The organism is Thalassoglobus neptunius (genome assembly GCF_007859735.1).
Classification (GTDB): Bacteria; Planctomycetota; Planctomycetia; order Planctomycetales; family Planctomycetaceae; genus Thalassoglobus; species Thalassoglobus neptunius.
Window position 1 is genome coordinate 498,546 of sequence record NZ_SIHI01000001.1, and the last position, 85,364, is coordinate 583,909.

An 85,364-nucleotide genomic window follows, 5' to 3' on the forward strand; every position below is an offset into this window, starting at 1 on the left:
TTCCGTCCTTCTGTCCTCAAGAACGACACTGTACAGCGTCGGCTCCAGTATCTTTCGGCGGACAAGTAGTTCCGGCGACATCATCACTCAGCGTTCATTGCGAACCGGTGGTGTCGTGCTGTTTGACGATGGCATTGTCTGCTGAATTCAGTCGATGTAGATGAATTCGTTGAGATTCATCAGAGCATGACACAAGTCAACAAGTGCAATGTCTTCGTCGGGGTGTTCGTTCAGAAATCCGAGACAATCGTCAAGCTCTTGCGTCGTCGGTTTTCGACTCAAGCACAATTCGTAAGCCAGGTTGATTCGCTTTGATGGAACGTCGTCTTCCGAGTCGACGTCACGAGTCAACCTCGCTGCGAAGGCGGTTGCACGCTCGCGGGCGAAATCGGAATTCAGAAGATGCAAGGCTTGCGGGGCGATTGTCGTTTTGCTTCGGACGGGACAACTCAAATTGGCATCCGGCTTGTCAAAGACTTCAAGGAACGGTAGTCGCAGGTTGCGACGCATGAACAGATAGATTGTTCGCCGATTGTGTTCGGCACGATCTTCAGTGACTTTCCAATGGTTTTTGAGGAGTGTTGAGGTCACAGCTTTCGGGAGTTCGGTTCGGACTCCCGGACCTCCTGTTCGTCGATTCAAATCTCCGGACACCGAAAGCATGCTGTCACGAATCGCTTCCGATTCGAGCCGGCGACGGTTTCGTCGTCCCAGCAGCCGGTTGTTTGGATCCTGATCGATCAGTTCTTTCCAGAGGGACTTCTCTTCATCTGTCAGATTGTCATTCGGAAGGCTTGCTCGTTTGTACGTCGCGGAATTGACGATCAGCGAGTGAAGTGCTTTCAAATCCCAGTCCGATTCGATGAGTTCAACAGCGAGCCAATCGAGAAGTTTCGGGTGCGTGGCAGAATCGCCCATCCAACCGAAATCGCTTGTGGTCCCGATCAACCCTTCTCCGAAATGGTGGTGCCAGATGCGATTCACAATGACGCGAGCGGTTAATGGATGATCGGGATCGGTCAACCACTGTGCGAATGCGATGCGTCGTCCGTCGGCTGTTTCTTCGAGATGCAGCGTCTGGGGAGTTGTTTGAATGACACGAGGAAACTCAGGAGAGATTTCAGGACCCGGGCGGCGGAAGTCACCCTTCATGTACACCTTGCTTGTGGGAACTTTTTTCGTGAGGTTTCTGGCAACGCGGGCTTTCGTGGGTTTCTCGGTTGCGCCGGGAAGAGGATGATCAGTGAACAGGTCGAGTGGTTCAAAGAAAGAACGGATTCGATAGAAGTCCTGTTGAGAGATGGGATCTGTTCGGTGGTGATGGCATTGAGCACATCCGAAACGAAGCCCAAGAATTACTTCGCCGATATTGGCTGCGATGCCATTCAGAAAGTTGTGACGCCGCTCTTCCTGGAGATTGATGTCCGGCATGTCCGGACCCGCGAGAAGGAACCCTGTCGCGATGAGAGCATCAGGAGACTCCGGTGCGACTTCATCACCTGCGATTTGAAGTCGCAAAAACTCGTCGTAGGGCAGACCTTCGTTGAGTGCGTTGATGACCCAGTCTCGATATCGCCAAGCTTCGGGCCGAACGTGATCATGTTCGAATCCGTCAGTTTCCGCGAAGCGAACGAGATCGAGCCAGTGTTGTGCCCATCGCTCTCCGTAACCGGGTTGGCCGAGAAGTCTCGAAACGAGATTTTCATAGGCATCGGGCGAATCGTCTCGCAAGAACTCTTCGATTTCCGCCCTCGTTGGAGGTAAGCCGATCAGGTCGTAAGTGACACGCCGAATGAGCTGTCGTTTTGTTGCCAGCGGAACCGGCTTCAGGTCTTTGGCTTCGAGTCGCGCGACGACGAATCGATCGATTGTATTTTCACAAAGATCGACATTCTCCACTTCCGGGACGGGAGGACGCTCCACAGGTTCGTAAGCCCAGTAGTCACGATCTGCTTCGGTGATCTCAGGTTCATCGAGACTGACCTGTTCCAATGGCGAGTCGGCCTTCGCTGATGGTTCGGAAGCGGAAGTGAATTCCGAATTTGTCCAACTCAGGACGGATAGGCAGAGGAGACAGCTACAGATGTTCGTCAGGAGTTTCGAGTAAACATTCACGCGAGGATCTCATGGACAACTCGGCCAGCGACGTCAGTGAGCCTTTCGTCGCGACCATTGTGGAAGTAGGTCAGCAGTTCGTGATCGAATCCGAGAAGGTGAAGGATCGTGGCGTGCAAATCGTGGATATGAACGGTCCCTTCGACAGCACGAAGCCCGACATCGTCTGTCGCTCCGTAAGTCATTCCCGGCTTCACTCCTCCTCCAGCCATCCAGACTGTGTAGCCCCAGGGGTTGTGGTCGCGACCTTTTCCCTGCTCGCTCATTGGCATTCGACCGAATTCTCCACCCCAGATGACCAGTGTTTCATCAAGGAGGCCGCGCTGCCGTAAGTCTTGCAGAAGACCGGCAACCGGCAGATCTGTGGCCTGACAGTAGTGCGAGTGGTTCTGGAGAACATCCGTGTGGGCGTCCCAACCGTTTGTGTCTCCGGAGTACAGTTGAACGAACCGAACACCGCGTTCAATCAATCTCCGTGCGAGCAGGCAGCGAGTTCCGAATTCGTTCGTTTCTGGCTGATCGATTCCGTAAAGCTGTTGGATGTGAGGAGGCTCCTCGCGAAAGTTCATCGCTTCGGGAGCAGCGGCCTGCATCCGAAAAGCAAGTTCGTAGGATTCGATGCGAGCTTCGAGTTCTCCGTCGAATCCTCTTGCGTGCAGATGTTCCCGGTTTCGAGTGTTAATGAAGTCCAGCATTTTTCGCTGTTGGTGTTCGTTGATTCCTTCCGGACGGTCGAGATGAAGGATGGGTGTGGGCCCGGTTCGAACGGTCGTCCCCTGGTAAGTCGCTGGCAGAAATCCGCTTCCCCAGGCGGGTGGACCACCTTTGATTCCGGTCCCTCGATCCGGCATGACAACAAATCCGGGAAGGTTTTGGTTCTCTGTTCCCAATCCATAGGAGACCCAACTTCCCAGACTTGGCTTGCCCATCAAAATGCTTCCAGTGTTCATTTGATACACTGACTGCGGATGGTTCACGCTGTCTCCGTGAACTCCTCGAAGGACACACAGTTCGTCGACCTGACCAGCGAGATGAGGAAGGAATTCACTGACCTCAATTCCTGATTCGCCGTGCTTGCGGAATTTTTTCACGCTCGGCAGAAGAGGATTTTGACCGACCTTTCTCCGGGTCATCACGTTTCCGAAACTCTTCGGCAGCGGTTGTCCGGCATACTTCTCAAGTACTGGCTTCGGATCGAACAAGTCGACATGGCTTGGCCCACCGTGCATGAACAGATAAATCACTTGTTTCGCGCGGGGAGCGAAATGCGGCGAGTGTATTGTCTGACTTGCTTGTGCCTGCTGTTCGGTGGCAAGAAAGCTGGCAGCTGCGAGTGCACCCAGTCCACCACCGGATCTCGTCAGAAATTCGCGTCGACTCCAATTTGTTGGAGTGTTGAGGCTGCGAATGGTGGCGTGTGTCATCTCGCTTCACTCCGCTCCCGTTTGAAGCCAACTCAAGTTCATCGGCTTCGGTGAATCGAGCTGACATTCCACGGAATTGAAAGTCGCTCAAGTGATTGGGAAATGTCACACAAGGTGGGGGTGTGTGAACAGATGAGGCTCTGGGTCATGACACTGTTCATGACTCTGTGGCTGTTGGCGTTCAGAAGGTGAGGGATATTGGTTGTATTGGTCACTCTTGATGTTACTTCATGAACCGAGGGCGAACAACTCTCATTTTGTTTCGGCTTCCGCCATTCTGGTTGTTGCGGCTTCCATGGAATCCGACAGAATGAGAGCCGATTTCCCAGCCAGCCGGGGCGATGTTCCTTCAATCGATGAATGTGATGTCCCCCGCGATGAGAGTTTTCGCTCTCACTTCTGATCGAGACTTCTGACACAAAGAAAAGCATCGTCGATGGATTCAACAGCTCACATTCTCGGCCTCGGTCTGGTGGTGGTTGATCAGATCATGACTGTCGAGAAATATCCGCTCGTTGATTCGAAAAATGAAGCGACTGCGTCACTGACACAGCTTGGCGGTCCGGTTCCCATTGCGCTCTCGCAACTGGTGAAATTTGGTCATCGATGTCGGTTCGTTGGAAGTTGGGGAAGCGATCCTTGGGGCGAACAAGTTGAAAGATCGCTCACTCGTCGCGGGATCGTGTTTGAACATTCGAGCGACACCTCGGAATCAACCTCTGTCTCACAAGTCTGGATTGAACAGGCCACGGGAAGACGAACTTCCTGCACCGTTCGAAATTGCGGAACGGGAATCGAGACGTGATTGGGGAAAGAAGATTTCTCGCAGTGCAGGCTGCTTCATCTCGATGGCTGGCCCGAGGAGATGTCGCTTCGTGCAGCTAAAGAGGTGAAGGCTCACGGCGGTCTTGTTGCGATTGATACCGGTTCGCCGAAACCGGGAGTTGAGGAAATTCTCAAACTCGCCGACATCGTGAACGCTCCTCGGAAGTTTGCCGAACAATTCCTGGGAGAATCCGATATCAAGAAAGCGTCTCGAGCGATTGCAGAATACGGACCGAAAACGGTCTGCGTCACAGATGGGGAAAATGGGGCTGCGATGTTTGCGAAAGGGAAAACTCGATTCGAACCCGCGACGACTCCACCTCAAGTGGTCGATACGAACGGAGCAGGGGACTGCTTTTCCGGAGCACTGATTCACGGTGTCTTGCAGAAATGGTCCGCTGAGAGAATTCTGCGGTTCTGCACGGTCAGTGCGGGAATCAAATGTTCCCGACTCGGCAACGATGAGGCGCTTCCCTCTTCCGAGGAGATTGAGCAAGCGATCTCAAGCGGAAACTGAGATCATCTCTGCAGGATGGCAGGCGAAACAGAGCTGACTCGTGAATCGCGCTGAGCGGTGGCTTGCTCGCAAGCTTTGCGGCGTTCACGGATCTTTTCGAGCCCGGCGGTATAGCAATCTTTGTGCTCTGCTTTAATGGCATCCAAAGCATAGGTTTCGGCTGCGAAGTAATCCTGGCGTCGTGTGGCGGCAATCGAGAGGTTGAACAGAGCCGCATGGTTTTGAGGATTCTCTTCGATGGCCCGTTGCCAACTCTCTTCCGCTTTACTCCATTCACCAGCTAAGGCCCACTTCACACCTGCGCGAACATTTCGGGAACCCTTTTCCCAGAAGTCACACGTTGCCAGCGACATCTCACAAGGTCGTTCGTGAGGAGCCAGCATTTGCACGAACTCTTGCAAGCATGATTCCGTCAGTTCGTGAAGCAACTCACCGCGCGACGGAAGCGGAGTTGAGTCCGGATCAAATCGGCCGCTGAAGTTGCGATTCACAGATCTGGCGGCAAGGACTTCTCCGGTTTCCACTTCCACAAGTCGAAACGAGAGCGTGACCGAACCTTCTCTGAGAAGGCTTTCGTTGGTTTGTGCGTCAAACTGAGTGTTGTCGAAAAGATTGTCATCAATCGAATCTTGCGTGATCAGATTCAATTCCGAGCTTCGAAGTACCTGATCGTTGCAGTCGTACTCGATGACTTCTCCGAAGATAATTCCATCCACTCCAGCGGTGCGGGCAGAGGAAATCAGATCGTCCATTGACGGTCGATCCTGATACTCGACGGAAACAATTTTCGACTGCAACTCAGAAGGATCGACAATCGTGTAGAATTCATTGTCGTGAAGCAGAGCGGAAAGCGAGCCCGCGATTCCCTGGCCCTTGTCTCCAACGAAGTCGGTCACCACAATCCGGTGCATCCCACTGACTTCGATTTCGGCAGGTTCCCAGCAATGAACGACTGCGGTGTGACTACAGCCCGTAGAAATCGCCAGAATAAGGAAGAGGATTGCGGACTTCATCCGTGAATTGGTATCCCAAAGAACCTGACAAACACGTACCGGGTGCGTTCCTCGCTCGCGTGCTTCAAGGCTTATATCGGACGAACTTCGGTGGTGACAATCTCTTTTATCGCGAAATCAACTCAGGATGTCGGCAACTTTTTCCAGGAGCGAACCATTGACTGAGTCGAATCGTCCGCAAGTGAATCGCGTTCTGGTGGCAGTAATTGCCGTTGGGTGCCTGCTGACCGGGATTGCGATCGCTGTCGTCGACTCTCCGAATAACTTCTGGTGTGGAAGTTTTGTGCGAGTCGGTTTGCTTATGTCAGCATTCTGGATCGGGTTGCCCTCAAAGGGACGGGCTGCCGCGTGGGCGGATCTGAATCCGTGGTGGATTGTGGGAATCGCTGCCCTGTTGCTGGTGATCGTCCGCAGACCGAGGATTCTGCTTCCGTTTCTGGTCGTGGCTGTCGTGCTGGGAGTTCTCGTTCCGAAACTCACTCGTTCACTTAAGTGAAAACGAGGGAACTGGTTGGGGAATCTGCAGCAGCTGCGAACGAGTCCGGAGAGCAGCCTTCCATACTCAGAAGATGCCGTTTCATATCGAGCCCCTGTGGAGCCGAGAAACCGCCAAGTTTTCCGCCCGAGCCGATCACGCGATGGCAGGGAATGATCAGCGGAAGGCAATTCTTCGCCATCTGATTTCCGACCGCTCGAGCCGCTCCCGGGGATCCCGCACGTGCGGCCAGTTCACGATAAGTGACAACTTGCCCATACGGGACTTTTTGTAACTGATACACAACACGCTGTTGAAATGCCGTTTTCTCTCCCGCTTCGACGGGAATTTGCGTCAAATCGACCGGCTCTCCCGAAGCGTATTCGACCAGCAGATTGTGCGCGTCTTTCCACCAGGCGGGAGGAGGGAAAGCGCGTTCACGCTGGGAAACCTCAAGGCTCTCCCAGGCGGATTCTTCGGTCAGGTGGCCAAATGTCAGTGATTTGATGCCAGATTTTCCGAGGCGGGCACCCATCCAGCCGAGATCTGTGCGGAAGACAGCAAAGGAATGAGGAGAAGTCGCGTCAATCATGATCAGTTCTCTTTGACCAGCCTTGAGTCCACTTCTAGAATAGCCAGTGCAGAAGAATGTAGCCACCGAGTGACCCCGCTCGGCGCTCCCGGAGACTTCGATCGAGACGATGTGCCGGGATCAGACAGGAGAGAGAATGAATATTTACGATTCACTGGCAGACGACTATTTCGTCAACATGAATCTTTACACGGAAATGCCCCTGCCGTCCCAGCGAGAGACGGTCCTGGAGTTTTTCGGGCGATTCCAGAAAACGTATCCGTCGATGCGGAACTTCTACAATCGCGACAACGGAGCATTTGTTCTCGAAGAAGACAAAGACCAGACAAGCTACAGCTGGCTCAGCATTGAAGATCGTCGAATTTGCAGCAGTGTCGTGAACCCCACGACCATCGACGATGCCTTCCCCCAGCATGCGCTCGCTTTGGAATTGGCGCCGTATATGTTGTCAGTGAGTCCGCTCGATTGCGAAGCTTTGGATTTTCTCGTCGGGTTCGATTTCACCTATCGCGGCAATCACGATGAACTCGTCGCTGAGGCACTCGGGCTCTCTCCCGCGTTCGAAAGCGTTCTCTCAATGGAAGGGACTCGCCCGCTCAACTTCGAACCCTCAATCACAATGGCCCTCACCGAGGACTGCCGCAGACAGTGCCGACTGATGGTGGAAACGCGAACCAACGCCTATCAGGTTCGTCGAGACGATTTCCCCGAAGAGATGATCAGCGTCTACTTCACCATCCGACAATACGGCAGCTTGCCCCACGACGGACACTTCGTGCAAACCCTCACCGAGCTGCGCAACGACTGCGAACGACTCCTCGAAGAGCACGTCATCGAACAAATCCTCCGCCCACTGCAGCAAGCTATTTCACGAAAGTAGTTTTCCGCAACCCCTCTGAACCATTGTCGAGACGCCATTCTGAGTTGGAATTCTCTTTTAAAATTCGTCAATTAAGTTGCTATTTGGTATTAGACTTTGTTGATTTGTTGAATTAACAGCTTCATTGTTTACCTTATATTCCTCGTGGGTTAGATGCTGTGTAAAGGTGATGTCACTTATCATCTCGCAACCTTGCGGCATCGAATGCATGGTCATGGTGCAATGGCAATGCAGCGTAAATTGCAAACGACTTTGAAAGTTCTCTATCAAAAGATGCCGAGAACGTCCCGGAACGGCATCTCTCAAGTCGAACTGTTGATTGTGATTGCTGTCATTGGAATTCTTGTGGCTGTATTCCTGCCCGCAGTTCAAAGTACGCGGGAAACAGCACGGCGAGTTCAGTGTGGCAATCAGATGCGACAGATTGGTGTTGCGCTCGCAGCATTCGAAGCATCCCATGGCCATTTTCCTGCACGAGATACGAACGAGCGTTCCGCTTTAAACTGGATCAGCTCGTTGATGCCGTTTTTGGGGCAAACCGCTTTTTATGACCGCGTTATAGAGTTGTATGGTGGATCGGCTGAAGTCGATCCGGTCGAAGGAGTGCGGCTGGACTACAATCGTCTCAATCAGTTGACTCCACCTGGATTTCATTGTCCTTCAGATCCTGCACCGGCAGTGGGGACGACAAGCTATGCCGGAAACTCCGGGACATGGGGACTACATTTTCAACATGATGGGGTCTTTCGTTTCGCGAAACCAATTTGGCTCGGATATCGTCCCGGTGTTGTTTCGTCAGAAGCAATTGTCGATGGGTTGTCGAATACCGTGATCGTCTCCGAATGGGTCCATCGTCACACGGATCACCGCTGGCAGTCTGTCCCTGATACACCTCGGAGAGTGATTTGGAAACTCCCGATCTACCCGGCACAAGGGGGGGACCTTGATATGGTGGTAGAGGAATGTTTGCAAGTTCCCAAATCATGGCCGGCACGCTACGGATGGCGCGAAAATTCACGGCTGGGGGAACATTGGTATGGGGCCAGCAATGGGTATTCAACTTATTATCATGCGTTGCAACCAAATCGCATGAGTTGTGACCCAGTGATCGGGGCAGTTGACGGAAACTTAACAACAGCGGGAAGTTTTCATCCCGGTGGAGTGAATGGGTTGTTTGCTGATGGCCACCTGATGTTTGTGAGCGAGAACATTGTGAAATGCCCCCGAAGTTTGAACCAGGCTTATGAGAGTTGGGGTTAGGTAAGTAAGTCAGTGTGCTGGAGTGGAGGAGAAGGTGGAGCCGTAGGCGGAACCTTCTCTGGAACGGAAGCACACTGAGTCGAAAATTCGGCAGGCGTCAACCCTCCAAGAGAGCTGTGCGGACGGCGGTGGTTGTAAGTCATCCGCCAGTCCTGAATCAGCTTCTGCAACACCTCAGCCAGCGACTTTCCTGCCGCCAACATCGCTTGCCCCTCCTGCAACAGCTTCACAATCTGCTCAGGCTTACGTCGTCGTCGCTTCGTCATCAAAGTCTCCTCGAACCAAAATCGGTCGGTTGACTCTCATAACATCTGGATCAGAAAATGGGGAGCACGCCACCCCGAGAACATGGAAGTTGTCTCGCTGTCTCAATCGTTCGTTTGCAGCTTCTTCCAGGCGATCAGGGCGTCTTTCACGGAAGCGACGTCATGAACCCGAATGAGTTTGACCGACTGCTGAGCCAACGCGATTGAAACACCGACTGTCCCTGCGAGCCTTTCTTCCAGCTTGCGTCCAATCAGTTTTCCAAGAAAACGCTTTCGCGAATGTCCGATCAAAACAGGTCGTCCCGTGTCGTGAAGTCGACGGATGTTGGTCAGAAGTTCGAGGTTGTGCTCTGCTGTCTTTCCGAATCCAATTCCAGGATCAATGACGATTCTTTCCGGATCAATTCCAGACTGCGAAATCGCATCGACTCTTGCACTCAGGTACTCGGAAACTTCTCGTACCACATCATCATAAACGGGGTCGTCCTGCATTGTCTGAGGCGTGCCCAGCATGTGCATGATAATGACACCGCACTCGGATCGACTCGCAACGTGAATCATCTCGCTGTCGAAGTCGAACCCCGAGACGTCGTTGATAATCTTCGCCCCTGCGTCGAGTGCCACCTTGGCGACGGACGCTTTCATCGTATCGATCGAAATCGGAGCGTTCGTTTGTTTGACCAGCCCTTCGATGACCGGACGGACCCGCAGAATCTCTTCGTCTTCAGAAACAGGACTCGCCCCCGGCCGTGTTGATTCCCCGCCGATGTCGAGGATGTCCGCTCCTTGTTCCACGAGCATCAGTCCATGCTCAATGGCGCGTTCTGGAGCGATCCAGCAGCCTCCGTCGGAGAAGCTGTCGGGAGTCACGTTGACGATTCCCATGATTCCGGGAATCGGCCCGTTCTTCCAGGTGGTCTGATCAAATCGCCACGTGCGCTCGATGGTTGGGTCAGATTGTCTCACAGGAAGGCTTCATCAAAATGGAGGTTCTGAATCTTGAGGCTTAGACTGTGGCTGTTCCGATCGTTAGTCCAATCCGGCATGCATTGAGAAACTGGTCGACAAAAAGCTGTTCTTTAACCGTATGAATTTCACTCTGGCCGCAACCCAGTGTAATCGTGGGAAGTCCGTGGGCATTCATCCAGTTGGCGTCGAGTCCTCCATTGCTGATCCGGGTTTCTGGAGTCAGGCCAATCGACTCAACAGCTCGTTCGGCAATCTTGACGACTTCGGCGTTCGGATCGAGTTGAAACGATTCGTACTTGTGCCGCGTGGTGAATTTGACTCGACCGGATTTCCCGTCGGTATTCATTGTTTCTTTTGCAGACTGTTCGAACGCACGTTGGATCGTTTTGACAATCTTTGAGCGAAATTCGGGATTGTGGCTGCGGGCTTCTGCACTGATTCTCAAGTGATCCATCACGACATTCGTTGCGGCCCCACCTTGAATGATCCCGATATTACTGGTCCCGGATTGCTTTCCCTTTTCGATCAGCCCCAGCCATCCATCGGCAGCGAGGGATTGAATCGCCCGGGCAGCGATGATGGCAGCACTGACGCCGTGTTCGGGGTGGGCACCCGCGTGGCTGGCGATTCCGTGGACCTCGATTTCGATATGATCATCACCGGTCGCTCCGATCACTGCAATTTCCGGCCGTCCACCGTCCCAGTTGAATCCGAGTTCCGGATCCCTCAGCTTCGCCTGGTCGACATACCTGGCTCCGATCAGTCCGACTTCTTCCTGGATTGCGAAGAGAACCGTCAAAGGCGGATGCGGTAAATTGTGTTGCTGGATAAGTCGAATCGTGTTGAGTACGACAGCGGCACCAGCCCGGTTGTCTCCACCGAGTGCAGTCGTTGAGTCCGCTGACCGAATGATGTTGTCTTCGCGAACCGGTTGGGCTCCGACACACAATGGAACTGTATCGATGTGGGCCATCAAGAGTCGGCGAGGCTGATCAAGATTGCCCGGAAGATCGACAATCAGATTTCCGTTTTGCCCCGTGAGATGACTTTGAGTATGTGCTTCGTCGAAAGAAATCTGCGATTCATCGATTCCCGCTTCGTGGAGTTTATCGACGATCAACTGAGCGATCGCAGCTTCCTCTCCACTCTTGCCCGGCACAGCAATCATCTCCAAAACGAGATCAACTGCAGCATCGTCAATGAGTGAAGTCAGTTTGTTGGTGTCACCGGGAGACATTTTCGTTTTCGCTAACCGTCAGACTGGAAATGGATTCTATGTGCCACAATAAAAAGACCCGACGCGAAATGCACGTGTCGGGTCCATGGTCGATTTTTGATGGAATTGAATGGTGCTTATTTGTCGGCAGGACCTTCCACTCCACCAGTGAATTCTTCATCTTTGGCTGCATGCCCAGTAAGGACTTCTGCTTGGTATCCACCCTTCGACTTGAAGTATGCACCAAGGATCAGGTAGCAGACGAGCATGAATGCCGGAAAGACAGCCATCTTGGCGAGTGCATCGAACTGCCCAGCTTTGTCGGCAGCTGCCAGGGCAGCAATGTCTTCCTCGCCGGTGATTTCCTTCTTCTTGTCCGGATCAATCGCTTCGTAGTCGAAGCCCATATAGGACTTCTCAACGAGAACTTCTTCTGCTGTCGCAGGTGAAGTTACTGCGAGTTCAGCACTTGCAGTCTTCTCCTGAAGGGCTCCAATCAGAGGGAATCCGAGAACACCCACTGCGATCATCCCGATTCCCGAAATGGCGTTCAGAGTCAGTGCTCCTCCTTTGGGGCACTGTTCAGCCGTGACCCCGAGCATTGTTGGCCAGAAGAACGTCTTTCCAATTCCATAGAGCGTTGCCGCGACAAAGATGACAGCGATTCCTGAACTTCCCGTTCGTGACAGGGCAAGCAGTCCAGCGATCGCGAGGATCGAACTCAGGATAAGGAGTCCGATTGGTGACAGTTTATGGACGATTGGACCTGCGAAGAATCGAAGCACCATCATGATCGCTGATGTGTAGACGAGAACCCAACCGGGGTTGTAACCGGCAGCCTCCATCGGCTTTTCCATCAGGCCGCTGATCCAGCCATCTGTTCCAATTTCCGTGGTTGCCAAAGGCATCATAATGACAATCAGAAACGCCAGAATCCCTCTTCCGAAGCTTTGAGTATACGCACCAAACGCAACGGCAACGATCGCAGCGAGGACACCGGATACGCTTAGAGGCCATCCAAAGACTTCACCGAGTTGCATGAAGATTAAACCGAAGCCAACAAACGCCCCGAACGCCCCAAATTCAGCCAGCATTTCACGATAGCTGACCCCAGCTTGCTCACGCTCGCTGACAGGAAACTTCGCATTGAAAAGCATGATGAAATAGATGACAGCTGGGATTGCAATCGTTCCGAGGACGAGACGCCAATCACCCGTTTTCGCGGTGTCAGCCATTGCAATTGTAATGATACCTGCGACGACGAGACCTCCCGGCCACCCCGCATGCAGAATGTTCAACCACTTGGTTTTTTCCTTGCTGAACATTGTCGCAACGATCGGGTTAATGAACGCTTCAACAGTTCCGTTGCCGAGGGCGAGAATGATACTTCCAAGGTAAAGAAGATTGTGGCCCCGGTCCTGAGCTGCAGCGAGTTCTTCACCGGACACGCCTTGAATTGCTCCATAGGCCATGCACGCGAGAACGAGATAAATCGCATAGCAAACGAATGAGAAAATCATTGCAACGCGATAACCGATTCGGTCAATTACAAGACTGAACAAGATAATCGAAATCGCGAATGGCCAGACACCAGCTCCTTTGAGGGCACCGATCGCGACTTTCTCAAGCCCAAAATCACTCTCGAATCGAACATCGCAGAGATACATTCGACTGAAGAATGCGAATGCTGTGGTAATCAGCGCGATGAAACAGCCCCAGAACATGATCATATCGCCAGTGGAATGCGATGTCTGAGGCGCGCTTGGCGCTTCTTGCGCGTTGTTCATCAATATGCTCTCCGGTGGAACTTCTTATGAGAAAATGCCGAGACGGCTGGAAGCCGAATTCGGAGGTGATCCTAGCTATTCCTGAATCCGAAATCCAGAAACATTGATGTATCTGTCGCAAGTTCGGAACGAGAAATCTTGGTCAGCGCAACAAAAAAAGCCGCTTAAGAAGCGGCGTTTGAAAAATGAGAAGTGAGACTTCAGTATCTATTCGCGCAATGGGTTCACTGGCTGGGAGTCTTCGATCTTTCGTCAGACCTGATCTGGAACCGGGACATCGTCGCCGGAGTTGGATTCGTTCAGCTTCATGAGAGCTTCGTAGACTTCGCTCCGATGGATTGGAACTTCGCGCGGAGCCTGTATCCCAAGCCGAACCTTGTCACCACGGATTTCGACCACAGTGATCACGATGTTCTCGTCGATGACGATACTCTCGTTCTTCTTCCGAGAGAGAACCAACATAGTAAGACGCCTCACTGAGTCGTTTCGGTGAGAAGAGAACCTTGACGAATGATTGTCTTGAAACTGTTCCACGTTGAACAATCTCACTTTTCTCGCTTGACATGGTAGACGGGAATCTCTAGCTGGTCAACAACTTGATCGGCAAAATCTGCCGATTTCATTCCAACTGTTGGAGTTACGTCAAGTGACACGCGGACGAAGTTGAGACGTTCCTGGAATTTTATTTCGTTTCCTTGGGTGTATCCTCTTTGCTGGCAACAGTTTCCGGTCGAAGTAGTGGGAGGAAAATGATGTCGCGGATGCTGTGGCTGTTTGTCAGCAGCATCACAAGCCGATCGATCCCAATTCCCAGTCCGCCCGCCGGTGGCATCCCCACTTTGAGTGCAGAAATGAAATCGTGATCCATCTTCGCCATCGAGTCTTCCTCCGGGAGACCTTCGAGTTGAGTGAGGAACAGCTGTTCTTGAAGCTTCGGATCATTGAGTTCTGTGTACGCATTCGCGAGTTCCATTCCGTGAACGAAGAGTTCGAAACGCTCGGCAATTTGCGGATCGCTTTGCTTGCGTTTGGTCAGCGGACAGATTGAGGCAGGGTAGTCCATCACGAAAACTGGCCCCTCAAGGGCGTCTTCAACGCACGCTTCGAAGACTTCGCTGACAATCACGTCGGGATGAATGTGTCCGGATTCCATTTGAGCGAGGAATTCGGGTTTGATCGCTCCTTGAGCGCCGAGTTCCTGCGCTTTCTTTCGAACGGCATCTCCATCGGTCATTGAGCATCCGGCGTGCTGCTCGAAGAGTTCGGCGTACGTCTTACGCTGGAACGGAGGAGTGAAGTTGATTGTCTTGTCACCCCAGGGAAGAACCAGCCGTTCGTTTTCAACGTCCTTGCCTGAGGCTTTCAGGACGACTCGCGCAGCATCGGAGATGATGGCTTCGGTGAGGTCCATCATCGATTCGTAATTCCCGTACGCCTGATAGATCTCGATCATCGTGAATTCGGGATTGTGTGTCGCGTCGATTCCCTCATTTCGGAAGACACGACCAATCTCGTAAACACGTTCGATGCCGCCGACCATCAATCGCTTTAAGTGAAGCTCCAGTGCAATCCGGAGGTACAGATCAATGTCGAGGGCATTGTGATGAGTCGTGAATGGACGTGCGGCCGCTCCCCCGGCGATGGCGTGCAGAACTGGTGTTTCGACTTCGGTGAACTGCTGTTGTCCAAGGGTCGAACGCACTGAGTTGATAATCTGACTCCTCAGCACAAGTTTGTCTCGAACTCCTTCTGTGTAGATGAGGTCGAGTTCTCGATGGCGGAGCAGGGTTTCAACATCTGTCACTCCATGGTGTTTTTCGGGAGGCTGAGCGAGCGATTTGCAGAGCACTGTTAGCTCTTCAACCCAGATCGAAATCTCTCCGGAGTCGGTTCGGCGCATCGATCCGTCGATCCCAATGAGATCTCCCAGATCGAGTTGCCCCATCAGTTCCCATTGTTCGGGAGACAAGTCTCCGCGCGAGAAGAGGAGTTGAATCTTCCCCGTTGCATCTTTGATGTCGAAGAACCGCAGCTTTCCTGCTTTTCGTCTCAGAACAATCCTGCCAGCGACGCGCACCTTCTCTCCGTTGACGCCGCTTTCCTCGGGGCATTCCTCTCGAGCCGAACTGATCGAAATGTGTCCGTCAAAACGCTGGCCAAATGGGTCGTGACCGAGTTCGACGATCTTGTTGAGTTTTTCGAGTCGGGCTTTTTCGAAACGATCGATCTTTTTTGGGTTCGCCATGAGTTTGACTTTTGTTTCGTTGAGTGAAGTACGCAGGACCCGATCAAGTGAGATTCGGTTCGCCCTGAACAGGACTTCAAGTTTCCTATGAGTCTTGTAATGGAAGCTGTTTTGAACTGATCAAATATTCAATGTTGGCTCGGGCTCTGTTGTGCGTGAGGCAGATCATTGATGCCACTGGCAGGTTTTCGTTGAACTCTGCTTCGATGAATGCTGCGTTTGCTTTTGGAAGCCGATTCAAACAGTAAGAAAGATGTTCTAGCTGTTGAGTTGCAACGGTTTGGCTCCGATTGTGAGGAGAGTCGGATCTTCCATCGGATGCTTCTTCAGAAAGTCCTGGATCTGCTCAACGGTGATCGCTTCGACTTCTGAGTGAATTTCTTCCAGCGTTTTCACACGATGGAGATGAAACCAGTCTCTCGCGATCGAAGATGCCCGGGCACCGGTCGATTCCTGCTGCATAATGAGGGCGCTCTTGGCTCGTGCCTTACATCGGCGTAGCTCAGCGTCTTCGATGCCTTCACCGAGTTTGCGAATCTCTGTCATCATGACGTCCAGAGTTTCTTGTGCGCGTTCGGTTGTCGTTCCGGCGTATGCGAGAATTCGACCTTCTGTCAGAAGACTGTTGAGCGTGGCGTACACGGAATAGCAAAGTCCGCGTTTTTCTCGCACTTCGGTAAACAGTCGGGAGCTGCTTCCTCCACTGAGGATGCTGACCGCAGCCCAGGCTGTCAGATAATCGGGGCTTCCGTACTGAACACCGGGAAAGGCCAATCCGATATGAGTCTGTGTCGATTCGTGATCGATATGATGGATTCCGTTCGCGGCGGGAGTCACTTCAAACTGTGGCTCAGGAAGCGGTTGCCAGTCACCGAAGCAGGTTTCGATCGTTTCTCGAATTAGAGCAGGATCAACATTTCCGGCAACACCGATCAATGCTCCATTTGGGCGGACCTTTTGTCCGACATGGGAAACGAGATCGTCGTAGGTCAGTGACCGGATATCTTCCAGAGTTCCATCGCTGGGACGTCCCCAAGGGGCGTCGTAGCAGAGTTTGCGGAGTTCGACGAAGACCTTTCGCTGCGGGTCATCTTCAATGGCGAGCAAACTCTGAAGAGTCCCGTTGATCATCGCCGGGAATTGATCTTCTGGCAGCAGAGGCTCTCGAAGAATCTTCGCGTAGATCGGAATCGCCTCCGCGACATTCTCAGCCAGCGCGGCACCTGAGAACGAGAGGAAATTCCACCCGGCACTGTCGTTTCCCTGAACCCCTAGCGAATCGAGGGCTGCAGTGATCTCGCGACTGGAACGTCCGCCAGCCCCACGGGTCATCAGATCCAGAGCGGCAGCTGCGGTTCCGTTTTTGCCGTTCGGTTCGTAAGCCACTCCAGCAGGTGTCATCAACGTAAAGGCCGCTGATTGCACGTGTTTCATCTGCTCGATGAGAAGCGTGAGGCCGTTTTCCAGTTGGTGAACCTGAATTGATTGTTTGTGCATTGATTTCGAAAAGTGTTGAGGACTCACGTGCTCGCGTCTGTCAGAGTTCTCGTCTGTGGAAGCGACGGATGAACAATTCAGCGAGCGAATGGCGAAGTGTAGGCGACAGATCGCAGAAATTCGAATGGTCCAGCGAGTTGATGGCGAACGAATTCGAGTATTTTCTGTTTAGACGTGCACTCGCTCGCACGAGCAAACTCAGCCTTTGACCTGATGAAAAAGTTCAAGCGAGTGCGCAGGAAAGAGCAACTTGCTCTGGAATTCTGTTCGGTCAGTCTCGCGAGCTGAGATCGCAGTTGGCTGCGGTCATCAATTGTTCGTTGTCTCAACCTCGTTCCGGATCACACTGGACCGCACCTTCACTCCGTCCCTACACTTCGGGTTGATCCTCAAAATACTTGTGCCCTTTTTCTGTTCAGGAAGTTCGCGGATGATGTCGCAGTCAGATCGGTCTGAGTTGATGGACAAGGTTGTTTCGCTTTGTAAGCGACGCGGTTTCATCTTTCAGGATTCGGAAATCTACGGAGGCCAAAACGGATTTTGGGACTACGGACCACTCGGGACGGAACTCAAAAGAAACGTTCGAGAATCCTGGTGGCACGATATGGTCTCCGGGCACGATCCCATCGATGCACCGGAAGGAGCCCCGCAAGCATTTCAAATGGTCGGTGTGGAAACGACGATCATTATGAATCCGCAAGTCTGGAAATGTAGCGGCCATTACGATTTGTTTGTCGACAAAATGGTCGACTGCAAGGAAGCCAAGAAGCGCTATCGTCACGATCATGTGAACGGACGCTGGGTGACATCAAAGCGAAAAGCAGACGGAGACGCCGCTGAACCGAAGCGAGTTTTCGTGACCGCGGTCGGTGAAGAAGCGGAAATTCAAGACCGTGCGCTGAGCTACTTCGGTCTGAAAAAGAAGTACGTCGATCGTCTTGAGTGGGAAGGAGACATTCAAAGTCTGACAGAGATCCCTGTCGACGATTACTCGAGTGTCGTCGGCCCCGACGCTTCAGAAGCGGGAACGCTGACTGCTCCGCGTGATTTTAATCTGATGTTCCGCACGATTATCGGAGCACTCGGAACCGATGACGATGCGGCATTCCTCCGACCGGAAACCGCTCAGGGGATTTTTGTCAACTTTAAGAACGTCGTCGACTCCAGCCGAGTGAAGTTGCCGCTAGGAATTTGTCAGATCGGAAAGAGTTTCCGAAACGAGATCACTCCTCGGAACTTTACGTTTCGATCTCGAGAATTCGAGCAAATGGAGATCGAGTTCTTCTGCCATCCGGATCAGTCGCAGGAGTGGTACACGTATTGGCGAAATCGTCGTTTCGCGTGGTACACAAGCCTCGGAATTCAAAGCGAGAACCTGATCCTTCGAGAACATCACAAGGAGGAACTGGCGCACTATTCCGTCGGAACGGCGGATATCGAGTATGCGTTCCCATTTCTTCCGGAAGGAGATTATGGCGAACTCGAAGGAGTCGCCCATCGCGGAGACTTCGATCTTCGATCGCATATGGAAGGCAAGCTCAAAGCGACCGATGAGGGAACGCTTGAAGTGGAACTGAATGAACATGGTCAGCCGAAGTATCGTGGATCCGGAAAAGATCTGACGTACTTCGACGATCAGATTCGCGAGCGATTTATTCCTCACGTGATCGAACCGTCAGCCGGTGCCGACCGCGCTACCTTGGCGTTTCTCTGCGAAGCATACTTCGAGGACAAGCAGCCCGACGAAAAAGGAAAAATGCAAAGCCGCGTCGTGATGCGTTTTCATCCGCGTTTGGCTCCGATCAAGGCAGCTGTCTTTCCGCTCGTCAAAAAGGATGGTCAGCCGGAGAAGGCCAAAGAGATTTACCGAGCCCTCAAAGCCGCCGGAATTGCAGCCACATACGATGAACAGGCAGCGATTGGACGTCGATATCGTCGGCAGGATGAAATCGGCACTCCCTGGTGTTTGACTGTCGATGGAGAAACTCTCGAGAACGGCACGGTCACAATTCGAGATCGGGATTCGCTGGAGCAGACGCGAATTTCCGTCGACGACGTTGTTGACGAGATTTCAAAGCGTCTTCGAGCGTAGCGGTTTTCTTGCGGCGTTTCGTTCTGTCGCAAGAATCATCGAGTGAATTTCGAGATGGTTTTCGCGACGCGACGTCCGCTTGTTGTTACCCGAAGTGTTGTTGCTACCCGCAGCATTGTGGGTCAAGAAAAGACCATTCGCCCCGTGTTGAATCCATTCTTCACACTCGGGGCGAATGGGGTTGTGGCCGGAGGAAGGATAGACCCAGCCACAATTCTTAAACAGCCGATCCTGGCTGTATATCCGCGAGCCCAGTAGCAAGCGGAAATTCAATCGTCACTTCAGTCGTTGAAGTAACGGCGTATTCGTGAAGCGACCGATCGATGCTCGATTCGTGCGTCGGAGGTCAACCAGAAATCGGGTTGAAGGATCCGGAGTCGAGACGACAGTGTACGTTTGAGTAGTGATGGTTGCGCATGGCCTGACGACCACAATGATGAATCGGAAACTTGAGAAGGAGGAGGGCTCTGTCTCGGGAAACCGACACAGAGGCAATGCGGATGTGCTCCATGACCTTGGCTCATCGACTTCGGCAATGGGAAAGCGAGCTTCCGTGCCGTGTCAGTCACCAGTGTCTGAAGTGTCAAGGTATGTGGAAACATTCCGATCACCAAGGCTGAATTTGCATTCATCACCTTCAACGAGTCCCCACATCGACCAAGATTATTCAGGGAGAGAATTTCGTCAAGCACAGTCGGGCGCAAAATCGTTCTGAGGCTGTTGATGAACGACGCAGGTTCCACGGACTGTAGGGATTGAGTCTTTCTCCTTTTTTGAGAATCATATTGATGGCGCGAGCAGTCAACGCGGTTCGTTGAACATTTGATCAGAAAGCAGACGTCCATAAAGTTGCTCGTACAATGACGCTGTTCGCTTCCACGTAAAGTTTTTTCGCACAAGATTTTGCGCGTTCGATCCAAGCTGTCGACCCAGTTCGGGATCAGTCAGGATCTGAAGGCAGGCCCCGGCGATCTCCGGAGCTGCTCCGATCGGCACCAGAATACCAGTCAGGTTCGATTCGATTACGTCCGGGACCCCTTCAACCTCAGTCGCCACCACCGGCAGGCCGCACTCCATGGCCTGAAGGACGACGTTCGGCATTCCCTCCCACAACGAAGAGAGGACAAAGAGGTCGGCCTGCTGCATGAGGGTTGTCAGATCGGAACGAAACCCCGCAAGAGTGACGGAACCGTCGAGCTTCAGGTGTCGGATTTGCGCTTCGAGTTCCTGCCGTTGAGGGCCTTCCCCGGCAATGATGAGATGAACGTCGGAGTGCGTTTCTCGAACGGTTCGGAATGCCTCCAGGAGATCCGGAAAGCCTTTCTGCGGGTGCAGCCGACCAGCCGCAAGAACGATTGGCGCCTCCGGTGCAATTCCGAATTCTTCGCGGATCGAATGAGTCGGTGTCGATGGAGCGATTTCGGTGACGCCGTTGGGAATCACTGTGACCTCATGAGGATTCAGAGAGAGCTCCTGTGTCACGAAGTCCGCGACTCCCCGGCTGACACAAACGTGATGATGGACCCATCGTCGAGTCAGGCGGTCTACTCTCAAGTGCCAGTGACGTCCCCGCTCAGCTACGCGGTGGCCTGCTATTCGGGCCGGGATTCTGGCGCGTGCTCCAGCGAGCCGGCTGGCAATGTTTCCGTGAAAAAGAAAGCCTTGAATGATGTCCGGCCGGAACTCTTTCAAATCTTTTGTCAGCCACGGAATGATCGTGAGATCAAAGCGGCGTGAACGTGTTCGGCATTTCACGTCGATGCCGAGTCGTTCGAACTCCTCGACAAGTTCTCCCCGTTCGCTGAGGCAATAGACGCGCGGCGTCCATCGAGTTTTATCGAGTCTCGTCACCAATTCCAACAGAGCTCTCTCAGCGCCGCCGTTGTCCAGATCGGTAATGCAGAATGCAATTTTCCGAGGCGGAGTCATCTCAGTCGGAGCGGAAGAGGGTTCTTGCATCGAGTTCAAATTGCCTGTCGGGACAGCGGGCCGTTAGTCCATGCGATTAAAGTCGTCGGCTGTTTCGAAAACGTGACGGCTCGCAGAATCAACGATTCCTTCTAGAATTGATCGACTCGTTGTGTGAGTGTCGTCCCGAAGGATTCTTCGGGCAAAGTGATTCAGTAGTTGCTGCGGTTGTACAGCGTGCCTTTTAAGACTGGGGCTATTGAGACTGGGAAACAATGATTCTGTCAGGCAGAAATGCGATTGTCACGGGCGGCGCGGTTCGAATCGGTCGAGAAATCGGACGTTCACTCGCGAAGTCTGGTGTGAATGTCTGCGTTCACTACGGAACTTCCGAAGATGAAGCTCAGGCAGCGGTCGATGAATTCACGAGTCTCGGTGTTCAGTCAATGAAGGTCTCGGCTGACCTTGGGCATCCAGTCGATGCTTCCCGAGCAATTTTTTCGGCAGCGCGATCAGCCCTTGGAGAAATTACTCTGCTCGTGAATTGCGCAGCAATTTTCGAGCCGGGCAGTCTCGCGTCGACAACTCTTCATGCATGGGAACGGCACTCGAGCATCAACCTCATGGCTCCGTTCTTTCTCACTCAGGAGCTTGTGAACAATTTGAAAAACGAAACAGCTGCGGTTGTGAATCTTATCGATTGGCGTGGAACGACTCCGGTCGCTGGTCATTGTGCCTACACGATGTCCAAGGCCGGACTGGCGGCGCAGACGAAAATTCTGGCTCAGGAACTTGGGCCATCAGTCAGAGTCAACGGAGTGGCACCGGGGGCGATTCTGCCTGCTCCGGGGGAATCGCAAAGTGAGTTTGAAGCAAAGGCCAAGCTGAATCCCCTCAATCAAACAGGGGGGCCGGAGATGATTGCCGAAGCTGTTGTGTTCTTGCTGGGCTCCGACTTTATCACTGGAGAAATCCTGCATGTGACCGGAGGGCAACAACTCACGGTTTCAAATTGAGTCACCGAAATCGAGAATCTGGCATTCTGGGGATGCCGTCGCTTGAGATGCGGTCAAAATACGGAAGTTCCGAAGGAACAGTGAGGAAGTTTCCTCCCATTGCGTTCGAGATAGGTGGATGATGGCGGATTACATTGAGATTAAAGACTTGCTCGTGCGCACGATTATCGGTGTGAATGCCGAAGAACGGGAGAAGCGTCAGGACGTTCTCATCAATCTGAAATTTGAAGTCGATCTCCGGGCTGCGGGCGAGTCAGACAGCATGAACGATGCTGTGAACTACAAGACGATTTGCAAACAGGTTTTGCAGTTCACCGAGGCGTCCAGTTTTCTACTGGTTGAAAAACTCGCGGCTGAAATCGCTTGGATCTGTTTGTCGGATTCCCGAGTGGAGCGAGTCTGGGTGACTGTCGAAAAGCCGGGGGCACTCCGTTTCTCTCGATCCGTTGGAGTCACCATCGAGCGGACTCAAAAGGATCGAGCAAGCCGATGAGCGATCTCCCGGACGGCCCCTCCACTCATCGCGTTTTCGTAACCCTGGGGTCCAACATTAACCCACAGAAAAACTTGCCCGCTGCGGTTCAGCAGTTGAGCGAATTCGTGAATCTGTTGAGAGTCTCTTCTGTCTGGATTTCTTCACCGGTCGGATTTCTCGATCAGCCCGAGTTCGCAAATGCGGCGGTTCTGGTCGAAACAAACCTGTCTCCTCGGGACTTTAAGTTCCAGGTGCTTCGTGAGATTGAATCAAACCTTGGGAGAGTTCGAGATCCGTCGAACAAGAACGGACCACGGACTATCGATCTGGACATTGCCTTCTTCGGAAACTCTGTCATCTGCGAAGAAGGGTTGGTGATCCCGGATCAGGAGATCTCCGAGCTTCCGTTTCTGTCGCGTCCGCTTTGTGAGCTTGATCCGGAGTTCGTGCATCCTCAGCTGAACATCCGTCTTCGGGATCTTGATGAACAGGTCGCGGGGCAGGGCGATCTCAAACGCAGCGACAGCATTGATCTTCTGGACGGCGGGAATTCCTCTCTCGTCAAAAGAAATGAGAAGTGAATTGAAAACTGAATGTTGGATGCACAGAATTGGATTGAAGTGAGAAGACATTCCTCGTTTTGAATCTGCTGTTGAGAAAAACAATGAGAGCTCTCCATATTTGTCTCGGACTCCTGTGTGTGCCGATCTTCCAGTTGTCCAGTTCGTTGGTCTCTGCCGATGAACCTGCCGCTGGCGAAAAAACGGTTGAAGTGAAGGCACAGGATCTGAAGCTGACCGTTCCCGCCTCGTGGAAAAAACAGCAACCTTCCAACAATTTGCGTCTTCTGCAGTTCGAAATCCCTTCCGCTGAAGAAGGGAAAGACTCCATCGAATTCGTGGTGTTTCCTCCATTCGGAGGATCGGTCAGCGACAATGTTCGGCGATGGATCGACCAGTTCGAGTCCGGAGATCGGAAAGTCACGACCGTTCAGGGAGAATCGCCCCAAGGGAAATACGTTCTTGTGGACCTGTCCGGAACCTACAAGAAGCCGGACGGACCACCCATTTTGCGTCGAACGACACCGACCCCGGATTACCGAATGGTTGCCGTGATGCTGGCTTCGAAATCGGGCGGAAATTACTTCCTGAAGATGGTGGGACCGTCAGAATCGGTCTCGAATCAGATCGAAGCGTTTCGCAAGTCTTACGGGGCAGATAAGGCGTCCGAAGCACCGTACGCACTATAATTTCTCGCAACGAATATTGAAGATTCTTGTAAGTCTCTTCGGTGTATTGACTTATGTGTGATCTCGTCAGTCGCAGGCACGATTGCCGAGCGACACCGAATGAGGTATCATTCGCGATTCGTGACTCACTCTGGAAAACGGAATGGTGAGGCACGGAGATTCCGCTCGGCCGGTCGTTCATCTTTCTGCCGAAAGTGTTGAACCGGGACTGCGGATCAAACGCAAATTGAATCACGATCATTTTGAATCACCACCATTGGTGACAGCCTGCGGGTGAGAGAAGAGTTCTCTTTCTCGTTTTGCGGCCCTCTGCTTGAGGTGTTCGTTCGGGCAACACCGCTTGAGTGGCAGATGAGAGATTCAATCCGATCGTGAATGATCAGACATAACGAAGCGATCGAGCATAACGATTAGTGCAGCGATGCGTTCGGTGGACTGGAATTCGGCAATCGCCACGGTGATTTGTTGATCGACACTGAACCAAATCGTGCGTGACATTCAACTCAAGAAGTGATGACAAGGCAATGAAAGACGGCATTCACCCAGACTATCATCCCGTCGTGTTCCATGATGTCGGGGCGGACTTCAAATTCCTGACTCGGTCAACCATGTCGTCCAAAGAGACGATCAAGTGGGAAGACGGAAATGAGTATCCTCTGGTCACAGTGGATATCAGTGCTGCATCGCACCCTTTCTACACCGGAAAAATGAAGTACGTCGACTCTGCAGGTCGCGTCGAGAAGTTCCAGAAGAAATATGGCTGGGGCAAGAAGTCGGCCGAGTAACAATTGAGTTCGATGATCTCTCAGGACGCAACCGGATTCCGGAGGCGTCCTCTTTTGTTCTCCGTCGATTTATTTTCCCGTTGCTGGTTTCGAGACATTATGACCTGGACCGATCTCCCCTTTCTTTAGAGCATCTTCATCTCTGGTTTGCAGCAATTGGCTGGGCAAATACAGGGTTCATCGAGCGAAACGGGTTGGAAAATATCCGTCCGTTGGGACATCATCGGGAGATGCTCACCCGCTGGTAAGAACTTCCCGGAGACGCTCAACCTTCTTGGAAGTGATCATTTCGGTGCCGCAACGACGTTGGTAGACAACAGCAGGATTGAAGGAGAACGTCATGTTTCCAAGTCTGGAAACGAAGCTTGAAAGATTCCAGGAGCTTGAAAAGCAACTGATGGATCCGGAGGTTCTCGGAAAACCTTCGTTGATGGTCGAGATTCAGCGAGAATACGGCGGATTGAAAAAAGTGGCCGACGCGGTGCTTGAACATCGCCGATTGAAGGCCGAAATTCTCGCAGCTGAAGAAATGCTCGAGGTCGAGACGGATCGCGAGTCTCGCGAATACGCTCAAGCAGAACTCAACGAGCTGCAAGGAAGTTTGGACCAGCTGGAACAACGCCTCGAAGAAATCGTCGTCGCTGGTGACGCGATTACCCGTGGCGGGTTGATCATGGAGATCCGGGCTGGAACAGGTGGAGAAGAAGCAGCCCTGTTTGCGAACGACCTGTTTCAGATGTACTCGAGGTATGTTGAAGTTCAGGGATGGAAGCTTGAACTCATCGAAGCGAGTCATTCAGACATGGGCGGCTTTAAGGAAATCGTCTTTTCGATCTCAGGCGAAGGGGCCTTCCACCAACTCCAGTTCGAAAGTGGAGGACACCGCGTTCAGCGAGTTCCCGAAACTGAAACTCAAGGGCGAATTCACACAAGTGCAGCAACAGTGGCTGTGTTGCCGGAAGTTTCTGAAGTCGAGTTGGAGATCAACGACGATGAACTTCAGATCGACACGATGCGTGCTGGTGGTCCCGGCGGTCAAAAGGTCAATAAGACGGAAAGTGCCGTCCGAATTACGCACCTTCCCACCGGAATTGTTGTGAAGTGCCAGGACGAAAAGAGTCAGCACAAGAATAAGGCCAAGGCCATGCGCGTCCTGCGTGGTCGTATTCTCGAAGAGAAAGAGCGACAGGCCAACGCGGAGCGTGCTGAAGAACGACGAACTCTCATTGGAACTGGCGACCGAAGCTCCCGGATTCGAACGTACAACTTTCCTGATGGGCGATGTACGGATCACCGAATCGGACTCACGCTCTACAAGCTCGATCAGATTATGCAGGGGAACCTGACGGAGTTGATCGAAGCAATGCTGGAATTCGATCGGCAGGAAAAACTCAAGAAGAAGTGATCGTTCTTCCGTCTCAGGCGACGATCGCTTCCAGAGAGTCAGAGTGGCTGTTCGACGTGCGAGTTGGGATTCGCGAGGATGAGATCGGAAAGATCGTGATACGGGTCATGGAGGAGGAGGGTTGTGGCGGAAACTGAATCGACGGCTGGCACGGATGGAGATGTCTGGACGGTCAGACGAATCCTCGAATGGACTATTCCGTACCTCCGTGAACGGGGAAGCACTCATCCCCGGCTTGATGCAGAAATCCTTCTTGCTCATGCGAAGCAGTGTCCCCGCATTCAACTCTACACTCAGTATGACAAACCGCTGACTGAAGCTGAGCGAACACTCATGCGGTCACTGGTGAAACGTCGCGCCACTGCTGAACCGGTTGCCTATCTCGTCAATCATCGGGAGTTCTTCAGCCTCGATTTCGAGGTGAATCGTCACGTCTTCATTCCGCGTCCGGATACGGAAACACTGGTCGTCACAGCCCTGGAAGTTCTGAAACCGCTTGCCTCTGCAAAAGTGCTCGAATTGTGCACCGGCAGCGCCTGTGTTTCAGTTGCGATTGCAAAGAATCATCCCGGCACGAAAGTGACGACCGTTGAGCTGAACGCCGACACGGCGGAAGTGGCTGCCCGCAACATTGGGAAGCATCACGTTGAAGAGAGAGTCGAACTTCTTCAGGGAGATCTCTTCGAACCTCTTCGTGAAGGAGAACGATTCAATTTGATCGTGAGCAATCCGCCCTACATCCCGACGGCGGAAATCGAAACTCTTGAGCCTGACGTTCGAGATCACGAACCGCGTATGGCACTCGATGGGGGTGCGGATGGGCTCGATTTGATTCGAAAAATCATTCACCGTGCGCCCGATTTTCTGGTTCCGGACGGATGGCTGATGATGGAGCTTGATTCAAGTCAGGCAGAGAATGCGTGCGCGTTGCTTCGGCAGCGAGGATTTCAGCAGGTCGAAGCCATGGCTGATCTGTCCCACAATCTGCGAATCGTGGTAGGATGCCGTTCCGGTTCGACAGGAGCGTAAACGACATGGATGTTCTCAGAATTCGCGGCGGGGTTCCCTTGTCTGGAGTGGTCTCCGCAAGTGGCTCGAAGAATGCGGCTCTTCCGATCATGGCCAGTTGCCTGCTGGCCCACGGGCGCACACAACTCGAGCGGGTCCCCGATCTCGTCGATGTCCACACGCTCAGACAGCTATTGACCGATATAGGCTGTCATATCGAGTCGCATCAAGACGGTGTTCTGTCGATTGAAGTCGCGGAAGAGTCATCATCCGAAGCAGAGTATGAACTGGTTCGGAAAATGAGAGCGAGCGTTTGTGTTTTGGGTCCGTTGCTTGCGAAACGAGGATTCGCCCGGGTCTCGCTGCCTGGGGGGTGTCAGATTGGACATCGCCCGATTGATCTTCATCTTCAAGGACTCTCTGCACTCGGTGCAGATATTGAAATCCGCAATGGAAGTGTCGTTGCTTCCGCGACGCAACTGCGAGGGGCGCGCGTGACGATGAGCGGAGCCTTCGGGAGTTCCGTGACCGGGACCTGCAATGTGATGAGCGCAGCGACTCTCGCTCGAGGCACAACCGTCATCGATGCGGCTGCTCAGGAACCTGAAGTGGTGGCGTTGGCAGAATTCTTGAATGCGATGGGCGCAAAGATCGAAGGGGCTGGAACGGAAACGATCGAAATTCAAGGAGTGGAGGCTCTCGAAGGGACGACGTTCACCATCATCCCAGATCGCATCGAGGCAGCGACTTTGCTCATTGCCGGAGCGATCACTCGGGGCAGTCTCACCGTCAATGAATTGTGTCTTGCGCACCTTGAAGCAGTTCTCGAATTGCTCAGCGATATCGGTGTGTGTGTCGAAACGTCGGGGAATGATGCTGTTCGAGTGGAAGCGGGGAAGAATTCATTTCGACCGCTCCGTGTGTCAGCTGTCCCGTATCCTGGAGTGCCGACCGATGTTCAGGCTCAGTTGATGGCCTTCCTCTCGACGATCCGTGGTCAGAGTTCCATCCGGGATCAAGTTTTTCCGGACCGTTTTATCCACTGCGCCGAATTGAATCGAATGGGAGCCAGTATTCAGCAATTCGGGAACCGAGCTGTGATTCGCGGAGTCGACCGGTTGCAGGGAGCGCACGTGATGGCGAGCGACCTTCGGGCAAGCGCAGCTTTGGTTCTCGCTGGTTTAGTTGCTCAGGGCGAAACAGTCGTCCGGCGGATTTATCATCTGGATCGCGGATACGAAGCCCTTGAGCGAAAACTCCGTTGTGTCGGGGCTGACATCGAGCGAATGGATGCCGCAGACTGTTTGAACCCGCCACAAACGGAATTGCGATACACTGCCTGATGCTGGCAGCGCGTCAATTCAGTATCATCATCATGTCTTTTATGGTGTTCGTGAGTTGTCGGACAGCCCGTTTGCAGCATCGTCTCCGGTATGGAGTTCGCCATGACTTCTGTTAGTCGCAGAGATTTTCTCATTACAGCCGGGGCAGTCTCTCTGTTCGGCGGGCATGCTCCAGCGGTCCATGGCACTGACGACAAATCCGGATTGAAAACGCCAACGGTCGGCGAAGGGGAGTTTGTCTTCGAGTGCAAACATGACTGGGGTGAAGTTCCCAATCATATCACGTGGCGCAACACTCATGGGGTCGCGCTTGATCGTTCCGGCTTCGTCTACGTGATTCATCAAGGGGATGCGGATCGTCCCTGTAATACGGTTGTTGTGTTCGACTCCGAAGGGCGATACGTCCGTTCCTTTGGACGCGAGTTTGCGGGAGGGGGCCACGGGATATCGATTCGCGCGGAAGGGGGAGAAGAGTTTCTTTACCTGTGCGACATTCTTCATCGACAAGTTGTGAAATGTGATCTGTTTGGGGAGTGGGTCTGGAAGCTGCGATATCCTCGAGAGTCGAAGCTGTACCAGAATCTGGAGTCCTTCTGTCCGACAAATGTCGCGTTTGGTCACAATGAGGAATGGTATCTCGGAGACGGTTACGGCTCGGACTTCGTGCATCGACTCGATGGCGACGGTCGATGGTTGTCAGCGATTGGTGGACATGGATCGCAACCGGGGCAGTTTCACATTCCGCATGGTCAGATCTTTGTTCCGGATCGAGGAGAGCAGGGGCTCTTGATCGTGGCTGACCGAGGGAATTCACGACTCCAGTATTTCACGCCTGATGGAACTCAGAAGAAGATTCTCCAAGGCCGTTCCGATCAACTCACAGAATCGGGTGACACGACAGGAGAAACGAAGTCAGAGCAAGAGTTAGAAAGTACAACGGATGGGCTGAGCGTCTCTTCGTGTCCGGGATTGAGTTCTCCGTCGAACATGGATGTCTGGGAAGATTTGATGATCGTTGCCGACCTTCATTGTCGATTGATTGTTCTCGATTCCAATGATGATTTTCTGGTGCAGATCGGGGGAGAACCGGAATGGACACAGACGGTGTTGGGCCGTCCGGAAATTCGGGAAAACCGCGACGCATGGGAGCCGGGGAAGTTTGTCCATCCTCATGATGCCGCTTTCGACGTTGATGGAAACTGCTATGTTGTCGAATGGGTCGAGCCGGGGCGTGTCTCGAAATTGAGTTGGGCCTGAGTCTCACTTTTTGAAAACTTCGTCACGATGGTTTGATGAGGCTTTTTGCAGTCTTTGCTTGTGCGAGCCGGTCCCAAGCAACTCGAAAAATGTTGAAGTTGGGCGTATACTCACGTTTGCAATACGATTGATCCAGGGGAGATGCTTACGTGCTCATTCAAATGGAACTCGCAAGAATCATCATCAGTGAGCTGACTGATCAGCAGATGGTGTATCTGCGAGAAGTGGACTCCGAGAACAGTGAGCATCGATATTTTCCGATCGTCATTGGAATCTTCGAGGCGACCAGCATTGATCGCAGTGTCCAGGGGCACGTTCCGCAACGACCGTTAACTCACGATCTGTTGAAAAGCGTCATCGAAGAAATGGGCGGAGAGCTCGAAGATATTGTCATCACGAATCTTGTGGAGCACACATATTACGCTGTGCTCAGAATTCGTCATCAGGGGGAAATCGTCGAGATCGACAGCCGTCCCAGCGATGCAATCGCCTTGGCTGCACACTACGATCCGCCAAAGCCAATCTTCGTCGACGAAGCAGTTCTCGATGCTGCGATCGGATAACGCTTGAGGCTTTCAACTGGTTCGTTGATTTCGCAGCACTGAAGCACTGCGATGATTTTTCTGTCCTCGCTGCGAAATTGTTTCGAGCGAGGAATGCGGAGTTCGTTCGTCGGAACTCCCTTTCAGCCGTCATTTTGAAAGCACTTCAGAAAGCTGGTAGTCATTTCGAGAGTTGGTCAACTACGACTCGAAATCTTCCAGTGGGCGATCTCCGGTCACCTTCTTCTTGCCAGGTGTTTCCGTTTCCTGAGGGGAATTGACCTCTGTCGTGCGATGGCTTTGACCTGAGCGTGCACGTGATTCAGAGATGTACTTCCGCCGAAGTTCACGACGTTGCTGCAGGACCTGATTGAATTCGAAGGTCCAGTTCCGTCGCTTGCGATACGGTTCCAGAAGTGAAATGACTTCGGTCATCGTTGCTGGGCGGTCTTCGGGGTCGATCGCCATCATGCGCTCGACGAGATCGGAGAGATCTTTGGAGATCTTCGGGTTGTACTTCTCGATTCGCGGACGAGGTTGATTCCGGTGGGCTTTGACCGTGTCGACGCGGCTGAGTCCAGGAAATGGACGTTTGGCGGTCAGTGCGGTGTATAAAGTGCATCCCAGAGAATACATGTCCGCCCGTGGATCGACTTTCAGTGAATCCAACGACTGTTCGGGTGGGATAAAGTCCGCGGTGCCGAGGCAGTCATGGCCGAAGATCATCGCGAGTGAGAATTCTTCGTCGAAGGCGGCTTCGTCGGCGAGTGTCAAGCCGAAGTCCAACAGCTTGGCGTTTCCGTTGACTTCAATCAGAATGTTGTCGGGTTTGACGTCGCGGTGAACCATGCCTTGGTCGTGCAAGTACTGGAGACCTTCCGCCGCCTGACAGATGACATCGCACGCAGCGTCATGTTTGAGCGGTCCGGAACTAAAGCTGATTCCTTCGAGGAGGGTCACTCCCTGAACCAGTTCCATGACCATGTACTCTGTTTCGCCATACAGAGCTTCGAGTGTTCCCAGTTGAAACGTTTTGACCAGTTTCGGGTGGTCGAGCTTCATCCCGGCTCGTGCTTCGAGTTGGAATCGTGTTCGGATTCCGATGTCATGCTTGGTCAGTTCACCGAGCAGTTTGACAGCCACGAACTGGCCCGTCTGCTGATGCCGGGCAATGTAGACAGTTCCCATCCCCCCGTAGCCGAGAATGTCGACGAGGGAGTAATTGTCGACGGTCAGGTGGCGACCCCGACCATTGAGAATCTCTTCCGCCTGATATCTTGAGATCAGTTTTGATTTCACCGCAGCCATCGCAATATCGACGGAGTTGGTCTCCGAGTCGATGTCGAGAGAATCTGCGAACTGCTGGATTCGAGCGGGAGAGAGAATCCGGCTTTTGAGGAGTTGATTCAGAAATGGGTGTTGTGCGACCGTCATGCTTGATTTTCAATTCCTGAACAAGCAGTGCGAGTGTGCAAAGGAGTCTCTAAAAATGATCCTGAAACCTGAGAATCGAGTCGTTTCTCGAAACACTCATTCAATGAGATCAGGTTTCAGGTTGAGTTTCAGAGCAAATGGCGCTCCCAGAATTGGGTTGACCAATCAAAATTGTAGCATGTTTGACGCCACATGAAAAAGAATTCCGCAAACAAAACTTGAGTCAAATCGCAGAATCGAGAGGAGTTGGAAGATCCTGAAAGATCGTCTTTTGGATGGGAGCAGGAGAGAAAGTTGACTGACGATCTATTAGATTATCGCTTCATGCGTGCTCAAAGCTTTGAAAATCAGGTCCTGACATGTCGGAATATGTAGAAATTGACGGAATTCGGCTCCATTTGGGGCATCCTGACCAATCCTCTGGGGAGTGGATCGGGCAATCCGAAATCCTGAAGCAGATTTTGGCGTGTTGGCTGGTTGTCGACGAAGCCGATTTGCCGCTGACTCCTCGGCTTGTCGGGACACCGGGAATCGGGAAGACAACTCTGGCCATTGCGGGTGCTCACGCCCGAAAGCAGGAGTTGTACATTTACCAATGTACGGCAGATACGCGGCCCGAGGATTTGCTCGTCACTCCTGTCCTCGCGGAAAACGGCAAAATTCAGTATCAGGCGTCGCCGCTGGTGACCGCCATGATTCGTGGCGGAGTCTGTGTGCTCGATGAAGGGAATCGAATGAACGAGAAGTCCTGGGCTTCTCTCGCTCCACTTCTCGATCATCGACGGTACGTCGAATCGATTGTGGCTGGAATCACGATTCCCGCGCACAAAGACTTTCGATGTGCAGTCACAATGAATGACGACGATTCCACGTTTGAGATCCCCGATTACATTCTCAGCCGACTTCAGCCGACGCTGGCTCTCGGATACCCCTCACGGGAAGACGAACTGGCGATTCTCAAATACCATCTCCCGTTCTCCAATGAAGAGATGCTGAATCTGACAGCTGAGTTCCTTCAGCAGTCGCACGAACTCAAACTCGATTTCTCAACACGCGACGGAATCAATGTCCTGCGGTTCGCTTTGAAGCGACTCGCTGCCGAGGCTGATCATCCTCTTTCCAAAGATGCGGTTTGGCGAGATTCTCTCGAAAAGTGTCTGGGGGAAGACGCGACCGATCTTCAATCGTTGGCAGACAAGAAACGACAGTCGCTCGGAGGGAATGTGCTTCCAATGGGGTTGGGAGACTTTTTCTTCGATCCGGATCATCCTCTTCATCCCGACAATGACTTCGATGATGACGACGACGATGATGAGTAAACCGATTCGCGGATGCTTTGAGTTTGTTTGAAATCACATCTTCCGTGGAAAGCTGCATTTGCTTGAGCAGTTCGAAGCAGTGCTTTCCCTCATGGTTGTGGATTGAAACGTCTGTTGTAAAAAATTGGTTGGTCGATTTTTTGCAACAGGCAGCTGAGCTTCTTCGGTGATTCTGTTCCCGGTTGTTGCTTCTTTCGCGACATTTTCCTCGCCGTTCCTGCGTGCCGCTTTTCGGCAACATTGCAATGCAGGATTCAAGCAGATGTTGTGCGAAATCACCATTTTTAGATTTTTCCGACGAATTCGCTCCGTCGAAAAAATTCGTAACGCCTGCCGAGTGTTAAAGACTTACGTTTCAGCATTCGAAAACGTGAAGCATCGTGAAGAGACCACAGATTCAGTTTCTGGATCAGTTCCTTCAAATGAGACCGTGTTCAACCGTAAATGACAGCTAGAGTCAGGGACAGCTTTTTACGGTACGAGGCTTCAGGTTTTCGGACGTCACTCAATGACGAGCGAAAAGTAGCCTTTTGAATCTTGTAGGTCAGATCGATGTTGGAACGTCAAGCACAACTGATTCTAAAGCCAGGGATCCTGGAAAGCGGACGGAGATTTCGGCACACTCAAATTGTTGCTGATGTCCTTGCTCAGATCGATCTGGACAGCCACCGATTCTTGCTGATCGAAGACGATGAGGGTGAGTTACTCGGGATCGTTGAAGTCGAAGAACTGCATCAACGAGTGGCATCGCCGAACTTCATCGAACGTCGTCGCTGGTGCGACATGGCTCTCGGTTCTGCAATCGGAGCCAGGCTCGACTGCTATCAGAAAAATCAGTCCGAAGACTGGAAGAAGCTGGGAGCCGACAGCGAGTTAAAAATCGACGGTTACACCGTGTCGACTGCCAACGATGATATGGCAGCACTCATGATTGAAGACGAACTCTACTTGCGGTGGAGTTCGATCAAGAGAATTCTGGACGATGCGTTGGTCGATCCCGTCACGCGATTGCCGAATCGACTGGTTTTCGAACGTCGCATTGAAGAGGAATGGCAGCGACTGACTCGAAATTCGACCTCACTGTGTGTGGTTCTGATCGATCTCGACTTCTTCAAGCAGATCAATGACGAATTCGGGCATTCCGTCGGAGATCAGGTGCTTCTCGAAGTCGGCAATGTGATTCGCAGCCAACTGCGGTCGTATGATCTCCTTGTTCGTTATGGAGGAGACGAGTTCGCTGCGGTCCTTTCCGGATGCACAGCTTCTCAACTCAACATTCCGATTCGGAGAATTCAGGAAGGTGTTCGAAAGATCGCCCTTCAATCTCTCCCGGAACTCCCGACTCTGTCGTTATCCATTGGCGCAGCCATGATTCGGTCTCAACTCGATTCCCCGACGACCGAAGACCTCGTGAATCAGGCAGATAACTGTCTCTATGCCGCCAAACAGAATGGCCGAGACTGTGCATACGTGCTCGACATGACCCGCAATGGGGCTGTTCCGACAGAGGTGTTCGGCTCCAACGTCATGGGATTGGACGATTCGCAACCACTCCTTTAACGAACTCGGAGTGATTGCAGCGAGCGTCCTTGTCAATCAAGTGCTTGAGATGTTTTCCCGACACAGGCAGAACGTCGAGGGTGGTCTACTGCTGATCGAATTGAAACTCGAAAGAAGCAGTCGCGCCTTCCGGGATGACGACGTTGACGTCATCTTGTTTGGCTCCCGGCGAGACAGTCGTTGCGTCTTCAATGCTTGGTTGACGTGCGAAGGTACCCATGTCGACAACGGATACGCTGTAGCTACCCGGAACTGGACCATCGACTTCTGAGATCGCGAACTTGCCACCGCTTACAAGAGTTGCTGCCGACGGGGACGCTTCTCGATCGACCGATTGAAAGGCGATCATTCCCCATCGCAACGGTTCGCCACCCACTTCAACAGCTCCGCTGACAGAGACCCGTTTGTCAGCTGTCAGAAAGTTGTTGGCTCGCATCCAGTCGAGCAGTCGTTGTGGCCACGAAGAGAGAACAGGATCGTTGGGAGCCAGCCCGACTCCGTGTCGTCCTTTCTGGTAGATGTGTAACTCAGCCGCCACTCCATGTTCCATCAACGCAGAGTAGTAGAGCAGGGCGTTCTGAACCGGGACGACAGGATCTTCCGCCGTATGAAACACGAATGTCGGCGGTGTTTCTGCGGTGACTTGAAGATGGTTCGACAGATTTTCAATCAGTTCCGGATCAGGGTTTTCTCCGAGCAGATTCTTGCGAGATCCTCGATGAGCGGGAGCATCTTTCATGGAAATGACCGGATAACAGAGCACCGAAAAATCGGGACGTGAACTCTGTTTCGCAACGTCGTCGTCGCTGTTCGCATCTCCCGAGTCGAAGTGTGTCGACACTGTTGAAGCGAGATGTCCACCGGCCGAGAAACCCATCACCCCCACGCGATTCGGATCAATCTTCAGTTGCTCTGCGTGAGCACGTGCATAACGAATCGCTCGCTGCGCATCCTGCAGCGGCGCGGGATGCTGATAGCGGCTTCCATGTCGATAGGTCACCACCAGCCCGGTCACACCTTGTCGATTCCACCACTTTGCGATTTGATGCCCCTCATGATCCATTGCCAGCCCGCCGTACCCTCCACCGGGGAGAATCACAACCGCCGTCCCCGTGTTCGTCCCCTCAGGTTCATAGATTCGCACCAGTGGGATGTCGAGTTCCCCGTCGCCTTTGGCTCCCGGCGCACCATCGGGCCACAGCGGAATCGGCTCCGGCCCAGCCGCATTCAGGCAATCGCTGACAGCTGCGATAGTCATCAGAAACGAGAGAGAGAAGAACAGTCGTCGAGCAAGCATCGGGATTCCTCATCAGGGGTAGTCGAGGCATCGATGTTAGTGAAAATCGAGCCCGATCTGAAATGAACGCGAATCGCAGCTCAGCTAATAGACGGAAACGTTCAACCAAATTTTGGAGAACTTCGTGGTCCGTTTAAAACTCTCCCGGATCATCATCACCGGAGCGAGTCAGCATCGCCTTTAAGACAGCCGGTTCGGTCCTCTCGCTGAGACTTCGAACAGCTCCGTCTGCGAATAGGACGTTGGCGACTTCTCGGTGATAGCTGGAGATGACTCCCGACGATGAGTTTGGCTCCGGTCCGGGCAGATTGATTCCAAGCGTCTCGTTTGTCAGCTCAAGATCGCGCGGCTCACACCACGGGATCTCCGTTCCGCAAGCTTCGACGACGAGCAACGTGTTGGACGACCCATCAGAAAAATCTGAGAGTTGAGACGCTCCCGAATCCGGCCACGCAGTCTCCTCTCCTGTGACTGCGAAATAATCAGTCCGCGGATAAACGTCCCCCTGCGAGGCTGTCGGAACGGAAGGGCATTCGTAGAAAAACAGCTTCGTTTTTGCCACTGTGATGTTCGACCCTTGGTTCCATTCTTCACCGAAGTTGTCGTTGTCAAAGAGTTCGCTTTCATCAAAAAATGGAAGGGTTGCTACTCGCCAGCTGTACGCAGGGTTTCCGGCTCGATGAAGCGGAAACATCGAGTACACGTCATGATAATTGTGAAGTGCCAGACCGATCTGTTTCAAATGGCCTTTGCATTGTGTGCGCCTTGCTTCTTCCCGAGCCGTCGGGATGAAGTACGGTGGAAGTAAGCACATAAACACAAAAAGAGGTGCAATTACAACAATTCCGAGACTGAGCCAGACCTGGATATCACTATCTTTCTGAGTCAGCAAATACCAACTTCGAATCGTTGCGACTGCAGCTGCTACCCAAATCACCAAGAAAAAAATGGCAGGTGCCGGTCGGTGAGTCTCCCATGGCTCGCTTCCCAAAGGACCCAAAAACAGAGAAGTCGTCATTGCTGCAACGACTGCAATCTTGCCTGCGTCATACGGAAGAGGTATTCGCTTCTTGCTCGCATGCCGCGACATCAGCCACAATCCGGCAACTAGCAGTGCACAGTGCCAAAGCATTGGCCACCAGCCTTGCATGTACCACGTTTGAGGCGGGAATTCGTACATGATCGCTCAGTTTTTGTTCACGACAATCGATCGTAGTTGGTCATTCTCAGTGTTCTCTAAGTGCTGACATTCCGACCTGTTGACTTGTTCTTGCGAGTGCGTCCAAAGGGGCCACTTTGACTAAAACTCTCCTGAATCATCTTTGCTGGAACGGGTCAGCATCGCCTTCAAGACGGCCGGTTCGGTCTCCTCGCTGAGAAACCGAGTTGCTCCATCTGCGAACAGGACGTTCGCACCGATTCGGTGATAGCTGGAGATGATTCCCGGTGACGAGTGTGGCTCCAGTCCGGGCAGGTTGATTCCAAGCGTCTCGTCTGTCAGCTCAAGATCGCGCGGTTCACACCACGGAATCTCTTGCTTCCCGCAAGCTTCAACGACCAGCAACGTGTTGGACGACCCATCAGAAAAATCTGAGAGTCGGTTCACTCCCGAATCCGGCCATGCAGTTTCCTCTCCGGTGACTGCGAAATAATCCGTCCGCGGGTAAGAGATTCTCGGAGAGTCCCTCGGAACGGAAGGACACATTAAATATCCCAATTCTGTTTCAGCGATCCTGCGGTTCGTTCCCTTATTCCAGTGCTCCTCGAAATTGTACTGCGAATAAAGTGGACTCGAATCGAAATAAGGAAGGGTCGCGACCCGCCAACTGTACGGGGGCGATCCTGATTTATGGGGGGGAAACGTCCTGTAAGTATCATGGTAATTGTGAAGTGCCCGGCCGATCTGTTTCAGGTAATACTTGCACTGTGTACGCCTTGCAGCTTCTCTGGGGTATGAGACAGGGAAGAGGGTGATCAACATCAAACTGAAAATCAACGAAGCCAAACCAATACTCCACCTCATGGCCGCCTCGCCCTGATTCTTAACTGTCAACCTCCCATTGGAAATGATGCAACTCAAGGCCACGAGCCAGGTGATGATGAAGACCAGAGGATGAGCGCCACGAAACGGTTCCCAGGGAGCTGCAGTCGGGAGCGTTAAGAGAAAACTCGTACCGAGAGCAATGAGCAAGATCAGCGAAGGGTCAGTGATCTGCAGCTTGTGTTTCTTCCTGACGAACTGCAACATCAGCCCCAGCCCAACGACCAGCACTCCACAATGCCAAAGCGTTGGCCACCAGCCTTGCATGTACCACGTCTGCGGCGGGAATTCGTACACGAAAGCTTCTCCCTGTTCAGCACAATTCATCGCGGCCCGAGATCATCAGCGATTGCACCCCGTAGATTCTACGAACTTCTCGCTGTGATTGATTGAAACTTTCTGATTGGTTCACGACAGTATCTCTGAGAATCAGACCAGATTTGATTCGACCTCCAAGACATTCCCACCTGTTTTTTCAATCCGGGACGACATCATGCGTCACCTTGTTGCAGCTTGTGCGCTGCTTGTTTCCCTTTCAGCATCTTCGTTCGCTCAGCGACTCGAAATTCCTCGCCGGCACGAAAAACCACCCGGGCCAGCTCTCTCACCGGAGGAAGCTGTCGAAAAGATGGTCGTTCCGGAAGGCTTTTCCGTTCAGGTTGTGGCTCACGAACCGGATGTCGTGAACCCGGTCGGAATGTGCATCGACGAGAAAGGGCGATTCTGGATCACTGAAAGTTTTGAATACCCGCGTCGGGAACCGGGGCCGGGGCGTGACCGAATCAAAGTTCTCGAAGATACCGACGGAGACGGGCGCGTCGATAAGACCACCGTCTTTGCCGAAGGCTTGAATATTCCCTCGGGAATCGCTGTTGGCTATGGCGGAGTCTGGGTTGCGAACGCTCCCGATCTGCTCTTTATGCAGGATACCGACGGAGACCTGAAGGCAGACAAAATCGAAACCGTGGTCACCGGGTTCGGACGAACCGACACTCACGAACTGCCGAACTCGTTGACGTGGGGACCCGATGGCTGGCTTTACGGTCTCAACGGAGTCTTCAATTACTGCGATGTGAAGTACACCGAAGAGAACCCGAACTTCGACCCCAATCATCCGGGCTGGAAGTTCACGTGTGCGATGTTCCGTGTGCATCCACGAACACGCGAGTTTCAGATCTTCTCAGAAGGAACGAGCAACCCGTGGGGAATTGCCATCAACGGAGAAGGGGATTTCTTCATCTCCGCGTGTGTGATCGACCACCTCTGGCACATTGTTGAGGATGCTTACTACATCCGTCAGGGGGGACCTTACCCACCACACACCTGGCCGCATCGTTCAATTGTCGACCACAAACATCAAAAGGCTGCCTACTGCGGAATTACGTGGTTCGAATCGCCGGCGTATCCCGCTGAATATCAGAACGTTCTGTACATGGGGAACATTCACGGCGCCTGCATCAATGCGGACATCGCTGATCCCAACGGAGCGTCCTTCAAAGGTCGGCCACATCCCGGTTTTCCAGCTCCTGAAGGGGCTTTCGAGCACGACACTGTCCGCAAGATTGGAGAGGGCGAAGATGCCCGCCTCGCTGATTTCCTGAGTGCCAACGATGCCTGGTTCATGCCTGTCGTTCAGAAAGTCGGACCGGATGGGTGTCTCTATATTCTGGACTGGTACGACAGATATCACTGCTACCAGGACGCCAATGCCGATCCGGAAGGTGTCGATCGCGGCAAGGGGCGGCTGTATCGCGTTGTTTATCAGGGGCACACAAACACAAAAGCGGCGGATCTGGGAGCCAAGAGCGACGACGAACTCGTGACACTGCTCGACGACGCCAACGTCTACAACCGAGAGACCGCTCAACGACTTCTTTCAGAACGCATTGCGGGTGATTCCGAAGCGTATGCCAAACTCGAATCGCAGTCGCTCGATACTCAACGTGAAACGGATTCACGATTGCGATCGATGTGGACGCTGTCGGGAACATCGGCGGGGATCTCGGAAGAAACCCTCGAACAACTCGTGGCTGATTCCGATCCGCTCATTCGATCCTGGGGAATTCGTCTCGCACGAAACCTCGAACCGGAAGCTCCCGGACTTGGAGAGATTGTTGTCAGCGAATTCCTGAATCGTGAAGGAGAAGATCCCTACAAAGGTGATCGTTTCGAAAAGCTCGATCCGAAAGTCCTTCTGCAACTCGCGGTTTTGATCCCCAAGTACGAGGGAACCGATTTTCTCGTCCCTCTGAAGTTTCGACAGACTGTTGAGTTGATGCATGTTCAGAAGGCAGCTGCCAACGATCCATTGATCACTCACGTCGTCTGGCAGAATCTTCTCGAGATGTCCAACACAGAAGGCGGCATGACAGATGTCCTGAACGGATTTCTGACGGTGCAATCTCAAGAAGATCGTCAGCCACCTGTCTGGATGGGACGACTGGTCAACGTGGCGATGTCACGATACGCACTCAGTGGAGAACAGGCAGCTGCGATGATCACCGTCGCCAGCCGCAATCCAAGAGTGGCCCATGATGTGATCGGGGCTGTGACTCGCGGCATCCAGCAGTATCCTCCGAAGGAAGAGTTTCTGACGGAACTTCGAGAGGCTGCGGAACCGCTCATTCGCAAGGCGCTGATCTCCGGACGGGAGAATGAGCTTTTCGAAGACTATCTATTCCTCGGGGCTGCCTTGGGAATGAACGAAGCTCAAGTCGCGATGCGGCAAGAGTTTCATAACTCCCGCGATGAACAGTTTCGTCTGAGAGTCGTGCAGACACTCATCGCTGCCGAGGACCAACAGGTTCTGGCACTCGTCCGCGATTCACTCACCTCGAAAACGGCGAGCAATTCGTTCCGGTCCGGTTTGATCTCTTCACTCGGCGATATCAACGATCCGGAAATCGCAGAGATGCTGATCGAAATCTACGACGACCTGCAGCCAAACGTTCAACCCAGAGTCATCGAAGTGTTGACGCAGCGTTCTTCATGGTCGCTGGCACTTCTGGAACAGATTGAAGCGGAACAACTGGCGAAGGAACTCCTCAACCTCAATCAGCTGAAGCGTGTGGCTTCTTTCAAGGATCCGAAACTGAAAGAGACCATTGCTCGGGTTTACGGACAGATTCGGGAAGACCGACGTTCTGACCGGCAGCACGTGATCAACTTCCATCGCGACTTCCTCAACGGAACGCCGGGCGATCCGCATCACGGATTCGCGGTCTTCAAGAAAGTGTGTGCACAGTGCCATAAGATTTATGGTGAAGGTGCCGATGTTGGTCCCGATATCACTCGGAACGGACGCAACAACTGGAATCAGCTTCTGCAGAACGTCTTCGATCCAAGTGCTGTCATTGGTCCAGGTTATCAAGCCCGATTGCTGGCGACGGAAGACGGACGTGTGTTAACTGGGCTGCCGATCGAAGAAAGCGACACGCGCGTCGTCCTGAAAATTCAGGGAGGCAAAATCGAAAGCATTCCTCGGGAAGAGATTGAAGCTTACAAAGTCAGCGAAGTTTCGATGATGCCCGAAGACCTGGAGAAACAACTCACTCCGCAGGAACTCGCGGATCTGTTTGCCTTCCTCGCTCTCGACAAACCGCCGACCGACCCGGAAGCCAAGATCCTCAGCGGGGCACCGAAGCAGAAAATTCGAGACCAGAAATCCGAAGGTTCGGAGTAACAGCTGGGCTGTCGTTTCGACCTGAATTCTGACGGAAAAAGATCCTCGACACCATGTGAATGGTCTCGAGGATCTTTCATTTCAGGTGTGTCGCCACTCGCACGGGCAAATCAGCACTCATTAAAAGAAGCGAGTTCAACCGTGTGCAGGGAAGAATGAAAACGGTCTAGTCGATGACGACTTTGTCCAGCCCGCTTTCCGGTTCCGGAAACTGGGGGTCCATGTCCTCGAGTGTCTTGCAAATGATCTTCGAAATGGCCCAGTTGCGGTACCAGTTCTGATTGGATGGGATGACGAACCACGGAGCATGTTTTGTTGAGCACTTCGAGAGAACGTCTTCGTAGGCGTGCCGGTACTCATCCCAGTCACCACGTTTCACAATGTCTTGTTTGGAGAACTTCCAGTTCTTCTCGGGAATATCGATTCGTTCCTGAAACCGTTCTTTCTGCTCATCTTTGGTGATGTGCAGGTAGAACTTGAGAATCCTCGTTCCGGTGTCCGCGAGAAACTTTTCGAACTGATTGATCTGCTCAAAACGTGGTTCCCAGACTTTCTTGGGAAGCAATTCCTCTACACGGACGACAAGCACGTCTTCGTACTGTGAACGATTGAAGACGTGGATCATCCCTTTAGGCGGGACAGCCCAATGGATTCGCCACAGGAAGTCGTGCGCCAGCTCTCGATGAGAAGGCTGCTTGAAAGAGACAACTCGGACGCCCTGCGGATTGACGCCTTCAAAGACAGCCCGGGTTGTTCCGTCTTTGCCACCAGCATCCATCGCCTGAAAGACGACGAGCAGTTTCTGCTGATCTTCGGCGTAAAGCCGCACCTGCAGGTCTGCAATCTTCTTTCGATATTTTTTGAACTCCTCCTCCGCAGCATCGCGATCATCGTGCAGCTTCTTTCCGTCCGCCTCGATCTCCTTGAGGTGAACATGTGTTCCAGGGTCAACTCGATGCAGCGTCGACATAGGGCTGGTTTTCTGTTCTCAGGGAAAGGAGTTGTTCTGTCGATTGAACCAATTCATCGTCTCAGTCGCAATCCTCGCTGTATCGATCACGCAGGAATGACGGTGTTCGGCTCATGAAAACGACCTTAGAGTCGGTCAATTTCACCCAGACCGCGCGAGTTCGACAAAATACGATCCAGAATCCGATCCGGAAGAATTCATACAACTGCCCTACCGATAAGGATTTCTAGAACTTACGGAGTTGACATTGCTCCCCTGCGTCACAGAATGTCATGATAGCGGGTTCCGTTTTCCCATCGTTTTGGCCCGATCAATGATTGCGCAGTTGATACCGATTGACGGCTCACCACCGATTACCCTCAATCGGAGTCTGACCATTGTTGGGCGAAAAGCTGATCTTTGTGACCTCATCCTTGAGAACGCAAGCGTCTCAAAGTTGCATTGTGCTGTCGCAAAAACAGACGGCTTACTCTTTATCCGCGACCTGGGCAGCACAAACGGAACGAAAGTTAACGGTCAGAAAGTCACTCGCGGAGCACTCTTGCCCGGGGACGAACTCTCTTTTGCGAACGTTCGATTTCGCGTGCACTTAGGTCCAAGCCCGGAATCTGGTTCCCAAAACACCGGTGAGATTCTCGAATCGCTTGAGATCCCACCCAGCGATGATGACGGCAGTGGAGAGCTGGTCGGGGTCGATAGTGAAACCGGTCTCCCATTTCTTTCAGATGATCTCGAATAATTCGAGAAGCGGCTTTTCGCTTTCTCATCTACTCTGTGAATGACGTTTCGGGCTGTAAATACGCTTGCGAAACGCAGTTCCGGCGATCGGCTCGCTTTGAAAATACTTCTCTCCCAGCCTGCCTCCTTTACCACCTCTACAATCTGATTCCTCGTCTGATTCCGCAAAACCCGAATATTTTCACAAGTTTGCGCGATTGTCGGAACGATATAGGTGATGACGGGCATGACGTTGTTCGTCCCTGACAGTTGTAGTTGGACTGACTTCCTGTGAGATCAGACTCATCATTTCACTCACAGACGTCTTCGCAGCACCTGGAGACAATCAGATGAAGTTGTTGAAGAAACGAACCAAGCAGTTGTGGCTGTTGGCTGCACTCGCAATGGTCACGTTACCCACAAGCGGATGTAACCTTCTCGGTTGGACTTGGCAAACCGCATGGACTGGGGCATTGTTCTTCGGAACGACCCCATTGATCCCTGTCACGCCGTATTTCAGCCAGGAAATTGAAGACACTTATTGGGAAGAAGAGCGTTACAAAAAGGTACCGATTCTCGATCCCGTAGAAGGTGAAAACGCTCCGCTGTTCTGTCTCGACCCACCTCAGCCCGATGAAGTGATGCGAGCACTCCCAGACGACACCGCAGGCGGATTCCCGTTTCTTGCTGAGACCTCACGTAACAATGTACGAATTGTTGTCGAACCGATGGTCGACAGAATTGATGAATGTCGATTCTTCCCACAGGTTGGACCTGCACGACTCCACCACTGCCATTACAAGTGCACCGTTTACTTCGATGAATTCAAGCGATCCAGCTGGCCTGTCCCGTTCACTGCGAAAGATCAGGTTGAAGAAGTGGTCTATATCGACCATGACCACCTGATTCGGTGTGCAGGACCTGTCGTCGACTAATCGGGAACGGAGTCTCGGAATGCCGAGATCTCCAGGTGCTCGAAAGCCCGGCCGCCAACTCGGCCGGGCTTTCGCATGCGCATATTCAGAGTCGTTCTCAGCGACGCCGATTTCTTCACCTGTTGCCGTCCACTTCAGAAGGGCATCGCGATCAGGCCGGTCATCTCAGATTCAATAGGGCCAGCGGGGAATCAATGGCTTCTGCCGAGTGGAGTCGTCTGAACTATTCCGATTTCCGGCGTGCAAGATGTTCCAGAATTGGAGCAATCAAGGCTGTCCAGCCTGTCTGGTGATTCGCTCCCAGCCCACGGCCGGTGTCTCCGTGAAAGTATTCGTAGAAGAGAATCAGATCTTTCCAGTTCTCATCGTTGAGCAATCGCTCATTTCGGGAGTAACTTGGTCGGAAGCCTTCTTCGTCTTCGACAAACAAACGGACCAGTCGCCGCCGAAGTTCATCAGCGACTTCCTGCATCGTCATCATGACTCCTGATCCGGTCGGGCATTCCACTCGAAGAGTCTCTCCGTAGAACTGATGATACCGCTCCAGCGACTCAATCAGAAGAAAGTTCATTGGGAACCAGATGGGGCCGCGCCAGTTTGAGTTTCCGCCGAACATGTAGCTGTCGGACTCACCGGGGATGTAAGTGACGCATGTCTCCTGATTGCCGACGTTAAAGCAGAACGGGTTCTGTTCGTGGTATTTGGAGAGTGATCGGATTCCGAATTTCGACAGGAACTCGTTCTCGTCGAGAAGGTACTTGAGAATCCGTTCGAGCCGTTCTCGTGTTGGAATCGCAAGAAGCCAGAGACCGTTCGTTCCGTCTTTGTCTGCGGTTCCATGTTCAAGGAACGTCATGAACTCGTTCAAGTCGCGTCGATGTTTCAGCATCCAGTTCATTCGTTTCTGAAACTCGGGAAGCTGATTGATGATGCGCTCGAACAGAATGTCGACCGTGAAGAGCGGGATGATTCCGACGATCGACCGGATCTTCAATGGGATGCTTTGACCGCCGGTGTAGAGGTGGTCGTAATAGAATCCATCTTCCTCATCCCACAGACCGCTTCCATCGAGTTGATTCATCGACTCAGCGATCGAAATGTAGTGCGAGAAGAATTTGTACGCGATCTGCGAGTACGAAGGATTTCCGTCGGCCAGCTCGAACGCGATGGACATCATGCTCGCGCAGTAGAAAGCCATCCAGCCTGTCGCATCGGCCTGTTCGAGATGTCCTCCTGTGGGGAGTGGTTTGGATCGATCGAACACTCCAATGTTATCGAGCCCGAGAAAGCCACCGGTGAAGATGTGACGCCCTCGAATATCTTTTCGATTCACCCACCAGGTGAAATTCAGCAACAGCTTTTGAAAGACCTTCGAGAGGAATTCGCGATCGCGATGCCCCGGCGGACCGGATCGCTGATAGACCCGCCAGCAAGCCCACGCATGAACCGGGGGATTGACGTCACTGAAGTTCCATTCGTAAGCGGGGATTTGCCCGTTGGGATGCATGTACCATTCACGAAGGAACATCGACAGCTGGTCCTTCGCGTAGTCGATATCGAGATTCGCAAACGGAAGCATATGAAACGCCGAATCCCATGCCGCATACCAGGGGTATTCCCACTTGTCGGGCATCGAGATGACGTCGCGATTGAACAGGTGCTGCCAGTCTGCGTTCCGAACGAGGTTTGTCGAATGGTCGTGGATCGGTCGCTGCGGACCATCTTCCAACCAGTCCTTGACGGAATAGCAGTAGAACTGTTTCGTCCAGAGAAGACCCGCGTTGGCCTGTCGTAAGACGCGGCGTTCGTCTTCACTCAGTCCCGCGCCGACTTTCAGACGGTTGAATGCGTCGGCTTCTTCGATACGCCGATCGAAGACTCTGTCGAAGTACTCGCTGAAGGGCATTTGCGGTACTTCTTTGACAGGCACAAGCCTGAGGCGGATCTGCATTTGTCCCCCGGGCGGGACTTCCATTTTGTAATAGGCAGCTGCTTTTGTTCCGTACTGATGCGGATTGACCGCATTCGTTTCGCCATTGACGACATACAGATGAAACGCATCTTTACAGCCTCCGCGAATGACTTCGACAGCTTGTTCGCGTGAGGGATTGGTTTCATTCTCCGTGAAGAGCCACTGCGGTTTTGATCCATCAGGAGCAACGTCGGCGAAGATCTGAAACTCTCCGAGCGTTCGGTGCTCTGCGCGGATTGAGTCTTTGGAGACCGCTGAAAGTTTCGGTTTCGGAAGATCTGCTTCGTAGACGTTGGGGGTGATCCAGGTGTTCCGAAAGCAGAATTGCGGAAGAAGGTGAAGCTCAGCCGCTTCGTCCCCACGATTGACGGCGGTCACCCGAATGCAGGTATCTTCCGGAGAGGCTTTGGCGTATTCGACAAAGACATCGAAGTAACGACTCTCGTCGAAGATTCCCGTGTCCGTTAGTTCATATTCGAGTTGCTGGCGATCGCGATTCCGATTTTCTTCGACAAGCTGCGTGTAGGGAAACTCAGTCTGCGGATATTTGTACAGCCCCTTGCAATACGAGTGAGTCGGAGTGGCGTCGAGGTAATAGTAGCACTCCTTGACGTCTTCCCCGTGATTCCCTTCCGGTCCACTCAATCCGAAGAGCCGCTCTTTCAGAATGGGGTCTTTTCCGTTCCACATCGCGAGCGAAAAACTGAGACGGCCTTTTCGATCGCTCCAGCCGAGAATTCCATCGTCACCCCAACGATAGGCTTTCCAGATTGCGTCGTCGTGGGTGAAAAAATTCCAGGGTTCGCCGTGACTAGAATAGTCTTCCCGTACGGTCCCCCATTGACGTTCAGCGAGGTATGTTCCCCATCGCTTCCAGTTTCCGTCGACGTCTCCGCGAGACTCCTGAGCAAGTCTTTTGACTTCCGCACCGGTAATCGAAAAATCGGCCATCTTGTCCCTTCGTCTCAAATTTCCGCTCAATACGTTTGACCGGCTCCATTGAGAACTGTATTTGAACAACTTCCCAGTCAAGAAAGAACTGGTTTCTACACTTGTCTCGTCGATATGTGTCGACTTCAATGCGTTCGCATCAATGCTCGACTTACTTTTCCCGAGGTCGTTGAAACAATTATGTCCGAGTGGAAACGCAAGATCCCTTTCCAGGTTGATATCGCCGGTGTAATCGACATCATGGGATCATCTCTTTACAGCCGCTACGACACACCGATTCGAGAGCTGCTGCAAAATGCGCATGATGCCATCATGCGCCGACGACGTGGCGATTTGCAATTTCAGGGGAAGATTGTCGTCCGGCAAGATGCAAACGCTGGCACTCTCTCATTCACTGACGACGGAGTCGGTCTCACTCCCGAAGATGCGGAAAACTATCTCGGAACAGTCGGACTGGGAATTACAGGTCTCATCAAGCGGGGAACTCCTCCGCCTTCTCAACAATCCGGATCAGCGGACAATGGCGACTTGATCGGTCAGTTCGGGGTCGGGCTGTTCAGTGCCTTCATGCTCGCTGACCGGCTCGTCGTGGAAAGTCGAAACGAAGCTGCGGAATCTGGAGTTCGCTGGGAGGCAGGCCCCGGAACCGAGATTGATCTCTCGAACATCGAACGGAGTCAGGCTGGGACCACGGTCACGTTAATCCTGAAATCGGAGTACCGGTTTCTGGCCGAGAATTCCGAAGCGGTCGAAACTGCAATTCGCGACCATGCAGATTTTCTTCTGATCCCGATTTTTCTGAACGATTCCGACGTGCGCGTCAACGTCATCCATGCAGCCTGGTTTGACGCGCAACAGGATCCGGAATCGACGGAATTGGCCATCGAAGAATACTTCGACGAAACGCCGCTCGATGTCATTCCGATCCGTATTGAGAATCCCGTTTCGATTTCTGGAGCGCTGTACGTCAGCCCCCAGCGAGTCCCTGGTTTCAGCGATCTTCCGACAGTCATGGTCACCGTTCGAAGGATGGTGATCTCACGCAAACTTCAGGGAATCCTCCCCGTCTGGGCGACGTTTTTGCGCGGGTGCATCGAGCTTCATGACTGTTCGCCGACTGCCAGTCGCGAGGATCTCGTCCGCAACCGGGCCTTCGAAAACGTGTGTGAGGTTTTGGAACAGATCCTGTTCGAACACTTCGATAGGCTCGCCGAGACTGACCCGCAACGAATGGAATCGATTGTCAACTGGCATCGTTATTCGCTCGCTGGGGCAGCGATTGAAAACGAACGTCTGCGTCAGATCCTCAAACAGTCCTATCGATTCCCGACGTCGCACGGTCCGCTCACGATTCAAGAGATTCTCGAGAAGTCCGAGGCGGACCCACTCTTCGAAGACGATGTCGATCGGGTGGTGTGGTACAATCCGGATCGGCGACAGGAGCGCTGGATCAACTCGCTGTTCGCTTCGCATTCGGCGCCCTGTGTGAGCACCTTCCGGAGCTTCGAAGAGTCTCTCCTTGCTCAGTGTCTTGCCGACGATTTCGATGCTGGAATTGAAAGTGACCTTCGCCTTGCGACTCCGACTGCGCCGAATTTCTCGGCGATGATTCTCGGTGTTCAGGATCTCGAAGACGCAGCACCGGAGTGGATTCAGTTTCTTGAGAGTTCTCAGGCAAGGGTCTTGCTCGGTTCTTTTCGCGCGGATCAACCTGTCATGGCGTTTCTGAATGAACGTCACGAACTCGCGAAGTCATTCGAAGAACTGAAGCAACGAGGTGAGATTCCGACCGGCTTTCAGCGACTCATCGACACGCATTTCGCGGATGCTCCGACATCGCAAAACGAAATCATTCTGAATCGAAATCACCCGATGATTTCCCGCGCGCTCTCACAGAAACCGGGAACTCCACTTTCCTGCGTGGTTCGTCTCATCGTGGCGAATGCCCTGAACAGTGCTGGTGGCACAACAACCAAAGAAGCGCGTCAGCAACAACAGGATGACCTTGACTGGATCGCCGAATGTCTTTGGGGACGCGATTCATAGGGCAGCTTTTCATCTGTGTGGCTGCGAGTCGGATCAGCAATCGCAGTGTTCATCGATAGGAAACGTGTTCGGGCAAGTGCAGAAAAACCATGGAAATGGTCTAATACCGCTCCACTTGCGCAAACATCAGCAAGACGATTCCAACTTCAGCTTTGAAACGAAACCTGTCATGAGTGCAACGCTCGAATCATCAAACGGATACGTCGCAGCGAGTGCGTCGGCATTCGAACTTAATGATAGCGAATGGCTTCAGTCCATTTCGTTTCGCAGTGGTGCAACCGCCGGGCTGGGATCGGCCGCGAAAAGAGGGGACGTTGAAGAGTTCGCACGCATCATGAGAGACGATTTGCTTTCGATCTCGATGAAAAAACGCGAGCGAAAAGAACTCCGGAAGGACCTGAAGACTCTCTGGCCGAGTGTTTCTTCCAACGATGAAAACGAAGATGCCTGGGAACAGATTCTCTTCGGAGAACTGAAACGCAAATCAGAAGTCGCTGCAGCAATTCATTCCCGAATTGCTGAAAACCTCGACTCCGACACGAACTTCCAGTCGTTGTGTTCAGCGGTCTGGATTCTATCACTCAAGGTTGATGTGCTGTCGACCGACGCATTGATCGACCTGTGGCGATGGGTTGTTCAACAGGGACAGTCGTGGCTGGAGAACAAACCGGAAGTGGACCCTGATCAGGCGCTCAGCCAACTTCCGTTTCTTGAAACGGTCTTCATGCTGGCCGTTTCGCTTCGAGATCTCAAAGGTGCCCGGAAGCTTCAGAAAGAGGTCGTCGGTCTCGTTCGGATGTGTATCGATGAAACGAGCGACAACGACGGGACTCCGCAGCCGCAATGGATTCCGGGGATTGTTGATTCGCTCAGCTGTTTAGCGCGGATGTCTTTGTTCGCTCGTGTGCATGGAGAACGGCTCTGGAATGAATCGATTCGCACTCGTCTGCATTCTCTTCTGGAGCGTGTCGTCTCGCTGTGTACTCCGAATCGGATTGCGTTTTCGGGAGCAGAACGAGAAGGGGACGCTTGCGAAGATTTCACTCGCCTGAGAACCGTTCTGTCAGCACTGGATTATCAGGGTGGGGAAGGTCTCGATCGCTATTTGAAGGGGCTTGCAAGCGGGAAAAGTCTGTCGGCCATCCGAAGCGAGTGGGAACTCCCCGAAGAAACTTTTCAGTCAGACTGGGCGATGGTGGCCAATCTGCGGTCGTCATGGAAATCACCGATCGACCAATGCGTGGTGATTCATGACAGCTCGACGTTGTCACTCGACGTCGTCGCGGCCGATATCCCGATCTTCCGGGGAAAGTGGGAAGCTGAACTTCAAGTCGACGGACAATTGATTGAAAGCGACGCGCAATGGACCTGCTCGTGCTGGTTCGAAGATGCAGAAGTCGACTTTATGGAACTCGTTCAGGAAGGGCCGGACGGGACAAAGATCATGCGACAGGTGATTTTGCTCAGGCAGGATCATCAGTTAATCCTTAATCAGTCCGTTCAGGCAGCTGAAGCGAAGTCGCTTGCTTTCCGTTCATCTCTTCCCATCGCTTCGAGTTATGAAGTTGAGGCCGACTCCGCGACTCGGGAGGTGGCACTGCTGGCAGAAGGTCAGCGAATCCGCGTGCTGCCGATTTCGATTCATCAGGAACGAACACAGAAGGCTCCGGGATTTGTGGTAGAGGAGGAGGGCAAGCTGGTGATGGAACAGTCGAGCGAGTCCCCTCGTTTGTTTGTTTCCACCGTTTTTGATTGGGCACCGAAAAGGCATTTTCGGCCCGTCGAATGGAATCAACTCACTGTTGTGCAAGATGGGAAGATCGAGTCACAGCTGGAAGCGTTCGGGGCTCGTTTTCGAGTCGGACGCAATCAATGGCTGATGTATCACTCGCTGGTGCCGCCAACGATTCCGCGAACCGTTCTTGGAATGCATACGAGCTACGAAACATCGTTTTCGAGATTTACCTCGAAGGGAGAGATCGATCCGATCGTCGAAGTCGAGATTGATTGATCGGATTGACTGAGGAGCCGTGCGTTGAGGCGGGGCTTATGTGTTTCGGTGGCTGCCGTTTTGAATGTCTGAAGGTGCTTGCTTCAGGCGGATTGAGGGGGGCACGAGTTGCAATTCTTTCAATCGTGCTCAGGAAATCGGGGATTTCCTCAATTCCCGTTGTTTCGTTCGAGTTGGAATCGTATCGTTCCGCTCACACAGGCACCGCACATTTGAGCGGCCTGTCCCTTTCGAGATTCCTCAATCAAAGTCTTTGCCGACGACGAATGGATTTCGCAGCGTTCGGTAAAAGACAACTTCACATGGGTCGACCGACCCACACGATGACTCCTCTCTCACTCCCACGAAAAGGATTGGAACTATGAAGCGGTGCGCATTGATGCTGACCCTCGCATTGACGATTGCTGCAACGGGATGTTGTTGCCCATTCGCACAAAGAGGTTGTGCGCCTTGTGGATACGGTGCCGGATACTCACCATACAACACGTACAGCGCTCCTGCCTCCCCATGCCCGAACGGTGCATGCGGAACTTATCCCGGTGCCTATACCGGTGGAGCTCCAACTGCCATGGCTCCGTACGCATACCCAATGACTGCGACCGTCGATCCACTTCCAGCATATTGATCGTCAGCCGGTTTCAACGCCGGCTCTTGATTCAAGCATGTGATGAAGCGAAATCGCTTCGTGGATTCCGGCGGTGAGGTGCACGTTACCCTTGCCTGTGCAATCACTTGCACGATTTGACGAACTTTCGTCCTGATGACTCGTGCGAATTAACGTCAGTTGTTCCGCACGACGTGAGTGTGTCGAGGGATTTCGACGCTGCAAGCGTTCAGGGACTGCGGTTCAGAATCATCTCTGAGAGATTCTCTGTCGAGAAGGTCACCTCCCTCAGAGATGGTGTTCGAACGTGAAACGTCAAAAGAAATGATTGCGGAAAAGACTCAGTTTTCCGCGAGCCAGGCCAGCACGACGAGTCCGACCGTATACAACGATTTCGGAGAGCACGCGGCTGGTAGGTCATTGCGTGTGTGCCAGTACGGATAGTCGAAGTCGATAATCACGCTCGTGGGGATTTTGGCGATCTGGTTCAACGGCAGATGGTCGTCGCGTATTTCGTGCTTCGCGCGAGCATGAAATTGTGTCGCGCCGACACGTTTCGCAGTGGCCCAGATGCTTCGAGTCACTTTTGGAGCATAGCGAAGACTGTTGCGTTCGTAATAAACGTTGAGTTCACGTTGGGCGATCATGTCGACGAGCACTCCCTTCACGTATCGATGGTTGCGGGGCGGCTTGTCGTGATATTGCTGAGCGAAATGTTCTGATCCGAGAAAGTACTTGTCTCCCTCTTTGTAGACGAGTTCTTCCCCGTCGAAGAAGACGAAGTCGATCCCGAGTCTGTTCGGGAGAACCGCCATGTGATTTCCCAGTTCCATGAGCAGGGCGACTCCGCTCCCTCCGTCATTCGCCCCAATAAACGGTTTCGTGCGATTGATCTCGAGAGGTTCTCGGTCGGGAAATGGCCGAGTGTCGTAGTGGCAGCAAACGATGATTCGGTCTCTTCGCTCAGGATGCCAGGAGACGATCAAATTCCGCATGCGAACCGGTTCTCCGGATTGCGGATGCGTTGCATCGAAGTCCTGAAAACCGACGAGGCCGCCGAGTTTGGAAAAATGCTCCTGAAGAAGTTCTTGTTGCTTCTCCATCCCTTCCGATCCAGAGTATCGCGGGCCGAGATCGCAAATCTGTTTGAGGTACCCAAACGCACGTTGTCCGTTGATGATCAAGTCTTCAGCTTGTGTCGTCACGCTGGAAGCGAACCAAATCAGAGTCGCAAGCATGGGGACAAGGCACGCACGATTTTTCAGGGAGAACTGACGTTCCCGCTTTGAGATCGGGGTATTCGTGCGGCGTGAGAGGCAACTGGGCCGAAAAGGCTTGAGCATAGAAACTGTCTCAACGGTCGGGTGGTGGGGTGTCGTCTTCTGTCGAAACCATGTCACAAGAACGACTGACTCGCAAGCCTTCAAGCCTGCATAGGGCGATTTTACATATTTGGCTTGGTTGATGGGATTTTGAGAAATTCCCACTCGGGAGAATCGAGAACAGCCTCAAGACCGCTATAATCTCACTCTGTGGTGAAGGTTCCGATTGACTCAAAACAGGACGTTTTCCCGATCATTCGACCATTGAGACTGATGAGTCGCAGAGTGTTTCAAAGTTTCGACCTCTTGCGAACGCATCGAGTCAATCCTGATCACCGTGTGGTTTCACAGGCAATGTGATTCAACAAGCACAGGCTGTGTTTTGACATGACTGTTCAGGAGAGAAGAACGGGAGTTCATGGATGTGAGAGAGATTGAACTTCTTCGAGCTGTCATGAGTTATTGAGTAAGGAAGAGCGGCAATGCTGCGAGGAAAGATCAAGAAGCTGGTCGCTGACAAGGGGTTCGGGTTTATCACATCGGAAGATCGAGGAGGGGACCTGTTCTTTCATGTCTCCGCGATTCAGGATGCAGAATTTGAATCGCTTCAAGAAGGTCAAGACGTGGAGTATGAGTCAGAGGACGGTCCCAAAGGGCCTCGCGCCTCGGTCGTTCGTCCCGTAGACGATTAGTGGTGATAAACACTGCTTTCAGTGTTCATTGTTGCTAAATGAGCGATGCGGTCTTTCCGGAGATTGCATCGCCTCACATGAGTGAACTTGGGGAATTCTCGACAAGCGGGGAATGTGCCTCTCGTTAAGGGTTCGCACAGACCCCGTTCTCAATACTTTGGACGAGTGCCTGCATTTCACTCCGAGGGTTCCCGACTACGCTGCCGGTTCGGACTCTCGAAGCTGGAAAGTCTGCGTATTTGCGACCGCTTCATTGTTTCCGGGAGAACGCGACCATTCTCAGTTGGCTGTCGGCGAATTGAGTGTCGCACGTATTGTCGATGAAGTGGCCGGTGCGAGGTTCCTTCAATAGCGAGGGACCTGCTTTGTTGACGTGTTCGGTGTCTGCAGATGAGTCAAGTATTGACGATTGTGCCGAAAATTCTCAAGACGCGGACTTTTCGTGACGATCAAGTTGTTAGCGGACAGTTTCCTTCTGTCCGAGAAACAACCTTTGCTCGTTGATTCCCCTTTCGTATTGCCCGGGGTGGTGACCGGAAGTCTGGGAGTCATTATCGAGAGTCTTACTTCACCCTGAGAATGAGCTTCGGCATGATCCACAACACTCTTTTCTCGAAGACTGTCGTTCTGGCAATTGTCGGAATGTCTGTGTCGGCAAGTCTTTGCGGTTGCCAAACTCAGATGGGTGGCCAGACATTGCCTTCAGCATATTATCTGCGGGATGACGTTCAGTTCTTCCCCGCCGGACCGGAAATGCAATTGCCGAATCAGCGTCAGGCATTGGAAGAGTACCGGGCTTCCAGCGAGAATCTGGATGCTGATCTGGGCGATTTCCAATAAACTCCAACAGCCCGGATTTCCTGAGTTTCTCAGCATGGATCATGCTTGAGGATTCAAGGAACCATTGTGGCAGTAGGAAGTTAGGAAACAAAAATCGACCAGGCCGCATTGACGGTCTGGTCGATCTGTTTTTCGCTTTTCAGTGAGTCCCGGTGCGGGCAAGCTGAGTGATTCTCAAATGTCACTCAGTCGGATATCGACATCTCGAATCCCTCCGCCGAATTCTTCTTTCCATCGCTTTGGAAAATTCTCACCGGCCAGCTTCAGCATTCATTCGGAACAAGAGCGTTCCGGCGAGTGCAGAAATTCTATGCAAGCCTGTGAAGGCGGATCAGAGCATTTTCTGATTTGGTTCGCACTCACTCGCACGAGCAAGCTCAGCGTTCTAGCTGATGAAAAAGTTCAAGCGAGTGCACAGGAAAGAGCAACTTGCTTTAGAACGAGAACGGGAAGAGTGGCAGCGGGCTGGGACGCAGAGCGTAAAGTCCTGATCGCCAGTAGTATTTTCGGTAGTCTCCGATGTACGGGAACATGTCGGGACGGAAAATCTGTGGGCGTGGATTGACCACTCGCTGAGGTTGGTCCTGGCGGTGAATGACGGTGGGACGCATTTCGCCAAAGAGAATCTCAAGAGCTGTGTCGTGTCGGTAGTTGGGGTTGGCGAGGTAATCTGCACGTCGATAAGGGATTGCGTCGTAAATCTGCTTGTACGTCTCGACTTTCGCCAGCTTCTCAGCACTCGCATCGTCCGTTTGTGGGCGTGGAGCAGGTGTGATTCGAATTGACCAGTTCCCGTTTAGCAGGGTTGTCTGTCCATTCTTGCTCGGAATCACGACAGGTGCTTTTTCTTCGACTTTCTGTGGTTCCGGCGGAAGCGGTGGCAATTCGTCGGCAGCTGGAGCTGGATCGGCAGCTGGAGCGGGGTCGGCAGCTTGAGCGGGGTCGGCAGCTTGAGCAGGGTCGGCAGCTTGAGCAGGGTCAGCGGCAGGGGCAGGGTCAGCGGCAGGGGCAGGGTCAGCGGCAGGGGCAGGATCGGAAACTGGAGTCGGATCGGCAGTTGAGGCTGTGTCCGTCGCTGGGGCTTGAGGGACTTCTGGAGTTTCCGGTGCTTGTTGAGCGTTGACGCTTGCAGTCATCAGGACGGCTGCAGCTGCGCTAAAGGCGACCAGTCTGAGTGTCCTCCGAACGATGGTAGCGGTTGGGGAGGTGAGGTCCTTCATGTCGATATCCTTGAATTGAAGAGTCAGGTAAATCTTGCAGGATTCGACGCTATGAGGTTCTCGGCACCATTGTCAAAAAAAGAATTTGACAATTGGGGGTTGCAATATTGTTTGCTTCGGGCATCACCGAAAAATTGGATTTGTTGCGTTTTGGAAACACTGGTATACTTTTCACACCCTCCTGGAAATCGTTCTTCCAATTCCCCCCGCCTTAGTGCTTTCCCTTGTTCTCGTTATGGTCTCTCTGCGTCAAATCCCGGTTTTCGCCGTTGTCTGTTTCTTGCTTCACGTTTGCCTGAGCGGATGTGGAACGACGAAGCACTCGACAGCGACGGAGCAACTGGTGATGTCGGATGCGGTCGACGGGGCTGTGGCACGACTCGATTTCACTCCACTGGCCCACCAGAAAGTCTTCTTCGACACGCAATTCATCAAGGACTACAAGGGAATCGGGTTCGTCAATTCCGACTATATGATCGGTTCACTCCGCCAGCAGATGGTCGCTGCCGGCGTTCTGCTTCAGGAAAATGCTTCGACAGCTGACTTTGTTATTGAAGGTCGGGTCGGGGCGCTGGGGGCAGATTCGCACGAGGTGGTTTACGGAATTCCGTCGACTCGACCACTCAACGACGCCGCGGATGCTCTTGCAGCGGTCTCTCATATGCCATCCCTTCCGGGGATTCCCGAGCTTGCTCTCGCCAAAAGAAGCGATCAGGTTGCCGCCGCGAAGATCGCGATGTTTGCTTACGACAAAGAGAGCCGTGAACGGGTTTGGCAGTCTGGAATGCTCACCTCTCGGTCTTCGGCCAAAGATCTTTGGGTTCTGGGGGCGGGGCCGTTTCAGAGAGGGGCGATTCACGAAGGGAAAGTCCGCTTCGCCGGGACAAGGCTTGATGTTCCCGCGTGGGCGACAGACCGATCCGGAAGCAACGGACCGATTGCGTCCTACAAGGGGCAGAAGATATTCAATCTGCCAGAGCAGCCTGTTCCAGTGACACCGGGTCCGGAACCGGTCGAAATTCAACAGGTTTCGGCCGAAGAAGAGGCGAAAGAAGACGGGAAAAAGTCGAAGAAGGGCAAATAAGACGGTTCGGCGGACAAATCACGCTTGACTCAGAAATCGATGATAACCGATACTTAGTCGAAGCGGTGAATTGACATCACTGGATTCCAAGCTACGATACTGGTGAGATTTATCGCTGCTACGTCGTTCGCAATGCGATTTAAGAGTCATTCAACGACGTGACTGAGTGGCGTTGGCTTTCAGGGTGAGCTCTCTCGACGATGAGTCATCACCATACTGTCATTACTCAATCTCCTTCTCAGCAGTTGGGTCGTCCCGACAGAGGTCGCTGGTCGCCCCAATAACGGTCAATGAAATTTTTAAGATTCTTTGGCCCGTGATGTGCTCTTTTCGAATCCAAGCGGAATCAATGGCAAGAGAAATGTTCTCTTTAACGATTTGGAATTCGAGATAGATAGAAGGTTGATTGTCGATCAATGCAGCTAAGCGGCAATTGCAGTGAGACAGCACCGTCAAGCAACGCTGTCAAACAGCAGAGTCGGGGAGCGATGCATTGATGCAATACGCGGAATTGTTGCACTGCACTGGTTTGTGAACCGAGTGAGTTGCACATATTTTGAATCTTATAAAACCTGACGTGCGTTGACCTCGCAATGAATCTTCCGGAATTGTCTTCTGGGGTCAAAAGGGACCGCGGAATCGTTTTGGTGCGTTGCGGGCGACGTGAAAATGTTTTCAAATGCGATGTGGACTGCAGTAGGCACTGCGATCAATCGATTCGAGTGGGCTGGCCAGTTTCGCAATTTTGAAGGACAGGGAAGACGGTCTTAAATCGAAATCACTGGCAATCAATCGTGAGGGATGACAACACACGGTTTCAGCAGGAATTGGCGCTGAATGATTGTGGGGTTGATTGTGAAATTTCTGTGTGCGGTTGTTGCTGAAGGTGATGTGATCTGGGGGTGGTCCATTCGGGATCTGAACAGAAGATTCTTAATGGTGTCGCTCATCGAGTACACGCGTATCAAGAACACATGGAAGTCCTGAGATACTGCGAAGTCCTGACAGGCCGCCTCGCGGTCGATGACGGAGGGACAAGCTGTCCTTTCCGGTGTAAGCAATAAAAAACACTCAATACATAAAGTCGCATTGGAAAGTCGCTTTTAAGGCGGGTGAACAATGCAAGCGAGCTTGTTGGGAGACGTTGCGATTTCGGTTGGACCAATCGGAATTCGAGTCAGCAACAATTCCACAAGTGTAAGTTTCAGTAGACACTAAGTTTCATTAGACACTGGGAACGCAATCGCTGAGCAGACTCAAGTCATTCCAGGAGAGGTTGTTCATTGAACATGCTTTGGGGGCTTGATTCGAAAATCAGTGGCGATTCCGAGTCTGTAGTTTCATGAAGAGCTCTGAGGCGATTTGTTGTCAGGTGCTCGTCCCTGTGAAATGCTGGGGCCCGGTGGAGTGCTGGGAAATGAATACTGGACGTGTTGAAAGAGACGTGTCGAAAAATATGCAATCAAAAGACAAACAGTAATCAGAGAGAGTCAAGCTGAGCCGAGGCGGTGAAGCCATCAGTTTGATGTTTCTGATTCAAAGTGATGGGATGAATTGTTCTCATCAAGACTGACTGAACCAGGAAAACTGAAGAAGTCGACGACGGTAATTTGTCGGGCTTCGATTCGTTTTCTTGCCAACTGTTGTTGACAGTTTTTCAGCTTCTGCTGAACACATTCAGGGCGTCATCATCACACGTGTGATGTATGGAGTCGTCAGGGGTGTGCCTATTGGTGTTCATATGACGTTGAACCCCAGCCAATCCGTTGGTGGCAATTGTTTTGAGTTTAACTGTGGCAATGATGCTGCGGTTGGACAATCCGTTGAGTTCCGTCTGAGGGACCGGATCATAGTGTCACTGCTGCCTTAACAAAGTTTTTAGTTTCGACAGGGTGGGTATGGAACCCGCAGTTGAATTGATAGAACTTCCGCTCATTCAGAGTCGCAAATTTTCGACTCGCACAATGTTGGGCATTGCTGTCGCTGACAAAGCGATGAGTCCAGCACATGGTGTGAGATTGCTTGAGAATTTATTGCTGAGCGGGATCGTTGATCCTGTCGTCTCCAAGGTTTTTTCTTGTTTCGGACTCCCTGAGGGTGCGGAGCAACGAATGCAATTTTTTTAGCGAATCGGGTTTTTTTATGCCTTCGAAAAGTTCTTCCTCGACTGAGACTTCAAGCAAACCAAAGCGGAAGACGACTAGTAAGAAGTCCGCCAGTAAGGACAGTAAGACGACGACCAGTCGAACTCGTAAAAAAAACGCAAAGAAAAAGGAAGTCGACGTGGACGACGATCTCGATTTCGGTGCAGGAATTGTCGATGACGACCAGTCCACCGAAGCTCCTGCGAAGCCGAAGGCAACGCGCAAAAAGACAAAGCGAGCTTCCGCGAAAGCGGCTGACGATTCGGCAGAAGGGTCTGAGACAACAACTACAAAACGCCGAAGTACGAAGAGCAAGTCGTCGAAGGCTTCCGCAGAAAAGGAAGACTCGAACGACAGTGTGTCGGCAAGCGACGACCGAGGTGAAGAGAAGGTCGCAAAAGAGACGTCTGCCAAAGCTTCAAGTGATACAGAGGCAAGCTCCGGAGATCAGCAGTCTTCGGACCAGCAGTCTTCAGAACAATCGGATGAAAAGCCACGTCGTCGTCGACGTCGTCGCCGTCGCGGAGGAAGCGGCGGAGGTGAGGGAAGCAGCAGCAACAACAACGGCGGGTCGAACAACTCTCAGCAGAATTCGGGAGGACGTCGAAAAGGGAACTCTTCGCAAGGAGGGAAGGGGCGACGCAACTCCGGAAATCAGCGTTCACGTCCAGCGAAGACGACGCGATTTGAAAAGAATGCAGCCCCACCTGAGCCAGTCCAGACTTCGGGTGAGATCGAAGGAATTCTGGAACTGCACCCAAAAGGGTATGGGTTCCTCCGGGCTGGCGCGAATGACTACGGAGCACGTGAGTCAGATCCGTTTGTTTCCAGCTCATTCGTTGAAAAGCATCATCTCCGCGAGGGGATCAAGATCATCGGCGAGATCGGCCCAGGAACACGAGGGCAGGGTCCACGATTGCTCGAGATCAAGTCCATTGATGGTGGGACCACTGACGAATACGAAGCGCGTCAGCACTTCGACAATTTGACTCCCATCAATCCGTTTGAACAGCTTCAACTGGAGACGGGGCCAACTCCGATCACGATGCGTGTGATGGATTTGTTGACTCCGATCGGCAAGGGACAAAGAGCGCTTCTCGTTGCTCCGCCTCGCTCCGGAAAAACGATGCTGATGCACGAGATCGCGAATTCCGTCAGCAAGAATCATCCGGAAGTTCATTTGATTGTCTTGCTGATCGACGAGCGACCAGAAGAAGTCACAGAAATGCGACGGATGGTGAACGGCGAGGTGATCGCTTCTTCGATGGATGAAGATGTCGAAAGCCATGTTCGTATTAGCCAGCTGATCTTCGAACGCGGAAAACGTCTTGCAGAGTCCGGGAAAGACTGCCTCATTCTGATGGACAGTGTCACCCGAACAGCTCGTGCATTCAACAAATGGATGAGTGGAGGACGTGAGTCAAAAATCGGGACCGGTGGTCTCGATGTGCGTGCTCTCGATATTCCCAGAAAGATGTTCGGAACAGCTCGTCGTTTCGATGAAGGTGGGTCACTGACAGTTGTCGCGACCGCTTTGATTGAGACCGGCAGCCGAATGGATGAGGCAATCTTCCAAGAGTTCAAAGGGACCGGAAATATGGAACTGGTCCTCAGCCGGGATCTCGCTGATCGGCGGATCTGGCCGGCCATTGACATCTCTCGATCTGGAACACGTCGAGAAGAAAAGATTCTCGATCCAGAAGTTCTGGAAGGTGTCACGATGCTTCGCAGAAGCCTGGTTTCAATGAACCCAGTGGAAGCGATGGACCAACTGATTCGAACTCTCGGGAAGTTTGAAACGAACAAAGAATTCCTGCAAAGGATCAAGGCTGTGATTTAACGATGACAGCTGTGGCGACGTTGAGTCCTCGATCGATTGAGATCAGGTTTGAAGCGTCTCTGACTTGAATGACGAAAAAAACTCCGGATGGACCTTGTGACATCCGGAGGTTTTTTTATTGATGCAGGATGGTCTCGATGTCTGCCACGGCCACGACCCGATGGGGCGCTTTATCGGCCGGACTACTTTGTTCGGAGCGCTGAACCAGAATAGGGCTTGAGGGCTTGTTGCAGAAACGATTTCGCCTGTGAGAAGATTCCGGGAGAGGTGCTTTCCCGAGGGCCAGCTACGTTGAGTTTCGAGATCGAGTTGATCTCAATCCATTCAGACAACTGTTCTTGCCGATCGGTGATGAGAAGTTGCCGGAAGTCCAAAAAAAGAAGTGGTTTGTTGAGTCGCTGTGCCGTTCGAATGGTGAGCAGCGTGCCTGCGGACCGATCGCAATCTGTCAGGATCAGCGTGCCATCTGAATCGGCAACGTTCTCCCGCGTCCGCACATCGTAGCGGGGCGAAGTCATCTCTTTGAGCGGATAGATTTCAGGAATGGGGCCGTCTTCTGCTCGGCGTCCCGAGGGACACCAACCTCCGCACGGGATTCCAAGCTGAAGTGCCGCGTCGAGTGCTGCGCGGTCGGCTCCCGTCTGTCCCCCGGAAACGATTTTCAGTGGATTCCTGGGCGTGTTGGGAGCGTTTGAAGTCATTTGGTGGTGTCGAATGGTCGTCGGCTGACAGGAGGAGGTGTCTTGGAATTTCAATTGGTGTCACGTTTGAGGGCGGAACAACCGATGAAAGAGGAAGAATATAACGATTCTAGCGATCGTGCCGGTTATTCCGGCGGATTTTGCAGATGCACGACAGGCTTGTCGACACGACATGACCAGACCGAATCGAAAATCTGATCACCTTAAGCTTTGGGCTGTCCTTCGAATTGTCGGGCGGTCGAGGGCGGTCTTGCTGTGCGCGATTCTGATCATCGTTTCTGGATGTCAGCACTTCACGCGGAAGAGTGCGGACGTACCCTATCTTCAGGCAGCGACGGCAATCAAGTATCCGGAACTCGATCAAGTTGTTGATCCCGTTGCCCACTTCACGCCGAGACCTGTTTCTCTCACGACCGGTGTGCCGACAGAGTTTCGGGAGATTTCTCTCGAAGAAGCGGTCAAGCTGGCGTTGTCCAAGTCCACAGTCTTTCGAGATCTCGGCGGGGTCGTACTGACGACTCCCGGGGCTGTTCGAACACCGTTGGATCCAGCGATTCAGGAAACCGATCCACGATTTGGACCGGAAGCGGCGTTGTCAGCATTTGATGCAACGTTTGCGGCGAATCTGTTCTTCGAGAAAAACGATCGCGCGCTGAACAATGAATTCTTCGGCGGCGGAACTCGAATTCTCCGACAGGAGGCGATGGTCTATCAGGCCGAGATCGCCAAGCGGACCCCGTTCGGAAGTGAGTTCACGCTTCGAAACTTCATCGACTACGACGACAACAACGCACCGGGGAATGCTTTCGAGAGTGCCTGGAACTTCAACGTTGAGGCGGAATTTCGCCAGTCGCTGCTTCGTGGAGCAGGCATCGACTTCGGACGGATCGCCGGCACGAGCAACATTCCCGGAGTCTATAACGGCGTTCTTGTTGCTCGAACGAATACCGATGTTTCGATTGCTGACTTCGAACTGTCAGTGCGTGATCTCGTTGACGAAGTTGAAGACGCCTACTGGAACTTGTACTTCGCGTATCGCAATCTCGCTTCACGGATCGCAGCCCGCGATGCTGCCCTTGCAACCTGGCGTCGAGTCGAAGCTCTTCGGGACCGAGGGCGAATTGGAGGAGAGGCAGACAAAGAAGCTGAGGCTCGCGAACAGTACTACCGGTTCCAGGAAGAAGTTGAGAATGCTCTCAGCGGACAGCTTTTCGACGGAACGACTCGATCCGAAACTGGTGTGTACCTTGCTGAAAGACGACTCCGCTATCTGATCGGGTTGCCAGCCACTGGAGAGGCGGTTCTGCGTCCGAGTGACGAACCAACTCGAGCCGAGATTTTCTTCGACTGGGACATCTGTCTCGAAGAGTGTCTTGCCAATCGTGCTGAATTGAGACGGCAGAAGTGGATGATCAAACGTCGAGAAATGGAACTTCTCGCCAGTCGCAATTTCCTCCTTCCAGAATTGGATGTCGTTGCACTTTCACGCTGGCGAGGATTCGGTGAAAACTTTGCCCGCTATCATGACTCAGCACCTTTCGCGAGTGCCCTCGGAAACTTCGCCGACGGGAACTTTCAGGAGACTCAGGTAGGAGTCGAGTTAGCCTTCCCGTTCGGGAATCGGCAAGCTCATGCTGGTGTTCGAAATGCGGAATTCTTGCTGGCTCGTGAACGGGCGTTGCTGTTCGAACAGGAGCAGCGAATGGTTCATGACCTTAGCAATGCTCTGGCGGAAGTTGAGCGGTCTTATCGCGTTCTGCAAACGGTCTTCAATCGCCGTCAGGCGGCGAAGGAGCGGACTGAGGCACTGCAAGCGGCCTTTGATGCGGACAAAGTGCCGTTGAACATTCTGCTGGATGCTCAGCGACGACTGGCCAATGCCGAAACCGATTACGATCGAACATTGATCTCGTACAGCGACGCAATTCGTCGAATGCATCTCGTCAAAGGGACGCTGCTTGAGTATTCCGGTGTTCATCTCTCTGAGGGACCATGGCCGGAAAAGGCATTCGAACAGGGAGTCGATCGGCTGAGTCGGCAGAAGGTTATCGACAACAAACTCGTTCCGACACATCGAGTCATTTCAGCGGGAACCGCTGAGTTGTAGATGTTCTCTCGACGAAATTAGTCTTGCTATTTTGTCGATGAAAGTGCGTTCGCAATCGCAGCTTTAAGCTCTGCGACAGTGCAATTGCTGACGGCAAAAACCTTCTTCGAAGAGGTCTCTCCCGAGACGAGTGAGAGGTTGCTTCGGCTGATTCCCAAAGCTTTGGAAAGCAGTTTGCGGATGGCCTGATTGGCTTTTCCCTTCTCCGCAACCTGAGTCACCGCGACTTTGAGCGATCCGTCGTGAATGTCGACGATGCCGCTTCGACGAGCTCCCGGGATTGCTTTGACTCGTAGCATAGTCTGGTCCTGCCGCTGCTGGATCTCCAACGACTCGACCAGTTGCTCGAAGTGATTGGTTTCAGGCATCAGGCAGGCTCCACAGGAGTTGCTCACGTTGCGGGTGACGTTGTCTCTGAGCTGGTTCAGAGTTCGGCGGTCCCTTCGAAGAGGATGCTTCCGAGGCGAATGATTGTCGCGCCTTCTTCAATTGCGATTTCGTAGTCTCTGCTCATTCCCATCGACAATTCCGTCAGGGGAGGGTGTCTGCCGGTCGAATTGAGGTCAGTCTGGATCTTTTGAAGCTCGGAAAACGTGCTGCGGACTGTTTTCGTCTCTTCAGTCAGAGGGGCCATCGTCATCAGCCCGCACAGTTGAACGTTGTTAAACGAGCAGACTCGCTCCCATTGTTCCAACAGCAATTCGGGAGGGAAACCACTCTTGGATTCCTCTCCAGAAGTGTTCACCTGAAGCAAAACCGAAGCAGATGCTCCCGTTTCTTCCGCGATCCGGTCGATCTGCGACAGAAGTTGGACAGAGTCAATTGAGTGGATGAGAGCGACGTGTGGAAGAACGAGTCGCACTTTGTTTCGTTGGAGTTGGCCAATGAGATGCCATTCCGCCGGGGACCATTCGGAGTCTTCGGTCAGAGTCTGAGCCCGCTCGACGAGCTGTTGTGGCCGATTCTCGCCGTAGGTTCGAAGACCAATCCGGTTGAGTTCGCGGACAGCTTCCAGCGGGGCGTATTTGGTCACGGCGATCAGTTTGACTTCGCTCGGATCGCGGTGACATCGAAGACACGTCGACTCGATGGATTTGAGGACGTTCTTCAGGTTTTCGGTGAGAATCCGATTCAAGAGTGTTTGATGAGGCGAACTCATAATGTCAGGCACAAAAAAAAGGGAAGCGATTGCTTCCCATGTCTTGCGGATCGTCACGCCGCTTGGCGCTAGCTACAGCGGGGCCTGTGCGGCCGGCTTTAGCTGCGTCCTATTCGTCGGAAACGTATGGCAGCAATCCAATGTACCGTGCTCGCAGAACGGCTTTCCGAACTGCGCGTTGGTAGATTGCTGACGTTCCGGTGCGACGTCGCGGGAGGATGCGACCTTCACGGTCGATCAATTGTTTCAGTGTTTTTACGTCTTTATAGTCGACGTAGACCGGACGCGGAATCACACCATCCGGGCAGAAACGACAAGTCATCTTACGCTTCAGGCGTGCCCGTTTTTTGCGGATTTTGCGGATGTCGGCTTTTGTCAACGATGCCATCAGTCAAGTTCCAATCGACGATACTCGAATTTGAAGCGGAGTATTATGTCAGAGACTCTCCATTTTGGCAACTGACTCGAGCATCTTCTGTCCGAAAATTCCCGGAGCGAATTCCGGGCCCGGAATTGTTCAATCCGACTATTCATCACGGAGAAGGCAAAAACGACGAACTGTCTGCGTCATTCGCTTGTATCGACGGCTTTTGATGGGATAGATTTGTGGGAAGACTTCCTCGAATTGTGTTCATTCGCGGGGGTCTGCCTTCCTGGGTTGCCTCAACTACCTTCCGATGAGCCTCCGCATGACGAGTTCCGATTCTTCCGGGATCCTGCACTGTCCACTTCCGTTCCCAATTCTTGTAGCACTGCTGCTTCAGGTGGCTGTTGCAGCCTCCGCAGAGGAGTTTACGCCGCGACAGCTTGAGTTTTTCGAGAAGAAGATCCGCCCCGTTCTGGTTGAACGATGCTATGAGTGTCATTCCGCAGAGGCGGAGTTGACCGAAGGAGGACTGCGCGTCGATCTGCGGGAAGCACTGTTGCAGGGAGGAGATTCAGGCGCTGCCGTTGCTCCAAACAAGCCTGCGGAAAGTTTGATCCTCAAGGCTCTTGAGTATCGAGACGGTCTTGAAATGCCTCCAGACGGACGGCTCGATGAGAAAGTCGTGAATGACTTTCGTCGTTGGATTGAAATGGGGGCTCCCGATACACGCCAGGGGGATCTGGCAGGCGAGAAAGAAGCTTCGCCGTCGATCCAGGAGCTTGCCGATTCTTTGTGGTCGCTTCAACCGGTGCGAAGTCCTCCAGTTCCGGAAGTTGTCCACGACGAATGGCCGCGTTCATCGATCGACCATTTTCTTCTGAGCGAAATGGAAGAAAGAGATATTTCCCCGGTCGCGGACGCCACTCCCGAGAAGCTCTTGCGGCGTGTCTCGCTTGATTTGGTTGGTTTTCCTCCGAGTTCGGATCAGGTTCGGGAATTTCTTTCTGATCCCAGTTTTTCCGCTTACGCACGCTACGTCGATTCGCTTCTCGCTTCGCCTCAGTTCGGTGAACGGTGGGCTCGGCACTGGTTTGATGTCGCAAGATATGCAGAGTCTGCAGGAAACAGCCGCGACGTTCTGATGCCATATGCCTGGCGGTACCGGGACTACGTTATCGACGCGATCAATGACGACATCTCTTATGACCGCTTTATTCAGGAGCAAATTGCCGGAGACCTTCTCGACGCAAAAACTCACACTCAGCGGGAACGATTGCAAGTTGCCACCGGTTTTCTGGCGATTGGTTCCAAGAGCTTGAACGGTGGAAATTTGACGCTCGATCTTGCCGACGATCAAATCGATGTGATCGGAAAAGCTGTTTTGGGGCTCACCGTCAGTTGTGCTCGGTGCCATGATCACAAGTTCGATCCGATTCCCACGGCGGACTATTACGCTCTTGCGGGGATTTTTCAGAGCACGGAAACACTCTACGGCGGTTCGATCAGGCGTCCAAAGGATTTGAAAGCGAAGCTGGACGTCTACCTTCCCATTGGAGCGGAGTCGGAACTGGCTCAGGTGGATGGCTACCTTCAAGTTGTGGAGGAATTGGCGGAATTGAAAAAGAAACGAACCAAAGCCACAGCCAAGGTTCGCAAGTTAGAGAAAGCGCTGCCGGAGAATTGGAAAGAGCTGGAAAAGTCATTGGCGGATGCAGGTGATCAGCTTCCATTGGAGTTTGTCTCGGTTTCCGACGAAGAGGAAACGGCCGAAGGCGACGACGGTGATGAAGAAGATGTTGAGCAGGGAGTCGGCGAGCAAATCGCCGTTTATCGACAGGCTCAGCGTGAGAATCAATCGCTGATTCGGAAGATTGCCGAGCTTGAGGGACAGGAGGCACCGGAGATTTCGTTCGCCATCGGCGTTCGGGACAAAGCCAAAGTGAAAGACTTCCCGATTCAGATTCGCGGGGAGAAAAGTCAGGCGGGGGAAGTCGTGAAACGCGGTTTCCTTTCCGTAATTTCACTCGAGGGGCAGCCGGGAATTTCCTCGAAAGAGAGCGGTCGATGGGAACTTGCACAGTGGTTAACCGATGAAGATCAGCCTCTAACGCCTCGCGTGGCTGTCAATCGAATTTGGATGCACCTCTTTGGCAAAGGGTTGGTCGAATCGATCGACAATTTCGGAGTCAATAGTTCACCGCCCAGCCATCCTGAGTTACTCGATCACCTCGCGTATCGCTTTGTCCATGAGTTTTCGTGGTCGCGGAAGGCGATGGTTCGCGAAATCGTGTTGTCGCGTGCGTATCGACTGGCCACGACTTCGAACGATCACAATGAGGAGCTCGATGCTCAAAATGAAATGTACTGGCGTGGGACTCGGCGCAGAGTGGATGCGGAAGTGTTGCGGGATTCCATGCTGAGAATCAGTGGGGAACTGCAACTTGACCGGCCCGAAGCTTCGATTGTCACGCAAATTGGCGAAGGCGAAGTTGGGCGGGGAATCAAAGTTGAACTGTTGGATCAGCCTTATCCGTATCGAAGCGTCTATCTCCCGATTATCCGCGGCATTATTCCGGAGTTCTTAAAGGTCTTCGATTTTCCGGAACCCTCCAATCCTCAGGGTGTTCGGTTTGCGACCAATGTTCCGTCGCAGTCTTTGTTCTTGATGAACAGTCCCTTTGTGCTCGATTGCAGTGAACATGCTGCCCGGTCGTTACTGAATCACAAAGCTTCGGACACTGAAATGATCGAGGAGTTGTATCTGCGGGTGTTTTGCAGGAAGCCGCTTCCAGATGAGGAATCGCGTCTTCTGGGCTACATCGATTCGTGGAAATCGGGGGCTGACGCGGATGAGAAAAATCGCGGTGACTTGCCGGAATCTGACGTGATGCTGTGGTCGACGGTTTGTCAGGCTGTCTTTGCTTCGGCGGAGTTTCGATATGTCGATTAAACAATGTCTCGTCGAAGTTTGGATGGGAATGGAAGGGGAAATGGGATGGTGACACCGCTTCAAACGATTGGTTCGCGAAGGCAGCTTTTGCAGTCCGCGACATGTGGAATTGGCTACCTGGCGTTAATGGGATTGTGCAAGGATTCTCTGGCCGTCGGTCAGGGGAAGTCTCCGCTTCAACCAAAAGTTCCGCATCATCCTGCTCGTGCAAAGCAGTTGATTTTCCTTCACATGCGCGGCGGTCCGTCCGCCATGGAGACGTTCGAACGCAAGCCGGAACTCGACGCTCAGGCGGGAAAAGTTGCCAAATCGAAGTCGCGGAAACTGACTCCATCTCATTGGAAGTGGCGGCAGCGAGGAGGGTCCGGATTGTGGGTCTCGGACTTGTTCCCGCATCAAGCTGAGCATGCGGATGACCTCTGCGTTCTTTCTGGGATGCACACCGATATTTCCAATCACACGCCTGCCATGCTGCAGCTTCATACTGGCAGCTTCGCATTCACGCGTCCGTCGATGGGGGCATGGATTCTGTATGGGCTCGGGACCGAGAATCAGGACTTACCCGGCTTTGTCAGCCTCTGTCCTCCGCTGATTAATGGGGGAGCGAAAAACTACGGATCGGCGTTTTTGCCAGCGATTTATCAGGGAACGGCGATTGGAGACATCAAGACGCCGATTCAGGATGCGAAAATCGGGAACATCGAGAACGGCCGATTGACTCATCGGCAGCAACGTCGGCAGTTGGATTTGATTCAGGCAATGAATCGGTCAACAGCCACGGCCCATCCCGAGGATTCTCAAATTGATGGGGTGATCGAGTCGTTCGAGCTCGCATTCCGAATGCAGGCTGAGGTTCCAACGGTGTTCGATATTTCCGGAGAAACGCAATCGACGCTCGATCGCTACGGAATTGGGGAGAAGAAGCCAAGTGACAATTTCGGTCGACAGTGCCTTCTCGCACGACGAATGATCGAGTCAGGGGTGCGGGTGGTCGAGGTTTGCGACGAATTCTGGGATCAGCACAATAATCTGGTCAAAGGGCACGAAAGTCGTGCAGCTGCCACGGATCAGCCGATCGGTGCTTTGCTGGCGGATTTGAAAGAACGAGGAATGCTCGACGATACGCTGGTTGTTTGGGGCGGGGAATTCGGAAGAACTCCGGACACCGCGCAAAAAACTCTCGATGGCCGAGACCACAATGCCAAGGGGTACACGATGTGGTTGGCGGGTGGGGGAGTTCGGGGAGGGTTTCAGCATGGCAAGACCGACGAACTCGGATATGAGGCAGTTGAAGGACGTGTTCATTTACACGATCTTCATGCCACAATCCTGCACTTGCTTGGCCTCGATCACAAACAATTGACGTATCGATACGCGGGCCGCGATTTCCGCCTTACTGACGTTCATGGAGTGGTTGTTGACGAAGTGTTGGGTTAAAGATGAGAATTCACGCAAAATTCTCGCGGGAACAGTTGGGACTCATCGTTGACAAACGCATTGAGCACCAGTAACATCCCTCGTTTCCCACTGCGGGAACGGCACAGTCTACGTCTCTAAGTGCCACAGCTATAAAAATTTAAGACGTTTTTGAGTTAATCTTTTGAGGAAGTGAACGGTGGCTTCGAACGAGCGGATCCGAATTCGGATGGAAGCTTTTGATCATTCCGTCCTTGACCAGTCGGCGTCGGAAATCGTCGATACGGCGAAGCGGACCGGCGCGATCGTTCATGGACCAATTCCGTTGCCGACCCGCATTGAGCGGTACACGGTGTTGCGGAGTCCTCACGTGAATAAAAAGTCTCGCGAGCAGTTCGAAGTTCGGACTCACAAGCGAGTTATTGATATTGTTCAGCCGACGGGCAAGACGATTGATGCTTTGAATAAGCTCTCGTTGCCTGCGGGTGTTGATATCAAGATTAAGGCCTCTACCTAGTATTCGGGGTGAGGCGTCCAGTTGAGTGAGTCTCGGCTGGTGATCGTCTGTGGCGCTACGGACTGGCGTGGGTGGATCGAAGCCTCTTGTTGGGGCAATTGCCTGCTAAGGCGCGATTCGGCCGTTCCGTTTGTCGTGTGGATAAATCTGGGGCCGCTAGTGTTCCCTGTGAAGTAGATAAAAGAGGTTGAGCCATGCCAGTTGGGCTCCTCGGAAAAAAAGTTGGAATGACGCAGGTGTACGACGCTAATGGTGTCGTTGTGCCTGTGACTGTGATTGAATTGGGGCCGTGTACCGTCCTGCAGGTTAAGACTGTAGACAGTGATGGCTACGAAGCGGTTCAGGTTGGATTTGAAGATAAGCTGAGTCAGAAGGATTTGGCTCGTCCCGAAAGTCAGCGGAAGCGAACTCGAGCGAATCGTGCTGAGCGGGGACATGTTGTTGCTCTGAAGAGTAAGCGACAGCAAGCCATGGCTGAGCGAGGTGTGGAAGCACCTCCGAAAGCTGGGTGTGAAGCTAAGCGATTTATTCGTGAGTTTCGTGTCGACGGCGAGCAGCACGGTCTTGATGTTGGTCAAGAGTTGCGAGCTGATGTCTTTGCTGATGTGAAGGCAGTGGATGTCGTGGCGACCAGTAAGGGTCGCGGAACCACTGGTGTGATGAAGCGTCACAACTTTCAGGGTCAGCGGGCGACTCACGGTGTGAAGAAGGTTCACCGTATGCCAGGGAGTATCGGGCAGGCGACAGATCCTGCTCGTGTCTGGAAAGGCAAGCGGATGGCCGGTCGATACGGCGGAACTCAAGTGACGGTTCGGAACTTGGATGTTGTGAGTGTCGACGCTGAAAATAACATGTTATTGATTAACGGTGCTGTTCCCGGGCCGAACGGCGGGTATGTCGTGGTACGGGTCGCGAAGTAGGTGGAGCGCAATGTCAGAGCAAAATCAAGTATCCGCGCCAGTTCGCGACATGTCCGGTGGTGACCTCGGTGTTTACGAGTTCGATGGTGCTGATCTGGCCGATCGAATCAGTAAGCAGTTGCTGCACGATGTTGTCGTGATGTACGAGGCGAATCGTCGTCAGGGAACATTTCGCACAAAGACTCGGGGAGAAGTCTCCGGGAACAAGAAGAAGATGTTTCGGCAGAAGGGGACCGGTAACGCCCGTATGGGTACGAAGCGGTCGCCGATTCGAGTTGGCGGTGGTCACGCGTTTGCGAAACGACCTCGTGATTTCAGCTATCGGCTGCCTAAGAAGGCTGTTCGGTTGGCGACACGCATGGCTTTGCTGAGTAAGTTTCAGGATAGTGAAGCGACAGTCGTTTCCGGCTTCCAGGTGGAAAGTCCTCGGACCAAGCCAATTGCGGATATGTTGAGAAGTCTCGGTGTTGCCGACTCAACGGTTTTGCTGGTCATTCCTGAATACAATGTTGATGTTTGGAAGTCAGCGAGAAACATCCCGAATCTCTGGGTTGCTCCGCTGAAAGAGATGAACGCATATTCGTTGCTCCATCAGAAGAAGCTCGTCATTACTCAAGAAGCGATTGACCTCGCGAGAGAAGGGCGGTTGGCTCCTGTCGAGTCGGAAGCTGTTTCCGCAGAGTAGTCAATGAGTGTTGTTGCAACGGTCAAAAGAGGTGAGTTGTGGCTGGAATCGAATTGGAATCACATCAGGTGGTGCTTCGCCCGCTCGTGACTGAGAAGGGTGTTCACCAGTCAGAAAAATATAATGCGTACGCTTTCGAAGTGAATCGAATGGCGAACAAAGAAGATGTTCGCAAAGCTGTCGAGGAACTTTGGGGTGTTCGTGTCGTCGCTGTGCGGACTCAGAATCGTCGGGGAAAGCCTCGCCGAAGTCGTCTGAATCAGGGACAGACAAGCGATTGGAAAAAAGCAATCGTTCAGTTGCACGAAGATGACCGGATCAACTTCTTCTAAGAAGTGTTCCCGTCGCAGCTACGGTTCGGATCAAGCGAGAGGAAACGGGTGCAGGTTTAATCTGCAGCGAAGTTATTAGGTGAAATCATGGGAATTCGATTTTATAAGCCAATCACACCAGGTCGCCGCGGAGCGTCTGTGAGTGATTTCGCTGAGATCACCGATCCAAAGAAGCGCCCTGAGAAATCATTGACGGTTCGCCTCGTTCGGAGTGGCGGCCGAAATCACCACGGGAAGATTACCGTTCGGCATCGTGGTGGTGGTCATCGAAAACTGTATCGGATTATCGACTTCAAGCGACGAGTCGATGATGTTCCGATGACTGTGACACACATCGAGTACGATCCAAACCGATCGGCTCGAATCGCTTTGATCGAGTATCAATGTCCTGAGTCCGGAAAGCTCGTGAAGAGCTACATCCTCGCCCCTGAAGGGTTGAAGGCTGGGGACACGATCTCGAACGGTGAGAATGCAGAACCGACCGTTGGCAACTGCCTGCCAATGTCGAAGATCCCTCAGGGGACACAGATTCACAATATCGAAATGCAGCCTGGCCGAGGCGGACAGATGGTCCGAAGTGCCGGGAACTACGCGGTGTTGAATGCAAGTGAAAAAGGATGGGCTCAAGTGACCCTTCCTTCCGGTGAAGTCCGTCGTTTGCCTGCTAATTGCCGGGCGACGATCGGTGTGATCAGTAACTCCGAGCACTCGAAGATTGTTCTGGGGAAAGCTGGTCGAGTCCGCTGGAAAGGTCGACGCCCTCACGTTCGTGGTACTGTGATGAATCCTGTCGCTCACCCAATGGGTGGGGGAGAAGGCCGGAACTCGGGTGGACGTCATCCTTGTAGCCCGACTGGTAAACTTGCGAAAGGTGGAAACACTCGTAAGCGACGAAAACCATCGACCAAAGCGATCATTCGTCGGCGTCGTTCTCGCCGGTATGGTCAGAAGAAGGCTTAACACGCAACGTTTTTGAATCAAGAGTTGAAGCGAACGCTTCTATCGAAGAGGTTTTGGAATGAGTCGATCACTGAAGAAGGGGCCTTATGTTGATGAGAAGCTCCTGAAGAAGATCGCGAAACTCGAAGAGAGTGGTCGCAAGGACTCCATTAAGACATGGGCTCGTCGTTCGACGATCTCTCCGGAGTTTATCGGCCACACCTTTCTCGTGCACAACGGACGACAACACGTTCAGGTGTACGTGACAGAAGATATGGTCGGACACAAGCTGGGAGAGTTTTCTCCCACGCGGACGTTCCGTGGCCACGGAGCAAAAGGAAATCGATAAATATCGATCTGATGGACAGGCGAATTGTGGGTAGCAATACCTGCGGGAGTGGATCATGGCACTGGTAAAAGCAGTTCACAGGCACGCGAGAATCTCAGCGACGAAAGTTCGTCCGTTCGCTGAACTGATTCGCGGAATGTCTGTTGAAGAAGGCCTGGAAGCGTTGAAGTATCAACCGAATCGAGGCGCTCGGTTTTTGGAGAAGGTGTTGCGTAGCGCTGCGGCAAATGCAGAAGACCGCGGTGCTCGGAACGTTGACCATCTTCCAATTGTCGATTGTCGGGTCGATGGTGGGCCGATGTTTAAGAGGCTTCAACCACGTGCCCGTGGGATGGCTTTTCTCATTCGACGTCGATTCGCGCATATTCATGTCGCGATTGATGCTCCTGAAGTGGAATAGAACAAAGGTCGGCAAGATGGGACAAAAAGTTCACCCACGCGGTTTTCGTGTTGGAATCGTTGAGCCATGGCGAAGCCGTTGGTACGCAACGAAGAAAGAATTTGGAGATCTTTTGGTCGAAGACCGAAAGATTCGCAAGTTCATTCACACCGAATACAAATCGGCAGCGATTGAAAAAGTTGAAATCGATCGGACTCGTGATCAGGTGATTGTGCACCTGTTTTCCGCTCGTCCGGGGATCATCATTGGCCGTAAAGGGCAAGAGATCGATCGTCTGAAGGCTCGCCTGGAAGACCAGTTTGGTCGAAGGATGGAAGTGAAGATTGTTGAAATCAACAATCCTTACCGACGGGCACAACTGGTTGCTGAGGATATTGCTCAGCAGCTGACAAAACGAGGAAGTTTCCGTCGTGCGATCAAGCGTACTCTTGATCAGGTGATGGAAGCAGGAGTGAACGGGGTGAAGATCGAGTTGTCCGGTCGCTTGGGTGGGGCAGAAATGTCTCGCTGCGAAAAGGCGAGCCGAGGTTCGATTCCTCTTTCAACGCTCCAGCGACATGTTGATTACGGATTTACAGAAGCAAAAACCGCACAAGGTGTGATTGGCGTTAAAGTCTGGGTTGACCTGGGTGATTACGCTGACGGGGAGATTTCCGATGGCGCTTATGCCGAAGCGAGTAAAGTATCGAAAAAGGCAAAGAGGTCGCATAAAAGGTAACGCGACCCGTGGAAACACGGTCGTTTTCGGTGAGTTTGGCCTTCAGTCAACACAAGCTGGGCATGTTACAGCAACAACCATCGAAGCCTGTCGTATTGCGGCTGCCCAATATATTCGAGGTACCGGAGCAAAACTGTACATCCGAATTTTTCCGGATAAGTCAGTGACCGCTCGTCCATTGGAAACTCGAATGGGAAAAGGTAAAGGGGAACCGGACCACTGGGTTGCAGTTGTGAAGCCCGGAACGGTACTCTTCGAGATCGCGGGTGGAACCCACGATGCGGCTCGTGATTGTTTTAATCGTGTTGCCCACAAATTGCCTGTGCGTGTTCGTATGGTTGAACGACCAGCAGGCTGATTGTCTTCAGGACGAGGTTCTGCAGCCTTTTGTGGAGGGATGGAAGAGTCGTGCGAGGATTCCTGTTTCGAACAGGTCGTACGACTGACCTCTGAGACTTGTTCTGAAAAACGTTGTGAGGGTACGAGTGGTTCGTCGAATCACTCAATCACACGGTTCGGAATCGCTAGTTTTCGGATCGTTGAAGACCCACAGCACTCAATGGTGAGGCGTCCTGCCGCCAGTTCGAGCTAGGCCGAATGGCCATCGTGGGTTTTGAAACTTCAGAGTTAATTGTTGCCAGAAGAAGATGGTTGACTGATGTCGCAAGCAAATTCATTGCGTGAAATGAACGAAGAGCAACTCCAGGCTGAGTTGGAACAAACTCAACAGGAGTTGTTTCAGCTTCGGTTTCAGGCATCGACTGAGAAACTTGACGCTCCGAGTAACTTGAAGAAGTTGAGAAGGACAATCGCGCGGATTAAAACAATCCAGCACGAACGTCTCCTGCAGGCAGCTGGCTCCGAATCGTAATTGGTCAGAACAGAATCATCGTATCCACTTTGAGTAGTTGAGAACCGAACAGACATGCGTACGAAGTTGATTGGCGTTGTGAAAAGCGATGGAAACCCCAAAACGCGACGGGTTGATGTCGAGCGTTTGGTTCAGCACACGAAATATCGAAAGATCGTGCGTGGGCGGACCGTCTGCTACGTCCACGACGAAGATAATACTTCAAAGATTGGTGACACTGTCGAGATCGTCGAGTGCCGACCTCGGTCGAAGACCAAGCGTTGGGAACTCGTCCGCGTCGTGAAGAGCGTGTCGGATGTCGCCAGTCAGATTAAACGCGATGAGAAGGACTCGGGCATCGCGACTGACGCCGAAATTGCTGGTGCATCAGGTGGGGCACCTGCTGTTGAAGCAAGTACATCGGACGCAGAATAGTCCAGCGAAACAGAGAGTTGCGGATGAGCGAGCGGTTTCGTGTTGATGGATAGTAGCCATCAAAGAGATGCGGATCGTCGCTTCGCTTGTTTGGAAATGAAATTATCAGTCATGCGAGACAGCCAGGTATGGGCTGTCTGAAGAGAGTAAGGTCAGCGTCGCTATGATTCAGATGCAGACAATGTTGGACGTTGCAGATAACACGGGAGCCAAAAGCGTCCGTTGTATCCGAGTTCTTGGCGGAACGCGTCGTCGTACGGCCGGACTTGGCGATGTTATTATCGTTGCAATTCAGAAGTCGATTGCTGGTGCTCCTGATGCTTTCCGTAAAGGAAAAGTGACACGGGGAGTGATTGTTCGAGCCCGCAAGGGGACTCGTCGAGACGACGGAAGTTACGTCCGATTTGACAGTAACGCAGTGGTGTTGGTCGACCCGGATGGAAATCCGCGAGGAACACGTATTTTCGGGGCAGTTGCCCGGGAACTTCGTGATCGTCGATTCATGAAGATTATTAGCCTCGCGAACGAAGTGGTGTGACTATGAAAATCAAACGTGGTGATTTGGTTGTGGTTGTCGCTGGCGATGATAAAGATCGTGCAGAACCGCGACCGCGCGTGGTGCAGGAAGTTCTCGACGAAGGAAAAAAAGTCGTCGTCGAAGGCGTGAACTTGGTTTACAAGCACGTTCGACGTGGCCATCCGAAAAGCCCTCAGGGTGGACGGCTTCGAATGGAAAAGCCCATTCAAAGCTCGAACGTGATGTACTACTGCAGCCAGTGCGGTAAGGGAGTGAAGCTCGGTTATCGGTATACCGAAACGGGAGAGAAAGAACGTTTCTGTCGAAGCTGTTCCAACGGGATCGGCGCGGTCAGTCCCGCTCGAGAGAAATACGCAAAGAAGTCGTAGACTTGATGGAACGGACGAGGCCTCTTCGGCAATAATCATCGTCCGAAAAAGATTGAATCACAAAGAGTGCAAAGAATTCAGTGGCTTCAAAGCACACACTGACGTCAGCAAGCACAATTGATATTGAGTTCAAAGGTGGGTGCGATGGCCCGGATGAAGGAAAAGTACACAACTGAGATCGTTCCAAAACTCGCCAGCGAGTTGGGCCGGTCGAATCCTCACAGCTTGCCACGGATTGAAAAAATCGTGGTCAGTATGGGGGTGAGTGCCGCTGTTCAGGATCAAAAAATTCTGGATGAATCACTCGGGTACCTTGAGCAGATCACCGGACAGAAACCTTCTGTACGACGTGCACGGAAATCCATCGCACAGTTCAAACTGCGTGAAGGAATGCGAATCGGCGGAGCGGTCACGCTTCGCAAACACCGGATGTACGAGTTCCTCGATCGTTTGATCACACTCGTTCTTCCTCGTGTTCGCGACTTCCGGGGAGTGAGCCCGAAAGCATTTGATGGTCGGGGCAATTACAGTCTGGGCATCAGTGAGCAGCTCGTTTTCCCTGAAGTTGATGCAGACAACGTCAAGCATGTTCAGGGAATGAATATCGCAATTGTGACGAGTGCAGAGACTGACGATGAAGCTCGTTTGCTTCTTCGCGAATTCGGAATGCCCTTTAAGGACGGAAGCAGCCGCTAGGTCGTGGTTGGTGAGATCTAACAAGTGTTGGAATTGAGTTATGGCTAGTAAGTCGAAGATCGCGAAAGCAAACAAGAAGCCTAAGTTCAGCTCGCGGATTGAACATCGTTGTGCACTCTGCGGCCGTCCTCGGGCGGTTTATCGCAAGTTCAAGGTTTGTCGAATTTGCTTCCGGGATCTGTGTCTTGATGGCGTTGTGCCCGGAGTCAAGAAGGCCAGCTGGTAATTGTGACGGAACGGGAAATGGTCTCGTTCATCGTTTTTCTTAATCAGGTTGCGAAGAGATCATTGATTGGCAGGAAAAACTGCCAGATTTAGCGCTGAAAAGTGTTTGAGGTTGTATCAACAATGATGACTGATCCGATTGCCGACATGCTCACTCGAATTCGCAATGCGATTCAGATTGAGCGTCCATTCGTCGAAATTCCGACATCCAAGGTGAAAGTCGGGATCGCCGACGTGTTGCAGCGTGAAGGCTACATCTGGGACTTCGAAGTCGTTGAACAACATCCACAATCGGTGCTTCGGATTAATCTGAAATACAGCCCGACCGGGGAACGTGTGATTCAACGAATCGCTCGAATCAGCAAACCAGGCCGAAGAATTTATTCCGATCGTCACAGCATTCCTGAAGTGTTGAACGGTATGGGAATCTGTGTGCTTTCGACAAATCAGGGTGTTTTGAGCAGTCGAGAAGCACGGAAGAAAAACGTCGGTGGCGAAGTTTTGTGCGAAGTGTGGTAGTGATCAGATGAAACAGTTCGCATTCTTCGCGGAATGTTGATCTGAACTGCAGGTGGAAGACATGTCTAGAATTGGTAAAAAGCCTATCCCTGTTGCCGACGGTGTCGATGTCACAATTGACAGTGGCAGCGTTCGTGTGAAGGGGAAGCATGGCGAGTTGGCGTTGGAACCTCATCCATCGATGAATGTTGTCTGGGATGGAGATGCGCGAGAGATTCGCGTTGAGCGTCCTAATGAGCAACGACAAAGCCGCGCTTTGCACGGACTGACGCGGGCTCTGATTGCCAACATGGTGGCTGGAGTTCAGGAGCCATTCGTCCGCAAGTTGGAAATTCAAGGGGTCGGTTATCAGGCGACCTTGAACGGCAAAGAACTCGCTTTGCAGGTTGGGTTTGCGAATACAATTCGTTTGCCTGTCCCGGAGAACGTCTCCTGCGAGTTGCCGTCAACGACACAGATTGTGGTCAAAAGTTGCGATAAGCATGCCGTTGGGCAATTCGCAGCGAATATCCGCAGAGTCAGACCTCCCGAACCGTATAAAGGCAAAGGGATTCGTTACGAGGGCGAACATGTTCGTCGGAAAGCTGGTAAAGCATTCGGTAGCTAACAACTACGTCGGGACGACAACTGTTCGATTCACATTAATGAGTTAAACTGCCGGTTCGGAAGTTATTGGAAGTCAATCATGAAGGTACAAAGGCGAATTGCCGGACAACGTGTTCGACGGCGTTATCACGTCCGGAATCGAGTTCGTGCGACTGGGCAACTCCGGTTGTCTGTCTTTCGAAGCAATCGAAATGTCTCGGCTCAGATTGTTGATGATGAATCCGGACGGACACTCGTTTCAGCAAGTTCACTGGAAGGTGATCTTGGTGGAGCTGGCAAACCGCATGGCAGCGTTGAGGTTGCCAAGCTGGTTGGTAAGACTTTGGGCGAACGTGCCGTGGCAGCTGGTATCAAGAAGGTTGCCTTCGATCGTGGAGCATATAAGTACCATGGTCGAGTCGCAGCGATCGCGGAAAGTGTCCGTGAAGCAGGTGTAGAACTTTAGAATATCGGGGACCTCGGCTGAATTTAAACGCCGATCTCTTCACGATTTCAGTTTATTGATCAGGAGTTGCCACAGTGGCGCAACAAGATAGCGGACAAGGCCATTCTACGAAGAATCCCGAACGAGTCGTCCAGATTCGTCGGTGTGCCTGTGTGGTCAAAGGTGGTCGTCGATTTAGCTTCGCCGCGTTGGTTGTTGTCGGTGACGAGAGCAGTCGTGTGGGGTATGGATACGGTAAAGGAACGGAAGTTCCCATTGCTGTTGAGAAAGCGACGAAACAGGCGAATCGTCGCCTGCAGGACGTTGCACTTGATGGAACAACGATTCCGCATCAGGTGGAAGGCCGTTTTGGGGCTTCGCGTGTCGTGCTTGTTCCAGCTGCTCCTGGTACCGGGATTATCGCGGGTGAGACAGTTCGGGCGGTTGTTGAACTCGCCGGTGTGACTGATATTCTCACCAAGAGTCGTGGGTCCAGCAATCCAGTGAATCTGGTGAAGGCGACCTTTGACGCTTTGTCGAAATTGCGAACACGGGAACACGTTGCTCGCTTGCGTGGAGTAGAAGTCTAATGATTATCAACGACGTACACGACGGAATTCAGAAGCGGAAGAAGCGCAAGCGCGTTGGACGTGGTCCAGGTTCTGGACACGGGAAGACTTCTGGCCGAGGTCACAAGGGTGAAGGCAGTCGAAGCGGTCATTCACGTCGGCTCGGTTTCGCCGGTGGTCAGATGCCGTTGTTCCGACTGGTTGCGAAGCGTGGCTTCAACAACAACGCGTTCGCCAAGAAAGTGATCGCTGTCAACGTTTCGACGCTCAACGAGCAGTTCGAAGACGGTGCAGAAGTGACTCCGGAATCACTGAAGAAGTTCGGGCTTGCCAAAGGCTCTTACGACTTCATCAAGATTTTGGGTGACGGAGAGTTGTCGCGAAAGCTGACCGTTCACGCACACCGATTTTCAAAGTCGGCGAAAGAAAAAATCGAAGCTGCCGGCGGAAAAACGATCGAAATCTCCAAAGCTTCACAGAACGCCAGCGAATAGTGTTCTGGAGGAAGTCAGTGAGTTTGGCGGATTTACGCACAATTGGACTTGCACGGATCGTTGTGAATGCGTTAACCCCTGTGCAGTTCGGCTCGTATGGACAGTTGTGCTCAGAAAAATGACAAAGAGCACAGAGTCCGTTCGGCCTGGGATTGACCGAGCGGTTGACGATAAGGACGTTGTTTAATGCTCTCTCGCTTGCGAACCGTTTTTACCATTCCCGAGCTTCGCCAGAAGATTTACATCACGCTAATCTTGCTGGCAGTGTATCGGATGGGCTTTTCGATTCCGCTGCCATTCATCGATCAGGCGCAGTTCGCGGAAACCTTTAAGAAGATGGCGAGTCAGCAGGGCATGGGGCAAATGCTCCAGGCTGTGGCATTGCTATCTGCGTCGCAGCTCGGAAACGCGACGATCTTCGGGTTGGGGATCATGCCGTATATCTCGGCGTCGATCATCTTTCAGTTGCTTGGGCAAGTCTATCCGCCGTTGGAAGCACTTCAGAAAGAAGGCGAAACCGGCCGCAAGAAAATCAACGAATATACGCGGTACGCAACCGTGGCCATCTGTCTGGCGCAGAGCTACTTTTGGATCCGTGTGTTGAGCGGTGGCGGGATTGGAAACGGGTTGGTGCTCGAAGAGTACAATACCTTCTTCTTCCACATCGTGGCCACGATAACGATGACGACCGGGACACTCTTACTGATGTGGATCGGTGAGCAGATCGACGAATACGGGATCGGAAACGGAATCAGCCTGTTGATTATGGCGGGGATTTTGGCTCAGATGCCGTCAGCCGGTATGGAACTGCTGCGACCTGCGATGAGAAGCGGGATCGGACTCGGAACCGATGCCGGAATTGATAAATTGTTGCCGCTGGGTGTGATCTTCGTCGCGGTTGTTCTGGGGGTCATCGCGATCACTCAGGCAACGCGAAGGATTCCAATTCAAAGTGCCAAGCATGTTCGAGGTCGTCGTGTCCTCGGAGGGCAGCGTCAGTTTCTTCCATTGCGGGTGAATCAGGCTGGCGTGATGCCGATCATCTTCGCATCGAGCTTGTTGATGTTCCCGATGTTCATCTTCAGCTGGTTGAGTCAGCAGTTTCCTGAAAACTGGTTCCTGGCTCAGGCGGAAGGGACATTCGCTGGTGGCCGTGGGCTTGTTTACAACCTTCTCAACGTCGCATTGATCTTCTTCTTCTGTTACTTCTGGACGAGTATCACATTCAATCCGAAGGACATGGCGGAGAACCTCAAGGACTACGGAAGTTTCGTTCCTGGGTATCGTCCGGGAACACACACTGAGCGATATCTCGATCAGGTGATGACGCGAATTACATACGTCGGGGCAGGGTTCCTCGCATTGATTGCGATCATTCCAACCCTGGTGGCGATGGGGATGGATATCTCATTCCTTGTGGCGAGTTTCTACGGGGGAACCGGGCTTCTGATTGTGGTCTCTGTTGCTTTGGACCTTGTTCAGAAGATTGACAGTCATCTTGTGATGCGAAACAAGCCCGGAATGTTGGAGTCGGAAGAAGTTTAAGCGAAGTCGCACTGCTTCCAACGGAATTTGTTGTTGAACACCCGGCTCGCGCCGGGTGTTTTCGTTTTGGTCCAGTGAAAGTGAGACCTGGAGAAGTTGATGATTACGCTGAAGAGCAAGCGTGAACTTGGGCTGATGAGAGATGCGGGTGAGCTTGTCGCGCGGGCGCACAAGATCGTTCGCGAGATGGTTGAACCCGGCGTGACGACTCTTGAGATTGATCAGGCTGTCGAAGAATTCTTTGCCGCTCAAGACGCTGAACCTCTCTTCAAAGGGTATCCCGGTGAAGGGTCAGTTCCGTTCCCGTCGGTGACATGTATGAGTCCCAATGAGCAAGTCGTTCATGGAATTCCTTCGGCAGAACCACTGCGAAGCGGCGATATCTTGAGTGTGGACACAGGTTGCCGAATTCACGGGTGGTGTGGAGATGCTGCCTGGACATATCCGGTCGGCGATGTTGATTCAGAATCACAGCACCTTCTTGATGTCGGTGAGGAAATGCTGAACGTTGCCATTGAGCAGATGGGCAGGCAAAAGAAGTGGTCGACTGTGGCCCGTAAGATGATGAAGCTGGCGAAAGCGAAGAAGTTGTCGCTTGTCGAAAAATTCGTGGGGCATGGGATCGGTCGTGAGATGCACGAAGGTCCACAGGTTCCCAACTACACGACAGAGTCTCTTCAACGAGATGACTTCGAATTGCAGCCCGGGTTAGTTTTGGCTGTTGAGCCAATGCTCAATGGAGGGACTTCGGATATTCGCGTGCTGAAAGATCAATGGACAGTGGTCACCGCTGATGGCAAGAGAAGCGTGCATTTTGAACACACTGTTGCGTTGACCGCAGACGGTCCGATCCGGCTGACCGAAGGTGTGGGTGAGAAGTAAGTCCACTGAGATGGAGCCTGCGAAGGTGAGGGTGGAAGCATTTCTCTTCCCGGAGTTGGTGCATCGAAACGGAATGCATTGATCCATCAGAATTGATCTTTCGTCGGGAAGACATGAGAATGGCTGCTTGGATGCTCGCGTTCGCTCTGTGATGAGCGGAAGGGCGTTCACGGGATTACTTGTTCTTTCGCCAGCGAGGAAAGAGAGAGAGCACTTCAGGAAACAGGAAGTGCAGCAAGTGATCGCTTCAAGTCATGTCAGAGAAAGAAGCCATGAATTCACTTCTCTCGTTTGGGCTGGCCATTTTTGGTTTCTTCGGTCTCTTACGTCTTTCTGGTTCTCGATTGAGAACGACGTCTTGCACTCTTGTTGCTGTCACGTTGCTTGCGGTGCTTTTGGCTGGCAATGAACTGAGTGCGGAGCTGACGGAACGCCCGAATATTCTCGTCATCCTGGCCGACGATTTGGGATACGGGGATGTCGGTTGCTATAACGCCGAGTCGAAGGTTCCGACTCCCCATGTTGATGCGTTGGCCTCGCAGGGGATGAAATTTACAGATGCTCATAGCCCGTCAACAGTCTGTACTCCGACGCGATATAGTCTTCTGACAGGGCAGATGGCGTTTCGGTTGAATTATCGCGGTGTCTTCAGCGGGGCGGGTGGTCCCTGTCTGATTTCTGGCGACCAATTCACTTTGCCTGAGATGCTGAGAGAAGAAGGGTATGCCACTGCCATGTTCGGCAAGTGGCATGTCGGAATGACTTTCTTCGACGAGCAGGGCGAGCCGATTTCGGAAAATGGGCTCAAGGGAGTCGAGCGAATCGATTACTCGCGTCCCATTCCCGATGGACCGGTCAATCACGGTTTCGATCAGTTCTTTGGGACTGCGTGTTGTCCAACAACCGATTGGTTGTATGCATACATCGAGGGCGACCGGATTCCAGTTCCTCCCGTCGACGTGCTTGATCGATCTCAACTGCCGAAGCACGAATGGTCATTCGACTGCCGCCCCGGTCTCGTCGCTTCCGGGTTTGATCATGAAGAGGTGGATCAGGTCTTCCTCAAGAAAAGCCTCGAGTTTCTCGACGATCATGTTGGGAATCAGCCGGAGAAGCCGTTCTTCCTCTTTCACTCCATGCAAGCGGTTCATCTTCCTTCGTTTCCTGGAAAGGACTATCAAGGAAAGACTGATGCTGGTCCGCATGGGGATTTCATTTTCGAGTTCGACGATATTGTCGGGCAGCTCGTGAAGAAGCTGAGTGAACTCGGCATCGCTGAGAAGACCATTGTCATTGTGACGAGCGACAACGGTCCGGAAGTTGGAACTGTGGTCAATATGCGTCGTCGCTATCAGCATGACGGAGCGAATCCCTGGCGAGGGATGAAGCGTGACAACTGGGAAGGGGGACACCGTGTTCCGTTGATTGTTCGATGGCCGGGAATTGTGAAAGCTGGAACCGTTTCTGTTCAGCTTGTCTGCCTGACCGATATCATGGCGACATGTGCCGAGGTGACGGGAGTGTCTCTGCCTGATGACACAGCTGAAGACAGCATCTCCTTTCTTGCTGCTTTGAAAGGGGAGGACTCAGACACAGCGCGTGATTTCATTCTCCATCAAACGATCAGCCTGGCACTGGCGATTCGCAAAGGGCCGTGGAAGTTTCTCGACCACAAAAGTTCGGGAGGGAATCGGTACAATTCGAAACAGCTTCAACAGTATGCCTTGCCGGAATCGGCTCCCGACGCACCGGGGCAACTCTATCATCTCGAGAATGATCCGGGCGAGAGACACAACCTCTACAATGACGAACCGGAAATCGTCGCGGAGCTGCAGGCGCTTTTAGAAGAGTGCAAGGTTCGTGGCAATTCGCGGTTTGATCGCAACTGAGGACTGAGCCGAGTTCGAGCCGCAATGTTCGCCGTCACGGCTTGAGCTGAGACTCCAGCCAATTCGACATTTGATCGAACCACTCCAAAGCTGGCTTCCATTCTGGCGGTGGTTCGGCGGACCATTCCAGTCGCAGGCTTGCTTGTGGCTGAGCGATGTCGAAGACTTCCATTCCGACTTTTCCGACATCTTCGGTCAAGTTGTCGCGGTGGTTTGACCATGGCCACATGAGCGGCAGTCTGATTTCATTTGCCTGGACGAGGATCGCTTCGAAGCCATCCTTCTCGATCGAGGCGTCTTGAATGGTAATCGTTGGAACCGGATTGAACGCGGTGTGGGAGTGTTGATCTTCGCTGATTTCGAAGACTCTTTTCATGTCTGCGGAACGGTTCCAGATCGCTTTGCGAATGAGTGGAGATTCGTCCTTAAATGGTTGAAAGATCGTCAGCGTTTCTGGTTCGTAATCGTGAAATCCATCAGCGGTGCGCCAAAGCCTTGGTCTGCCAAACCGTAGCCCTCGCTCATCGATCAGTCCTGGTTTCAGGAACTCGCTGTTGTTCAAGCTATCCCAAGCAAGACTTGAAAGGGTTCGGATGTGATTTCGGAGATCAAGATGATTGAACACTGCGCTTTTTCCCGTGTACTCGCTTGAGCTGTTTGATCCAATACAAGACTGAGTTTGCTCGTGCGAGTGAGTGCAAACCAAATCAAACAATGTGAAATGCCCCCGAAGTTTGAACCAGGCTTATGAGAGTTGGGGTTAGGTAAGTAAGTCAGTGTGCTGGAGTGGAGGAGAAGGTGGAGCCGTAGGCGGAACCTTCTCTGGAACGGAAGCACACTGAGTCGAAAATTCGGCAGGCGTCAACCCTCCAAGAGAGCTGTGCGGACGGCGGTGGTTGTAAGTCATCCGCCAGTCCTGAAT

General features: G+C 52.6%; 80 protein-coding genes and 1 pseudogene (1 of these 81 only partly in view). 55 read left to right on the plus strand and 26 right to left on the minus strand.

Annotation, left to right across the window (positions count from 1 at the left end; translation table 11 throughout):
- On the plus strand, positions 1–69 hold the final stretch of the coding sequence (locus KOR42_RS01905) for a sulfatase family protein (RefSeq protein ID WP_197440780.1). It extends 1,830 nt beyond the left edge of the window; only the last 69 of its 1,899 coding nucleotides appear in the window; the start codon falls outside the window, past its left edge; its stop codon occupies positions 67–69.
- Positions 70–147: 78 nt separating this feature from the next.
- Here KOR42_RS01905 and KOR42_RS01910 read toward each other — a convergent pair whose 3' ends face one another.
- Both KOR42_RS01910 and KOR42_RS01915 read right to left on the minus strand, forming a co-directional pair.
- Positions 148–2,115, minus strand: coding sequence for a DUF1549 and DUF1553 domain-containing protein (locus KOR42_RS01910; protein ID WP_146506929.1), 1,968 nt, complete (start codon positions 2,113–2,115; stop codon positions 148–150).
- Positions 2,112–3,539: a DUF1501 domain-containing protein gene (locus KOR42_RS01915; RefSeq protein ID WP_146506930.1), complete on the minus strand. Its 1,428-nt coding sequence runs from the start codon at positions 3,537–3,539 to the stop codon at positions 2,112–2,114. The genes KOR42_RS01910 and KOR42_RS01915 overlap by 4 nt, the downstream gene beginning before the upstream one ends.
- Before the next feature lie 436 nt (positions 3,540–3,975).
- Between KOR42_RS01915 and KOR42_RS01920 the strand changes: the two genes are divergently transcribed.
- Positions 3,976–4,344 (plus strand): carbohydrate kinase family protein, encoded by a 369-nt coding sequence (locus tag KOR42_RS01920; RefSeq protein ID WP_146506931.1) that lies wholly within the window; start codon positions 3,976–3,978, stop codon positions 4,342–4,344.
- Positions 4,345–4,881 (plus strand): carbohydrate kinase family protein, encoded by a 537-nt coding sequence (locus KOR42_RS01925; protein ID WP_146506932.1) that lies wholly within the window; start codon positions 4,345–4,347, stop codon positions 4,879–4,881.
- 2 nt (positions 4,882–4,883) lie between these two features.
- Here KOR42_RS01925 and KOR42_RS01930 read toward each other — a convergent pair whose 3' ends face one another.
- Positions 4,884–5,894, minus strand: coding sequence for a tetratricopeptide repeat protein (locus tag KOR42_RS01930; protein ID WP_146506933.1), 1,011 nt, complete (start codon positions 5,892–5,894; stop codon positions 4,884–4,886).
- 157 nt (positions 5,895–6,051) lie between these two features.
- Here KOR42_RS01930 and KOR42_RS01935 point away from each other — a divergent pair, with 157 nt between their 5' ends.
- Positions 6,052–6,390, plus strand: a complete 339-nt coding sequence (locus KOR42_RS01935; RefSeq protein WP_146506934.1) for a hypothetical protein — start codon at positions 6,052–6,054, stop codon at positions 6,388–6,390.
- Here KOR42_RS01935 and KOR42_RS01940 read toward each other — a convergent pair.
- A complete protein-coding gene (locus KOR42_RS01940) occupies positions 6,383–6,961 on the minus strand; it encodes a methylated-DNA--[protein]-cysteine S-methyltransferase (protein WP_146506935.1) in 579 nt (192 codons plus the stop codon). The genes KOR42_RS01935 and KOR42_RS01940 overlap by 8 nt on opposite strands.
- Positions 6,962–7,097: 136 nt before the next feature.
- On the opposite strand from KOR42_RS01940, the gene KOR42_RS01945 reads away from it, so the two are divergent.
- Together KOR42_RS01945 and KOR42_RS01950 are read left to right on the plus strand one after the other, a co-directional pair.
- A complete protein-coding gene (locus KOR42_RS01945) occupies positions 7,098–7,841 on the plus strand; it encodes a hypothetical protein (protein ID WP_146506936.1) in 744 nt (247 codons plus the stop codon).
- 228 nt (positions 7,842–8,069) lie between these two features.
- On the plus strand, positions 8,070–9,101 hold the full coding sequence (locus KOR42_RS01950) for a DUF1559 family PulG-like putative transporter (protein ID WP_197440781.1): 1,032 nt from the start codon (positions 8,070–8,072) through the stop codon (positions 9,099–9,101).
- 68 nt (positions 9,102–9,169) lie between these two features.
- On the opposite strand, the pseudogene KOR42_RS01955 reads toward KOR42_RS01950, so the two are convergent.
- The 7 genes and pseudogenes from KOR42_RS01955 to KOR42_RS01985 all read right to left on the minus strand — a co-directional run.
- A pseudogene (locus tag KOR42_RS01955) lies at positions 9,170–9,367 on the minus strand (integrase core domain-containing protein); the annotation flags it as partial.
- A gap of 102 nt (positions 9,368–9,469) precedes the next feature.
- Positions 9,470–10,333 carry a dihydropteroate synthase gene (folP, locus tag KOR42_RS01960; protein WP_231740588.1) on the minus strand — a complete coding sequence of 288 codons (864 nt, stop codon included), beginning with the start codon at positions 10,331–10,333 and terminating at the stop codon, positions 9,470–9,472.
- Positions 10,334–10,373: 40 nt separating this feature from the next.
- Positions 10,374–11,573: a M20/M25/M40 family metallo-hydrolase gene (locus KOR42_RS01965; protein ID WP_146506939.1), complete on the minus strand. Its 1,200-nt coding sequence runs from the start codon at positions 11,571–11,573 to the stop codon at positions 10,374–10,376.
- Between the two features lie 116 nt (positions 11,574–11,689).
- Positions 11,690–13,339, minus strand: coding sequence for an MFS transporter (locus tag KOR42_RS01970; RefSeq protein WP_146506940.1), 1,650 nt, complete (start codon positions 13,337–13,339; stop codon positions 11,690–11,692).
- 252 nt (positions 13,340–13,591) lie between these two features.
- Entirely contained in the window at positions 13,592–13,801 is a 210-nt protein-coding gene (csrA, locus tag KOR42_RS01975) for a carbon storage regulator CsrA (protein ID WP_146506941.1), read from the minus strand.
- Between the two features lie 220 nt (positions 13,802–14,021).
- Positions 14,022–15,584 carry a lysine--tRNA ligase gene (gene lysS, locus KOR42_RS01980; RefSeq protein WP_146506942.1) on the minus strand — a complete coding sequence of 521 codons (1,563 nt, stop codon included), beginning with the start codon at positions 15,582–15,584 and terminating at the stop codon, positions 14,022–14,024.
- A 258-nt stretch (positions 15,585–15,842) separates the two neighbouring features.
- Positions 15,843–17,081, minus strand: coding sequence for a M16 family metallopeptidase (locus KOR42_RS01985; RefSeq protein WP_146506943.1), 1,239 nt, complete (start codon positions 17,079–17,081; stop codon positions 15,843–15,845).
- Positions 17,082–17,541: 460 nt separating this feature from the next.
- On the opposite strand from KOR42_RS01985, the gene KOR42_RS01990 reads away from it, so the two are divergent.
- Entirely contained in the window at positions 17,542–19,173 is a 1,632-nt protein-coding gene (locus KOR42_RS01990) for a glycine--tRNA ligase (protein ID WP_146509961.1), read from the plus strand.
- A gap of 801 nt (positions 19,174–19,974) precedes the next feature.
- On the opposite strand, the gene KOR42_RS01995 is transcribed toward KOR42_RS01990, so the two are convergent.
- The gene (locus KOR42_RS01995) at positions 19,975–21,132 is read right to left on the minus strand and encodes a glycosyltransferase (RefSeq protein WP_146506944.1); all 1,158 of its coding nucleotides are present in this window, start codon (positions 21,130–21,132) and stop codon (positions 19,975–19,977) included.
- 224 nt (positions 21,133–21,356) lie between these two features.
- Between KOR42_RS01995 and KOR42_RS02000 the strand changes: the two genes are divergently transcribed.
- From KOR42_RS02000 to KOR42_RS02045, 10 genes are all read left to right on the plus strand, one after another.
- Complete coding sequence (locus KOR42_RS02000; RefSeq protein WP_146506945.1) at positions 21,357–22,097, plus strand: SDR family oxidoreductase; 741 nt, start codon at positions 21,357–21,359, stop codon at positions 22,095–22,097.
- Between the two features lie 118 nt (positions 22,098–22,215).
- Positions 22,216–22,590 carry a dihydroneopterin aldolase gene (gene folB, locus KOR42_RS02005; RefSeq protein ID WP_231740591.1) on the plus strand — a complete coding sequence of 125 codons (375 nt, stop codon included), beginning with the start codon at positions 22,216–22,218 and terminating at the stop codon, positions 22,588–22,590.
- Positions 22,587–23,153 carry a 2-amino-4-hydroxy-6-hydroxymethyldihydropteridine diphosphokinase gene (gene folK / locus KOR42_RS02010; RefSeq protein ID WP_146506947.1) on the plus strand — a complete coding sequence of 189 codons (567 nt, stop codon included), beginning with the start codon at positions 22,587–22,589 and terminating at the stop codon, positions 23,151–23,153. Before folB ends, folK begins: the two co-directional genes overlap by 4 nt.
- An 83-nt stretch (positions 23,154–23,236) precedes the next feature.
- Complete coding sequence (locus tag KOR42_RS02015) at positions 23,237–23,821, plus strand: hypothetical protein (RefSeq protein ID WP_146506948.1); 585 nt, start codon at positions 23,237–23,239, stop codon at positions 23,819–23,821.
- Between the two features lie 524 nt (positions 23,822–24,345).
- Positions 24,346–24,606 (plus strand): type B 50S ribosomal protein L31, encoded by a 261-nt coding sequence (locus KOR42_RS02020; protein ID WP_146506949.1) that lies wholly within the window; start codon positions 24,346–24,348, stop codon positions 24,604–24,606.
- A gap of 340 nt (positions 24,607–24,946) precedes the next feature.
- Positions 24,947–26,011, plus strand: a complete 1,065-nt coding sequence (gene prfA / locus KOR42_RS02025; RefSeq protein WP_146506950.1) for a peptide chain release factor 1 — start codon at positions 24,947–24,949, stop codon at positions 26,009–26,011.
- Between the two features lie 123 nt (positions 26,012–26,134).
- Positions 26,135–27,040, plus strand: a complete 906-nt coding sequence (gene prmC / locus KOR42_RS02030; RefSeq protein WP_146506951.1) for a peptide chain release factor N(5)-glutamine methyltransferase — start codon at positions 26,135–26,137, stop codon at positions 27,038–27,040.
- Positions 27,041–27,045: 5 nt separating this feature from the next.
- Positions 27,046–28,362, plus strand: a complete 1,317-nt coding sequence (murA, locus tag KOR42_RS02035) for a UDP-N-acetylglucosamine 1-carboxyvinyltransferase (RefSeq protein ID WP_146506952.1) — start codon at positions 27,046–27,048, stop codon at positions 28,360–28,362.
- Between the two features lie 102 nt (positions 28,363–28,464).
- Positions 28,465–29,619 carry an NHL repeat-containing protein gene (locus KOR42_RS02040; RefSeq protein WP_146506953.1) on the plus strand — a complete coding sequence of 385 codons (1,155 nt, stop codon included), beginning with the start codon at positions 28,465–28,467 and terminating at the stop codon, positions 29,617–29,619.
- Between the two features lie 149 nt (positions 29,620–29,768).
- Positions 29,769–30,182: a bifunctional nuclease family protein gene (locus tag KOR42_RS02045; protein ID WP_146506954.1), complete on the plus strand. Its 414-nt coding sequence runs from the start codon at positions 29,769–29,771 to the stop codon at positions 30,180–30,182.
- Between the two features lie 180 nt (positions 30,183–30,362).
- Here the strand turns inward: KOR42_RS02045 and KOR42_RS02050 are convergent, their stop codons facing one another.
- Positions 30,363–31,595 (minus strand): serine/threonine protein kinase, encoded by a 1,233-nt coding sequence (locus tag KOR42_RS02050; RefSeq protein WP_146506955.1) that lies wholly within the window; start codon positions 31,593–31,595, stop codon positions 30,363–30,365.
- Between the two features lie 359 nt (positions 31,596–31,954).
- Here KOR42_RS02050 and KOR42_RS02055 point away from each other — a divergent pair, with 359 nt between their 5' ends.
- On the plus strand, positions 31,955–32,914 hold the full coding sequence (locus KOR42_RS02055; RefSeq protein WP_146506956.1) for an AAA family ATPase: 960 nt from the start codon (positions 31,955–31,957) through the stop codon (positions 32,912–32,914).
- A 552-nt stretch (positions 32,915–33,466) separates the two neighbouring features.
- Positions 33,467–34,474: a GGDEF domain-containing protein gene (locus KOR42_RS02060; protein WP_146506957.1), complete on the plus strand. Its 1,008-nt coding sequence runs from the start codon at positions 33,467–33,469 to the stop codon at positions 34,472–34,474.
- Between the two features lie 85 nt (positions 34,475–34,559).
- Here the strand turns inward: KOR42_RS02060 and KOR42_RS02065 are convergent, their stop codons facing one another.
- The 3 genes from KOR42_RS02065 to KOR42_RS02075 all read right to left on the minus strand — a co-directional run bounded on the left by KOR42_RS02065 (position 34,560) and on the right by KOR42_RS02075 (position 38,109).
- Positions 34,560–35,771 carry an alpha/beta hydrolase gene (locus tag KOR42_RS02065; protein ID WP_146506958.1) on the minus strand — a complete coding sequence of 404 codons (1,212 nt, stop codon included), beginning with the start codon at positions 35,769–35,771 and terminating at the stop codon, positions 34,560–34,562.
- 133 nt (positions 35,772–35,904) lie between these two features.
- Positions 35,905–36,951 carry a DUF1559 family PulG-like putative transporter gene (locus KOR42_RS02070; RefSeq protein ID WP_146506959.1) on the minus strand — a complete coding sequence of 349 codons (1,047 nt, stop codon included), beginning with the start codon at positions 36,949–36,951 and terminating at the stop codon, positions 35,905–35,907.
- Positions 36,952–37,071: 120 nt separating this feature from the next.
- A complete protein-coding gene (locus tag KOR42_RS02075; RefSeq protein ID WP_197440782.1) occupies positions 37,072–38,109 on the minus strand; it encodes a DUF1559 domain-containing protein in 1,038 nt (345 codons plus the stop codon).
- Between the two features lie 196 nt (positions 38,110–38,305).
- Between KOR42_RS02075 and KOR42_RS02080 the strand changes: the two genes are divergently transcribed.
- The gene (locus tag KOR42_RS02080; RefSeq protein ID WP_146506961.1) at positions 38,306–41,494 is read left to right on the plus strand and encodes a PVC-type heme-binding CxxCH protein; all 3,189 of its coding nucleotides are present in this window, start codon (positions 38,306–38,308) and stop codon (positions 41,492–41,494) included.
- 166 nt (positions 41,495–41,660) lie between these two features.
- Here the strand turns inward: KOR42_RS02080 and KOR42_RS02085 are convergent, their stop codons facing one another.
- Entirely contained in the window at positions 41,661–42,464 is an 804-nt protein-coding gene (locus tag KOR42_RS02085; protein ID WP_146506962.1) for a polyphosphate kinase 2 family protein, read from the minus strand.
- Between the two features lie 325 nt (positions 42,465–42,789).
- Here KOR42_RS02085 and KOR42_RS02090 point away from each other — a divergent pair, with 325 nt between their 5' ends.
- Both KOR42_RS02090 and KOR42_RS02095 read left to right on the plus strand, forming a co-directional pair.
- A complete protein-coding gene (locus tag KOR42_RS02090; RefSeq protein ID WP_231740593.1) occupies positions 42,790–43,203 on the plus strand; it encodes an FHA domain-containing protein in 414 nt (137 codons plus the stop codon).
- A 328-nt stretch (positions 43,204–43,531) separates the two neighbouring features.
- A complete protein-coding gene (locus KOR42_RS02095) occupies positions 43,532–44,116 on the plus strand; it encodes a hypothetical protein (RefSeq protein WP_146506964.1) in 585 nt (194 codons plus the stop codon).
- A 223-nt stretch (positions 44,117–44,339) separates the two neighbouring features.
- Here the strand turns inward: KOR42_RS02095 and KOR42_RS02100 are convergent, their stop codons facing one another.
- Positions 44,340–47,039, minus strand: a complete 2,700-nt coding sequence (locus KOR42_RS02100; RefSeq protein ID WP_146506965.1) for an MGH1-like glycoside hydrolase domain-containing protein — start codon at positions 47,037–47,039, stop codon at positions 44,340–44,342.
- A gap of 180 nt (positions 47,040–47,219) precedes the next feature.
- Between KOR42_RS02100 and KOR42_RS02105 the strand changes: the two genes are divergently transcribed.
- The 3 genes from KOR42_RS02105 (at position 47,220) to KOR42_RS02115 (ending at position 51,721) form a co-directional block, all read left to right on the plus strand.
- Complete coding sequence (locus KOR42_RS02105; RefSeq protein ID WP_197440783.1) at positions 47,220–49,085, plus strand: HSP90 family protein; 1,866 nt, start codon at positions 47,220–47,222, stop codon at positions 49,083–49,085.
- Between the two features lie 169 nt (positions 49,086–49,254).
- Entirely contained in the window at positions 49,255–51,096 is a 1,842-nt protein-coding gene (locus KOR42_RS02110; RefSeq protein WP_146506967.1) for a hypothetical protein, read from the plus strand.
- A gap of 361 nt (positions 51,097–51,457) precedes the next feature.
- Complete coding sequence (locus KOR42_RS02115) at positions 51,458–51,721, plus strand: hypothetical protein (RefSeq protein ID WP_146506968.1); 264 nt, start codon at positions 51,458–51,460, stop codon at positions 51,719–51,721.
- A gap of 320 nt (positions 51,722–52,041) precedes the next feature.
- Here KOR42_RS02115 and KOR42_RS02120 read toward each other — a convergent pair whose 3' ends face one another.
- Positions 52,042–53,043 carry a M28 family peptidase gene (locus tag KOR42_RS02120; protein ID WP_231740594.1) on the minus strand — a complete coding sequence of 334 codons (1,002 nt, stop codon included), beginning with the start codon at positions 53,041–53,043 and terminating at the stop codon, positions 52,042–52,044.
- 461 nt (positions 53,044–53,504) lie between these two features.
- Here KOR42_RS02120 and KOR42_RS02125 point away from each other — a divergent pair, with 461 nt between their 5' ends.
- Together KOR42_RS02125 and KOR42_RS02130 are read left to right on the plus strand one after the other, a co-directional pair.
- On the plus strand, positions 53,505–53,714 hold the full coding sequence (locus KOR42_RS02125) for a cold-shock protein (RefSeq protein ID WP_146506969.1): 210 nt from the start codon (positions 53,505–53,507) through the stop codon (positions 53,712–53,714).
- 591 nt (positions 53,715–54,305) lie between these two features.
- Positions 54,306–54,554 carry a hypothetical protein gene (locus KOR42_RS02130; RefSeq protein WP_146506970.1) on the plus strand — a complete coding sequence of 83 codons (249 nt, stop codon included), beginning with the start codon at positions 54,306–54,308 and terminating at the stop codon, positions 54,552–54,554.
- Between the two features lie 434 nt (positions 54,555–54,988).
- Here the strand turns inward: KOR42_RS02130 and KOR42_RS02135 are convergent, their stop codons facing one another.
- The gene (locus KOR42_RS02135; RefSeq protein WP_146506971.1) at positions 54,989–55,774 is read right to left on the minus strand and encodes a hypothetical protein; all 786 of its coding nucleotides are present in this window, start codon (positions 55,772–55,774) and stop codon (positions 54,989–54,991) included.
- Positions 55,775–56,009: 235 nt separating this feature from the next.
- Here KOR42_RS02135 and KOR42_RS02140 point away from each other — a divergent pair, with 235 nt between their 5' ends.
- Together KOR42_RS02140 and rho are read left to right on the plus strand one after the other, a co-directional pair.
- Positions 56,010–56,858 carry a DUF6655 family protein gene (locus KOR42_RS02140; protein ID WP_315861337.1) on the plus strand — a complete coding sequence of 283 codons (849 nt, stop codon included), beginning with the start codon at positions 56,010–56,012 and terminating at the stop codon, positions 56,856–56,858.
- Positions 56,859–59,141: 2,283 nt separating this feature from the next.
- Complete coding sequence (gene rho, locus KOR42_RS02145) at positions 59,142–60,842, plus strand: transcription termination factor Rho (protein WP_231740597.1); 1,701 nt, start codon at positions 59,142–59,144, stop codon at positions 60,840–60,842.
- 182 nt (positions 60,843–61,024) lie between these two features.
- Here the strand turns inward: rho and KOR42_RS02150 are convergent, their stop codons facing one another.
- Positions 61,025–61,543, minus strand: a complete 519-nt coding sequence (locus KOR42_RS02150; protein ID WP_146506974.1) for a putative molybdenum carrier protein — start codon at positions 61,541–61,543, stop codon at positions 61,025–61,027.
- A 172-nt stretch (positions 61,544–61,715) separates the two neighbouring features.
- Between KOR42_RS02150 and KOR42_RS02155 the strand changes: the two genes are divergently transcribed.
- Complete coding sequence (locus KOR42_RS02155; protein WP_146506975.1) at positions 61,716–63,650, plus strand: TolC family protein; 1,935 nt, start codon at positions 61,716–61,718, stop codon at positions 63,648–63,650.
- Positions 63,651–63,676: 26 nt separating this feature from the next.
- On the opposite strand, the gene KOR42_RS02160 is transcribed toward KOR42_RS02155, so the two are convergent.
- The 3 genes from KOR42_RS02160 to rpsR all read right to left on the minus strand — a co-directional run bounded on the left by KOR42_RS02160 (position 63,677) and on the right by rpsR (position 65,197).
- Positions 63,677–64,018 carry a DUF167 domain-containing protein gene (locus tag KOR42_RS02160; RefSeq protein WP_197440785.1) on the minus strand — a complete coding sequence of 114 codons (342 nt, stop codon included), beginning with the start codon at positions 64,016–64,018 and terminating at the stop codon, positions 63,677–63,679.
- Between the two features lie 56 nt (positions 64,019–64,074).
- Positions 64,075–64,809: a YggS family pyridoxal phosphate-dependent enzyme gene (locus KOR42_RS02165; protein WP_146506976.1), complete on the minus strand. Its 735-nt coding sequence runs from the start codon at positions 64,807–64,809 to the stop codon at positions 64,075–64,077.
- 109 nt (positions 64,810–64,918) lie between these two features.
- Positions 64,919–65,197 carry a 30S ribosomal protein S18 gene (rpsR, locus tag KOR42_RS02170; RefSeq protein ID WP_146506977.1) on the minus strand — a complete coding sequence of 93 codons (279 nt, stop codon included), beginning with the start codon at positions 65,195–65,197 and terminating at the stop codon, positions 64,919–64,921.
- A gap of 301 nt (positions 65,198–65,498) precedes the next feature.
- Between rpsR and KOR42_RS02175 the strand changes: the two genes are divergently transcribed.
- From KOR42_RS02175 to KOR42_RS02295, 25 genes are all read left to right on the plus strand, one after another.
- A complete protein-coding gene (locus KOR42_RS02175) occupies positions 65,499–68,126 on the plus strand; it encodes a PSD1 and planctomycete cytochrome C domain-containing protein (protein WP_197440786.1) in 2,628 nt (875 codons plus the stop codon).
- Positions 68,127–68,171: 45 nt separating this feature from the next.
- Positions 68,172–69,563: a DUF1501 domain-containing protein gene (locus tag KOR42_RS02180; protein ID WP_231740599.1), complete on the plus strand. Its 1,392-nt coding sequence runs from the start codon at positions 68,172–68,174 to the stop codon at positions 69,561–69,563.
- A gap of 178 nt (positions 69,564–69,741) precedes the next feature.
- Entirely contained in the window at positions 69,742–70,059 is a 318-nt protein-coding gene (gene rpsJ / locus KOR42_RS02185; protein ID WP_146506980.1) for a 30S ribosomal protein S10, read from the plus strand.
- A gap of 194 nt (positions 70,060–70,253) precedes the next feature.
- Positions 70,254–70,979, plus strand: a complete 726-nt coding sequence (gene rplC / locus KOR42_RS02190) for a 50S ribosomal protein L3 (protein WP_146506981.1) — start codon at positions 70,254–70,256, stop codon at positions 70,977–70,979.
- Positions 70,980–70,989: 10 nt separating this feature from the next.
- Positions 70,990–71,664, plus strand: coding sequence for a 50S ribosomal protein L4 (gene rplD / locus KOR42_RS02195; protein ID WP_146506982.1), 675 nt, complete (start codon positions 70,990–70,992; stop codon positions 71,662–71,664).
- A gap of 38 nt (positions 71,665–71,702) precedes the next feature.
- Positions 71,703–71,996, plus strand: a complete 294-nt coding sequence (rplW, locus tag KOR42_RS02200; protein ID WP_146506983.1) for a 50S ribosomal protein L23 — start codon at positions 71,703–71,705, stop codon at positions 71,994–71,996.
- Positions 71,997–72,083: 87 nt separating this feature from the next.
- The gene (gene rplB, locus KOR42_RS02205; RefSeq protein ID WP_146506984.1) at positions 72,084–72,956 is read left to right on the plus strand and encodes a 50S ribosomal protein L2; all 873 of its coding nucleotides are present in this window, start codon (positions 72,084–72,086) and stop codon (positions 72,954–72,956) included.
- Positions 72,957–73,014: 58 nt separating this feature from the next.
- Entirely contained in the window at positions 73,015–73,284 is a 270-nt protein-coding gene (rpsS, locus tag KOR42_RS02210; protein WP_146506985.1) for a 30S ribosomal protein S19, read from the plus strand.
- A gap of 55 nt (positions 73,285–73,339) precedes the next feature.
- Positions 73,340–73,684: a 50S ribosomal protein L22 gene (gene rplV, locus KOR42_RS02215; protein WP_146506986.1), complete on the plus strand. Its 345-nt coding sequence runs from the start codon at positions 73,340–73,342 to the stop codon at positions 73,682–73,684.
- 16 nt (positions 73,685–73,700) lie between these two features.
- The gene (rpsC, locus tag KOR42_RS02220) at positions 73,701–74,402 is read left to right on the plus strand and encodes a 30S ribosomal protein S3 (RefSeq protein ID WP_146506987.1); all 702 of its coding nucleotides are present in this window, start codon (positions 73,701–73,703) and stop codon (positions 74,400–74,402) included.
- Positions 74,341–74,760: a 50S ribosomal protein L16 gene (rplP, locus tag KOR42_RS02225; protein ID WP_146506988.1), complete on the plus strand. Its 420-nt coding sequence runs from the start codon at positions 74,341–74,343 to the stop codon at positions 74,758–74,760. The genes rpsC and rplP overlap by 62 nt, the downstream gene beginning before the upstream one ends.
- A 300-nt stretch (positions 74,761–75,060) precedes the next feature.
- Positions 75,061–75,273: a 50S ribosomal protein L29 gene (gene rpmC, locus KOR42_RS02230; RefSeq protein WP_146506989.1), complete on the plus strand. Its 213-nt coding sequence runs from the start codon at positions 75,061–75,063 to the stop codon at positions 75,271–75,273.
- 54 nt (positions 75,274–75,327) lie between these two features.
- Positions 75,328–75,687, plus strand: a complete 360-nt coding sequence (rpsQ, locus tag KOR42_RS27745; RefSeq protein WP_146506990.1) for a 30S ribosomal protein S17 — start codon at positions 75,328–75,330, stop codon at positions 75,685–75,687.
- 163 nt (positions 75,688–75,850) lie between these two features.
- Positions 75,851–76,225, plus strand: coding sequence for a 50S ribosomal protein L14 (gene rplN, locus KOR42_RS02240; RefSeq protein WP_146506991.1), 375 nt, complete (start codon positions 75,851–75,853; stop codon positions 76,223–76,225).
- 2 nt (positions 76,226–76,227) lie between these two features.
- Positions 76,228–76,593 (plus strand): 50S ribosomal protein L24, encoded by a 366-nt coding sequence (gene rplX, locus KOR42_RS02245; RefSeq protein ID WP_146506992.1) that lies wholly within the window; start codon positions 76,228–76,230, stop codon positions 76,591–76,593.
- 144 nt (positions 76,594–76,737) lie between these two features.
- Positions 76,738–77,289 carry a 50S ribosomal protein L5 gene (gene rplE, locus KOR42_RS02250; RefSeq protein ID WP_146506993.1) on the plus strand — a complete coding sequence of 184 codons (552 nt, stop codon included), beginning with the start codon at positions 76,738–76,740 and terminating at the stop codon, positions 77,287–77,289.
- 40 nt (positions 77,290–77,329) lie between these two features.
- Positions 77,330–77,515 (plus strand): type Z 30S ribosomal protein S14, encoded by a 186-nt coding sequence (locus KOR42_RS02255; protein ID WP_146506994.1) that lies wholly within the window; start codon positions 77,330–77,332, stop codon positions 77,513–77,515.
- Between the two features lie 122 nt (positions 77,516–77,637).
- Positions 77,638–78,033, plus strand: coding sequence for a 30S ribosomal protein S8 (gene rpsH, locus KOR42_RS02260; RefSeq protein WP_146506995.1), 396 nt, complete (start codon positions 77,638–77,640; stop codon positions 78,031–78,033).
- A gap of 61 nt (positions 78,034–78,094) precedes the next feature.
- Complete coding sequence (rplF, locus tag KOR42_RS02265; protein WP_146506996.1) at positions 78,095–78,640, plus strand: 50S ribosomal protein L6; 546 nt, start codon at positions 78,095–78,097, stop codon at positions 78,638–78,640.
- A 78-nt stretch (positions 78,641–78,718) separates the two neighbouring features.
- Entirely contained in the window at positions 78,719–79,084 is a 366-nt protein-coding gene (gene rplR / locus KOR42_RS02270) for a 50S ribosomal protein L18 (RefSeq protein ID WP_146506997.1), read from the plus strand.
- A 74-nt stretch (positions 79,085–79,158) separates the two neighbouring features.
- Positions 79,159–79,653: a 30S ribosomal protein S5 gene (rpsE, locus tag KOR42_RS02275; protein WP_146506998.1), complete on the plus strand. Its 495-nt coding sequence runs from the start codon at positions 79,159–79,161 to the stop codon at positions 79,651–79,653.
- Positions 79,653–80,126, plus strand: a complete 474-nt coding sequence (rplO, locus tag KOR42_RS02280; protein ID WP_146506999.1) for a 50S ribosomal protein L15 — start codon at positions 79,653–79,655, stop codon at positions 80,124–80,126. Before rpsE ends, rplO begins: the two co-directional genes overlap by 1 nt.
- A 186-nt stretch (positions 80,127–80,312) precedes the next feature.
- Positions 80,313–81,671, plus strand: coding sequence for a preprotein translocase subunit SecY (gene secY / locus KOR42_RS02285; RefSeq protein ID WP_146507000.1), 1,359 nt, complete (start codon positions 80,313–80,315; stop codon positions 81,669–81,671).
- 99 nt (positions 81,672–81,770) lie between these two features.
- The gene (map, locus tag KOR42_RS02290; RefSeq protein ID WP_146507001.1) at positions 81,771–82,553 is read left to right on the plus strand and encodes a type I methionyl aminopeptidase; all 783 of its coding nucleotides are present in this window, start codon (positions 81,771–81,773) and stop codon (positions 82,551–82,553) included.
- Positions 82,554–82,825: 272 nt separating this feature from the next.
- Positions 82,826–84,442, plus strand: coding sequence for a sulfatase-like hydrolase/transferase (locus KOR42_RS02295; protein ID WP_146507002.1), 1,617 nt, complete (start codon positions 82,826–82,828; stop codon positions 84,440–84,442).
- 34 nt (positions 84,443–84,476) lie between these two features.
- Here KOR42_RS02295 and KOR42_RS02300 read toward each other — a convergent pair whose 3' ends face one another.
- Both KOR42_RS02300 and KOR42_RS27750 read right to left on the minus strand, forming a co-directional pair.
- Positions 84,477–85,067: a hypothetical protein gene (locus KOR42_RS02300; RefSeq protein WP_146507003.1), complete on the minus strand. Its 591-nt coding sequence runs from the start codon at positions 85,065–85,067 to the stop codon at positions 84,477–84,479.
- A gap of 135 nt (positions 85,068–85,202) precedes the next feature.
- Positions 85,203–85,364: an integrase core domain-containing protein gene (locus tag KOR42_RS27750; protein ID WP_390620856.1), complete on the minus strand. Its 162-nt coding sequence runs from the start codon at positions 85,362–85,364 to the stop codon at positions 85,203–85,205.

Bases quoted from the DNA above. Each gene is read 5' to 3' on its own strand.
- KOR42_RS01915 (WP_146506930.1), bottom strand. From the start codon at position 3,539: ATGACACACGCCACCATTCGCAGCCTCAACACTCCAACAAATTGGAGT.
- KOR42_RS01920 (WP_146506931.1), top strand. From the start codon at position 3,976: ATGGATTCAACAGCTCACATTCTCGGCCTCGGTCTGGTGGTGGTTGAT.
- KOR42_RS01930 (WP_146506933.1), bottom strand. From the start codon at position 5,894: ATGAAGTCCGCAATCCTCTTCCTTATTCTGGCGATTTCTACGGGCTGT.
- KOR42_RS01940 (WP_146506935.1), bottom strand. From the start codon at position 6,961: ATGATTGACGCGACTTCTCCTCATTCCTTTGCTGTCTTCCGCACAGAT.
- KOR42_RS01945 (WP_146506936.1), top strand. From the start codon at position 7,098: ATGAATATTTACGATTCACTGGCAGACGACTATTTCGTCAACATGAAT.
- KOR42_RS01950 (WP_197440781.1), top strand. From the start codon at position 8,070: ATGCAGCGTAAATTGCAAACGACTTTGAAAGTTCTCTATCAAAAGATG.
- KOR42_RS01965 (WP_146506939.1), bottom strand. From the start codon at position 11,573: ATGTCTCCCGGTGACACCAACAAACTGACTTCACTCATTGACGATGCT.
- KOR42_RS01970 (WP_146506940.1), bottom strand. From the start codon at position 13,339: ATGAACAACGCGCAAGAAGCGCCAAGCGCGCCTCAGACATCGCATTCC.
- csrA (WP_146506941.1), bottom strand. From the start codon at position 13,801: ATGTTGGTTCTCTCTCGGAAGAAGAACGAGAGTATCGTCATCGACGAG.
- lysS (WP_146506942.1), bottom strand. From the start codon at position 15,584: ATGGCGAACCCAAAAAAGATCGATCGTTTCGAAAAAGCCCGACTCGAA.
- KOR42_RS01985 (WP_146506943.1), bottom strand. From the start codon at position 17,081: ATGCACAAACAATCAATTCAGGTTCACCAACTGGAAAACGGCCTCACG.
- KOR42_RS01990 (WP_146509961.1), top strand. From the start codon at position 17,542: ATGGACAAGGTTGTTTCGCTTTGTAAGCGACGCGGTTTCATCTTTCAG.
- KOR42_RS01995 (WP_146506944.1), bottom strand. From the start codon at position 21,132: ATGCAAGAACCCTCTTCCGCTCCGACTGAGATGACTCCGCCTCGGAAA.
- KOR42_RS02000 (WP_146506945.1), top strand. From the start codon at position 21,357: ATGATTCTGTCAGGCAGAAATGCGATTGTCACGGGCGGCGCGGTTCGA.
- folB (WP_231740591.1), top strand. From the start codon at position 22,216: ATGATGGCGGATTACATTGAGATTAAAGACTTGCTCGTGCGCACGATT.
- folK (WP_146506947.1), top strand. From the start codon at position 22,587: ATGAGCGATCTCCCGGACGGCCCCTCCACTCATCGCGTTTTCGTAACC.
- KOR42_RS02015 (WP_146506948.1), top strand. From the start codon at position 23,237: ATGAGAGCTCTCCATATTTGTCTCGGACTCCTGTGTGTGCCGATCTTC.
- KOR42_RS02020 (WP_146506949.1), top strand. From the start codon at position 24,346: ATGAAAGACGGCATTCACCCAGACTATCATCCCGTCGTGTTCCATGAT.
- prfA (WP_146506950.1), top strand. From the start codon at position 24,947: ATGTTTCCAAGTCTGGAAACGAAGCTTGAAAGATTCCAGGAGCTTGAA.
- murA (WP_146506952.1), top strand. From the start codon at position 27,046: ATGGATGTTCTCAGAATTCGCGGCGGGGTTCCCTTGTCTGGAGTGGTC.
- KOR42_RS02040 (WP_146506953.1), top strand. From the start codon at position 28,465: ATGACTTCTGTTAGTCGCAGAGATTTTCTCATTACAGCCGGGGCAGTC.
- KOR42_RS02050 (WP_146506955.1), bottom strand. From the start codon at position 31,595: ATGACGGTCGCACAACACCCATTTCTGAATCAACTCCTCAAAAGCCGG.
- KOR42_RS02055 (WP_146506956.1), top strand. From the start codon at position 31,955: ATGTCGGAATATGTAGAAATTGACGGAATTCGGCTCCATTTGGGGCAT.
- KOR42_RS02060 (WP_146506957.1), top strand. From the start codon at position 33,467: ATGTTGGAACGTCAAGCACAACTGATTCTAAAGCCAGGGATCCTGGAA.
- KOR42_RS02065 (WP_146506958.1), bottom strand. From the start codon at position 35,771: ATGCTTGCTCGACGACTGTTCTTCTCTCTCTCGTTTCTGATGACTATC.
- KOR42_RS02070 (WP_146506959.1), bottom strand. From the start codon at position 36,951: ATGTACGAATTCCCGCCTCAAACGTGGTACATGCAAGGCTGGTGGCCA.
- KOR42_RS02080 (WP_146506961.1), top strand. From the start codon at position 38,306: ATGCGTCACCTTGTTGCAGCTTGTGCGCTGCTTGTTTCCCTTTCAGCA.
- KOR42_RS02085 (WP_146506962.1), bottom strand. From the start codon at position 42,464: ATGTCGACGCTGCATCGAGTTGACCCTGGAACACATGTTCACCTCAAG.
- KOR42_RS02095 (WP_146506964.1), top strand. From the start codon at position 43,532: ATGAAGTTGTTGAAGAAACGAACCAAGCAGTTGTGGCTGTTGGCTGCA.
- KOR42_RS02100 (WP_146506965.1), bottom strand. From the start codon at position 47,039: ATGGCCGATTTTTCGATTACCGGTGCGGAAGTCAAAAGACTTGCTCAG.
- KOR42_RS02105 (WP_197440783.1), top strand. From the start codon at position 47,220: ATGTCCGAGTGGAAACGCAAGATCCCTTTCCAGGTTGATATCGCCGGT.
- KOR42_RS02110 (WP_146506967.1), top strand. From the start codon at position 49,255: ATGAGTGCAACGCTCGAATCATCAAACGGATACGTCGCAGCGAGTGCG.
- KOR42_RS02115 (WP_146506968.1), top strand. From the start codon at position 51,458: ATGAAGCGGTGCGCATTGATGCTGACCCTCGCATTGACGATTGCTGCA.
- KOR42_RS02120 (WP_231740594.1), bottom strand. From the start codon at position 53,043: ATGCTCAAGCCTTTTCGGCCCAGTTGCCTCTCACGCCGCACGAATACC.
- KOR42_RS02125 (WP_146506969.1), top strand. From the start codon at position 53,505: ATGCTGCGAGGAAAGATCAAGAAGCTGGTCGCTGACAAGGGGTTCGGG.
- KOR42_RS02130 (WP_146506970.1), top strand. From the start codon at position 54,306: ATGATCCACAACACTCTTTTCTCGAAGACTGTCGTTCTGGCAATTGTC.
- KOR42_RS02135 (WP_146506971.1), bottom strand. From the start codon at position 55,774: ATGAAGGACCTCACCTCCCCAACCGCTACCATCGTTCGGAGGACACTC.
- KOR42_RS02140 (WP_315861337.1), top strand. From the start codon at position 56,010: ATGGTCTCTCTGCGTCAAATCCCGGTTTTCGCCGTTGTCTGTTTCTTG.
- KOR42_RS02150 (WP_146506974.1), bottom strand. From the start codon at position 61,543: ATGACTTCAAACGCTCCCAACACGCCCAGGAATCCACTGAAAATCGTT.
- KOR42_RS02155 (WP_146506975.1), top strand. From the start codon at position 61,716: ATGACCAGACCGAATCGAAAATCTGATCACCTTAAGCTTTGGGCTGTC.
- KOR42_RS02160 (WP_197440785.1), bottom strand. From the start codon at position 64,018: ATGCCTGAAACCAATCACTTCGAGCAACTGGTCGAGTCGTTGGAGATC.
- KOR42_RS02165 (WP_146506976.1), bottom strand. From the start codon at position 64,809: ATGAGTTCGCCTCATCAAACACTCTTGAATCGGATTCTCACCGAAAAC.
- rpsR (WP_146506977.1), bottom strand. From the start codon at position 65,197: ATGGCATCGTTGACAAAAGCCGACATCCGCAAAATCCGCAAAAAACGG.
- KOR42_RS02175 (WP_197440786.1), top strand. From the start codon at position 65,499: ATGACGAGTTCCGATTCTTCCGGGATCCTGCACTGTCCACTTCCGTTC.
- KOR42_RS02180 (WP_231740599.1), top strand. From the start codon at position 68,172: ATGGTGACACCGCTTCAAACGATTGGTTCGCGAAGGCAGCTTTTGCAG.
- rplC (WP_146506981.1), top strand. From the start codon at position 70,254: ATGCCAGTTGGGCTCCTCGGAAAAAAAGTTGGAATGACGCAGGTGTAC.
- rplD (WP_146506982.1), top strand. From the start codon at position 70,990: ATGTCAGAGCAAAATCAAGTATCCGCGCCAGTTCGCGACATGTCCGGT.
- rplB (WP_146506984.1), top strand. From the start codon at position 72,084: ATGGGAATTCGATTTTATAAGCCAATCACACCAGGTCGCCGCGGAGCG.
- rpsS (WP_146506985.1), top strand. From the start codon at position 73,015: ATGAGTCGATCACTGAAGAAGGGGCCTTATGTTGATGAGAAGCTCCTG.
- rplV (WP_146506986.1), top strand. From the start codon at position 73,340: ATGGCACTGGTAAAAGCAGTTCACAGGCACGCGAGAATCTCAGCGACG.
- rpsC (WP_146506987.1), top strand. From the start codon at position 73,701: ATGGGACAAAAAGTTCACCCACGCGGTTTTCGTGTTGGAATCGTTGAG.
- rplP (WP_146506988.1), top strand. From the start codon at position 74,341: ATGGCGCTTATGCCGAAGCGAGTAAAGTATCGAAAAAGGCAAAGAGGT.
- rpmC (WP_146506989.1), top strand. From the start codon at position 75,061: ATGTCGCAAGCAAATTCATTGCGTGAAATGAACGAAGAGCAACTCCAG.
- rpsQ (WP_146506990.1), top strand. From the start codon at position 75,328: ATGCGTACGAAGTTGATTGGCGTTGTGAAAAGCGATGGAAACCCCAAA.
- rplN (WP_146506991.1), top strand. From the start codon at position 75,851: ATGATTCAGATGCAGACAATGTTGGACGTTGCAGATAACACGGGAGCC.
- rplX (WP_146506992.1), top strand. From the start codon at position 76,228: ATGAAAATCAAACGTGGTGATTTGGTTGTGGTTGTCGCTGGCGATGAT.
- rplE (WP_146506993.1), top strand. From the start codon at position 76,738: ATGGCCCGGATGAAGGAAAAGTACACAACTGAGATCGTTCCAAAACTC.
- KOR42_RS02255 (WP_146506994.1), top strand. From the start codon at position 77,330: ATGGCTAGTAAGTCGAAGATCGCGAAAGCAAACAAGAAGCCTAAGTTC.
- rpsH (WP_146506995.1), top strand. From the start codon at position 77,638: ATGATGACTGATCCGATTGCCGACATGCTCACTCGAATTCGCAATGCG.
- rplF (WP_146506996.1), top strand. From the start codon at position 78,095: ATGTCTAGAATTGGTAAAAAGCCTATCCCTGTTGCCGACGGTGTCGAT.
- rplR (WP_146506997.1), top strand. From the start codon at position 78,719: ATGAAGGTACAAAGGCGAATTGCCGGACAACGTGTTCGACGGCGTTAT.
- rplO (WP_146506999.1), top strand. From the start codon at position 79,653: ATGATTATCAACGACGTACACGACGGAATTCAGAAGCGGAAGAAGCGC.
- secY (WP_146507000.1), top strand. From the start codon at position 80,313: ATGCTCTCTCGCTTGCGAACCGTTTTTACCATTCCCGAGCTTCGCCAG.
- map (WP_146507001.1), top strand. From the start codon at position 81,771: ATGATTACGCTGAAGAGCAAGCGTGAACTTGGGCTGATGAGAGATGCG.
- KOR42_RS02295 (WP_146507002.1), top strand. From the start codon at position 82,826: ATGAATTCACTTCTCTCGTTTGGGCTGGCCATTTTTGGTTTCTTCGGT.